The organism is Stakelama marina (assembly GCF_018122655.1).
GTDB lineage: Bacteria > Pseudomonadota > Alphaproteobacteria > Sphingomonadales > Sphingomonadaceae > Sphingomonas > Sphingomonas marina.
This window is the reverse complement of the sequence record NZ_JAGRQC010000003.1, coordinates 1-114,858: the sequence shown is the minus strand read 5'-3', so window position 1 is coordinate 114,858 and position 114,858 is coordinate 1. Positions and strand designations below refer to the sequence as shown.

At 64.9% G+C, this 114,858-nt stretch carries 99 protein-coding genes and 1 other RNA gene (1 of these 100 only partly in view); 39 read left to right on the top strand and 61 right to left on the bottom strand.

Annotation, left to right across the window (positions count from 1 at the left end):
• Positions 1–1,151, bottom strand: partial view of a M20/M25/M40 family metallo-hydrolase gene (locus tag J7S20_RS10295; RefSeq protein ID WP_284054148.1) — the 5' portion only. The gene continues 250 nt to the left of window position 1, outside the view; 1,151 of the gene's 1,401 nt are visible here — the first part of the coding sequence; it begins with the start codon at positions 1,149–1,151; its stop codon lies beyond the left edge, outside the window.
• 71 nt (positions 1,152–1,222) lie between these two features.
• Positions 1,223–1,555 carry a PilZ domain-containing protein gene (locus tag J7S20_RS10290; RefSeq protein ID WP_284054147.1) on the bottom strand — a complete coding sequence of 111 codons (333 nt, stop codon included), beginning with the start codon at positions 1,553–1,555 and terminating at the stop codon, positions 1,223–1,225.
• An 84-nt stretch (positions 1,556–1,639) separates the two neighbouring features.
• Between J7S20_RS10290 and ubiA the strand changes: the two genes are divergently transcribed.
• Genes ubiA through J7S20_RS10275 form a run of 3 tightly spaced genes read left to right on the top strand, consistent with a single transcriptional unit; the run spans position 1,640 to position 4,695 of the window.
• Positions 1,640–2,554: a 4-hydroxybenzoate octaprenyltransferase gene (ubiA, locus tag J7S20_RS10285; protein ID WP_284054146.1), complete on the top strand. Its 915-nt coding sequence runs from the start codon at positions 1,640–1,642 to the stop codon at positions 2,552–2,554.
• Between the two features lie 31 nt (positions 2,555–2,585).
• Complete coding sequence (locus J7S20_RS10280) at positions 2,586–3,920, top strand: TldD/PmbA family protein (protein ID WP_284054145.1); 1,335 nt, start codon at positions 2,586–2,588, stop codon at positions 3,918–3,920.
• The gene (locus tag J7S20_RS10275) at positions 3,913–4,695 is read left to right on the top strand and encodes a 3'(2'),5'-bisphosphate nucleotidase CysQ (protein ID WP_284054144.1); all 783 of its coding nucleotides are present in this window, start codon (positions 3,913–3,915) and stop codon (positions 4,693–4,695) included. The genes J7S20_RS10280 and J7S20_RS10275 overlap by 8 nt, the downstream gene beginning before the upstream one ends.
• A gap of 42 nt (positions 4,696–4,737) precedes the next feature.
• On the opposite strand, the gene J7S20_RS10270 is transcribed toward J7S20_RS10275, so the two are convergent.
• The 7 genes from J7S20_RS10270 to J7S20_RS10240 all read right to left on the bottom strand — a co-directional run bounded on the left by J7S20_RS10270 (position 4,738) and on the right by J7S20_RS10240 (position 13,319).
• Complete coding sequence (locus tag J7S20_RS10270; RefSeq protein WP_284054143.1) at positions 4,738–5,550, bottom strand: aldo/keto reductase; 813 nt, start codon at positions 5,548–5,550, stop codon at positions 4,738–4,740.
• 31 nt (positions 5,551–5,581) lie between these two features.
• Entirely contained in the window at positions 5,582–6,931 is a 1,350-nt protein-coding gene (locus tag J7S20_RS10265; RefSeq protein ID WP_284054142.1) for a cytochrome P450, read from the bottom strand.
• A gap of 39 nt (positions 6,932–6,970) precedes the next feature.
• Positions 6,971–8,281 carry a methyl-accepting chemotaxis protein gene (locus J7S20_RS10260; protein ID WP_284054141.1) on the bottom strand — a complete coding sequence of 437 codons (1,311 nt, stop codon included), beginning with the start codon at positions 8,279–8,281 and terminating at the stop codon, positions 6,971–6,973.
• A gap of 89 nt (positions 8,282–8,370) precedes the next feature.
• Complete coding sequence (locus J7S20_RS10255) at positions 8,371–9,468, bottom strand: ATP phosphoribosyltransferase regulatory subunit (protein WP_284054140.1); 1,098 nt, start codon at positions 9,466–9,468, stop codon at positions 8,371–8,373.
• Between the two features lie 19 nt (positions 9,469–9,487).
• A complete protein-coding gene (gene serA / locus J7S20_RS10250; protein ID WP_284054139.1) occupies positions 9,488–11,065 on the bottom strand; it encodes a phosphoglycerate dehydrogenase in 1,578 nt (525 codons plus the stop codon).
• 94 nt (positions 11,066–11,159) lie between these two features.
• Positions 11,160–12,332 carry a phosphoserine transaminase gene (locus tag J7S20_RS10245; protein ID WP_284054138.1) on the bottom strand — a complete coding sequence of 391 codons (1,173 nt, stop codon included), beginning with the start codon at positions 12,330–12,332 and terminating at the stop codon, positions 11,160–11,162.
• A gap of 105 nt (positions 12,333–12,437) precedes the next feature.
• Positions 12,438–13,319 carry an alpha/beta hydrolase gene (locus J7S20_RS10240; RefSeq protein WP_284054137.1) on the bottom strand — a complete coding sequence of 294 codons (882 nt, stop codon included), beginning with the start codon at positions 13,317–13,319 and terminating at the stop codon, positions 12,438–12,440.
• Between the two features lie 69 nt (positions 13,320–13,388).
• On the opposite strand from J7S20_RS10240, the gene J7S20_RS10235 reads away from it, so the two are divergent.
• Both J7S20_RS10235 and J7S20_RS10230 read left to right on the top strand, forming a co-directional pair.
• Positions 13,389–14,063 (top strand): extensin family protein, encoded by a 675-nt coding sequence (locus tag J7S20_RS10235; protein WP_284054136.1) that lies wholly within the window; start codon positions 13,389–13,391, stop codon positions 14,061–14,063.
• Between the two features lie 51 nt (positions 14,064–14,114).
• A complete protein-coding gene (locus J7S20_RS10230) occupies positions 14,115–15,026 on the top strand; it encodes an LOG family protein (RefSeq protein WP_284054135.1) in 912 nt (303 codons plus the stop codon).
• A gap of 15 nt (positions 15,027–15,041) precedes the next feature.
• Here J7S20_RS10230 and J7S20_RS10225 read toward each other — a convergent pair whose 3' ends face one another.
• Positions 15,042–15,716, bottom strand: coding sequence for a c-type cytochrome (locus J7S20_RS10225; protein WP_284054134.1), 675 nt, complete (start codon positions 15,714–15,716; stop codon positions 15,042–15,044).
• A gap of 111 nt (positions 15,717–15,827) precedes the next feature.
• Between J7S20_RS10225 and J7S20_RS10220 the strand changes: the two genes are divergently transcribed.
• Complete coding sequence (locus tag J7S20_RS10220) at positions 15,828–16,724, top strand: prephenate dehydratase (RefSeq protein ID WP_284054133.1); 897 nt, start codon at positions 15,828–15,830, stop codon at positions 16,722–16,724.
• Here J7S20_RS10220 and nudC read toward each other — a convergent pair.
• The 3 genes from nudC to J7S20_RS10205 are packed head-to-tail and all read right to left on the bottom strand — an operon-like array spanning position 16,721 to position 19,967.
• Positions 16,721–17,590, bottom strand: coding sequence for an NAD(+) diphosphatase (nudC, locus tag J7S20_RS10215; RefSeq protein WP_284054132.1), 870 nt, complete (start codon positions 17,588–17,590; stop codon positions 16,721–16,723). The genes J7S20_RS10220 and nudC overlap by 4 nt on opposite strands.
• Entirely contained in the window at positions 17,587–18,921 is a 1,335-nt protein-coding gene (locus J7S20_RS10210) for a serine hydrolase domain-containing protein (RefSeq protein WP_284054131.1), read from the bottom strand. Before J7S20_RS10210 ends, nudC begins: the two co-directional genes overlap by 4 nt.
• The gene (locus tag J7S20_RS10205) at positions 18,915–19,967 is read right to left on the bottom strand and encodes an A/G-specific adenine glycosylase (protein WP_284054130.1); all 1,053 of its coding nucleotides are present in this window, start codon (positions 19,965–19,967) and stop codon (positions 18,915–18,917) included. Before J7S20_RS10205 ends, J7S20_RS10210 begins: the two co-directional genes overlap by 7 nt.
• A 27-nt stretch (positions 19,968–19,994) precedes the next feature.
• Between J7S20_RS10205 and J7S20_RS10200 the strand changes: the two genes are divergently transcribed.
• Genes J7S20_RS10200 through smc form a run of 4 tightly spaced genes read left to right on the top strand, consistent with a single transcriptional unit; the run spans position 19,995 to position 25,400 of the window.
• Positions 19,995–20,528 (top strand): DUF721 domain-containing protein, encoded by a 534-nt coding sequence (locus J7S20_RS10200; RefSeq protein ID WP_284054129.1) that lies wholly within the window; start codon positions 19,995–19,997, stop codon positions 20,526–20,528.
• On the top strand, positions 20,528–21,205 hold the full coding sequence (locus tag J7S20_RS10195; RefSeq protein ID WP_284054128.1) for a DsbA family protein: 678 nt from the start codon (positions 20,528–20,530) through the stop codon (positions 21,203–21,205). The genes J7S20_RS10200 and J7S20_RS10195 overlap by 1 nt, the downstream gene beginning before the upstream one ends.
• A 24-nt stretch (positions 21,206–21,229) precedes the next feature.
• On the top strand, positions 21,230–21,961 hold the full coding sequence (locus J7S20_RS10190) for a thioredoxin domain-containing protein (protein ID WP_284054127.1): 732 nt from the start codon (positions 21,230–21,232) through the stop codon (positions 21,959–21,961).
• 28 nt (positions 21,962–21,989) lie between these two features.
• Positions 21,990–25,400 carry a chromosome segregation protein SMC gene (gene smc, locus J7S20_RS10185; protein ID WP_284054126.1) on the top strand — a complete coding sequence of 1,137 codons (3,411 nt, stop codon included), beginning with the start codon at positions 21,990–21,992 and terminating at the stop codon, positions 25,398–25,400.
• Here smc and J7S20_RS10180 read toward each other — a convergent pair whose 3' ends face one another.
• Both J7S20_RS10180 and J7S20_RS10175 read right to left on the bottom strand, forming a co-directional pair.
• Positions 25,401–26,516 carry a glycoside hydrolase family 130 protein gene (locus tag J7S20_RS10180; RefSeq protein WP_284054574.1) on the bottom strand — a complete coding sequence of 372 codons (1,116 nt, stop codon included), beginning with the start codon at positions 26,514–26,516 and terminating at the stop codon, positions 25,401–25,403. It abuts the gene before it with no gap.
• Positions 26,517–26,535: 19 nt separating this feature from the next.
• Positions 26,536–26,817: a chorismate mutase gene (locus tag J7S20_RS10175; protein ID WP_284054125.1), complete on the bottom strand. Its 282-nt coding sequence runs from the start codon at positions 26,815–26,817 to the stop codon at positions 26,536–26,538.
• A 101-nt stretch (positions 26,818–26,918) separates the two neighbouring features.
• Here J7S20_RS10175 and J7S20_RS10170 point away from each other — a divergent pair, with 101 nt between their 5' ends.
• Complete coding sequence (locus J7S20_RS10170; RefSeq protein WP_284054124.1) at positions 26,919–27,932, top strand: polyprenyl synthetase family protein; 1,014 nt, start codon at positions 26,919–26,921, stop codon at positions 27,930–27,932.
• 19 nt (positions 27,933–27,951) lie between these two features.
• Here the strand turns inward: J7S20_RS10170 and J7S20_RS10165 are convergent, their stop codons facing one another.
• Positions 27,952–28,164 (bottom strand): hypothetical protein, encoded by a 213-nt coding sequence (locus J7S20_RS10165; RefSeq protein WP_284054123.1) that lies wholly within the window; start codon positions 28,162–28,164, stop codon positions 27,952–27,954.
• Positions 28,165–28,239: 75 nt separating this feature from the next.
• On the opposite strand from J7S20_RS10165, the gene hrpB reads away from it, so the two are divergent.
• Entirely contained in the window at positions 28,240–30,708 is a 2,469-nt protein-coding gene (gene hrpB / locus J7S20_RS10160) for an ATP-dependent helicase HrpB (RefSeq protein WP_284054122.1), read from the top strand.
• Positions 30,709–30,742: 34 nt separating this feature from the next.
• Positions 30,743–31,024: an ETC complex I subunit gene (locus J7S20_RS10155; protein ID WP_284054121.1), complete on the top strand. Its 282-nt coding sequence runs from the start codon at positions 30,743–30,745 to the stop codon at positions 31,022–31,024.
• A 2-nt stretch (positions 31,025–31,026) separates the two neighbouring features.
• On the opposite strand, the gene J7S20_RS10150 is transcribed toward J7S20_RS10155, so the two are convergent.
• Genes J7S20_RS10150 through J7S20_RS10135 form a run of 4 tightly spaced genes read right to left on the bottom strand, consistent with a single transcriptional unit; the run spans position 31,027 to position 33,666 of the window.
• Positions 31,027–31,506 (bottom strand): NUDIX hydrolase, encoded by a 480-nt coding sequence (locus tag J7S20_RS10150; protein ID WP_284054573.1) that lies wholly within the window; start codon positions 31,504–31,506, stop codon positions 31,027–31,029.
• Between the two features lie 56 nt (positions 31,507–31,562).
• Positions 31,563–32,243: a TPM domain-containing protein gene (locus tag J7S20_RS10145; RefSeq protein WP_284054120.1), complete on the bottom strand. Its 681-nt coding sequence runs from the start codon at positions 32,241–32,243 to the stop codon at positions 31,563–31,565.
• The gene (locus tag J7S20_RS10140; protein WP_430980934.1) at positions 32,243–33,064 is read right to left on the bottom strand and encodes a TPM domain-containing protein; all 822 of its coding nucleotides are present in this window, start codon (positions 33,062–33,064) and stop codon (positions 32,243–32,245) included. Before J7S20_RS10140 ends, J7S20_RS10145 begins: the two co-directional genes overlap by 1 nt.
• An 11-nt stretch (positions 33,065–33,075) precedes the next feature.
• Positions 33,076–33,666 (bottom strand): LemA family protein, encoded by a 591-nt coding sequence (locus J7S20_RS10135; RefSeq protein WP_284054119.1) that lies wholly within the window; start codon positions 33,664–33,666, stop codon positions 33,076–33,078.
• A 92-nt stretch (positions 33,667–33,758) separates the two neighbouring features.
• On the opposite strand from J7S20_RS10135, the gene mscL reads away from it, so the two are divergent.
• Entirely contained in the window at positions 33,759–34,211 is a 453-nt protein-coding gene (gene mscL, locus J7S20_RS10130) for a large conductance mechanosensitive channel protein MscL (protein WP_284054118.1), read from the top strand.
• 9 nt (positions 34,212–34,220) lie between these two features.
• Here the strand turns inward: mscL and J7S20_RS10125 are convergent, their stop codons facing one another.
• Positions 34,221–34,652 carry an RrF2 family transcriptional regulator gene (locus J7S20_RS10125; protein WP_284054117.1) on the bottom strand — a complete coding sequence of 144 codons (432 nt, stop codon included), beginning with the start codon at positions 34,650–34,652 and terminating at the stop codon, positions 34,221–34,223.
• Between the two features lie 44 nt (positions 34,653–34,696).
• Between J7S20_RS10125 and ssrA the strand changes: the two genes are divergently transcribed.
• Positions 34,697–35,037: a transfer-messenger RNA gene (gene ssrA / locus J7S20_RS10120) on the top strand.
• A gap of 96 nt (positions 35,038–35,133) precedes the next feature.
• On the opposite strand, the gene J7S20_RS10115 is transcribed toward ssrA, so the two are convergent.
• The 7 genes from J7S20_RS10115 to J7S20_RS10085 all read right to left on the bottom strand — a co-directional run bounded on the left by J7S20_RS10115 (position 35,134) and on the right by J7S20_RS10085 (position 41,799).
• A complete protein-coding gene (locus tag J7S20_RS10115) occupies positions 35,134–36,156 on the bottom strand; it encodes a sensor histidine kinase (RefSeq protein ID WP_284054116.1) in 1,023 nt (340 codons plus the stop codon).
• 154 nt (positions 36,157–36,310) lie between these two features.
• Positions 36,311–38,620: a polyribonucleotide nucleotidyltransferase gene (pnp, locus tag J7S20_RS10110; protein WP_284054115.1), complete on the bottom strand. Its 2,310-nt coding sequence runs from the start codon at positions 38,618–38,620 to the stop codon at positions 36,311–36,313.
• Between the two features lie 216 nt (positions 38,621–38,836).
• Positions 38,837–39,106 carry a 30S ribosomal protein S15 gene (gene rpsO / locus J7S20_RS10105; protein ID WP_284054114.1) on the bottom strand — a complete coding sequence of 90 codons (270 nt, stop codon included), beginning with the start codon at positions 39,104–39,106 and terminating at the stop codon, positions 38,837–38,839.
• A 20-nt stretch (positions 39,107–39,126) separates the two neighbouring features.
• Positions 39,127–40,020: a tRNA pseudouridine(55) synthase TruB gene (truB, locus tag J7S20_RS10100; RefSeq protein ID WP_284054113.1), complete on the bottom strand. Its 894-nt coding sequence runs from the start codon at positions 40,018–40,020 to the stop codon at positions 39,127–39,129.
• Positions 40,021–40,024: 4 nt separating this feature from the next.
• Complete coding sequence (locus J7S20_RS10095) at positions 40,025–40,714, bottom strand: site-2 protease family protein (protein WP_284054112.1); 690 nt, start codon at positions 40,712–40,714, stop codon at positions 40,025–40,027.
• Positions 40,715–40,786: 72 nt separating this feature from the next.
• On the bottom strand, positions 40,787–41,179 hold the full coding sequence (locus J7S20_RS10090) for a hypothetical protein (protein ID WP_284054111.1): 393 nt from the start codon (positions 41,177–41,179) through the stop codon (positions 40,787–40,789).
• 41 nt (positions 41,180–41,220) lie between these two features.
• Positions 41,221–41,799, bottom strand: coding sequence for a thymidine kinase (locus J7S20_RS10085; RefSeq protein WP_284054110.1), 579 nt, complete (start codon positions 41,797–41,799; stop codon positions 41,221–41,223).
• 106 nt (positions 41,800–41,905) lie between these two features.
• Here J7S20_RS10085 and J7S20_RS10080 point away from each other — a divergent pair, with 106 nt between their 5' ends.
• Entirely contained in the window at positions 41,906–42,763 is an 858-nt protein-coding gene (locus J7S20_RS10080) for a hypothetical protein (protein ID WP_284054109.1), read from the top strand.
• 6 nt (positions 42,764–42,769) lie between these two features.
• On the opposite strand, the gene rbfA is transcribed toward J7S20_RS10080, so the two are convergent.
• The 6 genes from rbfA to J7S20_RS10050 form a co-directional block, all read right to left on the bottom strand.
• Positions 42,770–43,171 (bottom strand): 30S ribosome-binding factor RbfA, encoded by a 402-nt coding sequence (rbfA, locus tag J7S20_RS10075; RefSeq protein ID WP_284054108.1) that lies wholly within the window; start codon positions 43,169–43,171, stop codon positions 42,770–42,772.
• Between the two features lie 118 nt (positions 43,172–43,289).
• A complete protein-coding gene (infB, locus tag J7S20_RS10070; RefSeq protein WP_284054107.1) occupies positions 43,290–45,935 on the bottom strand; it encodes a translation initiation factor IF-2 in 2,646 nt (881 codons plus the stop codon).
• Positions 45,936–45,939: 4 nt separating this feature from the next.
• Positions 45,940–46,719 (bottom strand): DUF448 domain-containing protein, encoded by a 780-nt coding sequence (locus J7S20_RS10065; protein ID WP_284054106.1) that lies wholly within the window; start codon positions 46,717–46,719, stop codon positions 45,940–45,942.
• Complete coding sequence (nusA, locus tag J7S20_RS10060; RefSeq protein ID WP_284054105.1) at positions 46,676–48,313, bottom strand: transcription termination factor NusA; 1,638 nt, start codon at positions 48,311–48,313, stop codon at positions 46,676–46,678. Before nusA ends, J7S20_RS10065 begins: the two co-directional genes overlap by 44 nt.
• A gap of 2 nt (positions 48,314–48,315) precedes the next feature.
• Positions 48,316–48,864 (bottom strand): ribosome maturation protein RimP, encoded by a 549-nt coding sequence (gene rimP, locus J7S20_RS10055; RefSeq protein ID WP_284054104.1) that lies wholly within the window; start codon positions 48,862–48,864, stop codon positions 48,316–48,318.
• A 122-nt stretch (positions 48,865–48,986) separates the two neighbouring features.
• On the bottom strand, positions 48,987–50,933 hold the full coding sequence (locus J7S20_RS10050) for an alpha/beta hydrolase family protein (RefSeq protein WP_284054103.1): 1,947 nt from the start codon (positions 50,931–50,933) through the stop codon (positions 48,987–48,989).
• Between the two features lie 106 nt (positions 50,934–51,039).
• Between J7S20_RS10050 and J7S20_RS10045 the strand changes: the two genes are divergently transcribed.
• Positions 51,040–52,230: a PQQ-dependent sugar dehydrogenase gene (locus tag J7S20_RS10045; protein WP_284054102.1), complete on the top strand. Its 1,191-nt coding sequence runs from the start codon at positions 51,040–51,042 to the stop codon at positions 52,228–52,230.
• 4 nt (positions 52,231–52,234) lie between these two features.
• On the opposite strand, the gene J7S20_RS10040 is transcribed toward J7S20_RS10045, so the two are convergent.
• Together J7S20_RS10040 and J7S20_RS10035 are read right to left on the bottom strand one after the other, a co-directional pair.
• Positions 52,235–52,618, bottom strand: a complete 384-nt coding sequence (locus tag J7S20_RS10040) for a PaaI family thioesterase (RefSeq protein WP_284054101.1) — start codon at positions 52,616–52,618, stop codon at positions 52,235–52,237.
• Entirely contained in the window at positions 52,615–53,061 is a 447-nt protein-coding gene (locus J7S20_RS10035) for a PaaI family thioesterase (protein ID WP_284054100.1), read from the bottom strand. Before J7S20_RS10035 ends, J7S20_RS10040 begins: the two co-directional genes overlap by 4 nt.
• Positions 53,062–53,218: 157 nt before the next feature.
• Between J7S20_RS10035 and J7S20_RS10030 the strand changes: the two genes are divergently transcribed.
• From J7S20_RS10030 to J7S20_RS09995, 8 genes are all read left to right on the top strand, one after another.
• Positions 53,219–53,356, top strand: a complete 138-nt coding sequence (locus J7S20_RS10030) for a hypothetical protein (RefSeq protein WP_284054099.1) — start codon at positions 53,219–53,221, stop codon at positions 53,354–53,356.
• On the top strand, positions 53,353–54,309 hold the full coding sequence (locus J7S20_RS10025; protein ID WP_284054098.1) for a hypothetical protein: 957 nt from the start codon (positions 53,353–53,355) through the stop codon (positions 54,307–54,309). Before J7S20_RS10030 ends, J7S20_RS10025 begins: the two co-directional genes overlap by 4 nt.
• Positions 54,297–55,106: a transposase gene (locus tag J7S20_RS10020; RefSeq protein WP_284054097.1), complete on the top strand. Its 810-nt coding sequence runs from the start codon at positions 54,297–54,299 to the stop codon at positions 55,104–55,106. The genes J7S20_RS10025 and J7S20_RS10020 overlap by 13 nt, the downstream gene beginning before the upstream one ends.
• A 71-nt stretch (positions 55,107–55,177) precedes the next feature.
• On the top strand, positions 55,178–55,783 hold the full coding sequence (locus J7S20_RS10015) for a winged helix-turn-helix domain-containing protein (protein WP_284054096.1): 606 nt from the start codon (positions 55,178–55,180) through the stop codon (positions 55,781–55,783).
• A gap of 30 nt (positions 55,784–55,813) precedes the next feature.
• Positions 55,814–56,599 carry a crotonase/enoyl-CoA hydratase family protein gene (locus J7S20_RS10010; RefSeq protein WP_284054095.1) on the top strand — a complete coding sequence of 262 codons (786 nt, stop codon included), beginning with the start codon at positions 55,814–55,816 and terminating at the stop codon, positions 56,597–56,599.
• Between the two features lie 81 nt (positions 56,600–56,680).
• On the top strand, positions 56,681–57,877 hold the full coding sequence (locus tag J7S20_RS10005) for an acetyl-CoA C-acyltransferase (RefSeq protein ID WP_284054094.1): 1,197 nt from the start codon (positions 56,681–56,683) through the stop codon (positions 57,875–57,877).
• A 46-nt stretch (positions 57,878–57,923) separates the two neighbouring features.
• Entirely contained in the window at positions 57,924–58,712 is a 789-nt protein-coding gene (locus tag J7S20_RS10000; RefSeq protein WP_284054093.1) for an SDR family NAD(P)-dependent oxidoreductase, read from the top strand.
• A 219-nt stretch (positions 58,713–58,931) separates the two neighbouring features.
• Complete coding sequence (locus J7S20_RS09995) at positions 58,932–60,068, top strand: glycoside hydrolase family 43 protein (RefSeq protein WP_284054092.1); 1,137 nt, start codon at positions 58,932–58,934, stop codon at positions 60,066–60,068.
• A 27-nt stretch (positions 60,069–60,095) separates the two neighbouring features.
• Here J7S20_RS09995 and J7S20_RS09990 read toward each other — a convergent pair whose 3' ends face one another.
• The 5 genes from J7S20_RS09990 to J7S20_RS09970 all read right to left on the bottom strand — a co-directional run bounded on the left by J7S20_RS09990 (position 60,096) and on the right by J7S20_RS09970 (position 64,665).
• A complete protein-coding gene (locus tag J7S20_RS09990) occupies positions 60,096–61,145 on the bottom strand; it encodes a glycoside hydrolase family 43 protein (protein ID WP_347709230.1) in 1,050 nt (349 codons plus the stop codon).
• Positions 61,146–61,216: 71 nt separating this feature from the next.
• Positions 61,217–62,158 (bottom strand): Gfo/Idh/MocA family protein, encoded by a 942-nt coding sequence (locus tag J7S20_RS09985; RefSeq protein ID WP_284054091.1) that lies wholly within the window; start codon positions 62,156–62,158, stop codon positions 61,217–61,219.
• The gene (araD1, locus tag J7S20_RS09980) at positions 62,155–63,147 is read right to left on the bottom strand and encodes an AraD1 family protein (RefSeq protein WP_284054090.1); all 993 of its coding nucleotides are present in this window, start codon (positions 63,145–63,147) and stop codon (positions 62,155–62,157) included. Before araD1 ends, J7S20_RS09985 begins: the two co-directional genes overlap by 4 nt.
• The gene (locus tag J7S20_RS09975) at positions 63,144–63,785 is read right to left on the bottom strand and encodes a 2-dehydro-3-deoxy-6-phosphogalactonate aldolase (protein ID WP_284054089.1); all 642 of its coding nucleotides are present in this window, start codon (positions 63,783–63,785) and stop codon (positions 63,144–63,146) included. Before J7S20_RS09975 ends, araD1 begins: the two co-directional genes overlap by 4 nt.
• A complete protein-coding gene (locus tag J7S20_RS09970; protein WP_284054088.1) occupies positions 63,778–64,665 on the bottom strand; it encodes a 2-dehydro-3-deoxygalactonokinase in 888 nt (295 codons plus the stop codon). The genes J7S20_RS09975 and J7S20_RS09970 overlap by 8 nt, the downstream gene beginning before the upstream one ends.
• Positions 64,666–64,950: 285 nt before the next feature.
• Between J7S20_RS09970 and J7S20_RS09965 the strand changes: the two genes are divergently transcribed.
• A complete protein-coding gene (locus tag J7S20_RS09965; protein ID WP_284054087.1) occupies positions 64,951–65,817 on the top strand; it encodes an SMP-30/gluconolactonase/LRE family protein in 867 nt (288 codons plus the stop codon).
• 24 nt (positions 65,818–65,841) lie between these two features.
• Here J7S20_RS09965 and J7S20_RS09960 read toward each other — a convergent pair whose 3' ends face one another.
• Together J7S20_RS09960 and J7S20_RS09955 are read right to left on the bottom strand one after the other, a co-directional pair.
• Positions 65,842–68,193, bottom strand: a complete 2,352-nt coding sequence (locus J7S20_RS09960; RefSeq protein WP_284054086.1) for a glycoside hydrolase family 127 protein — start codon at positions 68,191–68,193, stop codon at positions 65,842–65,844.
• Positions 68,193–69,530 (bottom strand): sugar MFS transporter, encoded by a 1,338-nt coding sequence (locus J7S20_RS09955; protein WP_284054085.1) that lies wholly within the window; start codon positions 69,528–69,530, stop codon positions 68,193–68,195. Before J7S20_RS09955 ends, J7S20_RS09960 begins: the two co-directional genes overlap by 1 nt.
• Before the next feature lie 139 nt (positions 69,531–69,669).
• On the opposite strand from J7S20_RS09955, the gene J7S20_RS09950 reads away from it, so the two are divergent.
• Positions 69,670–70,815, top strand: a complete 1,146-nt coding sequence (locus J7S20_RS09950) for an aldose epimerase family protein (RefSeq protein ID WP_284054084.1) — start codon at positions 69,670–69,672, stop codon at positions 70,813–70,815.
• An 18-nt stretch (positions 70,816–70,833) separates the two neighbouring features.
• The gene (locus J7S20_RS09945) at positions 70,834–72,636 is read left to right on the top strand and encodes an IlvD/Edd family dehydratase (protein ID WP_284054083.1); all 1,803 of its coding nucleotides are present in this window, start codon (positions 70,834–70,836) and stop codon (positions 72,634–72,636) included.
• Here J7S20_RS09945 and J7S20_RS09940 read toward each other — a convergent pair.
• Positions 72,630–73,313, bottom strand: a complete 684-nt coding sequence (locus J7S20_RS09940; RefSeq protein WP_284054082.1) for a FadR/GntR family transcriptional regulator — start codon at positions 73,311–73,313, stop codon at positions 72,630–72,632. The two genes, J7S20_RS09945 and J7S20_RS09940, sit on opposite strands and share 7 nt — an antisense overlap.
• 234 nt (positions 73,314–73,547) lie before the next feature.
• On the opposite strand from J7S20_RS09940, the gene J7S20_RS09935 reads away from it, so the two are divergent.
• Both J7S20_RS09935 and J7S20_RS09930 read left to right on the top strand, forming a co-directional pair.
• Positions 73,548–75,098 carry an alpha-N-arabinofuranosidase gene (locus J7S20_RS09935; protein WP_430980933.1) on the top strand — a complete coding sequence of 517 codons (1,551 nt, stop codon included), beginning with the start codon at positions 73,548–73,550 and terminating at the stop codon, positions 75,096–75,098.
• Positions 75,095–76,135 (top strand): arabinan endo-1,5-alpha-L-arabinosidase, encoded by a 1,041-nt coding sequence (locus tag J7S20_RS09930; RefSeq protein WP_430980932.1) that lies wholly within the window; start codon positions 75,095–75,097, stop codon positions 76,133–76,135. Before J7S20_RS09935 ends, J7S20_RS09930 begins: the two co-directional genes overlap by 4 nt.
• A 211-nt stretch (positions 76,136–76,346) precedes the next feature.
• On the opposite strand, the gene J7S20_RS09925 is transcribed toward J7S20_RS09930, so the two are convergent.
• From J7S20_RS09925 to J7S20_RS09905, 5 genes are all read right to left on the bottom strand, one after another.
• The gene (locus J7S20_RS09925; RefSeq protein WP_284054081.1) at positions 76,347–79,316 is read right to left on the bottom strand and encodes a TonB-dependent receptor; all 2,970 of its coding nucleotides are present in this window, start codon (positions 79,314–79,316) and stop codon (positions 76,347–76,349) included.
• A 484-nt stretch (positions 79,317–79,800) separates the two neighbouring features.
• Positions 79,801–80,424, bottom strand: coding sequence for a class I SAM-dependent methyltransferase (locus J7S20_RS09920; protein WP_284054080.1), 624 nt, complete (start codon positions 80,422–80,424; stop codon positions 79,801–79,803).
• A 75-nt stretch (positions 80,425–80,499) separates the two neighbouring features.
• On the bottom strand, positions 80,500–82,032 hold the full coding sequence (locus tag J7S20_RS09915; RefSeq protein ID WP_284054079.1) for a tryptophan halogenase family protein: 1,533 nt from the start codon (positions 82,030–82,032) through the stop codon (positions 80,500–80,502).
• A 47-nt stretch (positions 82,033–82,079) separates the two neighbouring features.
• Positions 82,080–83,627 (bottom strand): tryptophan halogenase family protein, encoded by a 1,548-nt coding sequence (locus J7S20_RS09910; protein WP_284054078.1) that lies wholly within the window; start codon positions 83,625–83,627, stop codon positions 82,080–82,082.
• A gap of 53 nt (positions 83,628–83,680) precedes the next feature.
• Positions 83,681–86,860 carry a TonB-dependent receptor gene (locus J7S20_RS09905; RefSeq protein WP_284054077.1) on the bottom strand — a complete coding sequence of 1,060 codons (3,180 nt, stop codon included), beginning with the start codon at positions 86,858–86,860 and terminating at the stop codon, positions 83,681–83,683.
• 1,051 nt (positions 86,861–87,911) lie between these two features.
• Here J7S20_RS09905 and J7S20_RS09900 point away from each other — a divergent pair.
• Positions 87,912–89,477 (top strand): glycoside hydrolase family 43 protein, encoded by a 1,566-nt coding sequence (locus tag J7S20_RS09900; protein WP_284054076.1) that lies wholly within the window; start codon positions 87,912–87,914, stop codon positions 89,475–89,477.
• 188 nt (positions 89,478–89,665) lie between these two features.
• Here the strand turns inward: J7S20_RS09900 and J7S20_RS09895 are convergent, their stop codons facing one another.
• The 11 genes from J7S20_RS09895 to J7S20_RS09845 form a co-directional block, all read right to left on the bottom strand.
• Complete coding sequence (locus tag J7S20_RS09895; protein WP_284054075.1) at positions 89,666–90,427, bottom strand: IclR family transcriptional regulator; 762 nt, start codon at positions 90,425–90,427, stop codon at positions 89,666–89,668.
• A gap of 78 nt (positions 90,428–90,505) precedes the next feature.
• Positions 90,506–90,883 (bottom strand): L-rhamnose mutarotase, encoded by a 378-nt coding sequence (locus J7S20_RS09890; protein ID WP_284054074.1) that lies wholly within the window; start codon positions 90,881–90,883, stop codon positions 90,506–90,508.
• Positions 90,880–91,725: a fumarylacetoacetate hydrolase family protein gene (locus tag J7S20_RS09885; RefSeq protein ID WP_284054073.1), complete on the bottom strand. Its 846-nt coding sequence runs from the start codon at positions 91,723–91,725 to the stop codon at positions 90,880–90,882. The genes J7S20_RS09890 and J7S20_RS09885 overlap by 4 nt, the downstream gene beginning before the upstream one ends.
• Before the next feature lie 10 nt (positions 91,726–91,735).
• Positions 91,736–92,464: an SDR family oxidoreductase gene (locus J7S20_RS09880; RefSeq protein ID WP_284054072.1), complete on the bottom strand. Its 729-nt coding sequence runs from the start codon at positions 92,462–92,464 to the stop codon at positions 91,736–91,738.
• Positions 92,461–93,666: a UxaA family hydrolase gene (locus J7S20_RS09875; RefSeq protein WP_284054071.1), complete on the bottom strand. Its 1,206-nt coding sequence runs from the start codon at positions 93,664–93,666 to the stop codon at positions 92,461–92,463. Before J7S20_RS09875 ends, J7S20_RS09880 begins: the two co-directional genes overlap by 4 nt.
• Entirely contained in the window at positions 93,663–93,962 is a 300-nt protein-coding gene (locus J7S20_RS09870; protein WP_284054070.1) for a UxaA family hydrolase, read from the bottom strand. The genes J7S20_RS09875 and J7S20_RS09870 overlap by 4 nt, the downstream gene beginning before the upstream one ends.
• Positions 93,959–94,942 carry an aldo/keto reductase gene (locus J7S20_RS09865; protein WP_284054069.1) on the bottom strand — a complete coding sequence of 328 codons (984 nt, stop codon included), beginning with the start codon at positions 94,940–94,942 and terminating at the stop codon, positions 93,959–93,961. Before J7S20_RS09865 ends, J7S20_RS09870 begins: the two co-directional genes overlap by 4 nt.
• Positions 94,939–95,742 carry an amidohydrolase family protein gene (locus tag J7S20_RS09860; protein WP_284054068.1) on the bottom strand — a complete coding sequence of 268 codons (804 nt, stop codon included), beginning with the start codon at positions 95,740–95,742 and terminating at the stop codon, positions 94,939–94,941. The genes J7S20_RS09865 and J7S20_RS09860 overlap by 4 nt, the downstream gene beginning before the upstream one ends.
• A complete protein-coding gene (gene fucP / locus J7S20_RS09855) occupies positions 95,739–97,007 on the bottom strand; it encodes an L-fucose:H+ symporter permease (protein ID WP_284054067.1) in 1,269 nt (422 codons plus the stop codon). The genes J7S20_RS09860 and fucP overlap by 4 nt, the downstream gene beginning before the upstream one ends.
• The gene (locus tag J7S20_RS09850; protein ID WP_284054066.1) at positions 97,004–98,635 is read right to left on the bottom strand and encodes an alpha-L-fucosidase; all 1,632 of its coding nucleotides are present in this window, start codon (positions 98,633–98,635) and stop codon (positions 97,004–97,006) included. The genes fucP and J7S20_RS09850 overlap by 4 nt, the downstream gene beginning before the upstream one ends.
• Positions 98,635–99,471: an SGNH/GDSL hydrolase family protein gene (locus tag J7S20_RS09845; RefSeq protein ID WP_430980931.1), complete on the bottom strand. Its 837-nt coding sequence runs from the start codon at positions 99,469–99,471 to the stop codon at positions 98,635–98,637. The genes J7S20_RS09850 and J7S20_RS09845 overlap by 1 nt, the downstream gene beginning before the upstream one ends.
• 309 nt (positions 99,472–99,780) lie before the next feature.
• Here J7S20_RS09845 and J7S20_RS09840 point away from each other — a divergent pair, with 309 nt between their 5' ends.
• From J7S20_RS09840 to J7S20_RS09805, 8 genes are all read left to right on the top strand, one after another.
• Positions 99,781–101,709 (top strand): hypothetical protein, encoded by a 1,929-nt coding sequence (locus tag J7S20_RS09840; protein ID WP_284054065.1) that lies wholly within the window; start codon positions 99,781–99,783, stop codon positions 101,707–101,709.
• A 113-nt stretch (positions 101,710–101,822) separates the two neighbouring features.
• A complete protein-coding gene (locus tag J7S20_RS09835; protein ID WP_284054064.1) occupies positions 101,823–104,903 on the top strand; it encodes a TonB-dependent receptor in 3,081 nt (1,026 codons plus the stop codon).
• A 35-nt stretch (positions 104,904–104,938) separates the two neighbouring features.
• Entirely contained in the window at positions 104,939–106,504 is a 1,566-nt protein-coding gene (locus tag J7S20_RS09830; protein WP_284054063.1) for a tryptophan halogenase family protein, read from the top strand.
• Complete coding sequence (locus J7S20_RS09825; protein WP_284054062.1) at positions 106,501–108,024, top strand: tryptophan halogenase family protein; 1,524 nt, start codon at positions 106,501–106,503, stop codon at positions 108,022–108,024. Before J7S20_RS09830 ends, J7S20_RS09825 begins: the two co-directional genes overlap by 4 nt.
• Positions 108,025–108,035: 11 nt before the next feature.
• A complete protein-coding gene (locus J7S20_RS09820) occupies positions 108,036–108,671 on the top strand; it encodes a hypothetical protein (protein ID WP_284054061.1) in 636 nt (211 codons plus the stop codon).
• Positions 108,668–109,483, top strand: coding sequence for a GDSL-type esterase/lipase family protein (locus tag J7S20_RS09815; RefSeq protein ID WP_284054060.1), 816 nt, complete (start codon positions 108,668–108,670; stop codon positions 109,481–109,483). Before J7S20_RS09820 ends, J7S20_RS09815 begins: the two co-directional genes overlap by 4 nt.
• Positions 109,484–109,712: 229 nt before the next feature.
• Positions 109,713–111,308: a DUF5597 domain-containing protein gene (locus J7S20_RS09810; RefSeq protein ID WP_284054568.1), complete on the top strand. Its 1,596-nt coding sequence runs from the start codon at positions 109,713–109,715 to the stop codon at positions 111,306–111,308.
• A gap of 47 nt (positions 111,309–111,355) precedes the next feature.
• The gene (locus J7S20_RS09805; RefSeq protein ID WP_284054059.1) at positions 111,356–114,244 is read left to right on the top strand and encodes a TIM-barrel domain-containing protein; all 2,889 of its coding nucleotides are present in this window, start codon (positions 111,356–111,358) and stop codon (positions 114,242–114,244) included.
• Between the two features lie 492 nt (positions 114,245–114,736).
• On the opposite strand, the gene J7S20_RS09800 is transcribed toward J7S20_RS09805, so the two are convergent.
• Positions 114,737–114,858 (bottom strand): IS3 family transposase (locus tag J7S20_RS09800; RefSeq protein ID WP_284054567.1); only part of this gene is annotated, 122 nt, incomplete at its 5' end.

The following is a 114,858-nucleotide window of genomic DNA, read 5'->3' as shown; positions in this document are numbered from 1 at the left end:
TTGGGATCGAGGGGCGATTCGGGCGCGGGGATCGATCCCGACGGCTTGTAGGCGACCTTGATCGCGCCGTCGCCGAGCACGTCGCCCAGCCGCTTCCTAACCTCCTCGATGCTCGTGCCGGGGAAGATGCGGCAATTGACGTTCGCCTCGACGCTCTGCGGAAGCGCGTTGGGCGCGTGCCCGCCATGGATCATCGTCGGCACGCAGGTCGTGCGCACGATGCCGACATATTCGGGCTCGGCCGACAGCGTGTCGGCGGCCTGCTTGTTCGTCGGATCGGCGGCGAAGGCGGCCATCGCCTCACCAACCTTGCCCGGTGTGCGCGGCGCGCTGCCTTCCCAATAGGCCTTGGTCAGCGGGCTGATCTGTGCGGGAAAGCGATAGTCCCCCAGCTTCGCCAGCCCGCGCGACAGCATCGCGATGGCGTTGGTGTCGTCGGGGCGGCTCGAATGTCCGCCGGGATCGGTGACGGTCAGCGTGAAGTCGGCATAGGTCTTTTCGCCCGCCTGGATGCCGTAAGCGATCGGCTTGCCGTCCTCGCCGAGCAGCCCGCCGCCCGAATCGGCGTTGAGGACGAGGCCCGCATTCGACAGTTTCTCCGCCGCCGCGGCGGTCGTCTTCATGTCGGTCTCTTCGTCGCCGGTCAGCAACAGGACGATATCGCGCGCCGGCGTCCAGCCCTGCCGCTTGAGCTCAAGCAGCGCCGCGATCGCGACCGCGCTATCGCCCTTGTCGTCGAGCGATCCGCGTCCGTAGATATACCCGTTCTCGACGATCGGCTTGAACGGATCGCGCTCCCAGTCGGACGGCTTGGCTTCGACCACGTCCATATGGCCGAGGATCACGATCGGCTTGGCGCTGCGGTCGCGTCCCGGCCACCGTGCGGTCAGATAGCCGGTCTCGCCGATCGGTTCGAAATGGACATCATCGGCCGCGAAGCCCCCGTCGATCAGGCGCTGCTTCAGATAGGCGGCGAGTTTGGGGACGTTGCCGCGGCCCTTCACCGTCGGCACGGAAACGGCGTGCTTCAGAATGTCGAGTGCTTCCTGCCCGGCCTTGGTTCGGGGCATGTCGGGCCCGGTCTGCTGTGCATGTGCAGCGCCCGGCAGCGCCAATGCCGCTGCGATCGCGAGAAGCTTAGAATATTGCATGCCACGTCCCCCTGTTCGGTGTCGGGGGCGATTGATGCCAGAGCGGTTGCGCAAAGGCTATGGGGTAGCGATCAATCGGTTCTCAGCGTCAGTGCGCGGACCAGGCTGCGTTCAATCGGTTCGTCGAACCGGCAGCCGGCAAAACCCTGGTTCGACCAGATGACGGTCGCAGCGATCGGCATGCCGCCCTGAAAGCGCAGCCAGATCCGGTCGCCCGCGTCCGGTTCCTCCGAACACGCGATGCGGCAGCCATAGGCGGACAGGTCGTGCAGCGCGGCTTCGATCGGCGGCTCGCTGTGACGGCGAACCGATGCCCGCGTGATGAACACCGGGTGGCGCGGCTCGGCGCGCTGATCGACGAGCGCGGGCGCGGCGGGCTGATATCGCGTCATCTTCGAAGCCATCGAATTTCCCTTCGACTCGACCGCCAGCCTCGCGGAAAAAGGTTAAGCTTCGCTTAACGCTCGCTTTGTGGCAGCAGGGCGCCGATGAGCGACACCTCCGTTCCCGATACCGAACATCGCGGGCTGACCGGCATGCTGCCGGCACGCCTGCGGCCCTATGCGCTGCTCGCGCGGTTCGACCGGCCGATCGGCTGGTGGCTGCTGTTCTGGCCGGGGGCGTGGGCGATCGCGCTGTCGGGCGGAGCGATTTCTCGCTGGGGCCTGCTCCTGTGGTTCCTAGCCGGCGCGATCGCGATGCGCGGCGCTGGCTGCACCTATAACGACATTGTCGACCGCGATCTCGACCGTCAGGTAGAACGCACGCGCAGCCGACCGCTGGCGAGCGGCGCGGTGTCGCTGAAGGCGGCCTGGGCGTGGCTGGCGATGCTGTGTCTTGTCGGGCTGGTGGTGCTTTTGCAGCTCAATCTCGTCGCCGCCGCCATCGCGGTCGGCAGTCTTGCACTGGTTGCCGCCTATCCGTTCATGAAGCGGATCACCTGGTGGCCGCAGGCGTGGCTGGGACTCGTCTTTTCCTGGGCCGCGCTTGTCGGCTGGGCGGCGGTCACCGGCGCAATGAGCGTCGCCGGTATCCTGATCTATGCGGGGTCGATCTTCTGGGTCATCGGCTATGACACCATCTATGCGCTGCAGGATGTCGAGGACGACGCGCTGGTCGGTGTGCGGTCGTCGGCGCGCGCACTGGGCCGCGCGGTGCGGCCGGGGGTCGCGATATTCTACCTCCTCGCCATCCTGTTCTGGGGGGCGGCGCTTTGGGTCGTCCGCCCCGATCCGGTCGCGCTGCTCGCGCTGCTGCCCGGCGCGCTCCATCTCGTCTGGCAGGTGGTAACGCTGAAGCCGCAGGACGGGGCGAGCGCATTGCGGCGCTTTCGTTCGAACCGCGACGCCGGCCTGCTGATTTTCGCGGCCTTTTTGGTGGTCGGAACCGCAACCGCGCTTTGACGTAGGCGTCTCGCCTTCCTACTTGCTGTCGATGCTCAACAAGGATCAGGCAAGCGAACGCGCCCAGGCAGCGGTCGAACGTGCGGTCGCCAACGGCGCAGAGGCGGCCGATGCGAATTTCATCGCCAATGAGGCGCTTTCGGTCGCGGTACGGCTCGGCGCCCTCGAGGAAGTCGAACGCTCCGAAGGCGCGGAACTGACGCTACGCGTATTTCTCGGCCGCAAATCGGCGAGCGTTTCGACCTCCGAACTCACCGACACCGCGCTCGATACGCTGGCTGAGCGTGCGGTGCGCATGGCGCGCGAGGCGAGCGAGGATCGCTGGAGCGGCCTCGCGCCCGCCGACCGGCTGCTCCACGGATCGCCGCCCGCGCTCGATATCGACGACGGCGCGGATGTTTCGCCCGAAACGCTGAAAGAACGCGCGATGGAGGCAGAGGCCGCCGCGCGCGCCGTCGACGGCGTGACCAACAGCGAAGGCGCCGGCGCCTCGGCCAGCCGGTCGGTCGTCGCGCTCGCCACCAGCCACGGCTTCGCGCATGGCTATGCCGCCACGCATCATGCGGTTTCGGCGAGTGTCGTCGCCGGCAAGGGATCGGGCATGCAGCGCGATCACGCCTCGCACGCGACGCGCCACGAAAGCGCGCTGGAGGCGCCGGGCGATATCGGCGCGCGGGCGGGCGAACGCGCGGTGTCGCGGCTGAACCCGGCGCGGCTTTCCAGCGGTACGATGCCGGTGGTGTTCGATCCGCGTATCGGGGCGAGCCTTATCGGCGCGTTCGTCGGCGCGATCTCTGGCGGCCGGATCGCACGGCGCACCAGCTTCATGCAGGACATGCTCGGCAAGCGGGTGTTCGCGCCGGGGATCACCCTGCGCGACGATCCGCACCGGCCGCGCGGGCTGCGGTCGCGCCCGTTCGACGGCGAAGGGCTGCCGGTGTCGCCGACGGTCATCGTCGAGGACGGCATGCTGGAAACCTGGCTGCTCGACAGCGCATCGGCGCGGCAGCTTGACCTGGAACCGACCGGCCATGGCGGGCGCGGCGGCGGGATTGCGACCAGCAACCTCTATATGGACGTCGGCAACATTACCCCGACCGCGCTGATCGAGGATATCGAACACGGTGTCTGGGTGACCGAACTGATCGGGCAGGGCGTCAATCCGGTGACCGGCGATTACAGCCGCGGCGCGGCGGGGTTCCTGATCGAGGGCGGAGAGATTACGCGCCCGGTCGCCGAAATCACCATCGCGGGCAATCTGAAGACGATGTTCCTCGCCATGACGCCCGCGAACGATCTGCGCTTTCGCTACGGCGTCAACGTCCCCAGCCTGCGCGTCGACGGAATGACGGTCGCCGGTGACTGACACGCTGTCCGACCGGGTGCGCGAAATCGCGGCAGAGGCGGGTGCGCTCGCGCTGTCACGGTGGCGTACCGATTTTCGCAGGTGGGAAAAATCGCCCGGCAACCCGGTTTGCGAGGTCGATATAGAGATCGATCGCCTGCTGCGCGACCGGCTCGGCACGCTGCTGCCCGATGCCGGCTGGCTGTCCGAGGAAACGAAGGACAATGCCGACCGGCTGGGCGCGGCGCGGGTGTGGGTGGTCGATCCGATCGACGGCACGCGCGACTATATCCGAGGACGCGAAGGCTGGGCGGTGTCGATCGCGCTCGTCGACCATGGCCGGCCCGTCATCGGCGTGCTCGATGCGCCTGCGCGCGACGAACATTGGCATGCAGAGGCCGGAAAGGGTTCCTATCGCGGCGCGCACCGGCTGACCGCGAGCGCGCGGTCGGAGCTTGTCGGTGCGCGCGTGCCCGCCGACCAGTTGCCAAAGGCCGATCGTGACCTCGTGGCGGTGGCGAAGCCCAATTCGATCGCGCTGCGGATCGCGATGGTCGCGGCGGGCGAGGCCGATCTGGTCGCCACGGTGCGCTGGGGCCATGAATGGGATGTCGCGGCGGCGGTGCTGATCGCGCAGCAGGCAGGAGCGGAGGTCAGCGACGCGCTGGGCCAGCCGCTGCGTTTCAACGCCCCCGAAGCGCGCGCCTTCGGCGTGCTGGCGACCGCACCTGCAATTCACGATGCGGCGGTGGCAAGGCTGGCCGAGCGCGCGAAGGCGACGATCGGGAAAGGCTGATATCCGCGCTCCTGTCCGCGCAGGAGCATCGCACGGGCAATTCTAGAAATTGCGCGGGTCGGGGCCGATCCGGCCCTCCGGATCGTCGAGATCGCCGATGTCGCGCATATCGTCGTCGTCGAGTTTCCAGTCGAGCACGCGCAGATTGTCGGCAAGATGGTCGGGATTGCCCGCCTTGGGGATGGCCGACACGTCATTTTGCAGATGCCAGCGCAGGATTACCTGCGGCACCGTTCGGCCATGCTTGTCGGCGATATGCGACAGCACCGGATCGTCGAACGCCTTCGCCTGGCCAAGCGGGCTCCATGCTTGGGTGACGATATTGTGTTTGTTGTGAAAGGCGCGTGCCTCACGCTGCTGGAAGGACGGATGCAGCTCGATCTGGTTGATCGCGGGCAGCTCGCCGGTTGCATCGGCGATGCGCTCGATATGCTCGGGCAGGAAATTGGACACGCCGATCGAACGCGCCCGGCCGCTCTTGCGCAGCTCGATCAGCGCCTTCCACGTCTCGACATATTTTCCCCGGTCGGGGCAGGGCCAGTGGATCAGATACAGGTCGACGCAGTCGCGGCCGAGCAGTGTGAGGCTTTCCTCGAATGCGCGGATCGCCTCGTCATGGCCTTGCCGGTCGTTCCACAGCTTGGTGGTCAGGAACACGTCGTCGTCTTCGGCCACACCGCTGCCGACGCCGCGTTCATTGTCGTAGATCGCGGCGGTGTCGATCAGTCGGTAGCCAAGATCGATCCCCTGCCGGACGATCGCATCGGCCTGCGAATCGGGGATCTTGTAGGTGCCAAGGCCGAGTGCGGGGATTTCCCGGCCATCGTTCATTTCGAGCATCGGTGTATCGGTCATGGCCCTTCCAACTTTTCAGGCGCGGGTTGGTTCAGTCGCGCGGCGCGACTTCGACCCATAGCCCGCCTCTCGGCCGCAACGTCACCGCGGCGGAAAGTTCGACCTCGCGCCCCGGCGGCAGCGCGAAGCGCCGCGCCGCGATCCAGTGCGCAAGGATGACCAGCGCCTCGACCGTGGCGAAGCGCGCGCCGACACAGGTGCGCGGGCCGCCGCCGAACGGAATATACTGGAACCGGTGGCGTTCACGCTCACGGTCGGGTGCGAAGCGATCGGGGTCGAACCGATCGGCATCATCCCACAGCTTGCGGTGGCGATGGAGCACCCACGGCCAGATCGACACGATTTCACCGGCGCGGACCGGATGCCCGTCCAGCATGTCGTCGGAAAGCGCCTCGCGGTCGAAGCGCGGGGCGGGCGGATAGAGGCGCAGCGCCTCGTCGAGTATCTGACGAAGAAAGGGCAACCGGTCGGGCAGCGTTTGCGGGTCGCCGTCGATCGCCGCACGCACCTCGGAACAGGCGCGGTCCTGCGCCTGCTGGTCGCCGGCGAGGCAATAGATGCTCCATGTCAGCGCATTGGCGGTCGTCTCGTGCCCGGCGAGATAGAAGGTCGCTGCATTGTCGATGGCAAGCTTCAGCGCTTCGCTGCGCGGGAAGCGCTCGTGGAGATCGCGGATCATCCCGCCAAGGAAATCGTCGCCGCCTTCGGGTCCGCGCTCGCGCACGATGTCGGTCAGCGTTTCGCGCAGGAATCGCTGCCCGCGCGCGCCCGCCCAGGCGGTCGGCGTCAGGCGCAGGCCGGGCATGCCGAGGATCGCCGCCAGCCGCGCCGAGCCCGCTGCCTCGAGCGCCGCCGTGATGTGCCGACCTGCATCCTCGGTCATCAGCCGCGGGTCGCCCGAAAACAGCGCGCGGGCGATTATCGCCATCGTCGCGTCGGTCGCGGTTTCGGCGATGTCCACAGTGCCCGATTGCGGCCATTTCGCCGTGCCCTCGCGCGCGGCCTGTGCCATCAGCCCGGTCAGCTTCGCCACCGCGCCCGGCGCAAAGCTGGGCGCGACGATGCGCCGCTGCTGCCGCCACGATTCGCCGTCGGCGCTCAGCAGTCCGTTGCCGATCAGCGGCGCGATCAGCCGTTTGACGATCCGCGGCTTGGCGTAGTTGGCGGCGTTGGTGAGCAGCACGCGTTCGATCGCGTCGGGATGGCGCGGAATATGGACTGTCAGGCGCAGCAGTTTGCGCTTCGTGTACCAGTCCTCGAACGCGGCATTCGACCAGCCGGTGACGGCGTTGCGGGCATGTTCACCGACAAAGGCCGACCAGAACGGGCCGACCCGGTCGCGGCGCGGCGGGTGCGCGGGAATGAAACCGGCCTGAGCCATGCCGCCAATCTAGGGTGGCGCACGCGCGATTGCGACGGCTCAGATGACCTTGAGGAAGGTTTCGGCCTCTTCGGATAGCTGCTCCGCCCCGACCCGCAGGCGCGCGGCGAGTTCGCGCATGTCGATCGCGCTGTGCGATGCGCTGTCGGCGCTGCGCGCGATCGCGCCGGTATCGGTTTCGATAACGCCCGTCACTTCGACCAGTTCGCCGGTATTTTCGGCGATCAGCCGCGTCCCCGCCTCCTGCGCCGCGACCTCGCGTTCGATATCGCTCGAATAGGATGCGATCGACTTGATCGCGACTTCGACCTCGCCGTGGGTTCCCGATACTTCGCGCACCGCTTCGCGCATTTCCTCGACATGCGCGACGATGGTGCCGGCGGCAGCCGATGCGCGACGCGACAGGTCCTTCACCTCGTTCGCGACCACGGTAAAGCCGCGACCGGCCTCGCCCGCGCGGGCGGCCTCGATGCCCGCGTTGAGCGCGAGCAGATTCACCTTTGCCGCGATTTCGCTGATGAGGCCGATCACCGAATCGATCGACTGCGCCGAGCGTGAGAGGTCGGCGGTGCGCGCGCTACCCTTGGCGACCAACGTCACCGCATTCGCCGCTGCCGATTTCGCTTCGCGCGTATTGCCTGAAATTTCCGAAAGCGCGGCGGCGAGCAGGCGGCCATGTTCGGCGATCGACGAAAGGTTGCTGTTACCCTGCGCGGCGGCGGTCGCGACTGCCGATGCATTGCGACCGGTTCGTTGCGCACGATCGGCGGTGGCGACCGCGTTGCGTTCGATCTGTTCGGAAAGCTCGCTCATTTCGCGCGACAGGCTGGCGACGGTTCGCTCGAACGCCTTGCTCGCCGCTTCGATCTGCTGGCTGCGTTCCAGCCGGGCGCGGGTGCGCGACAATTCATGCTCGGCCGCCAGCCGAACCAGCAGCCGGTTGGAGATCGCGCAGAAGAAGCGGCCCCCGCGCGTCAGGATCATTCCTTCCGAACCATGTGCGGAGCGATATGCGTCGATCAGCTCGGCTATGCTCAGCGAGGATTCGGCAACGGGACATTCGGCGATATGCGCGTCGAGATGGCTGCCATAGGACGGATTGCGCAGCAGCGCATGCCCAAAGGGATTGAGAAGCAACTTGCGGATGTCGCGGTCGAACAGTGCGCCGACCGGACGCTGGCCGTGATCGAGCACCGGCAGGATGCGCAGGTCCGAATCGCGGTAAAAGCGATCGACCGCCCGGTGCAGCGGCGTATCGACATGAACGAAATCGGTGATCCGCTGATCGGCGGAAAGCCAGTCGGCGGGCGAATCGGCCGGAACGATCGTCAGTTTCGGAGCGGTCTGCATGGCCGGACTGCTACGGTTGCGAGGGTAAATGCCCGCTTAGCGCTGGATGACAGTTCGAAGACATCGGCAATTTTATTGCCGGTGGGCGATCAGACCTCGACCACCTGGCCATCGTCAAGGCGGTGGGTGCACAATTGCCGTTCCGGCGTGTCGTCTTCGCTGAGCGCGGCGACGGCGACCCAGCCTTCGGCACGGAGCGCCTGCGCACGCTGCGCGGTGGTGCCGAGCGGAAGGAACAGCCGTCGCCGGTCACCGCTGGCGTCGCGGCTGTCGAGAATGGCGTCGGCATAGAGCGAAAAGCCGACCGCGGCTTCCTCGCGGCCGTCGCCGAGGACGATGGTGTAGCTGCCGCCGCGGCCGATCGCATCGCGCGAACCGCTGGCGAATAGCGAAAAGCCGAACCAGCTCTGATATTCGAAGCCATGAAGTTCGGTCGGGTCGAGTGTCATCGTGACATCGCCCGGGATCGCTTCGGCGATCTGCTGCAGCCCATCGAGCCGGCTGGCGAGCACATCGCCGCCTTGTTCGCGAAGCCGCGCCATCGCTTCGTCGAAATCGCCCGCGGCCTCGATCAGCGGCAGAAAAGCCGGCGCGATGGCGGTGACGCCCGCCGCGTCCTTGGCGTCGAGCCGTTCGCGCAGTTCGGCGAGCTTGTCCGCCGGCACCGCGTCGTGATTCAGCGTATCGACCAGGTCGGGCAGCGTGAAGTCGATCGACAGGCCCTCGACGCCCGCCGATTGCAGCGCCTCGACGGCAACCGTCACGACTTCGCGTGCGGCAGCGACCGCATCGCTGCCGATCAGTTCTATGCCGATCTGGCGCATCGCGCGTTCGGGGTGGAGCTGCGGTGCGCGCAGCTTCATGACCGGCCCGGCATAGGACAGCCGCACCGGGCGCGGATGATGCGCCATGCGCGTCGCGGCAATGCGACCGACCTGCGCGGTGATGTCGGTGCGGATGGCGAGCGTGCGCTGCGACACCGGATCGACGAAGCGCACCGCGTCCTGCGCGCTGCCAGATTTCAGTCGGCTGGCGAGCGATTGCTCGAATTCGGCGAGCGGTGGATCGACGCGTTCATAGCCATAGCCATGCGCCGCTGCGAGCACGCGCGCCTCGAGCGCTGCCGCCGCATCGGCGTGCGGCGGCAGGCGGTCGTGAAAGCCCTGCGGAAGGAGTCCGGTCGTCATGCCCGCCCTCCTAGCCGCGTCAGAAGCTCAGCGCCATCGCGGTGTTGACGCCGGGCAGCGCGCGAAGCTGTTCGACCAGCTCGGCATCGACCGGTTCGTCGACCGAGAGCAGCAGCACGGCTTCGCCACCGGCGGCGCGGCGGCCGAGGTGGAAGGTGCCGATATTGACGCCTGCCTCGCCCAGCGTCGTCCCGATGCGGCCGATAAAGCCGGGCGCGTCCTCGTTGACGACATAGAGCATGTTGCCGGCGAGATCGGCCTCGACCTTGATGCCGAACAGCTCGACGAGGCGCGGTGCGGCGTCGCTGAACAGCGTGCCCGCGACCGAGCGGTCACCCGCATCGGTCTTCACCGTCACGCGGACGAGCGTGTGATAGTCGCCCTCGCGGTCGTGGCGCACCTCGCGCACGTCGAGTCCGCGTTCCTTCGCCAGGAAGGGCGCGTTGACCATGTTCACCGTGTCCGAATAGACGCGCATCAGCCCGGCGAGAACGGCACCGGTGATCGGCTTTTGATTGAGCTCGGCGGCGGCACCCTCGGTCTCGATCGCGACCGATTTGAGCGGGCCGTGGGCGAGCTGGCCGACCAGCGAGCCGAGCTTTTCGGCAAGCGCCATATACGGCTTCAGCCGCGGCGCTTCCTCGGCCGACAGGCTCGGCATGTTGAGCGCGTTGGTGACGCCGCCCGAGACGAGATAGTCGCTCATCTGCTCGGCCACCTGAATCGCGACATTGACCTGTGCCTCGGTGGTGGAAGCGCCGAGGTGCGGCGTCGAGATGAAGTTGGGCGTGCCGAACAGCGCGTTTTCCTTGGCCGGTTCGGTGACGAACACGTCAAGCGCGGCGCCGGCGATATGGCCCGATTCGAGGCCTTCCTTCAGCGCCGCCTCGTCGATCAGGCCGCCGCGCGCGCAGTTGACGATGCGCACGCCCTTCTTGGTCTTGGCGAGATTTTCCTTCGACAGGATATTGCGCGTCTGGTCGGTCAGCGGCGTGTGCAGCGTGATGAAGTCGGCGCGCGCGAGCAGCGTGTCGAGATCGACCTTCTCGACGCCGAGTTCGACCGCGCGTTCCTCGGTCAGGAAGGGATCATAGGCGATGACCTTCATGCGCAGACCGCGCGCGCGCTCCGCAACGATCGAACCGATATTGCCCGCGCCGATCAGGCCGAGCGTCTTCGACGTCAGCTCGACGCCCATGAATTTGGACTTTTCCCACTTGCCGGCCTGGGTCGAGGCATCGGCCTGGGGCAGCTGACGGGCGAGCGCGAAGATCAGCGCGATGGCGTGTTCGGCGGTGGTGATCGAGTTCCCGAACGGGGTGTTCATCACGACGACGCCCTTGGTGGAGGCGGCGGGAATATCGACATTGTCGACGCCGATCCCTGCGCGACCGATGACCTTCAGATTGGTCGCGGCGTCGAGAATGTCCTTCGTGACCTTGGTCGACGAGCGGATGGCGAGGCCGTCATAATCGCCGATGATCGCCTTCAGCTCGTCGGGCGTCTTGCCGGTGATCTCGTCCACCTCGACCCCGCGCTGGCGGAAGATCTCGGCGGCCTTGGGGTCCATCTTGTCGGAAATAAGTACCTTGGGCATGTCTTTGTACCTCGTCATCCCGGCGAAAGCCGGGATCTCTGTGAACTTGGGGAATGTTTTGCGAGATCCCGGATCACGTCCGGGATGACGCCGCTCAGCGCGGCGTCACCTGTTCCCAGGCCCAGTCGAGCCAGGGGCCGAGCGCTTCGACATCGGCGGTGTCGACGGTCGCGCCGCACCAGATGCGCAGTCCCGGCGGCGCGTCGCGATAGCCGGCGATGTCGTAGGCGGCGTCCTCGGCTTCGAGGAGCGAGGCCATCTTCTTGACCATCGCCGCCTGCGTGTCGGCATCGGCGTCGGTGACGAGCTTCAGGCACACGCTGGTGTTCGACCGCACCGCCGGATCGCCCGGCAGATGGTCGAGCCAGTCGCGCGCCTCGACGATGCGGTCGAGGGCGGTGGCGTTGGCGGTCGAGCGTGCGATCAGCTCGTTTCGGCCGCCGATCGACTGCGCCCATTCGAGCGCGAAGATATAATCCTCGACCGCGAGCATCGACGGCGTATTGATCGTCGCGCCTTCGAAAATGCCCTCGATCAGCTTGCCGCCCTTGGTCATGCGGAAGATTTTCGGCAGCGGCCGGTCGGGCGTGAAGCTTTCGAGCCGCTCGACCGCGCGCGGGCTGAGGATAAGGACGCCGTGACCGCCCTCGCCGCCCATCACCTTCTGCCAGGAGAAGGTGGTGACATCGAGCTTGTCCCACGGCATTTCCATCGCGAAGACCGCGCTGGTCGCATCGGCAAAGGTCAGGCCGGTACGGTCGTCGGCGATCCAGTCGCCATTGGGTACGCGCACGCCGCTGGTCGTGCCGTTCCAGGTGAAGATGACGTCATGGTCCGAGCGAACCTGGGTAAGGTCGGGCAGTTCGCCATAGGGCGCCTTGATGACCTCTGGGTCGATCTTGAGCTGTTTGACCGCGTCGGTGACCCAGCCTTCGCCGAAGCTTTCCCAGGCGAGGCAGGTGACGGGCTTCGGCCCCAGCATCGACCACATCGCCATCTCGACCGCGCCGGTGTCGGACGCGGGAACGATGCCGATGCGGTACGTGTCGGGAACGCCGAGCACTTCGCGCGTCAGGTCGATGGCATGTTTCAGGCGGCTCTTGCCGATCTTCGAACGGTGCGAGCGACCGAGCGAATCGGTGGCGAGCTTGTCGGGGGACCAGCCGGGAGGCTTGGCACAGGGACCGGAGGAAAAATGGGGACGCGCCGGTTTGGTGGCGGGTTTGGCAGGCGCAACTGTAGCGCCGGTAGCAGTCGTATCAGTCATATAGACTCTCCTTTCAGAGAGCACGCGCGGCGTTGGGACCGCGTGGCCCGCCGACGGCCCTAGCGATGTGCGGACCCTTGTCAAGCAAAGCCCGAGCGGCTGCCGCTATTTCGGGACGAATACCGGCGCGGGGTGGTAGAGCAGCCCGCGATCCGACAGCCAGTCGATGACACGCTCTGGCCAGTGCTGCAGGCTGACGAGCGGCGTATCCTCGCCCATGTTGAAGGCGTGGCCGCCCGCGGCATAGAGGTGCATCTCGACCGAAGCGCCCGCCTTGCGATAGGCGTTGAGCACATCGACCGTGGGGCCCGAACAGCAGGTATCGTCGTTCGCCGCCGCCAGCAGGACGGGCGGCGACTCGGCGGTGACATGTTCTTCGGCGTGGAGCGGGCCGGGAAATTCGAGGATCGCGAAATCGGGCTTTTCGGATACCGCGTCGATGGCGTCGGGCGTACCGCGCGGCGCGACCGGCGGGCTGAGCGTCACCATGCGCGCCAGCTCGCCCCCGGCCGAAAATCCCCACACGCCGATGCGGTGCGGGTCGATGCCGTATTGCGCCGCGTCGTGGCGGACCATGCGCATCGCGCGCTCCGCATCGGCGCGGGCATCGTCTTCCGAATAGGGTGAACCCTCTTCGCGGAACAGGCGATAGCGCACGACGAAGGCGGCGACCCCGCGATCGGCCAGCCAATGGGCAACGTCGCTGCCCTCGGTGGTCGTCACCAGCAGCCGGTGGCCCCCGCCCGGCAGGATGACGATCGCCGTGCCCGTCGCGTTCTTCGGATCGGGAAGATAGGCGGTGATGCTGGGATTGTTGACGTGCTTGGTCCAGTAATCCTTCGAGATTTCCGGGATGTCGGCGCGCGCTTCTAAACCCGGCGCACCGTGTTCCCACAGATAGGTTCGCTGCTGCGCGAGGGCCGGCGAATGCAGAAGGGCGGAGACCAGCAATGCGGCGACCAGGCCGAACGTTCGTTGCCACTTCATGTCCTGCACCCCTTCCCGCCTGTTTCAGCCATAGTGACAAGATGAAGCGCGCGGCGCTAGGTGTCGGGAATGCGTTTGCGTGGTCCCGTCATCGTCCTTGCTCTGTCAGCGTTGCTGACCGGCTGTCTGTTCGGCGGCGGAGAAGGGGGCGCGAACCGGGCGCCGCCGCGCCATCTGGCCGCTGCCAGATCGCCGATCCCGACCGAGGCCGAGACGCGCCAGTGCCTTGCCGATCTGAACGCGAAGGGGGTGTCCTACCAGCGCTTGCCCGATCGCACGTTCGGCGGCGGCTGTTCGTCGATCGGCGCGGTGAAGCTGCTCGATTTCGGCACGCCGGTAACCAATCTGAAATCGATGCGCTGCGGGCTGGCCGACAGGTTCGTCAACTGGGTGCGCTACGGCGTCCGGCCGGCGGCGCGGCAGATTCTCGGCAGCGATGTCGTCAAGGTGGAAAGCTTCGGCACCTTTGCGTGCCGCGGTGTCGTCGGCAACGGTCCGGCGCAGCGCCTGTCCGAACATGCGGTTGCCGACGCCGTCGATGTCGCGGCGTTCGACCTTGCCGACGGCCGGCGGATCAGCGTGCTCGACGGCTGGAATTCGGATGACCGGCAGGTGCGCGCATTCCTGCGCACGGTCCACGCATCGGCATGCAAGCGCTTCGTGACCACGCTCGGCCCCGATTATAATGCCGCGCACCATAATCACTTTCACCTCGACATGGGCGGCGGCCATTTCTGCCGCTGAAACCATGGTCGCCGCTTGCGTGAGCGTGGCGATCCGCTAATCCCCTCGCCAATGACAGACAAAAAAGAGACTGACGAAACGCGCGTTCCGTCGCGCGTCTTTCGCCCGGCCCAGCAAGAGGCCGAAACCGCCCGCACCCAGGTCCAGACGCCGCAGACCGAGCATCCGGCCTATCAGCTTGCGTTCCAGGACATGGATTTCCTGCTGCGCGAGGACCTGCGTCCGGTCCGCTTTCAGCTCGAGCTGCTCAAGCCGCAGCTCATCATGGACGAGGCGAAGATCTCGTCGACCTTCGTCATGTACGGATCGGCCCGTATTCCCGAGCCGAGCAAGGCGCAGGCGCTGCTCGACCTTGCCGATGACGACCGCGCCAGGCGGATTGCCGAGCGGCTGATCGCCAAGTCGAAATATTATGAGGTCGCGCGCGAGCTGGCGCGGCTGGCGTCGAATTTTCCGCGCGATGACGAGGGCAACCGCCAGTTCGTCGTATGCTCGGGCGGCGGCCCTTCGATCATGGAGGCGGCCAATCGCGGCGCTGCCGATGTCGATGCCGAATCGATCGGCCTCAATATCGTGTTGCCGCACGAACAGGCGCCCAATCCCTATGTCACGCCGTCGCTCAGCATGCAGTTTCACTATTTCGCGCTCAGGAAGATGCACTTCCTCCTCCACGCGCGCGCGGTCGCGGTATTCCCCGGCGGTTTCGGAACCTTCGACGAGAGTTTCGAGCTTCTGACGCTGATCCAGACCGGCAAGATCGACCCGATCCCGGTGCTGTTCTACGGTCGCGATTTCTGGAACCGCGTCGTCGATTTCGAGGCGCTGTGCGAAGAAGGCGTCATCAGCCCGCGCGATCTCGACCTGATTACCTTTGTCGAGACGGCTGAGGAGGGCTGGGAAGCGGTGCGCGAATTCTATCGCAAGCGCGATCCCGAAGTGGCCGAGGATTTCCCCCCGGCCTGATCGTTCGGTATCAGTTCAGTTCGCGTCTTTCGAGGCGCGAACTGCCGCTTCTTCGTCCACCGACGGATCGCCAGGCGCGGGAATCGCTTCGTTGGCGACTTCGGCCGGCGCGATATGGCCGGGCTGGTTCTCCAGCGCGTTTTCTTCCGCATTGGCCGGCTCTTCCGGCGCGGCGGGCAGCGGCAGGTTCGATCCCTGGCTGTTGAGATAGACGATCACGTTGGCGCGGTCCTGCGGATCGGACAGGCCGGCAAAGGTCATCTTGGTGCCGGAGGCGAACTTGCGCGGGCTGGTCAGCCAGTCGTTGAGCTTGTCGAAGGTCCACTTGCCGCCGACACCCTTCAGCGCATCGGAAAAGGCGAAGCCGTTGCGGCCGTGCGCCACTTCATCGCCGACAATGCCGTAAAGGTTCGGGCCGATGCCGTTCGGCCCGCCCTGGTTGATCGTGTGGCAGGCGGTGCATTTCTGAAAGACTTTCTCGCCCGCTGCCGGATCAGCCTTGGCAAGCAGCGTCGCCAGCGGAACTTCCTTTTCGCCGCCACCGCCGCTTTGTTCGACCCCCTTGATCGGATAGCCTTCCTTTTCAGGCGGATGGTCAGGAAAAATCATTCCGCTTACAATCGACAGGCCAAGCGCGCTTGCGCAGGCTGCCAGCACCCATCCAGCGATCGTATTGGTACGATTGTCCATTTTTTGCCGCTTATCCTCGCCCCGTTGGAGCGATGACCTTTAGATGGCCGTTTGACGCATCGCAAGCCGCGCTTGCCTGATCGCCGATTGCCGCGTAACCGGCGCGCCGTCATGCAGGAATTTGCAAAACCCGCGCGCCCCATCGTTGCGCGCATGACCGAGGCGGCGCTCGCCGAGCCTGCGCGCGCGGTTGCGTTCCAGGGCGCGCCGGGCGCGAATTCGCACGTCGCCGCGCTCGAGGCGTTTCCCGATTGCCTGCCGCTGCCCTGTTTCGGTTTTGCCGATGCCATCGACGCCGTGCGTGACGGACGCGCCGATTGCGCGATCATCCCGATCGAAAACTCGCTCCATGGCCGCGTTGCCGACATGCACTATCTGCTGCCCGAATCGGGACTGGTGATTACCGGCGAGCATTTTCTGCGCATCCGCCACGCACTGGTCGGTGAAGGGCCGATCGCGCGCGTCAAACAGGCGATGAGCCATCCGCAGGCGCTGGGGCAATGCCGCAACTGGCTTGGTCGTCACGGCATCCGTCCGGTCGGCTATCCCGACACGGCGGGCGCTGCCGCGCAGGTGGCGGAGATGGGCGATGCCGATGTCGCCGCACTCGCCCCGCCCAAGGCGGCGGAGCTTTATGGTCTGAAGGTGCTGGCCGACGACATTGCCGATGCGGATCACAACACCACCCGCTTTGTCGTGCTTGCGCGCGAGGCGGCGCCGATCGAGCATTCGGGTCCGCTGATGACCACGCTGATCTTCGCGGTCAGAAACGTGCCGGCGGCGCTCTACAAGGCGCTTGGCGGCTTTGCGACCAATGGCGTCAACATGACCAAGCTGGAGAGCTATCAGCGCGGCGGCAGTTTCGCGGCGAGCGAGTTCTACGCCGATATCGACGGCGCGCCGGGCGAACCCGCGGTCGATCGCGCGCTCGAGGAACTGGCGTTCCACACCAAATGGGTGCGCCTGCTCGGCACCTATCCGCGAGCGCGCAAGCGCGGCGAAGCCTAGCGGTCGAGCCAGGCCTGCATCAGCGTGTGGGCGATCGCATAGCGCGCCGGGACCTTGAATGGCGCATCGGCATCGCCCGCTAGCGCGGCGCGCACCTCGTCGCGCGTGAACCAGCGGGCATGTTCCAGCTCGTTCGCGTCGATGGTGATCGTGTCGTCATCGGCCTCTGCGATGCACCCGATCATCAGTGAAGACGGGAACGGCCAAGGCTGGCTGGCGACATAATGGACACGGCCGACCTGCACGCCCGCCTCTTCGGCAATTTCGCGCGCGACTGCTTCCTCGATCGATTCGCCGACCTCCAGAAACCCGGCAAGTGCCGAATAAAGGCCCTGCGGCCAGGGCGGCTGTCGCCCCAGCAGTGCGCGCCCGTCATGTTCGGCAATCATGATGACCACCGGATCGACGCGCGGGAAATGTTCGGCGCCGCAATTCGGGCAGTGCCGTCCCCAGCCGGCGCGAAACGGATTGGTCAGGGTTCCGCAGGCCGCGCAGAAGCGGTGCCGGGCGTGCCAGTCGACCAGGCTGCGCGCCGCCGCGTAATGCGCCGCTTCTTCGGGACGCAGCATGTCGAGGGTCTGCGCCAGCGCAGGCGTTCGCGCGGTCGAGGGACGATCCTCGGGCCGGCGCGCGGCGAAATGCGGTTTGCCGTCCACATAGCCGAGCAGGATCAGCTCGGCGTCGTCGGGGGCATCGGCGAGCGTCGTCCAGCCGAGCCGCCCCTCGCCATCCAGCTCGGGATGGAGCCCGTCGAGCTTGAGCAGCCGCGCACGCCAGTCGCCGACCGCTTCGGCCAGCGCTTCCGCATCGGTGCGGACATGATCGACGCGGTCGAGCATGCCGCCGGTAAAGCCGGGACGTATCACTTGGCGAGGTCGGTATAGATCGTCCGGGTCAGGTCCTTGCGCAGCGGCCATTTGTCGCTCGGGAAATAATTGACCATCACCGTGCCGCGAACGTCATGTTCGGGATCGACAAAGGCGAGCGTGCCCGCCGCGCCGCCCCAGCCATAGGTGCCCTTGCCGGGGCCGCCGGGCACGTCTTCCAGATAGACCGAGCCACCGGCCCCGAAGCCCATTTTGGGGCCTTTTTCCGAATTGCCGCCGGTCGCGGCGCTGACGCCTTCGAACGAAACGCCGGCGGGCAGCAGGTTCGACATGGCGAGCTTCACCGTTTCCGGCTTCATGACTTCAACGCCGTCGAGCGTACCGTGGTCCTGAAGCATGTGGAGGAAGCGGTCATAGTCGCGCGCCGACATGACAAGCCCCGCACCGCCATAGGGAAAGCTTGGCGGCGAAAGATAGACGGAGCCGGCGGCCGGGTCGATCGGAACGCGGTTGTCGCCCGCCCACATGTAATTGGTCGCAAGCGAGCTCGCGTCGCCCTTCGGCACCGTCCAGAAACTTTCGGTCATGTGGAGCGGGCCAAGGATGCGCTTCTGCACAAAGGCGTCGAACGGCATCCCGCTCGCCTGTTCGATGACTGCCCCCATCACGTCGAGGCCGATCGAATAGCTCCACTTGGTGCCCGGTTCATAGACCAGCGGCAGCGTTGCGACCCGGTCGGCAAAGGCGCGCAGCGTCGCCGGACGCAGCTTGCGCATCTGCACCTCCATCTGCGCATTCACAGCGGCAGGAAGGATGCCCTGTTTTTCATACGCGTCCTTCAGCGCGCCCTTGGTGATGATGTTGTAGCCGAGGCCGGCGGTGTGCGTCAGAAGGTTGCGGATGGTGATCTGATGCTTTGCCGGATGGCTCGCCAGGCTGTCGCCATCGGGGGTGTCGAGCACCTGCATGTCCTTGAACGCGGGGATGAAGTCGCTGACCGGCTGGTCGAGCTTCATCTTGCCGTCCTCGATCAGGATCATTGCCGCCATCGCGGTGACCGGCTTTGTCATCGAATAGACGCGCCACAGCGAATCGGGCGTGACCGGCCCTGCATTCGCGGCATCGGCCAGCTTGCCATCGGCGATGAAAGTGGTGGGGGCGTCGCCCTTGCCGACCGCGATGACGATGCCCGGTGCCTTGTCCTCGGCAATGAAGCGACCGGCAAAGGCGCGCGTCGCGGGAAGCGATACGGCGTGCGTGTCCTTTGCCGCGACCGCGCTGTCGGGGTGGCGGGCCAACAGCGGCGCCGCTGCGGGGATCGATAGCGCTGCCGCCGCGGTCAGCAACGCGAATTTCCGGATTGTCAGCATTCCCACTCCCTCATCCTTTTTGCCGCCTTGGCGAACAAGGTCGGCAGCCCGGCCGAATCGAGGTCCGCCAGCGGCCACCATTCGCCCGATCGCGGGTTGGTGTGCCCGTCGATCCTGGCCCCGGCAAGCGCGCATTCGAGCGTGAAATGGGTGAAGCCGTGCTGAACGCTGTCGCCCGACATTCGCCATTCGGCATCGAACGGCGCCTCTGCCAGTCCCGGTTTTTCATCCTGCCACGGCCCCGTAGGCAGCGCGCGCATGCCGCCGAGCATTCCCTTGTCGGGCCGCCGCACGAGCAGCACATGATCGCCGTTCACCGCCCAGAAGATCGTGCCGTGGCGGTGCGGACGCGCACGCTTCGGTTGCTTGCGCGGATAGCGTTCGGGATCGCCCGTCGCATGCCCAGCGCAATCGGCGCGGAGCGGGCAGAGCAGGCATTTCGGCGCGCCTGCGGTACAGATCGTGGCGCCCAGATCCATCATCGCCTGCGCGAAGTCGCCGGCGCGCGCATCGGGCGTAATCGTATCGGCGAGCGCGCGTATGTCGGGCTTCGCCGATGGGAGCGGTTTTTCCAGCGCCGCGAGCCGCGTGACGACGCGCTCGACATTGGCATCGACGACGACCGCGCGCTCGCCGAACGCGATCGCGGCGATGGCCGCCGCGGTATAATCGCCGATCCCGGACAGCTTGCGCAACTCGGCCTCGGTCGCCGGAAGCGCGCCGTCATGCTCGGCCGAGACCTGCCGCGCGCATGCGATCATGTTGCGCGCCCGGGCATAATAGCCAAGCCCCGCCCAAGCGGCCATCAGCTCGCCTTCGTCGGCAGCGGCAAGGCTCGCGAAATCGGGCCAGCGCGCGGTGAATTTCGCGAAATAGGGCTTTACCGTCGCGACCTGCGTCTGCTGGAGCATGATTTCAGAAAGCCAGACGCGGTACGGATCGGTCGGCGGCGCACCCGGCGGTGCGCGCCACGGCAGGTCGCGGGCATTGGCGTCGTACCAGGCGAGCAGATGCGGCGCGATCGTCGATGGGAGCTTGGCGGGCACGGCCCGCCTATGGCATGACTGGGCGCGATGACGAAGCCCCCGGTAAAATCGAGACACAGGCAGCGCGAAGAGCCGAAACGCCACGGCCATGCGCGCCAGGTGTCCGAACTGCTGCCCGATATCGGCCGCGCGGCGTTTCGCAAGTTCGGCTTCGTGCAAAGCTCGGTCGTCAGCCGCTGGGCGGAGATCGTGGGAGACCGCTATGCGCGCGTGTCGTCGCCCGAATCGATTCGCTTTCCGCGTGGCGAGCGCACCGACGGCGTGCTGACGCTGGCGGTCGCCGGCGCGCATGTGACGATGATGCAGCATATCGCGCCCGAGATTATCGAGCGCGTGAACCGTTTTTTCGGCTATTCGGCGGTGGCGCGCGTACAGTTTCGCCAGGGGCAGATGAAACGCCCGCCACGGTCCAAACCGCAACCGCGCCCCGAACCGGCCATGACCGAGTTGAGCAGCGGGCTGCGCAAGATCGACGATGCCGAACTGCGCGAGGTGCTCGGCGCGCTGGCGGCGAGCGTGGAACGACCGGGTGCGATCCCGAAAATCGGAAAGATAGATTGATGCGAATCCTGCTGGCGCTCGGCGCGGCACTTTGCGGGCTGGTGTTGGCCATGCCCGCGCAATCGGCGGGCGGACCGGACTGGTCCGCGACCGTCACCGAACTTCCCGCCGGCGGTCAGGCGATCGGCAACCCGCAGGCGCCGGTCACGCTGACCGAGTATCTGAGCTATACCTGTCCGCACTGCGCCGAATATGTCGAGCAGTCGCGCGCCGGCGACCTCGACCAGCTGGTCGACAAGGGCGAGGTGCAGCTCGAATATGTCCATGCGCTGCGCGACCCGCTCGATATTGCTGCCGCGATGCTCGTCGGGTGCGCGCCGCCCGCCGATGCCGGCAAGCTGCATAACGCGATCTTTGCCGCGCAGGCCGATCTGGTCGATGCCGCGCGCGGCGTGCCCGGAATGTACAGCCGTGTGCCGGTCGCGACGCTGGATGACATTCAGGCCGTTGCAAAGGGGTCGGGTCTCCGCGCGCTGGCGATCAAGGCTGGGATGACCGATGCCGCGATAGACACATGCCTGTCCGACCGGGCGATGCTCGACAAGCTGCGCGCCACGTCGCAGCTGGTATGGTCGCAGATCAGGGGAACCCCCGCTTTCGCGATCAATGGCCGCTTGACCGCCGCCCATGGTTGGGGCGAAGTGCAAACGGCACTCGGCGCTGCTGGCGCGAAATAATTTTCCTGACGGAGTAGATATCCGATGCGTTTGGCTTTTCTGGCGATTCCCCTTCTGATCCTCGCCGCCTGTTCGGGCGACGGTGGTGCAAGCGCAGGCAACAGCGCGGCGCCGGTCGCCGGTGCGCAGGCCCCGGCCGGCAAACAGTGGCACGAAGTGGTCAGCACCAAGGATGTCGGCGTGCATGTGATGGGCAATCCCAACGCACCGATCAAACTGGTCGAATATGGATCGCGCGGCTGCCCGGTATGCGGCGCCTTTGCGCGTGAAGGCTATGACCCGCTCATCAAGAATTACATCGACACGGGCAAGGTCAGCCTCGAATTCCACGAATATATGGTCCACGGCGCGCCCGATCTGGCTGCGTCGCTGCTTGGCCTGTGCGTGCCCACCAGCGCCTATTTCCCGGTCCTCGAACAGATGTATGCCGATCAGGAAACGCTGAACGGCAATCTGCAGAAGAATTACGATGCGCTCCAGCCCAAGCTCCAGGGTATGAAGCCGGCGCAGGCGCTGACCGCGCTCGCCAACGCCGCCGGCTATATCGACTTCATGAAGAAGCGCGGCCTTCCCGAGGCGAAGGCGCAGGCCTGCCTCAACGATCAGGCCAAGGCCGAAAAGCTGACCAATGCGATGCAGAAGGCGCAGGAGGACGATAATGTCACCAGCACGCCGACCTTCTTCATCAATGGCGACCGCATCAACAGCACGAGCTGGTCGGGGCTGAAGGCTGCGCTCGTGGCGCATGGCGCATAAGCGCTAGGCCGGGTCGGGGGGGCGGCCGGTGCAGATCAGGCGATTGCGGCTTTCGGGCTTCAAGAGCTTCGTCGATCCCGCTGACCTGCGCATCGAACCCGGCCTGACCGGCATTGTCGGGCCGAATGGCTGCGGCAAGTCCAACCTGCTCGAGGCGCTGCGCTGGGCGATGGGCGAGAACAGCCCCAAGTCGATGCGCGGCGCCGGCATGGAAGATGTCATCTTCGCCGGCACCGGCAGCCGCCCGCAACGCGACTTCGCCGAAGTCTCGATCCTTGCCGAACAGGTCGCGGGCGAGGCGGAGGAGGTCGAGGTCGTCCGCCGGATCGAACGCGGCGCCGGCTCCGCCTATCGCATCAACGGGCGCGACGTGCGTGCCAAGGATGTCGCGCTGTTGTTCGCCGATGCCGCGACCGGCGCGCACTCTCCCGCGCTTGTCAGCCAGGGCAAGATCGGCGCGGTCATCGCCGCCAAGCCCGCCGAACGCCGACAGATGCTCGAAGAGGCGGCGGGCATTGCCGGGCTTCACGTTCGCCGCAAGGATGCCGAACAGCGGTTGCGCGCGACCGAGACCAATCTCGCGCGGCTCGACGAGATCATCGCCGATCAGGATGCGCGCGCCGCGGCGCTGAAGCGTCAGGCGCGACAGGCGGAAAAATATCGCCGCCTGTCGGACGAAATCCGCGTTGCCGAGGGGCGGATGATCTACGCCCGCTGGCGCGATGCCGCGGCGGCGGCGGAGATCGCCAAGAAAGAAGCGCGCGCCGCCGAAGCGCTGGTCAGCGAAAAGGCCGAGGCGCAACGCGCGGCGGCGGCGCACCAAAGTGCTGCGGCGGACGCGCTCGCCAAGGCGCGCAGCATCGCGCTGGAGGCGCGCGACAGGGCCAACGAAACCGGCCACCGGCTCAGCGCGCTGCGCACCGAGCGCGAAGGCGTGGCACGCCGGATCGATGAACTCGCGGCCAGCAAGACACGGCTGGCCGAGGACCGCGCGCGCGAAGGCGAGCTGGCCGGCGATGCTTCCGCCGCGATCAAGCGCCTCGACGAGGAGCGTGCGGCGCTTGCCGAGCGAATCGAGGCGGCGGAGGCGCGGCTTCCCCGGCTCGAATCGGCGCTTGCCGATGCGGAACGGGCAGCGCGCGATGCCGAAGTGGCGCTCGCCCAGGCGCTCGGTCAGCAGGCGAGCGAATCGGCCGATGCGCGCGTCGCTGCGGCGGCGCTGAAGGCTGCCGAGGAACGCCGCGACCGGTCGGCGCGCGATCTGGCGCGCGTGGTGAGCGAGATTGCGAACCTGCCCGATGCCGCGCCGCTGACTGCAGAGCGCGACCGGGCGGCGGCGGAACGCAAGCAGGCGCTCGAGCGTGCCGAGGGCGCCCGCACGCAACTCGCCAATGCCGATGCCAGCGAACGCAGCGCGATCGAATCGCGCGAACGTGCGCAATCGGCGCGTGCCGCCGCACATGCCGAACTCGCCGCGCTCGACAGCGAAGCCGCGGCGCTGAGCAAGGCGCTGCGCGATGACGGGCGCGAACGGTTGCTCGACAGGCTTCAGCCCGAACCGGGCTATGAACGCGCGCTGGCGGCGGCGCTTGGCGACGATCTGGAAGCTGGGCTCGATCCCGCAGCCACGCGCTACTGGGCGGGGGCGGAGCCGGCGAAGGAAGACCCCGACGCGCCGCCGGGCACGACGCCGCTCGCCGCGCATGTCGAGGCGCCCCATGCGCTGGCGCGGCGGCTCCAGCAGATCCTCGTCGCCGATTCGGATGATGGCCAGCCGCTCGCGGTCGGGCAGCGGCTGGTGACGATGGACGGCGTGCTGCGGCGCTGGGACGGATATATCGCAAAATCGGGCGGCGCGGCGGCGGCCGAGCGGCTTGAGCGGCGCAACCGGCTGCGTGCGATCGACAAGGCACGGCCCGCCGCTGTCCGCGCCGTCGAATCCGCCGACGCCGAACTGACGCGGATCGAAGCGGCCATCGAAGAAGCACGGCGGTCGGCCGCCGATGCGCGCCGCACGCTCCAGTCCTGCGAGACGAGCGCGCGCGAGGCGGGGCGCACCGAGGATCGTATCACCGGCCAGCTCGAACGGATGGAGGCGCAGCGCGCCGATCTGGACGAGCGACGCAAACGCATCGCGGGCGAACAGGAAGAGGCGGAGGACGAGGTTCGCCGTGCGCAGGTCGCGGTCGATGCGCTTCCTGACAGCAGCGCGACCGAAACGCGCGTGGCGACGCTGTCGTCCGAAGCCGAGGCGAAGCGCGCCGCGGTGGCGAGCGCACGCACCGACCGCGCGACTCTCGACCGCGAAATCACGCAGGACCGCGAGCGCGTAGCCGCTGCCGAAACCGACAAGCGCAACTGGCAGGCGCGCGCCGGCGAGGCGACGCGGCGGATCGCCGATATGGAGGAGCGCGAGGAACGGCTTGCCGAGGAAAGCGCGATCCTTGCCGCCAAGCCCGAGGGACTCGACAAGGCGATTGCCGAAACCGAGGCGGGACTATCCGAAGGCCGCGAAAAGGCGGAAGCCGCATCGGCATATGAGCGAGCGGCCGAGGCGAAGCTGCGCGAGGTCGAGGCGACGGGGCGCGAAGCGTCCGAGGCGCTGGCCGAAGCGCGCGAGGGGCGTGCCGGCGCCGCGGCGCGCGCCGAAAATCAGGAAGCGCGCCGGATCGAGATGGGACGCGTCGCGGGCGAACGCTTCGAATGCCCACCGCCACTGCTGCCGCAAAAGGCCGGTTTCGAGGCCGATCAGGTCGGGACGCCCGAAGCCGAATCGCAGCGCCACGAAAAGATGATTCTCGACCGCGAACGGATTGGACCGGTCAATCTGGTCGCCGAAAGCGAGCTGAAGGAGCTGGAGCAATCATCGACCAGCAACCTTGCCGAGCGCGAGGAACTGGGTCAGGCGGTCAACCGGCTGCGCGGGTCGATCGGCACGCTCAACCGCGAGGGGCGGCAGCGGCTGCTGGCGGCGTTCGAGGCGGTCAACGCGCATTTCCAGCGGCTGTTCACGACGCTGTTCAATGGCGGCCAGGCGCATCTCGAACTGGTCGATTCGGACGATCCGCTCGAGGCGGGGCTGGAGATCATGGCCCAGCCGCCGGGCAAGAAGCTGCAATCGCTAACGCTGCTTTCGGGCGGCGAGCAGGCGCTGACCGCGGTGGCGCTGATCTTCGGCCTGTTCCTTACCAACCCCGCGCCGATCTGCGTGCTCGACGAGGTCGATGCGCCGCTCGACGACGCCAATATCGATCGGTTCTGCGATCTGCTCGACCGCATGAACGAGGAAACGCGCACGCGCTACCTGATCGTCACGCACAACGCCGCGACGATGAGCCGAATGCACCGCCTGTTCGGCGTGACGATGGTCGAACAGGGCGTCAGCCGGCTGGTGTCGGTCGATCTGGGCGGCGCCGAAACCTTGCTCGCGGCCGAATAGTCAGGCGAAACGCGTCTTCGGGATGTAGCTGATCCGGCACGCGAGATCGGCCTCGCCGCTGGCGACGATATAATGATCGTCGGCGTCGGCAATGCCGGTGGTGAAAATGATCGGCGAGGACAGGTACATCCGATCGGCGAGCGCGGCGGTCAGCGACGGATCGGCTTCGATCAGCGCGTCGTCATCCTCGACGCGCAACACCCTGGTCGGATCGTCGCGGTCGAGCAGCGCCCAGAAGGTTCGATAGGCGCCGATCGGACCTTCATGGTCGACGCCGTGATACAGCATCAGCCAGCCCTTCGGTGTCAGCACGGGCGGGGTGCCACCGCCGACCTTGCGCGCGGCCTTCGACCCCTTTCGCGCGCGGATGCCGCCGGTGTCGCAGGGCTTCCAGTGCAGCGCGTCGGGCGATTCGGCGAGGTTGATCGAAGGGCCGCCGGCAAAGTCGCTGTCCGGCGGCGGCGCGATATAGCTTTCGCCGAGCGGTCGGGTAAGCGCGAAGAAGCGGTCGCCGACCTTGCCGTGAAACAGCGCCATGTCCTTATTCTGATGATCGAGCACAACGCCCATCGGCCGGTATTCGAGACCGTCGACCGACCGGCGCAGGACGCTGCAATGCCGGTTCGCCGAAACGCCGCAACTCACCATCTGCCAGGCGCCGCCGACAATGCTGATGCGGGCGTCCTCGATGCCATATTGTTCATATTCGGCCGACGGCGCGATCGCATGGTCGTAATGGACCGCGACCACCTCGCGCGCATCGGGAGAAAGCTCGACCGGAAGCAGCCAGGAAAGCGAGGTAAGCCCGATCAGCCTGCTCGCACGGTCCTTCACGCTGAAGAAGCGCGGATCGTCCATGGTGACGCTGTCGATCGGATAGCGGTCGAGGACGAATCGTTCTGGCGTCCAGCGGATCGCGCGCACGGCATCGTCCTTTACCGGGTCGCGCAGCGCCTCCGCCACGCGCACCATCAGCAAAAGGTTGCCGCCCCCCAGCCGCGTCAGCCCCGGATTGAACGCCCCGAGCACGAAAGTCGGTTCGGCAATGCCGTTCCTGAGCGGCGAGCGCGAAAGATCGACCATGTCGGGGGTGAAGATCAGGTGATCGTCGAACATGGCCATGATTTCCCGGCTCCTAGTCTTCGCGCAGTCGTTCGTGGTGGCGAATCACCTCGTCGATGATGAAGCGCAGGAATTTTTCGGAGAATTCGGGATCAAGATCGGCCTCCTGCGCCAGCTTGCGCAGCCGTGCGATCTGGCGGTCCTCGCGCCCGGGATCGGCCGGAGGCAGGCCGCTTTCGGCCTTGTAGCGACCGACCGCCTTGGTGATCTTGAACCGCTCGGCAAGCATGAAGACGAGCGCGGCATCGATATTGTCGATGCTCTGGCGAAAGCCTGTCAGCACGTCGTCGCTCATTCGCCGTTCTCCGCGTATCGGTGTTCGGCGCCTTGTTGCGCGGGCGCGCGCGATGCGCAAGGCTTGCGTTCCGCGCAAAGGACGGCCACATCGCGGATTAGATGAACGCCACCGTCCACCGCCTAGACCCGCGCGGCAAACCCTCGCTCGAGCCGATGATGAGCCTGGTCGCGCATGACCTCAACCTGGTCAATTCGGTCATTCTCGACCGGATGCAGTCGGATATTCCGCTGATTCCCGAGCTTGCCGGTCATCTGATCGCGGGCGGCGGAAAGCGGTTGCGGCCGATGCTGACGCTCGCGAGTGCGCAGTTGCTGGGCTATGCCGGGACGCGCCACCACCGGCTTGCCGCCGCGGTAGAGTTCATCCACACCGCCACGCTGCTCCACGACGATGTCGTCGACGGATCGGACCTGCGCCGGGGCAAGCGGACCGCGAATCTGATCTGGGGCAATCCGGCGAGCGTGCTGGTCGGCGACTTCCTGTTCTCGCGAAGTTTCGAATTGATGGTCGAGGACGGCAGCCTGAAGGTGCTGAAGATCCTCTCCAACGCCTCTGCGGTGATTGCCGAGGGCGAGGTCAACCAGCTTACCGCGGTGCGCCGGATCGACATCGGCGAAGAACGCTATCTGGAGATCATCTTGGCGAAGACCGCGGCGTTGTTCGCCGCAGCCTGCCGCATCGCCGCGGTGGTCGCCGAACGCAGCGAAGCCGACGAGGTCGCGCTCGATGCCTATGGCCGCAACCTCGGCATCGCCTTCCAGCTTGTCGACGACGCGATCGACTATACGTCGGACTCGGGCACGATGGGCAAGGATGCCGGAGACGATTTCCGCGAGGGCAAGATGACGCTTCCGGTAATCCTCGCCTATGCCCGCGGCGACGAAAAGGCGCGCGCGTTCTGGAAGGACGCGGTTACCGGCAAGCGCAGCTCGGACGAGGATTTCGCCGAGGCGATCCGGCTGGTGCGCGAAACGCGGTCGGTCGACGATACGCTGGCGCGTGCGCGGCACTATGGCCAGCGGGCGATCGACGCGATCGGCGGCTTTCCGGCAGGTGCGGCCAAGTCGGCGATGATCGAGGCGGTCGAATTCGCGGTGGCGCGCGCCTATTGACGATGGCCGGTAGCGGCGCTCAATCGTCGTCGTCGAGGCCCAGTTCGTCCTCGTCGTCGATATCCATCGTGTCTTCGTCGCGCTCATATTGTTCGGCGACGGCTTCGTTTATCATTTCGAGCTGTTCGTCATCGGCCATCAGCTCGATCACGTCGCCGTCCTCATCCTCGATATGGATGATATATTCGTCGCCAATCGCGGTTATCGCGAACTGTGCGAGGGCCTTCGCCATGTTACGCCTCCTCGGGATTTGGCCTTCGGGTTTGTTGGCGAACGCTAGGGCGGCCATTCGGTTGCAGGCGTTCTGATGGCCGGTCTTCCCATCGATGCGGTTCTGCCCGACCTGCTGAAGGCGCTGCGCACGGCGTCGAACGCGGTCTTGGTCGCGCCGCCGGGCGCCGGCAAGACGACCGCGGTCGCGCCTGCGCTGCTCGGTGAGCCGTGGTGTACGGGCGAGATTCTGCTGCTGTCGCCGCGCCGCATCGCCGCGCGCGCCGCGGCCGAGCGAATGGCGTCGCTGGCGGGTGAACATGTCGGTGAAACATTCGGCTATGCGACGCGGATGGATGCGCGGCGATCCGATGCGACGCGCGTTACGGTCGTCACCGAGGGCATTTTCGTCAACCGCATCCAGGCCGACCCCGAACTCGCCGGCGTGTCGGCGGTGCTGTTCGACGAGGTGCATGAGCGCAGCCTCGACAGCGATTTCGGAATGGCGCTCGCGCTCGATGTCCAGTCGGCGCTCCGGCCCGACCTGCGGCTGGTGGCGATGTCGGCGACGCTCGACGGCGCGCGCTTTGCCGGGCTGATGGACGGCGCCCCGGTGATCGAAAGCGAGGGGCGCAGCCACCCGCTCGACCTGCGCCATATCGGCCGCGCGGGCGAGGGTCGGATCGAGGATGCGGTCGCCGGGGCAATCCGGCTCGGCCTGCGCGAACATGACGGCGGCATCCTTGCGTTTCTTCCCGGTGTTGCGGAGATCGAGCGGACCGCCGAGCGGCTTGCGGGACTGGACGCCGGCATCGTGCTTCACCGCCTCCACGGCAGCATGGAGCCGGCGGCGCAGCGCGCGGCCATCACGCCCGATGCCGGGGGGCGGCGCAAGCTGGTGCTCGCAACCTCGATTGCAGAGACGTCGCTGACGCTCGACGGCATCCGTATCGTGGTCGATTCGGGGCTGGCAAGGCGACCGCGCTACGACCGCGCTGCGGGAATGACGCGGCTCGTCACCCAACGCGCCAGCCAGGCGGCGGTGGCCCAGCGCGCGGGTCGCGCGGCGCGGCAGGGGCCGGGCGTCGCGATTCGCCTGTGGGAAGACGCGGCGACGGCGGGAATGCCGCCCTATGATCCGCCAGAGATTCTGGAGGCCGACCTGTCGGCGCTGACGTTGTCCTGCGCGATCTGGGGTGTTTCGGATCCGCGCGATCTGCGCTGGATCGATCCGCCGCCCGATGCCGCCATCCGCGAAGCGCGCGCTCGGCTGACCCGGCTCGAAGCGCTCGATTCCGACGGTCGCCCGACCGACCATGGACGCGCCATCGCGCGGCTGCCCCTGCCGCCGCGGCTGGCGCACATGCTGATCCGCGCAGGTGAGCGCGGGCTGGAGCAGATCGCGGCGCAAATCGCGGTGTTGCTGGGTGAGCGCGGGCTTGGCGGAAGCGATCCCGATCTGGAGATGCGGCTGCGCCGATGGCGTTCGGAGCGCGGCCGGCGCGCAGAGGCGGGACGCCGGATGGCCGCGCGCTGGGCGAAGCTCGTCTCGCGGCGGGGTGGCGGTGAGGATCAGGATGACGCGGTAGCGACGTGCATCGCGCTTGCATATCCAGACCGTATCGCGCGCCGCCGCGATGCCTCGGGCGAGCGCTGGGCGTCCGCCGGCGGTCGCGGGTTCCGGCTTGATCCGCAATCGAGCCTCGCGCGCGGCGAATGGCTGGCGGTGGCGGAAACGCAGGGCATGGCGGCGGGCGCGCGCATCCTGTCGGCAGCGCCGATCGCCGCGGAAAGTGTCGAACGCCTGTTCGGCGATCAGATCGCCACCGTGCGCCATGTCCGGTTCGATCGCGAGACCGGCGCGGTCGCGGCGACGCGCGAGCGGCGGCTCGGCGCGATCCGGCTGTCGACCGGTCCGGACAGCGATGCCGATGCGCGCGAGGTAGAGGCGGCGCTGCTTGAGGGCGTGCGCGAACACGGGCTCGATCTTTTGCCGTGGAACGCGGCGGGACATGCGTTGCGCAAGCGCGCGGCGTTCGCCGCCGACCATGGCGGGCCCGAAGTCGCCTTGGACGACTTTTCGCTGACCGAACGGCTCGACGAGTGGCTGCCGCCGCTGATCATGGGCAGGCGCAGGCTCGACGCGGTCGATCCTGCGGCGTTGACGCAGGTGATCGAAGGGCTGCTCGGCTGGGACGCGATGCAGGCGATCAACCGGCTCGCCCCCGCCCGGTTCGAGACGCCCGCCGGATCGAGCCATGCGATCGATTACGATGCCGATGGCGGGCCGACGGTCACGCTTCGCGTCCAGTCGCTGTTCGGTCTGGCCGCGCATCCGATGGTGGGGGGTGGCAGCGTGCCGCTGGTGCTCAGCCTAACCTCACCTGCGGGAAGACCGATCCAGACGACGCGCGACCTGCCCGGATTCTGGGTGGGAAGCTGGAGCGCTGTGGCGAAGGAAATGCGCGGTCGCTATCCCAAACATCCGTGGCCCGACGACCCGGCGTCGGCGCGGGCGACGCTCAAGACGAAAAAGGCGGATGCGCGCGCGCGCGAATCGCGCTAATCGGCGTCCTACTGGAAAGACTCGGAGGAAGTTCGTGCCTGCTGCCCGTATCTATCAACGCCCCAAGAACGCGATGCAGTCGGGTCGCGCGCGCACCGATCGCTGGGTCGTCGAATTCGAGCAGACCGAGCGGCAGGAACCCGACCCGCTGACGGGATGGGCCGGCCACGCCAATACCGACAGCCAGGTGCGGATGAATTTTCCCACGCTGGAAGCGGCCAAGGCCTATGCCGACCGCGAAGGGCTGACCTATCACGTCATCGCGACGCCCGAGCGCAAGCTGAAGCTTCAGGCCTACGCCGACAATTTTCGCTGATTTCAGCCGGCGGCGAGGATGCCGCCGCCCAATAGCAGCAACAGCTTGACGTCGATCGCCATCCCGTCTGCGCGCCGCGCGGCGACATAATCGGCGATTCCGTCCAACGGTACACGGTGGACGGCGATGTCCTCTTCTTCGTCCACGCCGCCGCCATCGCCGACCCGCGTCAGGCCGGTCGCGCGGACCAGCGTGAAGCCTTCGCTCGCCATGCCGGGTGAGGAGAAGAATTCGCCGAGCGATTCGAGATGCGCCGCGCGGTAGCCGGTTTCCTCCTCCAGCTCGCGTGCCGCGGCAGTGAGCGCATGTTCGTCCTCGCCGTCGTCACCGACCAGCCCGGCCGGCAGTTCGAGGCAGCGTCGTCCGAGCGGTGCGCGGTGCTGATCGACGAGCAGGACATGGCCGTCCTCCACCGCCAGGATCACCGCCGCGCGAATGCCGCGCGCGCGCGCAACGAATTCCCAGCGCCCCTGACGCTTCATCGTCAGCCAGTCGCCCTGCCAGACGGTTTCGACAGGCTTGTCCGAATCGGCGTGGCTCAAAGTTCGATCAGCCGGTCGGGAAGTTCGTTGGGATTGCCGTCGCTCTTCGGGAATTCGGCCTTCAGGATGGTCGCCATCTCCTCGACCGCGGCGACCATGCCGCCGCCGGTATCGCCGCGCCGGACATGTTCGACCAGCGCAGACATGGCATCGCCCCAGCGCTCGTTCGCGACGCGCTGATGGATTGCTTCGTCGGCGACGATTTCGGCCATACGCTCCTCAAGCGAAAGGTACAGGAGGATGCCGACGCGCGTTTCGGTGCGCTTTTCGGCGGCGACGCGAAACAGTGCCACGGCCCTGCGGCGCACGCGCCTCGACCGGGTCGTTCGCGGGGTCAGCGCGATCTTGAGGGGGGTCCATGCCACCGCATAGCGAACCGCCAGGAACACGACCGCCTGCGACAGCAGCAGGAAGACGAGGATGTCGCGCAGGCCCGGCTCGCCCCAGCCGCCGGTAAACCAGGCGATCTTCGCTTCGATGATCGACGGCCAGATCGCCGAAAGGCCGAGGACGACGAGCATCGCGAGCACGGCATATTGCACCGGTACGTCGCGATAGCCGTCCGAACGCTGCGCGATAACGGTCACGATCTCGCCGTCGGTGCCGCGTTCGGCCGCACTGACGGCAGCCGTGACGCGCGCATGTTCTTCCGCAGAGAGCCTTGTCGCGTGCGCCATCACCATCCTCCCGAGGCGCCGCCGCCTCCGAACGAGCCGCCGCCGCCCGAAAAACCACCGCCGCCGCCGAAGCCGCCGCCACCGCCGAATCCGCCAAAACCGCCGCCCGAATGGTGCGAACCGCCCGAGCCGAAGCCCGGACCCCACAGGATGACCGGCGCGATGCCGCCGCGCCGGCGATAGCGTCGCCCGCGCGCGCCGCGGCGCATCATCGGCAGCGCAATGAACAGGATGATGACCACCCAGAAGATCGCGACGCCCCAATTGCCCTGATCGCGGTGCGACTTGGCCTGCGCCTTGTGCTGCGCGATCTGCTGCTGCGCGCGTTTTTCTGCGGCTTCGAGCGGCAGCTTCATCTGCTCGGCGATTGCCTGCGCGCCCGCCATGATGCCGCCCGCCATGTCGCCCGCGCGAAATCGCGGCAGGATGATATTGTCGACGATCATTCCCGACAGCGCGTCGGTCATGATCGGTTCGAGGCCATATCCGACCTCGATCCTCACGCGCCGTTCCTTGGGCGCGACGATCAGGATGATGCCGTTGTTCGCGCCCTTCTGCCCGATCCCCCAGGCGCGGCCGAGCTGATAGCCATATTGGTCGATCTCATAGCCCTGCAGGTCGGGGATCGTCGCGACGACGAATTGCCGCCCCGACGCCTGTTCGATCGATTGCGAGAGCTGGGTGAGCTGCGCCTCCTGCTGCGGAGAGAGCAGGTTGGCGGCATCGACCACGCGCCCGCTGAGCTTCGGAAAGGTCTGCGCGTGCGCGGTGGCTGCCGCAAAAAGCAGCGCACAAAACAGCAGCAGGCGTTTGAGCGACACGGGCAGTCCGATCAGTTCATGTTCCCGAAATTGACCGTCGGCGCGTTTTCGGCGCCAGCCTTTGCCTGGAAGGGCACCATTGGTTTCGCGCCATAGAAGACCTTTGCGCCGATCGCGTCGGGGAAGGTGCGGATCGTGGTGTTATATTTGCGCACCGCCTCGTTATAGTCACGGATCGAGATGGCGATGCGGTTCTCGCTGCCTTCGATATCGTGCATCAGCGTCTGGAACGCCTGCTGGCTCTGCAGCTGCGGATAGGATTCGACCGTCGCGAGCAGGCGGCTGAGCGATCCGCCGAGCTGCGACTGTGCGGCCTGATACTGCTGCACCTTGGCCGGATCGGTCAGGTCGTCGGCGCTGATCTGCACCGATGTCGCGCGCGACCGCGCGTTCATCACGTCGGTCAGCGTGCCGCGTTCGGCCTGCGCCGCCGCCTTCACGGTGTTGACCAGATTGGGGATCAGGTCCGCACGGCGCTGATAGTTGGTCTGCACATCGGCCCAGCGCGCCTTGGCATTCTCTTCCGCCGTCGGGACGCTGTTCAGGCCGCACGCGGTCAGCGTGACCGCCATCATCAGCGCAAGAATCGCACGAATTCGCATCAAGACCCTCCGAAATATTCTCGTGCCGTCTTGTAGCGGAGCGCGAAGGTGGCATGAAGGAAATTCGGAAAAATTCGACCGGGGAGCGGGCAATGCTGAAGGAATTCCGCAAATTCGTGATGCGCGGCAACGTCATGGATCTCGCCGTCGGCGTGATCATCGGCGGCGCGTTTGCGGGGATCACCAAATCGCTGACCGACGACATCATCATGCCCGTTGTCGGCTGGATTTTCGGTGGTTTCAACTTTTCGAGCTATTTCATCCGGCTGGGGCCGATCCCGGCGGGCTATAGCGGGTCGCGAACCAACTATACCGCGCTGAAAGAGGCGGGCGTGCCGATGCTCGGCTATGGCGAGTTCATCACCGTCGCGATCAACTTCGTCATCCTCGCCGTCATAATCTTTCTGCTGGTGCGCAGCGTGAACCGGATGATGGAATCGTTCGAAGAGAAAAAGCCCGAGGTTGCGGCGCCCGAGCCTACCGACGTCGTGCTGCTGCGCGAAATTCGCGACGAACTTCGCGCCAAACGCGCACCTGAGGGCTGATCCGCGCGGTCAGGCGGCGGCGCGCTCTTCGGACAGCGCGTCGGTCAGGCTGGTGCCGTCGAGAATGTGCGCGGTTTCGTCGCGGACGCGCGCCATGGCGATGCGAATGGCGCATGTCGCCTCGTCCTTGCAGTCCTTGCACGGGCGATAGGCGGTGCGGCTGACGCAGGGGACGAGCGCGAGCGGACCTTCGATGATGCGAATGATTTCGCCGAGCGAGACCATGTGCGGCGGGTTGGACAGGCAATATCCGCCCGCCTTGCCCCGGTGCGAATGGAGCAGCCCGGCGTCGCGCAGATCGGCGAGGATCAGCTCGAGAAACTTGCGCGGCACATTGGCTTCGGCGGCAATGCGGTTCATCGGGACCGGCTTCCCGCCCGACCGCTGCTCCGCAAGGAACAGCATCGCTCGAATCGCGTAGCGGGACCGCTGGGTGAGCATGGGGCGCTAGTGACAGTCCTTTATGGCGGATACAAGGCGCGGGGCGGCTTTTCTTTGCTGCACAAGCCCCTATATTGGGCTTGCCGGTCTCGTGCCGGCTATGGCGATAAACTGCGGCGTGCAATAGGCGCAGCGGACCCGGGGGCAGTACCCGGCGGCTCCACCACCACCCGTCCGAACGGCGGATGATGACGGGGCCGAACCAGGATCGACGTGTGTTGAAAAGCGCAGCTTTCGCCCGGAATGGGACCACCGAAACGGCCCATATTCACAAGTGCCAACGATAACGAGGCGCTCGCGATTGCGGCCTAACCAAAGACCTCACGGTCTAGGTTAGAACGACAAAAGCGCGGTTGGACCGCACCGGGCAACAGAAGCGGATTCCGGCGGCTGCCAGGGGGGCCGAGCAACAGAACCCCCTGGACCTTCCAGCGTCTTTGCGAAGCACCCGCGTAACCGGCGCCCGCCAACTTCCATCAAATTATGCCGGTAGTACCAGCCGTGCCGTCGTGCCCTTGCCGCCGACAAGGTCGAACCGGCCGTTGAGCTGTTCGGCGAGCATCGTCGCGATGCGCAGGCCCAGGCTGTCGCTTGCCTCGATCGAAAATCCTTCGGGCAGGCCGTGTCCGTCGTCGCGGACCTCCACCTTGACCAGATCTTCGCCGTCGCGTGCGAGATGCACCTCGATATGGCCGGCATCGCGGTCGCGAAAGCCGTGCTCGATCGCGTTCGCCATCGATTCCGCGACGATCAGCGCCAGCGGCACCGCGGCGTCTGCATTGAGCGGCGTATCGTCGGCGACTTCGATCGTGCAGCGGATGCCGGTGCGGCCGCTCGCTTCGACGACATCGGCGCAAAGCGGCTGCAGAAACTCGCCCATGCTGCGCGTTGCGCCTGCCGCGTCATAAAGCTGGCGGCTGATCCGTCCGATCAGGCCAAGGCGGCGCGATGCCTCGTCCAGCGCCGCGCGGCCCGTCTCGTCGCGCACCTGGCGCTTTTGCAGCGACAACAGCCCTGCGGCGACCTGAAGATTGTTCGAGACGCGGTGCTGCAATTCGCGGAACAGCAATTCGCGCGTCAGGGCGAGCTGGCGGCTGACCTCGCGCTCGTGGCGGAGCTTGGCGTTGGCAAGCTGCATCCAGTGGATGATCGCGATGTCGGTTGCGACGACGAAAATGTAAAAGCCCAGCGCGATCATTCCGCCCGATTGCAGCGCGAAACTGTCGAGCGGCGGAATGAAGAAATACCAGGACAGCAGGCCGCAGATCACGGCGACCAGCGACCCCCAGCGCACCCCCAGCAGGAACGAGGACAGGATCACCGCAGGGAAGAACGTCACATAGGGGAAGCCGCTGGGAAGCCCCTGATCGACCGCAAAGCGCAGGAACAGCGCGGAAAGAACGAGCGCGGCGACAATCCCGATCGCGATGCCGGGCCGGTCGCGCGCCACCGGCATGCGCTCGATCAACGGATCGCGCGCGCGCGATTCTTCGGGATGCACCATGGATTGAAACCCTTTCGATACGCACACTAACGCATGGCGGCCATGCGCCAATTAACCTGCGGCAAGACGGTTTCATAAGCAACGGTTCGCTGCCGCAACGAAAAAGGGGCCCGCGAACGGACCCCTTTCCCTTGATCTGATGTCGTGAGGGCGATCAGTCCTCGGTGATGAACGACGGCAGGCCGATGTCCGAACCGTCCTCATCGGACTTGCCCTTGTCCTCGCCACGTTCACGGCGCGGGCCGCGATCGCGACGCGGGCCGCCCCGGCCGCGTCCACCGCCGTCGCGATCGCCGCCACCGCCACGGCCACGGCCGCCGCGATCGCCACGGTCACCGCGCGGTTCGCGCGGCGGACGGGTGTCCTCCAGCTCCTCGCCGGTTTCCTGATCGACGACGCGCATCGACAGGCGGACCTTGCCGCGACCGTCGATCTCGAGGACCTTGACCTTGACTTCCTGCCCCTCGGACAGCTCGTCGGAGACCTTTTCGACGCGCTCGTTCTTGATCTCCGAGACGTGGACGAGGCCGTCCTTGCCGCCCATGAAGTTCACGAACGCGCCGAAATCGACCAGATTGACCACCTTGCCGGTGTAGACCTTGCCGACCTCGGGCTCTTCGACGATGCCCTTGATCCAGTTCATCGCCGCTTCGATCTGAGACAGGTCGGACGAAGAGACCTTGATGACGCCTTCATCGTCGATATCGACCTTGGCGCCGGTTTCCGCGACGATCTCGCGGATGACCTTGCCGCCCGTGCCGATGACGTCGCGGATCTTCGACTTGTCGATCTGCATCGTTTCGATACGCGGTGCGTGCGCCGACAGTTCGCTGCGCGTTTCGCCCAACGCCTTGCTCATCTCGCCGAGGATGTGCGCACGGCCGTCCTTGGCCTGTTCCAGCGCGACCTTCATGATCTCTTCGGTGATGCCGGCGACCTTGATGTCCATCTGGAGCGAGGTGATGCCCTCGCTGGTGCCCGCGACCTTGAAGTCCATGTCGCCGAGATGATCCTCGTCGCCGAGGATGTCCGACAGGATGGCGAACTCGTCGCCCTCGAGGATCAGGCCCATGGCGATGCCCGACACCGGACGCTTCAGCGGAACGCCCGCGTCCATCATCGACAGCGAACCGCCGCACACCGTCGCCATCGACGAAGAGCCGTTGGACTCGGTGATGTCGGACAGCACGCGGATGGTGTAGGGGAACTCCTCCTTCGACGGCAGCACGCGGTGCAGCGCACGCCATGCCAGCTTGCCATGGCCGATCTCACGACGGCCCGGCGCGCCGAAGCGGCCGACTTCGCCGACCGAATAGGGCGGGAAGTTATAGTGCAGCATGAAGTGCGAATAGGTCAGGCCTTCCAGCCCGTCGATCATCTGCTCGCTGTCCTTGGTGCCCAGCGTGGTCGTGCAGATCGCCTGCGTCTCACCGCGCGTGAACAGCGCCGAACCATGGGTGCGCGGCAGGAAGTGGACCATCGCCTCGATCGGGCGCACCTGCTTCGTATTGCGGCCGTCGATGCGGCTGTCGTCCTTCAGGATCGCGCCGCGGACGATTTCGGCCTCGAGCTTCTTGAGCATCTTGCCGGCGGCCATCTGCTCCTGGCCCTCGGCCTCGGCAAAGGCTTGCTTCACCTTGGCGCGGGCTTCGTTCAGCGCGGCTGAACGCTCGGACTTGTCGGTCTTCTTGTAGGCGGCGGCGATGTCGCTACCGACCAGATCCTTGATCTTCGCCTTCAGCGCCGACTGGTCGCCCTTGTCGGCGATTTCCCACGGCTCCTTGGCGGCCTGTTCGGCGAGGTCGATGATCAGGTTCACGACCTTCTTGATCTCGGCGTGCGCGAACATCACGCCGCCTAGCATCACCTCTTCCGACAGCTCATTGGCCTCGGATTCGACCATCATCACGGCGTTGCCGGTACCGGCAACGACGAGGTCGAGATCGCCCTCGGCCGCTTCGGCCATGGTCGGGTTGAGGACATATTCGCCGTCCTTGTAGCCGACGCGCGCGCCGGCGATCGGCCCCATGAAGGGCACGCCCGAAATCGTCAGCGCCGCCGACGCCGCGATCATCGCGACGATGTCGGGCTCATTCTCGCCATCATAGGAGAGGACCTGACAGATAACGTTGATTTCGTTGTAGAAACCTTCGGGGAAGAGCGGGCGAACCGGACGGTCGATCAGACGGCTGGTCAGCGTTTCCTTTTCGGTGGCGCCGCGCTCACGCTTGAAAAAGCCGCCCGGAATGCGCCCGGCCGACGAGAATTTTTCCTGATAATGGACGGTCAGCGGAAAGAAATCCTGTCCCTCCTTGACCGACTTGGCCGCCGTGACTGCGCACAGCACGACCGTTTCACCGAGCGTCGCGAGAACCGCGCCGTCGGCCTGACGGGCAACGCGGCCCGTTTCCAGAGTGAGGGTCTGTCCGCCCCACTCCATTTCGACTTTCTTCATGTTGAACATCTGTTTTCCTTTACACCGGCCGCCCTATGCGGTCCGGGGCCTTTGATCGGGCGCCGCGACATGCGGAAAGCCCATATGGAGCCGTTCTTGGCTCAGGCCTGATCGCCGAATTGCGACCCGGCCAGTTTGATACTCCCGTGGCGGGAGCGTGGAGCGGCGGATATTCGCGACCGCTGCCCCGAATGACAAAAAGGCGGCCACCGGGCCGCCTTTCCGTTACTTGCGAAGACCCAGCTTCGCGATCAGATCGGTGTAGCGCTGACCATCTTTCTTGCGGAGATAGTCGAGCAGCGCACGCCGCTTGTTGACGAGGATCAGAAGACCGCGGCGCGAATGGTTGTCCTTCGCATGGGTCTTGAAATGCTCGGTCAGATTCTTGATCCGCTCGGTCAGGATGGCGACCTGTACCTCGGTCGAACCGGTGTCGCCGTCCGCGCGGCCATGTTCCTTGATAAGCGCGTCCTTGCGCTCCTGGGTGATCGACATCGTCGTCCTTTCTAAAACGTTCAGTCCATGTTGAAGCCGCGGACAACCCGGACTTCCCCGGATCGAACCTCTGCGAGCGCGACCGGAACATCGTCCAGCATCGCGAAACAAAGGCCATCGTCAGCGGCTGTTCCGACCAAGACCCGCCCCTGACGGAGCAGCCCTGCCTGGTCGGGTGTGAGGGAAAGAGCCGGGATGTCGTCCAGCCCCGCCCTCAGCGGCAGGATCATGTCTTCAAGCGCGCGGTCCTTAGCGGCTTCGTGCAATTTGTCCAGCGAAATCGCCGATTCGAGGCTGAACGGACCCGCCCTGGTCCGCCGCAGCATCGTGACGTGCCCCACGCTGCCGAGCGCAAGCGCGATGTCGCGCGCAAGGCTCCTGATATAGGTACCCTTAGACACATGGGCGGTGAAGGTCGCCGAATCAACCGCGCCCGCGTCCGCCGGGTGCAGGTCGAGCCGGTGGATCGTCACCGCGCGGGGGGTCAGCATCACCTCCTTGCCGGCGCGGGCGAGGTCATAGGCGCGCTCGCCATCCACCTTGAGCGCCGAATAGGCGGGCGGCATCTGCTCGATCGCACCGGTAAAGCGCGGCAGGACGGCCTCGATCGCCGCGCGGTCGGGGCGGCTGTCGGACGTTGCGACGACCGCTCCCTCGGTATCGAGCGTATCGGTCTGTTCGCCGAACTTCACCGTGAAGTCATAAATTTTTTCGCTGTCGAGCATGCGTCCGGCGAGCTTGGTCGCCTCACCCACCGCCACCGGTAGCACGCCCGAGGCCTGCGGGTCGAGCGTGCCGCCATGCCCGACCTTGCGCTTCGGATAGCCGCCGTCGCGCAGCGCGCGCTTGACCGCCGATACGCCTTGCGTCGAACCCGGGCCCACGGGCTTGTCGAGGATCAGCCAGCCATGCACCGCGTCACGATCCCATGCCGGCGAGCGTCAGCATCCCGCCGGCGACGAAGGTCACGACCGGCGACACGATCCGCGAGACGATATCGGCGTTCGGCGACAGCATCGGCAGCACGACAAGCAGGAGAAGGAGCAGCGGAAAGCCGAACCGGCCGAGCCGCGCATAGCGTTTCGCCAGCCGGCGCGGGAGCAGTCCCTCGACGACATGGCCGCCATCGAAAGGCGGGATCGGCAGCAGGTTGAAGATCGCCAGAAACACGTTGATGAGCAGAAAATTGAACAGATTGTCGGCGATGAAGCCGCCGCTTCCCTGCAGCACCGCCGCAAAGGTTTCACCGGGCATCAGCGCGAGCAGGATCGCCGCGATCATCGCCAGCGCGAGATTCATTCCCGGCCCGGCGAGCGCGACGAGCATCATGTGGACGCGCGGATTGCGCAACCGGTCGCTGCGCACCGGAACGGGCTTGGCCCAGCCGAAGATCGGCGCGTGCGTGATGGCGAGGATCAGCGGCAGCGCGACGGTCCCGACCGGATCGACATGCTTGACCGGGTTGAAGGTCAGCCGCCCGCGATCGGCGGCGGTCGGATCGCCGAAATAATGCGCGACAATCCCGTGCGCGACCTCGTGAAACACGATCGCCACGACCAGCGGCACCAGCCAGATCGCAAACGTATAGATGATGTTGCCGTCGTTCATCGCGCTCCCCTCAGCCGGCAGCGCTAGGGCATGGGGGATGCTCCGGGCAACCGCGATGGACGGCGCCGGACATTATTTTTCCTTTTCGGCTTCCTTGACGCTGTCGTGATCCTTGTCGTCGGGCGCCAGGCTGGTCTTCACGCTCACCACCGAACAGACCATGCCGGGAAAGCGATTGCTGTACACCTTCGAAAAAGTGTCGAAGCTTCCCGTCGGGCCGGTGCTGTACGCAATCCGGTAGCCGGAAATATGGTCGAGGCACGGCCCGGACAGCTCGACGCGGTACCAGCGGCGGCGATTGTCCTGCACGTAGAGGATATTGCTTTGCTTTCCCGCCTGCCAGTTGCGGAGCGCGTCATGGTCGGCAAAGGGGATGCTCGTTTCCTTGCCGATCTCGCGGTCAGGCGCGTGTTGCGCGGGCGCGGGCGACAGAAAAGCGGCGGTGGCGACCAGAATCGGTATCATCGCGACATTCTGGCAGAGGATAGCTTAACCGGCGCTGAGCGCTATTGGCGGAGCGCATCCGCAAAGTGCTTGCGACACAGCGCGACATAGCGGTCGTTGCCGCCGATTTCGGTCTGCTGCCCCTCGGCCACGGCGTTGCCCCCGGCATCGACGCGCAGGTTCATCGTCGCCTTGCGCCCGCAGCGGCACACCGATTTGAGTTCGACCAGCGCATCGGCGATCGCAAGCAGCCGCGCCGATCCGGGGAAAAGCTCGCCCAGAAAGTCGGTACGCAGGCCGTATGCGAGCACGGGCACGCCCAGTTCGTCGCAGGCGCGCGCGAGCTGGCCGACCTGTTCGGGCGTCAGAAACTGTGCCTCGTCGACCAGCACGCACCCGGTATCGCGCGCCGCCCGGTCGTGCGCGATCGCCGCGAACATATCGGTTGTCGGCCCGAACGCGTGCGCTTCGCTGGCGAGTCCGATCCGCGACGCGATCCGTCCGGCGCCAGCGCGATCGTCGATCGCGGAGGTCCACAACATCGTCGTCATGCCGCGTTCGCGATAGTTGAAATCGGCCTGCAACAGCGTGGTCGATTTTCCTGCGTTCATCGAGGCGTAGTAGAAATAGAGCTTGGCCATCGCCTCTTCTTGCCTTGCCGGGCGCGCAAATCCAGCCCCGTGGTTACGGTTATCGCGTCGTTAACGATGTCGGCATAGCGTGGCGTGCCAACCAACGGAGCGTTTCGTGCACCTGATTATCCATATGGGCTTTCACAAGACCGGGACGACCTGGCTTCAGCATCTGCTGAACCTCAATCACGAGGCGCTGGTCGCGCGCGGCATCTGGTACGAGCCGAAGGACGGATATCCGGCGCACCACCAAGAGGCGTGGAGGCTGTTGCGCGGCGATATGGGGCCGATTGCCGAGCTGGCCGATCATGCGCAGGCCGCCGGATGCACGACGATCCTGCTGTCATCCGAAGACCTCGAAGGCGTGGTCGTCAACCGGCAGATCGCGCTCGATATCGAGCAGGCCGCACGCAATGCCGGAGTGGAAACGGTAACGTGGCATGTGACGTTGCGCGAACCGGGCGCGTATTTCGCCAGCCTGTACGCGCAGTTGCAGCATCACATCTACGCCGATCCGCTGGAGATGTTCTTCGAGGTGATCCGCAAGGGCGTGCTGTTCCGGCCCGAGCCGTTGCCGGGACAGGACGGTACGCCTTATTGGTTCTACTGCTTCGACTATGCGCCGCTGCTACAGGCGTTCGCTGCCGACGGGCACCGGGTCATGCTCCACGATTATGAAGATTGCGATCCTTTTCCGGCGTGGCGGATGATCGACGGGTTGGGCGCGCTAGATGCGTTGACGATTCAGCCCGATCCATCGGGCCGCAATTCGCGGCTCGATGACGCCGCCGTCGCCGCGGGCTATCGTAAGCGTATGCTCCACGCGCTCGGCTCGGAGGCCGATTACGGCAGGATTTCGGATATCGTCGACCGCCATGTCGAGATCGGGTTCGATAGCGTCGACAGGCTTGCGGAAATCGTCGGCGAACGGTTCGTGGAGAGCTACCGCACGCTGGTGCAGCCATCGGGTTGACGCACGTCAGGCGTCCTCGTCTCCGGGTAGATCGCGCGCCACCTTCGGATCGCGCAGCAGCGAATCGATATGGCTCGCCTCGTCGAAGCTTTCGTCGGCGAGGAATTTGAGCTTTGCAGCGTATTTCGCATTGACGCGGTGCGCGACCTCGCGCTGCAGATAGGCGGTGTTCTGGCGCAGCGCCTTCAGCACCGCGTCCTCGTCCTCGCCGAGGAGCGGCTTCACGAAAACGGTCGCATGGCGCAGGTCGGGCGACATGCGCACCTCGGTCACCGACACGCTGTGGCTGGCGAGCGTCGGATCATGCACGTCGCCGCGCATCAGGATGTCCGACAGCACGTGCCGGACCTGCTCGCCCATCCGCAGCAGGCGCACCGAGCGCGATTCGGAGGTTTCACTGTGTCTCATTGCTCCCCTCCCGTATGCGGGAGGGGCCGGGGGTGGGCGCCCGGCCTCAACCTGGTACATCGCTGGGAGCGGGTGCCCACCCCCCAGCCCCCTCCCGCATGCGGGAGGGGGAGTTCGATCAAAGCGTCCGTTCGCGCATCTCGACTTCGAAGGTTTCGAGATAGTCGCCCGGCTTTATGTCGGTGAAGTTCTGCGTGAACGTCACACCGCATTCGAGCCCCGCGCGAACCTCGGGCACATCGTCCTTGAAGCGCCGGAGCGACGCGATTTCGCCATTGTAGATGATGACGTCGTCGCGCGTGATGCGTGCCTTGAGCGCCTTTCGGATAGCGCCCTCGGTGACGAGCAGACCCGCCGCCTTGCCGTGCTTGCCGGCGGAGAAGACTTCCTTGATCTCGGCGCGGCCGACGACCGTCTCGAACGCCTCGGGGCCAAGCTCGCCCGCCATCGCGGCGCGGATCTCGTCCGTCAGGTCATAGATGACGTCGTAATATTTCAGCGCCACGCCGTTCTTCTCGGCGATCTCGCGCGCCTTGGCATTGGCGCGGACGTTGAAGCCGATGATCGGCGCCTTGCTGGCAGAGGCCAGCGTCACGTCGCTCTCGGTGATGCCGCCGACACCCGAATGCAGGATGCGGACCTTGATGTCCTCGTTCGAGATCTTGTTGAGCGATCCGATGATCGCCTCGACCGTACCCTGCGTATCGCCCTTGACCAGAACCGGATATTCGATCGCCTGATTCTCCTTCAGTGCGGAGAACATGCTTTCGAGGCTCGCCGGAGCCTGTGCCGTGCGCTTCTGGTGAAGGACGCTGCTGCGATATTCGGCGACCTCGCGGGCGCGGGTTTCGCTGTCGACGACCTGCAGCGGATCGCCCGCCATCGGTACGCCCGACAGGCCGAGCACCTCTACCGGCATCGACGGTCCCGCCTTCTTCACCTGCTTGCCGTGATCGTCGATCAGCGCACGCACCTTGCCGCTTTCGGCGCCGACGACGAACACGTCGCCGACCTTCAGCGTACCGCGATTGACGAGGATCGTCGCGACCGGGCCGCGACCCTTGTCGAGCTTCGCCTCGATCACCGTGCCTTCGGCGGCGCGGTCGGGATTGGCCTTCAGCTCCATCAGTTCCGCCTGGAGCTGGATCTTCTCGATCAGCTCGTCGAGGCCGGTCTTCTTGAGCGCGGAGACTTCGACGTCCTGGACGTCGCCCGACATCTCCTCGACGATGACCTCGTGCTCGAGCAGGCGTTCGCGCACGCGCTGCGGATTGGCGTCTTCCTTGTCGACCTTGTTGATCGCGACGATCATCGGGACCTCGGCCGCCTTGCAGTGATTGATCGCCTCGATCGTCTGCGGCATCAGCCCGTCATCGGCCGCCACCACCAGGATGACGATGTCGGTGACGTCGGCGCCGCGCGCGCGCATCTCGGTAAAGGCTTCGTGGCCCGGCGTGTCGAGGAAGGTGATCTTCGACTTGTCCTTCATCGTCACCTGATAGGCGCCGATATGCTGGGTGATGCCACCTGCTTCACCGCCGGCAACGCCGCTGCCGCGCAGCGCGTCGAGCAGGCTGGTCTTGCCGTGATCGACATGGCCCATCACCGCGACGACCGGTGCGCGCGGCTGCAGATCGGCCTCGCTGTCCTCTGCGGTTTCAAGCTCGAGCTCGACATCGGCGTCGGAGACGCGCTTGATGTTGTGGCCGAACTCGGTGACGAGCAGCTCGGCGGTGTCCTGGTCGATCGTCTGATTGACGGTGACCGCCATGCCCATCTTGAACAGCGCCTTCACCAGGTCGGCGCCCTTTTCGGCCATGCGGTTGGCGAGTTCCTGCACGGTGATCGCCTCGGGAACCTGAACGTCGCGGACCTGCTTCTGCTGCGGTTCGCGCGATCCGCTGCCCGAATGGGACCGCTTTTCCTTTTCGCGCGCCCGCTTGAGCGCAGCGAGGCTGCGCGCACGCGCGCCCTCGTCGCCGCCAAGCGCGCGGTTTACGGTCAGCTTGCCCGACCGACGACGATCGTCGCCACCGCCGCTGCGGTCCTTGCGGTCCTTCTTGTCCTGTTTCTTCGACGGAGCAGGCGCCTTGGCGCTTGCCGGTTCCGGCCGTTCGACGGGCTTGGGAATTTCGGGACGCTTCTTCGGTGTGAAGCGGCGCGGGGCGGGCATGCCGGGATCGAGCTGCAGCACATTTTCGGGCTGCTCGGGCTTCGCATCCTGCTTCTTCGCCTTGGGCGCTTCGGCCTTGGCTTCCGTCTTTTCTTCCGGAGCAGCGTCTTCCTGCGCAGGTGCGGCCTTGTCGGCAGCCTCTTCCTGCTCGGCAGCCGCTTCCTCGGCCTTGCGATTTTCCTCGGCGCGGCGGCGCTCTTCCTCGGCAGCCTTCTGCTTTTCCGCGTCCTCGCGACGGCGCGCTTCCTCAAGCGCGGCCATGCGAGCCTCTTCGGCCTCGCGCAGGAGCTTTTCCTGAAGCTCCTTCTTGGTCAGCTGGTCGCCACCGCTCTTCTTTGCCGCGGGTGCAGGGGTTGGCGCAGGCGCCGGCGCTGCCGTTTCAGGCGCTGCCGGTGCGGGAGCGGCCTTCGCTTCCTCGCGCTGCTGCTCTTCGCCCGGACGGCCGAGCACACGACGACGCTTGACCTCGACCACGACCGTGTTCGACCGGCCATGGCTGAAGCTCTGCTTCACCTTGCCCGTTTCGACGGTGCGCTTGATGCCCAGCTTGCGTGCGCCCAGTTTCGGCTTTTCGTTTTCCGTGTCGCTCATCCGGTTACTCAGTTTCCTCTGTCGTCTCAGCGTCGCCCGCTTCGCTTTCCAGCGCCGATGCGCCCTGCGAGCGGGTTTCGCAAGGTGCGTTCACGCGTTCGGGTCCGATAAAGTGCAGCCAGCGGTCGAGCGCGAGCCCAACGCGCTTGGCCGCCTGGGCGTCGGTCAGCCCGGCATGTACCACATTTTCGCGGCCAAGGGCCAAGGACAATATGGTGCGTGACACGGGCAATGCCAATCCCCCCAGTCCGGACCCTTCGCGATCCGAACCGACGCGCCAGGCCTGGGCCAGTTTCGCGGCACCATCGGCACCGGCATCGGCGGCGTGCAGCAGCAGCCGCAATTGTCCCTGGCGCGCCGCCTGCGCGATCCGGTCTGAGCCCGTAATCAGCGCGCCGGCACGCGCTTCGAGCCCCAGCCGGTCGAGCGCGTTGCGCTCGAGCGCGCGTTCGATCCGCTCGGCAAGGTCGTCGGGGATACGCAGTTCGCCGGTCTTGAACCCGCGCGCCAGCGCACCGCGCAGCCGGCCTTTGGCCGCCGCGGCTTCAAGCTCGGCGCGCGTGACGCCGATCCATGCGCCGCGACCGGGCGCCTTTGCGCGGACATCGGGCAGCACGTCGCCATCGGGCGAGAGCGCCAACCGCACGAGTCGCTCGCGCGGGGCATGCTCGCCCGACAGGACGCATTTGCGTTCCGGGTCCGCCCCTTTCCGGGGCGAAATTGTCGTTACGCCGCGCGTATCATTGGTCGGAGTCCGCAACCGCGTCCTCCTCGGCGGGCGCATCCGCCTTGTTGTCGGCCGTGTCTTCGTCCTCGAACCAGTGGGCGCGGGCGGCCATGATGATCTCGTTGCCCTGCTCGTCGCTCAGGCCGTATTCGGCGAGGACGCCGCCCTTGTTCTCGGGCCGCTGGCTGGCATTGTCGTTACGGCGGCGCGGCTCGGGACGCTTCTTCTGCACCAGTTCGTCGGTGGCCAGATCGGCGAGATCGTCGAGCGTCTTGATGCCCGCCTTGCCGAGCGTGACGAGCATCGCCTCGGTCAGATAGGGCATTTCCGCCAGATCGTCCTCGACGCCGAGCGAGCGGCGCTCTTCGCGATTGGCTTCTTCGCGCCGCTCGAGCGCTTCGGCCGCACGGCTCTGCAGTTCGACCGCGAGTTCCTCGTCGAAGCCTTCGATCGAGGCGAGTTCGTCCTGTTCGACATAGGCCACTTCCTCGAGCGCGCCGAAGCCTTCGGCGACGAGGAGCTGGGCCAGCGTTTCGTCGACATCGAGTTCCTTCTCGAACATCGACGAGCGCTCGACGAATTCCTTCTGGCGCTTCTCGCTGGCGTCCTGCTCGGTCAGGATGTCGATGCCCTTGCCCGTCAGCTGGCTGGCAAGGCGGACATTCTGGCCGCGACGGCCGATGGCGAGCGACAGCTGATCGTCGGGAACGACCACCTCGATACGCTCCTCTTCCTCGTCGATGACGACGCGCGCGACATTGGCCGGCTGAAGCGCGTTGACGACGAAGGTCGCGGTGTCTTCGGACCAGGGGATGATGTCGATCTTTTCGCCCTGCATTTCCTGCACGACCGCCTGAACGCGGCTGCCCTTCATGCCGACGCACGCGCCGACCGGGTCGATCGACCCGTCATGCGAGATGACGCCGATCTTGGCGCGGCTGCCCGGGTCGCGCGCGGCGGCCTTGATCTCGATAATGCCGTCGTAGATTTCGGGCACTTCCTGCGCGAACAGCTTGCGCATGAAATCGGGATGCGCGCGGCTGAGGAAAATCTGCGGTCCGCGATTTTCGCGGCGGACGTTCAGGATCAGCGAACGGACGCGATCGCCGACGCGGACGACTTCGCGCGGAATCTGCTGATCGCGGCGGATGACGCCTTCGGCGCGGCCAAGGTCGACAACGACATGACCGAACTCGACGCGCTTGACGACGCCGGTGATGATCTCACCCGCGCGGTCCTTGAATTCTTCATATTGGCGCTCGCGCTCGGCGTCGCGGACCTTCTGGAAGATGACCTGCTTGGCGGCCTGCGCGGCGATGCGGCCGAACTCGATCGGCGGCAGCGGATCGACGATATAATCGCCGAGCGCGGCGTCCTTCTTGAGCTTCTGCGCGCCCTTCAGATCGACCTGCTTGAAATAGTCGTCGACCTGCTCGACCACCTCGACGACGCGCCACAGGCGCAGGTCGCCGGTATTGGGATCGAGCTTGGCGCGAATGTCGTTTTCGGCGCCGTAGCGAGCGCGGGCGGCGCGCTGGATGGCATCTTCCATCGCTTCGATGACGATGCCCTTGTCGATCAGCTTTTCACGCGCGACGGCGTCGGCGATTGCGAGCAGCTCGGCCTTGTTGGCGGAAATGGCGGTGGCCATGTTCAGTCGGTTCCTTCTACTTCGACTATCTCGTCCGCCCCGTCGGCGGAAAGCGGTTGGGTGGCGGCGATCAATGCGTCGGTCATCACGAGCTTGGCGTCCTCGACATCGTCGAAGCCGATCGTCATTGGCCCGTGGTTCTTCACGTCGATCGTGATCCGGTCATCTGCGACATCGGCGATCGGCCCCTGGATGCGCTTGCGCTTCTCGGTGACCTGTTTGAGCGTGACGCGCGCATCATGCCCTTTCCAATTCACATAATCGGAAAGGCGCGTGAGCGGGCGGTCGATCCCCGGCGAGCTGACCTCGAGCCGATAGGCGTGCTCGATCGGATCGCGGCCCGCCTCTTCCAGCGCGTCGAACTTGTCCGAAAGCCGCCGTGAAAGTTGCGCGCAGTCGTCGATGGTGAGCTGCCCCGTATCGGGCCGCTCCGCCATCACCTGCAGCGTCGGATCGGACTTGCCGCCGAACATCGCCACGCGCACGAGCTCGAAACCGAGCGCCTTGGCCTCCGGTTCGATCAGTGCGGTCAGTTCGGCGATATTCGCCATCCAAATCTCCAAACAAAGCTTTCGCGCTGCCGGAACCCGTCGGGTCCGACCTCGGCAGTGTCACCAATGTCGAGAAAGCAATGTCGATATAGGTCAATCGGCCCCGACGGGCAAGAGGCGCGTCACGACGGGTTGTAGCGGTCGAGAAATGCCGCGACGCGCGTCAGGAAATCGGTCGCGTGCTCGGCGTTCGCAAAGCCGTGGCCCTCGTCGGGGTAGACGACATATTCGTTCGGCTTGCCGAGATCGTCGAGCTTTTCGTGGAAGCGCCGCGACTGGTATAGCGGGACATTGTCGTCCTCTTCGCCGTGCGCGATCAGGATCGGGATGCGAACATCCTCGACATGGTCGATCGGCGATACCGCGTCGAGGTCGAACGAATCGTCGCCGCGCACCCGGTCGCGCCAATTCTGAAAATAGCGCGGCGCCGAAAAGCTCTTGCGGTCATAGCGGAGCATCGAGCCGACGTCCGAGATGCCGGCAAAACTGATCGCGCAGCGATAGAGATCGGGATTGCGCACCGCGCCCCACATCGCGGCATAGCCGCCGAAAGAAGCGCCCATGATGCACACGCGCTTGCCGTCCACGATGCCGCGCGCCTCAAGCCATTTCACGCCGTCGTCGATATCGTCCTGCATCGCCCGGCCCCACTGGCCAAAGCCGCTATCGACATAGCCTTTGCCATAGCCGGTCGAACCACGGAAATTGGGCTGAAGCACGACATAACCGCGGCTGGCGAGGAATTGCGCCCATCCATCATAGCCCCAGACATCGCGCGCAAAGGGTCCGCCGTGCGGCAGGACGACCATCGGCAGCTGTTTCGCCTCACGCCCCGCAGGCAGCGTCAGATATGCGGGAATCTCCATCCCGTCGCGCGCCTTGTACGCGACCGTTTCCATCGCCGCGAGCGACTTGCCGACAAGCCGGTTATACGGCTGCGCAAACGCGCTCGCATGCCGGTGCGCGCGGTCGTAGATATAATAGGTGCCCGGATCGACATCCGATGCACTGAAGACGACGAGCCACTGCCGGTCGGTGCTTTCCGATACGATCCGGTTCAGATGCGCGGGAATCGCGGTATCGAGCATTTCCTGTATCCCGCGCATTTCGGGATCGAACCATTTGGTTTGCGGGCGATCGGTGATGAAATCGACCGCTTCGAGTTCGCCGCGGCGACCGATCCGCACATCGTCCACATCATATCGGTCGTTCTGGTAGATCTGTTCGCCCAGCGTGTTGTTCGCGAAATCGTAGCGGAACAGCCCCAACCGGTCGTTCTTGCCTATCGCGACCGCATAGCCCTGGTCGCTGTGCGGCATGATGATGAACGAATCGATCCCGCTATCGTCCTCGTTGATCTTGCCGCGCATCGCCTTGTCGAAATGATCGTCGGCGCTGCTTCGGTAATATACCCACCAGCTATTGTGCAGGCGCCCGATCCCCGCGCGCAGCACGCCGTCGGAGTCGGCAAACCATTCCCAGACATATTGGCGGGGGCGCTGAATCGTCTTGGCGTGCCCGGTGGCAACGTCGATGCGTAGTACCGAGGGATATTCCGACACGTCCAGTTGCGTGCTGAGCAGGAAGAACCGGCCGTCGGGATCGACATAGATCACATCGTCACCGTCGACGCCCGCGCCCTGTTTTACGCGTTCGATCTCGTGGCTCTTCACGTCGAAGATCACCAGCCTCGTGGCCCGGACATCTTCTCCCATGAACTGGTCAGCGAAACTCAGACTGATGAGCAAATGGCCCTCGCCCGCCCAGCGAAACCATTCGAGCTTCTTGCCCTCGGGTATCCCGATAAACCGGGTGCGGCCGCTGCCCGACGCCTGCAGGTCGGTTATCAGCACCATGGTTTTTCCGTCGCGCTGGCCGCGCGCGGCGAGCAAGCGCCCCGAAGGAGAAAGCTTGGGACCCGATACAAAGGGGAGCGCCCCGAAATCCGCCGTCGTCGGCACAACCGGCGATGCGCCCGCCTCCGTCGGCAGGGGGCCTGCGAAGCCCGTGCTGGCCCATGCGAACGCCGCGGCCAACACGACCAGGCGCAGGAATCGATTTGCAATCATGAATTTAGCTCCCCCAATCAGCATCTTGCCAAAGTCCGGGCGGGAAGCAACTCTTATCCGCGACGTGAGTCGTCCAAGGGACGAACCAAGACACGAAGGAACCCGAATGTCCCCGTCTTCGTCCATTGTCGCCGCGGCGGGCTTGCTGATCCTGACAGCGTGTTCGCAGGGGCAGCGGTCCGACCAGCAGGCTGGCGGCCCCTATGCGTCGGCATCAGCCACGACCGACGGCCGGTCTGCCGGCACGCCCGTTCCCGTCCCCGACAGTTCGGCGTCGTTCACGCTCAGCGCGGTTGCGGAGTTCGACAATCCCTTTTCGGTCGCGTTCCTGCCCGACGGTCGGGCGCTGGTCACCGAAAAGCCGGGACACATTAAGATCTGGAAGCGGGGCGAGCAGCCGGTCGATGTCGGCGGCGTTCCCGCGGTCGAATATGGCGGGCAGGGCGGGCTGCTCGATATCGCGCCAGCGCCGACTTTCGCGGCGGATCGCGGCATCTATTTCAGCTATTCGGAGCCGGGCAGCGGCGGCAGCGCCCTGGCGCTTGCCCATGCCACGCTCGACGAGAGCGGTGCGTCGCCCAGGCTTACCGGTCTCAAGGTCATTTTCCACCAGCAACCGCCCGGCGGCGGCGGTCAGTTCGGCAGCATCATCGCCTTCGCCCCCGATGGCCAGTCGCTGTTCCTCTCGTCCGGGGAACGTCAGCGCAAGACCCCCGCGCAGGACCCGAACAGCGCGCTCGGCAAGATTTTGCACATGACGCTCGACGGCAAGCCCGCGCCCGACAATCCCTATCTATCCGCGGGTGGCGAGCGCGCCTATATCTGGTCGTCCGGCCACCGCAATCCTTATGGCCTGACCTTCGATGCCGCAGGAAATTTGTGGGAGATCGAGATGGGGCCGAAGGGCGGCGACGAGCTCAACCTGATCCTGAAGGGCAGGAATTACGGCTGGCCGGTGGTGTCGAACGGCGACAATTACGACGGCTCGCCGATTCCGGACCACGATACGCATCCTGAGTTCGAACCGCCCAAGCTCTGGTGGAATCCGTCCATATCGCCCGCAGGTCTCGTCATCTGGTCGGGCAGCGATTTTCCGCAGTGGCGGGGATCGGCGATCATGGGGGCGCTGTCGGGCCAGGCGCTGGTGCGCGCGAAGCTGAACGGCACCGACGCGCAGAAGGTCGATCGCTGGGACATGGGGATGCGGATTCGCGACGTGGCGCAGTCGCCCGACGGATCGTTGTGGCTGCTTCAGGACGGCGACAACGGCAAGTTGATGCGCGCGGTGCCGAAGTGAAGGTTCAGCTTCGCGCGATCAGGTAATTCATCCGTGCGCCGGCGATCGGCCGGTCCCTGTCGTCCTGCCACGCCACCGCTTCGACATTGGCGACGCGCGTGCCGAGCCGCGTGACGATGCCCTGTGCGCGCGTCGTCTTTTCGCGTCCGCCGCGCATGAAGTCGATCGTCACGTTGACCGGCTTCACCCGCGCATCGTCGTTCCCCAGCGCATCGTGGAGCGCGACGATCGCCGCCATTTCGAGCAGCCCGCCGATCGCACCGCCGTGCAGGAAGCCGGGCCGCCCGAGGACATCGCTTTCGAACGGCATCGCGAGGATCGGCGCGGCGCCATCCTCATGCGATTCGACGGTGAGTTTCAGCAGCTCTGCATAGGGCGGCAGCTTCATGCCGGCATGTCCAGCAGCATGAAGGTGCCCGCGACATGCGCGAGCGGATCGTCCGGATCGCCGTCATGCGCCTGGCCGCGTACAAAGGCGATCGAGCGGGTGACGCGGTAGCATTCGCCGCGTCCGATCACCGTGCGGTGCGGCGTGGCGGGGCGAAGATAATCGATGCGCAGGTCGAGTGTCGCCTGCGGTGCGAACATGCCGCGCTTCAGCCAGGCCGAAATGCTCGTCGCCATGTCCATCAGCGTCAGGATGGGGCCCGAGGCGATTACACCGCGTTCGGGATCACCGATCTGGTCGGGCTTGTAGGGAAGCGCAAGCTCTGCCCAGTCGGCGCCGTGATCGTGATATTCGATGCCCAGTCGGCGCCCATGGCCGTCCGACCGCGCAGCGAAGAAACGCGCGGGATCGAAATCGGATGTTGCTGTCGGGCCGCCGGCCATGCGTTTTTCGTCCTTCCTGTCCGTCACGCTTGCGTAGGGCGGCGCGGGGGCGCTGCCAACCCATAGGCGCCATGAACATTACACCGTTGTAACTACATGCAGCCGCCCGCTGCGCCATAGCCTGCGCACCGTTCGTAACGGAAGGGAGGGAAAATCGATGACGCTCGATATCGCGGAGATCGCGTCGCTGACTACCAATGTGGCGATGGCGGGTTCGGTAGCGCATATGGTTGATAGCGGCGACGAGGTGTTCGAGATGCTGGTCGCGATTGCCTCGCTCGTCTCTTCCCGGTGATCGCGGCGGCAGGGGCGCAAAATCTCCGACCGGCATTTTTCGACGCGCAGCGCCGGTCGATCGCGTTCGCGCGCGACTGGCATAATTCGGCGGTGACCGCGCGGTTGCGCGACGCTTTTGGCGGAGCCGAAAATGCCGAGGCGGTAATCCGGCGGGCAAGGCTTTTGCTCGCCGATACCGGGTGGCTGCATGACCTTGTCGAGCGCATGGTCGGCGCGCTTGCCGACGATCCGCTTTTCGAACCGCCGCTGCCGGTCCGGCGGAGCGGTGCGAGTGTGAGCATCGTCCTGTTCGAATCATCGGCGGCGTCGGTGAGTGCAACCGTCGTCGATGCCGTGGCGATCGCCGCGCGCGGCCTGCCTGATGCGGTCACGGTGCCCGGACGCGCCGTCGTGACCGCCTATCTGCGTGCCGGTGGCGCGCGACTGCTGCGGTGGGATGCCGGCCCGGCACCTGCCGAATTTCAGGCCGCCAATGCGCCACCGGCGCGCCCGATCGCGCCGCTGCGGCTGGATGACGGGATGGTGGTCGAACATGACGGGCGGCGGCGGGCGCAGCTTCTTGCCGATGTCCGGGGTGATGTCGTTTCGGTGACCATCGCCGCGCGCTGCGGTCAGGCACCGCTCGCGCGCGAATATCGCAGGAGTGACGGGGCATTGTTGCGCGTCTCGGCGCTCGATGTGGCCGATTCGCGCGCTGCGCTGCTCCTGACCCTTCTTCGTGAGACCGGGCGTCGTGACGCTGGCGCGTGCTTCGAGCGCGTGACGCGGCACCCGGCGTTCCATCTTCGCTGGGAGGCGATGCGCGAATGGCTCGCGCTCGACGCGCTGGCAGCACTGCCGAGACTGCGTGAAATGGCCGATGACGATCCGCACCCCGAAATCCGCGTGGCAGCGGCGGCGATGCGCCAATGCTTGGAAAACAAGCTGGGGGCAATGCCATGCCACGCCTGATCGATCCCGGTGAGGGCGATGCGATTACGCTCGACGCGCTTTGCGACGCGCTTGCCGATAGCCCGGTTGATATTCGTGATGAGGATGCTTTTGCCAGTCTCGGACCCGTGCTTGCGCGGCTCGGGCGCAACGGTGATTTCCTGGCCGACCTCGCGATCGACAGCCTCTTGTCGCGACGGGACGAGATCAGCGCCCGGCATGGCTATGGTCCGCAGGTCATGCTGCTTCGTCCGCCCGATGGCCGGTTCGTCCTGCGCGCCAATTTCTGGCCCGCGCGGCACGATGCGGTGACGAAGGCCAGCGGCGAACGGGCATTTTTCTATGATGTGCCGCACGACCACAATTTTCCGTTCCTGACGGTCGGGTATCTGGGTCCGGGCTATTGGAGCGATTATTACGAATATGACGGCGACAGCGCGGCCGGTGGCGCCGGAGCGCCTGCCGGACTCCGTTTCGTCGAGCGCGCGCGGCTCGATCCCGGCAAGCTGATGCTGTACCGGATGCGGTGCGACGTGCACGTCCAGCTTCCGCCGGACCGGTTCTCGGTATCGCTCAACATTCTCGGCTACGATCCAGAACAGCCGTGGCTCGACCAGTATCGCTTCGATATCCGGCGCAACATCGTTGCAGAGGTGATGACGACGGCGCCATCGGAAGTGTTGCTGACGCTTGCCGCGAAGCTGAGCGGCAATGGCTGCGATCTTGCCGAACATTTTGCGCGCCACCATCCCTGTCGGCGTATGCGGCTGACGGCGAAGCGGGTGCTGGGCCGTGAAATTGATCCGAAACCGATTTAATCGGCCGCTCGGGCAAGCCATGCCGCGCTAGCGTCAGGTCGGTGGGGGAACGGGTCGTCAGCAATGTCGTCATGGCCGGTTTGGCCGGCGCCGCGCAGCGTCGCGGTATTGCCCTGTCGGGCAGCGCCGAAGCGGCCGCCGATATCCTGCTTTCGGCGTGGAGCCCGGATGCCGAATCGGCGACGGCGCATTTGCACGCCGCCCGCCAGGCCGGCTGGTCGGGGCCGGTGATGCTCGTGGCCGATTGCGGCAATGCGGACATGGTGATCGAAGCGCTCGACGCGGGGGCAGGCGACGCGGTGCCGGCTGACGCGTCGCCCGAAGAGGTTGCTGCCCGGCTGGCTGCGTTGATCCGGCGCCCGCGCCCGGCGGTGATCCGTGTCGGCGACCTCGCCATCGATCGATTGTCGCGTCAGGTCACGCGCGCCGGACGGCCGCTCGACCTGTTGCCGCGCGAATATGCGATCCTGCTGCACCTTGCCGAGCGGGTCGGCCGTTGCATCAGCCGCGCTGCGCTGCTGCGCGATATCTGGGGACTAGGCTTCGATCCAGGAACGAATGTCGTGCAGGTTCATATCTCGCGCTTGCGCGCCAAGCTCGACCGAGGGTTCGGGCATCCGTTGCTCCATACCGAAAAAGGGAAAGGGTATCGCCTCGCCGCGTCTAACCGGGCATAAGGCCTGCGGTTCAGCGAGAAGGAACGGGCGATGGTCGAGCAGCGGGTGACAATTGCGATCGACGGTGGCGTGGCCGATGTTCGGCTGGCGCGGCCCGACAAGCTCAATGCGCTTGACCCGGCGATGTTCGACGCGATTGCCGGCGCGATCGATGCGCTGTCGAACCAGGCGGACCTCCGCGCAGTCGTGCTGTCGGGCGAAGGGCGCGCCTTCTGTGCGGGGCTCGACATGGCGAGCATGGCTTCGGGCGGTTCGGGCACCAATCTGCTCGAACGCTCGCATGGTGAGGCGAACCGTGCGCAGCAGGTCGCCTGGGGATGGCGGACGCTCCCGGTGCCGGTGATCGCGGCGGTTCACGGCATCGCGTTCGGCGGCGGGCTGCAGATCATGTCGGGCGCCGATATCCGCTTCGCTGCGCCGGAGACGCGGCTGTCGGTGATGGAAATGAAATGGGGGATCGTGCCCGACATGGCCGGGTTCGCGTTGTGGCGCGGGTTGGTGCGCGACGATATCCTGCGCGAGCTGACCTATACCGCGCGCGAGTTCGACAGTGTCGAGGCGCTTTCGATGGGGTTTGCCACGCATGTCGTCGATGATCCGCACGCATCGGCGCTGGCGCTGGCGAAGGATATTGCGGCGCGCAACCCGCATGCGATCCGCGCGGCCAAGCGGCTTGCCAATGGCGCGGCGGACCTCGATGCAGCCGCGATCCTGTGCGCCGAAAGCGAGGAGCAGGCGAAGCTGTTGCGGTCGCCCAACCAGGTCGAGGCGGTGCGCGCCAATATGGAAAAGCGCCGCCCCGATTTCGCCGACTGACCGCGGTCGCCCTTGCCAAAGCGCGCCGCACGGTCCATCAACCATACCCGATATTCAAAAACGCTCCGGAGAGGATCAGTCATGCGCGAAGCCGCCATCGTTTCGACCGCCCGTACCGGTATCGGCAAGGCCTATCGCGGCTATTTCAACGATACCGAGGCGCCGGTGCTCGCCGGCCACGTCATGAACGCCGCGGTCGAGCGCGCGGGGATCGATCCTGCGCGGATCGACGATGTGTTCTGGGGCGTCGGAAACCAGTGGGGGACGACGGGCGGCAATGCCGGTCGGATGGCGATCTTCGCCGGCGGGCTGCCGAAATCGGTTCCGGCGTTCACGCTCGACCGTAAATGCGGGTCGGGGCTGACGGCGGTGGCGCTCGCGGCGCGGTCGATCATGTGCGACGAGGTCGATGTGGCGCTTGCCGGCGGGATGGAGTCGATCAGCTTTACCGTGACGAAGGATGCGCCGCGCTATCCGAACAAATCGGTGCTGGAAAAGGAACCGGCGGCTTATATCCCGATGATCGAAACTGCCGAGATCGTCGCCGAACGCTACGGCATCTCGCGCGAGCGCCAGGATGAGTTCGGCGCGATGAGCCAGCAGCGCGCGGCGGCCGGGGTGGAAAACGGCGCCTTTGCCGAAGAGATCGCGCCGATCACGGTCGAAAAGGCGATCTATGACAAACAAGGCAACCGCACCGGCACCGAAACCGTCACCGTGACGCAGGACGAAGGTATCCGGCCCGGTACGACGGCGGAGGTGCTGTCGGGACTGAAGACGGTCTGGAAGGACGGCCAGTTCGTCAAGGAAGGTCATAATGTGACCGCGGGCAATGCCAGCCAGCTATCGGACGGCGCGGCGGCGCAGATCGTCATGGACCGCAAGACCGCAGAGGCCGAGGGCAAGGAAATCCTCGGCATCTATCGTGGGTTTCAGGCGGCCGGATGCGATCCCGACGAGATGGGAATCGGCCCGGTTTTCGCGGTGCCGAAGCTGCTTGACCGCGCAGGCCTTTCGGTCGGCGATATCGGCCTGTGGGAAATCAATGAGGCGTTTGCCAGCCAGTGCCTCTATTGCCGGGACACGCTGGGCATCGATCCCGAAAAGCTGAACGTCGATGGCGGCGCGATCGCCGTTGGCCATCCGTTCGGCATGACCGGCAGCAGGCTGGTCGGTCATGCGCTGATCGCGGCGCGCAAGCGCGGCGTGCGCTGGGCGGTCGTGTCGATGTGCACCGCCGGTGGCATGGGCGCGGCGGGGCTGTTCGAGATCGTCTGACCGGCCTAGGGTCGAGATCGGGATCGGCCAATAGAGAGGTGCGCCAATGTCTGCCAGGGGAACCGCGCTCGTCACAGGCGCATCGGCGGGGCTGGGGACGCATTTCGCCCGCGCGCTGGCTGGCGAAGGGTATGACCTGATCGTCACCGCGCGCCGTGCCGACCGGCTCGAGACGCTGGCCGCGGAGCTGCGCGAGCGCCATGGGCGCACGGTGACGGTGCTTCCCGCCGATCTCGCTTCCCCCGGCGCGCCGGAAGCGTTGATGGCCGCTGTCGGCGAACGCGGATTGGCGGTCAACATGCTGGTCAACAATGCCGGGTTCGGCGCCAATGGCGCATTCGCCGATCAGGACCGCGAGATGCTGGCGCGCATGGTCGATCTCAACTGCCGCGCGCTGATGGAGCTTTGCCATGCGGTGTTGCCGGGGATGGTCCAGATGCGAGCGGGCGCGATCCTGAACGTAGCGTCGACCGCCGCCTTTCAGCCCGGTCCGTGGATGAGCGTCTATTACGCGTCCAAGGCGTTCGTCCTCAGCTTTTCCGAAGGGCTGCACGAAGAGGTGAAGGCGCACGGTGTTCGGGTGTCGGCGCTGTGCCCCGGCCCGGTGCGCACCGAATTCGCCGAGGTCGCCGATATGGGCGATTCGGAACTGTTCAAGCGCTTCGCCGCCGAACCCGAACAGGTGGTGCGCGACGGACTGAACGCGCTCGCCGCGAACGATGCGGTGCGGATATCGGGAATGCGCAACCGGCTGATGGCGGCATCGGTACGCGTCTCGCCGCGCGGCATGGTGCGCCGCCTCGTCGGCAATTTGCAGAAGACTCGCGGCACGTGATTGCCCGTGAGGGCCGGATAAGGTCGGACTTGATGATATCAATCAACGAGAATCGGCTCTCGACTTTGCCGGTCCATCGACGTTTTGCGCGCACGACAGGCGCACAAGGGGTCTCGCATCCGCCAGCGGAATAGTCTGACCAAATCCGGCCGCCGGGTTGCTGCGGTCGCTATGCTGCGGCATGGTCGGGCAAGGTTGGAATGTGGGAGCGGGAACGACATGACGGTGAGGCGGGGCTCGATCATCGGCGCCATTTTGGCGGCGAGCATGTTGCCGACCGCTTGTGCGATGCCGCAACAGCCGCTCGCCGAGGCTGCGGCGCCGCAACAGCTTGCGATCGTGCCGTCGCTTGCCGCACAGCCGCAGCTCAGCGTTCCGCCAAAGGCACGGCGATCGGACTATCTGCTCGTCTATTTCAAGGACGAGACGCACTCGCTTTATTTCGCGACATCGCGCGACGGGTACAGCTTCAGCGACGTGAATGACGGTCAGCCGGTGCTGTCGGGACGCGGCATCGCCGAGCAGAAGGGCGTGCGCGACCCGCATATCGCGCGCGGGCCCGATGGGGCGTTCTATCTGGCGATGACCGACCTCAATATCTTCGGCAAGCGCGACGGGACGCGCGATACCGAGTGGCAGCGGCCCGGCGAGAAATATGGCTGGGGCAACAACCGCAAGCTCGTGCTGATGAAATCCTATGACCTGCTGCACTGGACGCATGCGGAGGTCGACATTCCGGCGACTTTTCCCGCCTATGCCGATGCCGGCAGCGCCTGGGCGCCCGAGACGATCTACGACCCCGATTCCGGCAGGATGATGGTCTATTTCACGACGCGGCACGGGAATGGGCCGAACTTCCTCGTCTATTCCTACGCCAACAAGGACTTCACGAAGCTGGTGACGTCGCCCAAACGGCTGTTCCGCTATCCCGATCCGAAGGTGACCACGATCGACGGCGACATCACCAGGGTCGGCGACGAATATCATCTGTTCTATGTCGCGCACGCCGACCCACTGCGTATCTCGCAGGGGGTCTCGCACGACATCAACAGCGGCTATTCGTTCGATCCCGCCAAGGTCGATCCCGAACCGAAGGCGGCGGAGGCGCCCAATCTGTGGCGCCGCCACGGAACCGATACCTATTTGCTGATGTACGACGTGTACGGCGCTTCGCCCAACAATATGGGCTTTGCCGAGACGACCGATTTCAAGACGTTCAGGCCGATCGGCCATTTCAACGAGCCGGGTTCGCCGATGAAGGCGACGAACTTTTCGTCACCCAAGCACGGCGCGGTGATCGCGATCAGCCCGGTCGAGGCGAAGCGGCTGGCGCGTTATTTCGCGCCGCGCGGCTGATGGCGGAGCCGCGCGGCGCGGTTGGGATCAGTCGAGCGGCATCGGCCCGTTGGCGACCGGTTCACCGAAATAGGGCGTTCCGTCCTCGCGGTAATGGATCAGCTGCACGCGCGCGTGCCGATTGGGGTCGAACAGCGGATCGCCCTTGATCTCCTTGTAGTCGCGACCGTGATAGACGATCAGATCGCGGCCCTTTTCATCGACCACGAAGCTGTTGTGTCCGGGGCCGTAGACATGGTGCGCTTCGGACGTCGCGAAGACCGGCATCGGCGACTTCACCCATTTTCCCGCGTCCATCAGATCGACATCGTCGGGCGCGCTCAGCATGCCGACGCAGTAGCGTGCATCGGTCGCGCTGGCCGAATAGGTGATGAAGACCTTGCCGTTGCGGGCGAGGAAATAGGGGCCTTCATTGACCTTGAACCCGCGCCGTTCCCAGGGAAGGTTGGGCATCGACAGGCGCGTCGGTTTCGCCGCAAGCGTCGTCGGCGTGGCGAGCGGGGCCAGGTAGAGGTTGCTGTTGGTCTCTATCCCCGGCTCCTGCTGCGCCCAGCAGACATAGCGCTGGCCCTTGTGTTCGAAGCTGGTGCAATCGAGCGTGAACGTATCCCACGGCGTTTCGAGCTGGCCGAGCAGCGACCAGTTGGCGCGCATCGGATCGGGACCGTCGGCCTGCAGCACATAGGTGCGGATGTGGAATGGCTCGTCGCCATTGCCGGCGGCGAAATATACGTGCCAGCGACCATCGAAGAAATGCACCTCCGGCGCCCAGATATAGCCCGCCATCCGGCCGCTTTCGGGACGGTGCCAAAGAACCTTTTCCTGCGCATCTGCGAGCCCCGCGACCGTTTTCGAGCTGCGCAGCACGATGCGGTCGTACTCGGGGACCGACCCGGTGAAGTAGAAGATGTCGTCATGGCGGTAGATTTGCGGGTCCGCGCGCTGACGGATCAGCGGATTGACGATCCGCTCGTCATGTTCATGCGCGCGAGCGGCGCGCGGCAGCGTGGACAATAGCGGCAGTGCGGCGCCGGCGGACAACATCGTCCGGCGCAGGGGATCGATACGTTCAGCCATGTCGGTCTCTCCTCGATCAATATCATTGTGTTGTGAACGCTGGTCCGCCCTCCAGCAGGGCGGAGCCGCGCCTACTCGATGAATTCCTCTACGCTGTTGTGCTTGCCGCGCAGGAACGCGTCGGCGACGAGGCGCAAGGGGCTGAGGTCGACATCCGATACGCCTGCGCGGATGATCGCAGCGAAACGACGATAAAGCCCCGGATATTCGCCGTGCAGCGCCTCTGCCGGTTGGCGCTGCTCGTTGCCGTCGATGGTCAGCACACTGCCGCCCTTGGCGAGCTTGAGCGTTCCGGCATCGGTTTCGACGATGATGTCCCAGCTCTGCGGACCTTCCTGCCGGAAATCGAGGTCCATCGAGATCGGCGTTCCCTTCGCACCGCGAAAGTCGATCCGCGCGGCGATCGGCGCGGCACAATTCGACGGCACGTCGAGATCGGCCGTTTCGACGAAGAAGGGGTCGGGCAGAATGCGCGTTGCGATCGACAGCGCGTTGATGCCGGGGTCGAACACGCCGAACCCGCCCGGCTCCCAGATCCAGTGCTGGCCGGGGTGCCACACGCGGACATCCTCGCGCCAGATGATGGTGACCTTGCGAATGTCGCGGTTGGCAAGCCAGTCGCGTGCCGGTTCGACCGCTTCGGCATAGCGCGAGTGCCAGCTTGCGAACAGGCTGACGCCCTTTTCATCGGCAAGGTCGCGCAGCGCCACGACCTCGGCCAGCGTCGCGCCGGGCGGCTTTTCGAGGAAGGTGTGCCAGCCGTTTTCGATCGCGGTCTCGGCGATGGTGCGGCGGACCTGCGGCGGCGTGCAGAGCGCAACCGCATCGACCTCGACATCGCTCGCGGCGAGTTCGTCGATATTGTTGAAGAAGGGCTTGCCGTCGACCGCCTCGCCGTGGCGGCTGACGGTCGCGACAAGCTCGAAACTCTTGCCCGCGGCGATGGCGGGAAGGTGCTGGTCATGGGCGATCTTGCCCATGCCGACGACTGCGAGGCGAATCGGAGCGGTCATAGTGCGCGCACCTCCACCGTATCGGCTGCCGCAAAGGCGAGCGGGTTGGTCAGCGGCAGCGTGAACGGCGCCGCTTCGATCTCGAACCGATCGCCAGCGCGCGTTTCGACGCTATCGGCGCACGACAGCGTGGCGGTGCCGAAGAAATGAACGTGCACATCGCCGGGGCGCCGGAAATTGGGGTATTTGAAGTGATGCGCTTCCAGATTGGCAAGCGTGTGCGACATATTGTCCTCTCCGGTCAGAAACGGTTTTTCCCACAATATCTCGCCGTCGCGACGGATGCGGCTGGTGCCGCGAATGTCCGACGGCGGCGTACCGAGCAGCAGTTCGGGGCCGAGCGCCGCCTGGCGCAGCTTGGAATGGGCGAGCCACAGATAATTGTGCCGTTCGGTCACATGGTCGCTGAATTCATTGGCCAGCGCGACGCCCAACCGCCACGGCGTGCCATCCTTGCCGATCAGGTAGATGCCCGCGAGTTCGGGTTCCTCGCCGCCGTCACCGGCAAAGGCGGGTGCGGTCAGCGGCGCCCCGGGGCCGACCAGCGCCTGGCCGTCGCCCTTGTAGAACCATTCGGGCTGTTGCCCGACCTCGCCAGGGGCGGGCTTCCCGCCTTCGACCCCTTCGAGGAACATGCGCATCGAATCGGTCTGATGCTCGGCCTCGGCCGCCGCCTTGTGCATCGCGTCGCGTCCTTCGGCCGAACCGAGATGCGTCAGCCCAGTACCGGCAAGCAATATCCGCGCGGTGTCGGGATGGTCGATCGCCGGCAGCAGGCGGCCCGCGGCAAGCTCGGCAGCCGGATCGACGGTTTCGGACGATTTGCGCGCTTGCGCGGCTTCGGCGAGCGACTGGCCCGCGTCGATCGCGATGCGGGCGAGGTCTAGCGTGGTTTCGACATCGTTCAGGAAGACGGCGTCGTCGCCGTCGGCGAATATGACGCGGCGGCGCCCGTCATCGGCGCGGTGCTGGATCAGCCGCTGGCTCATTGGTGGATCTCCCGATAGGCATTGACGAAGGCGGCGGCATCGCGGGCGACGTCGCTCGCCGATTTTCCGGCGCGGTAGAGGCTGGAGCCGATGCCGAAGCCATCGGCGCCCGCAGCTTTCCACGGCGCCATATTGTCCGGCGCGATCCCGCCCACGGCGAGCACGCGCGTATCGCCGGGCAGCACAGCACGGTGCGCCTTCAGCGTGGCGGGGCCGGCACCGTCGGCGGGAAACAGTTTCAGCCCGTGCGCCCCGGCGGCAAGTGCCGCGAACGCCTCGCTCGCGGTGAAATAGCCGGGCAGCGAAATCATCCCGCGCTTCGCGGTGTCGCGAATGACGGTGGCGTCGGTGTTCGGCGATACGATCAAACTGCCGCCGGCATCGGCCACGCGCGCGACCTGATCGGTATCCAGCACCGTGCCGGCGCCGACCATCGCGCGGTCCTGCAACCGCTCCGCGAGCAGCGCGATGCTGTCATAGGGCGAGGGAGAATTGAGCGGCACCTCGATCAGCGTAAAACCCGCCTCGACCAGCGCGTCGCCGATCCGGGGCGCTTCCCCGGGTGTCAGTCCGCGCAGAATGGCGACGAGCGGGCACTGCGCGAATGCCTGGTCGAAACGGGTGATATTGTCAGTCATCGGCAAGCTTCCAGATCTTGTGAATGCCGGCGGCGAAGGCGGCGTGGCTGTCGATCGCGACGGAGGTTCCGCCGCGCCATTCGATCGCGCTCGCATATAGCGTAGCGAGCGAGCCGGTGGCGAGCAGATGAACACAGCGTCCGGCAAGGTCGCCGCGTGAACCGATATCGGCGCCGATCAGCAGCCCGCTGGCAAAGGCCGCGGCATCGTCGGCGGCGAGTTTTTCAAGCAGCACCGCGGCACGCACTTCGAACAGCGCAACGGTCAGATCGGTTGCGCCGGCCCCGCGCGCGAGGCCTTCGCGAAAGGCGCGTCCGTCCTCGACCGTGCCGTCGAGCATGCCCGCAAGGATGCCGTGCTGTTTCAGCAGTGCGAACAACTCGCCCGTCAGCACGGTGGCGAATTCGACGATGCGGGCACCGTGCGTCGCGATCCACTTGTTGTGCGTGCCCGGCTGGCAGAACAACGCGTCGGCGGGGGCCTGACCGCTTTCGATCGCGCCGAACACCTGTACCTCTTCGCCGCGCATCACGTCGGCGCGGTGCGCATCCTGAAAGGCGATGCCGGGGACGATAGAGACCCGTTCCGCGGGGGCGCCCGCCAGCGCGCCTGCAAGCGCCGCGGCATCGGCGGGGGCGGATATATAGGGAATGTCGATCCAGCCGCGGGTCGAGCCGACCATGCCGGCGGCTATTATGGGCAGCGCGCCGTGCCGGCTGCGGATCGAATCGATTTCCCGGCCATACTCATCCCGCCGGACGGCCAGGATACCGCGGTCGTCGCGGACGGTGTCGAGCACGTCGCCATCGGCCGTCATCCGGAAGATGCGGCGGTTGGTCGTGCCCCAGTCGATCGCGATATAGGCCGCCGATTTCGGCAAGCGCCTCTCCCTATGATATGGTTATTTGTCGGACAATAAATCCGAAAGTTCGGCTGTCAAGCGCGTTTGCGGTCGATCGGCGGGTGGCCGGACGGTCACGACGTCTGCCGGACGCACCGAATCCGCGCTGCGATGTTCGTCGGACGTAGCGCGCAATTGCGCTTGCTGCTTCGCCTCCGACATGACATTCCCTCGCCCAATATTGTCTGACGTAACCGCCGCTATAGGCAGCGCGCCGCGTGGCGACAACCGCCGCACGCGCCGAAGATGATCGAGGGAGAGACGATGACCGTAAACACTGTCTGGCAGGTCGGTGCGACGCTTGGCGAAGGCCCGGTCTGGGATGCCGGCAATGCGTGCCTGTGGTTCGTCGATATCAAGGGGCGCAAGGTCCATCGCCTCGATCCCGCGACAGGCGACCGGCGAAGCTGGGATGCTCCGGCGCAGATCGGCTGGGTGCTTCCGGCAGAGGGTGGCTGCCTGCTCGCGGGAATGCAGACGGGACTATCGCGGTTCGACCCCGAAAGCGGCACCTTCTCACACCTTGTCGAGGTCGAGCCTAACCGTCCGGGCAACCGCCTCAACGATGCGACGGTCGGGCCCGACGGCACCGTCTGGTTCGGCTCGATGGACGATGCCGAAACCGACGCGACCGGTCATGTCTATCGGTGGGATGGTGCAACCGTCATCCAAACCGCGATTCCGGCGGTGATGATAACCAACGGCCCGGCGCTGACGCCCGACGGGCAGAAGCTCTACCATGTCGATACCGCCGGCGGCATCATTCATGCGGTGCCGGTCGCGCCCGACGGATCGACCGGTACGCCGGCCGAATTCGCGCGAATCGCGCCGGCCGACGGCAATCCCGATGGCCCGACCGTCGATTCGCAGGGCAATGTCTGGGTCGGGCTGTGGGGCGGCGGTCGCGCGCGCTGTTATGCGCCCGATGGTACGTTGCGCAGCGAAGTGGCGCTGCCTGCATCGAATGTCACCAAGATCGCGCTCGGCGGCCCCGATCTGAAGACGGCGTATGCAACGACGGCGCGTATCGGCCTCGACGCGCAGACGCTCGAGCGCGAGCCGCTGGCGGGATCGGTATTTTCCTTCGCGGTCGATGTCGCCGGACAGGAAGTGCCGCTCGCCAGACTATAGCGCCGCAGCGCGCGTTGCGCCGCGTCAGACGGTCGGAGCCGATCCGCTCGTCGGGGCGGTCAGGACGCGCATTTCATAGATCAACGCCTGATCCTTGAGCGCGGTGATCGCGATCTTCGCCTTGGCCTTGCCCTGCTCGCCGGTGTCCGGAAGCGCGAAATCGAGCGTCACGAACCGGTCGCCCGGCGATGCCTTGGGCCAGCTTTGTTCAAGCGTCGTCCCATCGACCGAGATGGCGAAGGGTTTGCCCGCGTCGCCATTCCATATCGTGACGCGCAGCACCGCCGGGCCGGGCTTGCGATCCATCGTCATGGTCATGGTCGAACCCGGCGGCAGGCGACGCGCGGCGCGCCCGTTCCAGTTGACCACCTCGCTCTTGCCGGGACCGAATGCGTGGTCGCGCTCGGGCTGCATTTCGCCGAGCAGCAGGATATCGACGGTGCGCCGCGCAAGTTCGCGCGCCTCGGCCTGGGCGCGGATATAGTCGTCGCGCTTCGCAGCCCAGCCGGCGGGCGTGAAGCTCGGGAAATAGACCGCGGTTCGCGTGTCATATTGCGAAAAGAACGGCTTGAAGCTGATCGCTTCGCCCATCGCGCCTTTTGCCGTGAAATGTGCCGGCGTGGCGGTCGGTGCGAGTGCGGCGGGAGAGACGGCGCCTTCGGCCACCAGCGCCGGGCCGAGCCCTTCATAAGGCTGCGACGTCGGACCGAGATCGGCCGCGAGCACGAGCGGTCCGTGCGTGAAGGCAACCACGTTCGGGTCGTCGGGCGTCGGTTCGACCGCCAGTGTCATCGGCAGCGTCAGCGCGATCGTGTCGCCGCTGCGCCAGACCCGGTCGATCATGGCATAGCCGTTGCGCATTTCGGGCTGTACCGGCGTTCCATTGACCTTCAGCGTCGGATTCTGCGCCCAACCCGGCATCCTGAGCGCGATCATGTGTCGCTTGGCCGGCGCGCGGCGAACGGTGATCGTTGCGTCGCCCTCGATCGGCATCGTCGTGTCGAGCGTCAACGCAAGATCGTGTTCGGGCCAGTCGAGTTCGGAAGGGATGTAGAGATTGACGTAGAGCGTCGACGGGTCGCTCCAGTATATCGAATTGGCGTGCTTCGAATGGCTTTCCATGCCCGATCCGACGCAGCACCAGAAGCTGTCCTCGGGCTCCGAATAGATCCGCCGCGCGCCCGATGCTAGCGGCATGAAATAGACGAAGCGGCCATTGTCGGGGCGCTGGTGCGCCAGCATGTGGTTGAGCTGGACGCGTTCGTAGAAATCGAACCAGTGCGCATGCGGCTGCCAGCGATAGAGGTGCCGCGTCAGCTTCAGCATGTTGTAGCTGTTGCACGCCTCGCACGTCGCCTCGGTAATGCGGTTCGACAGCTTGTCGGGCGGGCCGAAATGCTCATGCTCCGAATTGCCGCCGATGACGTAGCTGTGATGATGCGTGACGGTGTCGTGGAAGAAGCTCGCCGCGGTGCCGTAGCGCTGCTTGTCGGTCAGCTCGTAGAGCCGTGCGAGCCCGACGAGCTTGGGGATCTGGGTGTTGGCGTGGAGCCCGTCGAGCTGGTCCTTGCGCGCCGCGAGCGGATCGAGCACCGCCTTGTGGTAGATCTTTTCCGCCATGCGCAGCCAGCGCGGATTGCCGGTCAGGGCATAGGTGTTGGCATAGGATTCGTTCAGCCCGCCATGTTCGGCAGCGAGCACCTTCTGCATCTGCGCATCGTCGAGCGGTTCGAGCACGCCGGCGAGATAGCCCGCTACGCCGAGCAGGATCGGCTTGGCGCGGGGATTGCCCGCCAGATTGTGCGCATCGAGCAGCCCGGCATGGATCTTGTGCCAGACATAGAGTGGGACCCAGCCGCCATTGAGGTCGAACCCGCTCGACCAGATCTTGCCCCGGCGGATTTCCTCGAAAACGATCTTGCCGTCGACGGTCTTGCCGTCGCGCTCGACCGTGGTGCCGCCGAGATAGCCGTCGCCATGCGCGGCCTGGATGCGCGCCATTTCGGACAGCGCATGGTCGAGCTTGGCGGCAACTTCCTTGTCGCCGGTATTGGCGACGACCAGCGAACAGGCCGACAGCCAATGGCCGAGCGAATGCCCGGCAATGCCCTGCGATTCCCATCCGCCATAGACCGGCTTTGGCGCGGGGAGGCCGGCCGAGAGGTAGAAATTGTGCAGGAAGCGCTCGGGATCGAGCGAAAGCAGATAGCGCCGGTTGGCCGCGAACGCATCGGCGAAGGGCGAAGGCTTGAGCGCGACCTTGCCGATGGGAACCGGCGAGACTTCTTCCCCGGAAGCCGGCCGGGCCAGCGCGAAGGCCGGCCCGGCAAGCACAAGCGCACTCGCGCCGGCGAGAAGTTCGCGGCGCGAAACCATTATTCGGGCATCCCGGCCGGTGCCTGCGCCTCATCCTCCTCGGGCATCGAGAGCGGCTCGGTCACCTTCGAGCCCCACACCGCATAGAACAGGACATAGAGCTCGCACGCGGCGGTCAGCAGGAACGAGGTCTGAAGCCCGTAGGTGTCGGCGAGCCAGCCCTGAACGACGACAAGCGCACCGCCCGCGATCGCCATGATGAGCAGTCCCGATCCTTCTTCAGTCAGCGGCCCGAGGCCGCGAATGCCGAGCGTGAAGATCGTTGGGAACATGATCGAGTGGAAGAAGCCGACAAGGATCAGCGCCCACATCGCGACATGTCCGGTGGTGAAGGTCGTGATCAGCATCACGACGAAGGCGCCGACCGAAAATGCCGCGAGGACGGTTTCAGCCGGAATCTTCTGCATGATCGCCGATCCGAGGAAACGGCCAACCATCATGCCGCCCCACAACAGCGTCAGATACCAGCCCGCGCTCTCGCTCGTCATATTGCCGATATCGGGGCGGCTGACGAAGCTGACGAACAGGTTGGCGACGCCGATTTCGGCGATCAGGTAAATGAAGATCGCGGGAACGCCGAATACCAGATTGCGGTGCTTCCACAGCGAATGCTTCTTGCGTTCTTCCTTCGCCACGCGGCTTGTCGCCGAACCCATGGCGGGAAGCGGGAAACGCGCGATGATGAGCGCAAGCACGACGAGCACCGCCGCGACGATGATATAGGGCAGGATGACGGTGTGCGCGTCTGCGAGCCGTTCGGCCTGGGTCAGCACCGTACCGGCGGCGGCGGTGCCGCTCTTCGACCGGCCGAGAATCAGATAGGCGCCGAACATCGGGGCGAGCCAGGTGCCCATCGAGTTCATCGCCTGCACCAAGTTGAGGCGCGACGAGGCGGTTTCGGGCGGGCCGATCACCGCGACATACGGGTTGGCAGCCACCTGCAGCAGCGTAATACCGCTGGCGATGATGAAGAGCATGACAAGCGTCACGCCATAGGAGGGAATGCTCGCCGCAAGCACCATTCCCAGCGCGCCCGCCGCCATCGTGAGCAGGCCGATGACCAGCGATTTCTGATATCCGACACGTTCGATCAGCTTTGCCGAGGGGATCGAGGCGACGAAATAGGCGATGAACCAGACCGATTCGATCAGCGTCGTCTGCGTATAATTCAGGTCGAACACGCTTTTCAGATGCGGCAGCAGCGTGTTGTTGATGACGGTGATGAAGCCCCACATGAAGAACAGGCTGGCGAGCAGCACCAGTGCGGGGACATAGGTCGCGGACGGCCGCTTCCGAGATTCGGGGGATTGTGTCGCAGTACCGGTCGGTCCGGGCATATCGCTCTCCATATCGCGCCCCGTTTCGGCTGATTTCCGGCAGGAGCGTCTTGCGGAACTTTGATATGTCTGACTATATGGATGGCATGAAGTGGTCAACGCGGAATTGTCGCGCAATGCCGCAAGGGGAGGATTTGTCATGTTTCAATATGCTGTCTGTGCCGGAATCGCTGTCGCCGCGGCGCTGGGTTCGGTCGTGACCGCGCATGCCGCAACCGCCGAGCGTTCGCACTTCGGTACGCTGGACGACGGTACGCAGATCGATGCGGTGACGCTGACCGGCAAGAACGGTGTCAGCGCGACGATCATTTCCTATGGCGCGACGCTTCAGGCGTTCAACGTTCCGGATCGCGACGGCAATATCGCCGATATCGAACTCGGCTACGACACGATCGAAGGATATGAGGACAACCCCAATTACTGGGGCGCGACGATCGGTCGCTATGCCAATCGCATCGCCGGCGGCAAGTTCACGCTCGACGGCAAGACCTATCAGCTTCCGCTCAACGACAATGGCGTCAACTCGCTGCATGGCGGGTCGAAGGGCTGGGACCGGCTGCCGTGGAAGATCGTGTCGGTCAAGCAGGGCAAGTTCGCGTCGGTGACGATGGAACTGGTCAGCCCGACGGGTGACGAGGGCTATCCCGGCACCGTTCATGCCACCGCGACCTACACGCTCGACGATAACGGCCAGCTCACCATCGATTACGACGCGACGACCGATGCGCCGACGGTCATCAACATGACCAATCACGCGATCGTGAATCTGGAGGGCGAGGGTGCCGAGCGCGGCGTGCTGCGACACAAGCTGACCATTCCCGCGAGCCACTTCACCCCGGTCAACGCGAATCTGATCCCGACCGGCGAGCTGCGCCCGGTCGCGGGCACCGTTTTCGACTTCACCAAGGGACGCGTGATCGGCGAAGGCATCCGCGACGGCAACGACCAGCAGATCATCTATGGCCGGGGCTACGACCATAATTTCGCGCTCGACGCCGGTACGACCAAGGAGCCCAAGCTCGCCGCCCGGCTGGAGGATCCCGATTCTGGCCGTGTTCTCGAAGTTCTGACCACCGAGCCGGGGCTTCAGGTCTATACCGGAAACTTCCTCGACGGCACCTTCATCGGCAAGTCGAAGCATGTCTATCGCATGGGCGACGGCATCGCGCTCGAACCGCAGCGTTTCCCCGACACGCCCAACCAGCCCGCTTTCGGTTCCGCCCGTCTGGAACCCGGCAAGCCCTATCACCATCGCATGATCTTCCGCGTGTCGACCACGCGGTGATCCGGAGTTTTTGAAAGCATGACACAGTCCGACGACGCCCCGCGCAAACTCCGCAGTCGCGCGTGGTTCGACAATCCCGAAAATGTCGACATGACAGCGTTGTACCTCGAGCGCTATCTCAATTTCGGGCTCAGCCTGGAAGAGTTGCGTTCGGGGCGCCCGATCATCGGCATCGCGCAGACCGGCAGCGACCTCAGCCCGTGCAACCGGCACCATCTGGTGCTGGCCGAACGGGTTCGCGAGGGCGTGCGCGAGGCGGGCGGCGTGTGCATCGAATTTCCCGTCCATCCCATTCAGGAAACGGGCAAGCGGCCTACCGCCGGTCTCGACCGCAACCTCGCCTATCTGGGCCTGGTCGAAGTGCTCTATGGCTATCCGCTCGACGGCGTCGTCCTTACCACCGGCTGCGACAAGACCACTCCGGCCGCGCTGATGGCGGCGGCCACGGTCAACATTCCCGCGATCGCGCTGTCGGTCGGGCCGATGCTCAACGGCTGGCACAAGGGTGAGCGGACCGGGTCGGGTACGATCGTCTGGAAGGCGCGCGAACTCCTCGCCGCCGGCAAGATCAACGATGAGGAATTCATCCGTCTGGTCGCCTCGTCGGCGCCGTCCACCGGCTACTGCAACACGATGGGCACCGCGACGACGATGAACAGCCTGACCGAGGCGCTGGGCATGTCGCTGCCGGGGTCGGCGGCGATTCCGGCGCCGTATCGCGACCGGCAGGAGGTTGCTTACCACACCGGCAAGCGCATCGTGGACATGGTCCATGAAGACCTGAAGCCGTCCGACATCCTGACCAAGGAGGCGTTCCACAACGCGATCCGCGTCAATTCGGCGATCGGTGGATCGACCAATGCGCCGATTCATATCACCGCGATCGCGCGGCACATCGGCGTCGACCTCCCGCTCGAGGACTGGGAAAAGGAAGGTCACGACATTCCGCTGCTCGTCAACCTGCAGCCGGCCGGCGAATATCTCGGCGAGGATTATTATCATGCCGGCGGCGTGCCGGCGGTGGTCAACCAGCTGATGCGCCATGGCCTGATCCACGAAGACGCGATGACCGCGAACGGTCGCACGATGGGCGACAATTGCCGCGATGCGACGATCGAGGATGAAAATGTCATCCGCCCGTTCGACAAGCCGCTTGTCGAGCAGGCGGGCTTCATCGTGCTGAAGGGCAATCTGTTCGCCGCTGCGATCATGAAGACCAGCGTCATCTCCAAGGCGTTCCGCGAACGCTATCTGTCCGACCCCGACCAGCCCGACGTGTTCGAAGGGCCGGCGATGGTCTTTGACGGACCGGAAGATTATCACGCGCGCATCGACGATCCCTCGCTGGGGATCACGCCCAAGACGCTGCTGTTCATGCGGGGCGCGGGGCCGATCGGCTATCCGGGCTCGGCCGAAGTGGTCAATATGCGCGCGCCCTCCTACCTCATTACCGAGGGGCTGGGCAGCCTGCCGTGCATCGGCGACGGTCGTCAGTCGGGAACCTCGGGCAGCCCGTCGATCCTGAATGCCAGCCCCGAAGCCGCCGCCAATGGTGGCCTCGCGCTGCTGAAAAGCGGCGACACGGTGCGTATCGACCTGCGCAACGGCACCGTCGATGTCCTTATCGACGACGCGGAACTGGAAAGCCGCCGCAAGACGCTGATGGAAGCGGGCGGCTATCAATATCCCGAATCGCAGACGCCGTGGCAGGAAATCCAGCGCGGCGTCGTCGGTCAGCTCGATACCGGCGCGATCCTAGAGGGATCAGAAAAATATCAGCGGATTGCCCAGACCAAGGGTATCCCGCGCGACAGTCACTGAGGTCCGGCGTTGAGCGACGCTTCGGTGTCGATCAACGCCTGACGGATCAGCGCCTCGGTCGCCGCGCGCGCTTCGGCGCGATCCGAACCGGCAATCGCCTCGAACAGCGCGCGGTGCTCGTCCATCGGGTCGCGCGGATGGCGGTTGGTGCGATATTTGAAGAAGGTCGTCCAGCGCACCGCGGCCGAGATCGTGCTCGACAGGCTGACGAGCAGTTCGTTGCCTGTCGCCTCCAATATGATGGTGTGGAAACGCTGATCGGCGGCCTGGCCTTCCTCGCTGTTCAGGCCGGTCGCTTCCATCTGCTCGAGCGCATGGCCCATTTGCGAAAGCTGGCGTGCGCTGCGCTTGGTGGCGGCGAGTTCGGCGGCGGCCGGCTCGACGATCATGCGCAGCTCGAACAGGCTGCGGACGAAGTCGAGCGGCGGGGCGCCTTCGAACATCCAGCCGAGCAGCTGCGGGTCGAGCAGGTTCCAATTGCTGCGCTCGCGGACGCGGGTGCCCGTCTTCGGCCGGCTTTCGACCAGACCCTTGGCGGCGAGCATGCGCAGTGCCTCGCGCACGACGCTACGCGACACGCCGAGCCGTTCGGCAAATTCCACCTCGCCCTGAAGCACGGTGCCCGGAGGATGTTCGCCGGTGACGATGGCGACCCCCAGTTCCTTGGACACCTTCACGTGTGAAGGTTCATGCCGCCCCTTGCTTGCCAATCGATCGCCCTCCTCTCATCCGACCGCCCTTGATAGCGCGGTTCCTTTGCTTTGCCAGCCGCGTCGGACCCTGATTTCATCGCCCGCCCGGCGGCGCTTTTAACGACTATAGGGTTGCTTCGGCAAATTATACAAGTATTGTCCGACAATATAGAGAGATGAAGCAGAGCGTTTCTGCCGTCCAGATGAGGGAGATGGAATATGCGTAGGATGTTCACTGCATTGGCGATGGTGATGGCGACACCGGCCTTCGCGCAATCGGGCTCGGACGTGCAGACCGATACCGTGACCGTCCACGCGGATCAGCCCGGACCGACCTATAACAAACGCCTGTTCGGTCAGTTCGCCGAACATCTGGGGCATGGCATCTATGGCGGCTTGTGGGTCGGCGAAGACAGCAAGATCCCGAACATCCACGGCTATCGCACCGATGTCGTCAACGCGCTGAAGGCGATCAACGTCCCCGAAATCCGCTGGCCCGGCGGCTGTTTTGCCGACGAATATCACTGGCGCGAAGGCGTGGGTCCGCGATCGAAGCGGCCGGTAAAGGTCAACACGATGTGGGGCGGCGTCACCGAGGACAACTCGTTCGGCACCAACGAATTCATGAACTTTTCCGAACTCGTCGGCGCCGAAGCCTATGTTTCGGGCAATGTCGGATCGGCGCCGCCGGAAGATCTCCAGCAATGGGTCGAGTATATGACCTCGCCCACCAATTCGACGATCGCGCAGGAACGCCGCGCGAACGGCCGCGACAAGCCGTGGAAGCTTGCGATGTTCGGCATCGGCAACGAGCTGTGGGGCTGCGGCGGAAACATGCTTCCCGACTATGCCGCCGATGTGACGCGGCGGTACAGCACGTTCATCCGCGTGCCCCACGGCCAGCATGTGATGAAGGTCGCTAGCGGCGCCAATGGCGACGATTATCACTGGACCGACGTGATGATGAAAAAGGCCGCGAGCACCTTCGACGCGATCGGCGTCCATTATTACACCGTGCCCAACACCTGGGAGCATAAGGGCTCGGCCACCGGGTTCGACGAGGACCAGTGGGCCCGCACGCTCGTCAAGACCGAGAAGATGGACGAGCTGCTGACCAAGCATTCGGCAATCATGGACAAATATGATCCCGACAAGCGCGTGGCGCTGCTCGTCGACGAATGGGGTACCTGGTACGACGTCGAGCCGGGCACCAACCCGGGCTTTCTGTACCAGCAGAATACGCTGCGCGATGCGGTCGTGGCCAGCCTGAACTTCGACATCTTCGCCAAACACGCCGACCGCGTTCGCGGCGCCAATATCGCGCAGATGGTCAATGTGCTGCAGGCGATGCTGCTCGTCAAAGGCGACAAGATGGTCAAGACGCCCACCTATTGGGTGTTCGACATGTACAAGCAGTATCAGGACGGCACGGTGCTGCCGGTCGATGTCCAGGCCAATACGTACAAGAAGAACGAGTGGGAGCTGAAATCGGTCAGTTCCAGCGCAGTGCGCGGCAAGGACGGCGTGATCCACATGGGGCTGACCAATGTCGATCCGCACCATCCGCAGCGGGTGACCGTGAAGCTCGACGGTGTGAAGGAAAACAGCGTAACCGGCCGTATCCTGACCGCCGACAAGATGGACGCGCATAACACCTTCGCCAATCCCGACCTGGTGAAGCCCGCGGCGTTCAACGGCGCGCGGATGTCGAACGGAACGCTCACGGTAACGCTGCCGGCGAAGTCGGTGGTGATGCTCGACATAAAATGATGCGTCCGGGGATGCTCGCGGTAGCGATGGCGCTGGCTGCGCCGGCCTGCGCTCCGCCTGCGTCCCCGCGCACCATGGCTGGCGCCGCCGAACCGCTCAATAAGCGGCTCAGCGGCGATATCGTTGGTGTTCACGACCCCGTTCTGATCCGGGCGGGCGGGAACTATTACGTCTATTCGACCGGGCGGCGCGGCGCGGTGATCGAGGCGCGGCGTTCGCCCGACCTGGTCCATTGGCGCCGCATCGCCCCGCCGTTCGCGACGCTGCCCGATTGGGTCGGAAAACAGGTGCCCGGTGCGCACGGAATCTGGGCGCCCGACATCGCCAAGGTCGGCGGCACGTACCGGCTATATTATGCGGTCTCGACCTTCGGTTCGCGCCATTCGGCGATCGGGCTCGCGACCAGCAAGACGCTCGACCCCGATGACCCCGATTATGGCTGGCACGACCATGGCATGGTCGTCGCGTCGAGCGATGCAGACAATTTCAACGCCATCGATCCCAATCTGGTGATCGCCGCCGATGGTCGCCAATGGCTGGCCTTTGGCAGCTTCTGGGACGGCATCAAGCTCGTTGAACTCGATCCGGCTACCGGCCTCGCCTTGTACCCGGACGCGAAGCCGATCGCATTGGCGCGCAGGCCCGACAAGGCGAGCGACGGCGCGATCGAGGCGCCGTTCATCGTGCGCCATGGCGGCTGGTACTGGCTGTTCGCCTCCGATGGCTTTTGCTGCCGCGGGGTGAAGAGCACCTATCATATCGTGGTCGGTCGTTCGCGGGCGGTGACCGGCCCCTATCGCGACCGGCAGGGCATGCCGATGCTCGACGGCGGCGGTACGCTGCTACTTGCGGCGGGGCAGGGCGACCGGTTTCGCGGACCCGGCCATTCGGGGTTTCTCCATGACCGCGACGGGACGGATTACCTCGTCTATCACGCCTATGACGCCGCGAATGACGGTAAGCCGACGCTGCGCATCGCCAAGGTGGAATGGAGCGACGGCGGCTGGCCGAAGCTTGGGCACCGGGCGGCCGAATAGGCGGCGGCTACGTTTTAGAGGGAAGGGGAGTCCGAGCGGCGTTCGGGCATGTTTCATCATTTGTCGATGAAGGCGCTGGCGTTTGATCGCCTGATGCGGGGCCATCGCTCGTGTGACGCTGAGGAACAGTCTCCACCGAGCCGCAATGGCGAAAGGGGGGGGGGCTCCGGGCGACCCGCCAGATCGGCGAGCCGCCCGGGAGCAGGGCGCGTTACTTCAGGCTGTAACGCACGCCGATCGCGAAGGTACGCGGGATGATGGTGGTGCCGAGGTTGAACATCTGCGGGTTCCCCGCATCCTCGAACTTGTAATAGCTCTGCTGCGTCTGTTTGGTCAGGTTGACCGCATCGAAGGTGACGCCGACCCGATCGGTGATGTCATAGGTCGCCTGGAAGTCGAGGCTCGATTCCGCACGGCGCCACACGCCGATCGGATTAGCGAACAGCCGTGCCTCGTTGTTGTTGAGGAAGTTGTCGCGCCAGACATAGGACAGACGCAGACCCAGGCCGCCATGATCGTATGCCATGGTGACGTTATACGACAGGTCGGACACCCCGAAGAACTGCGACTGCGTCTCGCCGACCACGGCACCCGAGCTGTCGGTCTGGGGGATATTCTGGTTCGAATCGAGATAGGTCAGGCTTCCCTGCACACCCAGCCCGTCGAGCAGACCCGGCAGATAATCGGGGAAGTACACAACGCCCAGCTCGGCACCCTTGAGAACGCCGTTCGACGCGTTTTCCGGCCGCGTAACGGCGAAGCGCGTGGTGTTCGCAGGGTCGCCCGCAAGCGGCGGTGTGGCGAAGTCGATGACCGAGGTGATCGGCACGACCAGGCCCTGGATCTCGCGCCGGAACAGCGTGGTGTAGATCGCGCTGCCCTTGCCGAAATACCATTCGAGGCCGAGATCATAATTCTTCGACGTCGTCGGCTGCAGGTTCGGATTGCCCGCGCTGCCGCTGCCCCGTCCGATGCCGGTCAGGTCGCCGGTCAGATTGTAATAGGGGTTGAGGTCGGGGAAGTTCGGCCGACGGATCGTTTCGCCATAGTTGAACCGCAGACGCAGATTGTCAGTGATGTCGTAGCGCAGCGTGACGTCGGGCAGGAAGCTGCTCGTCTGTGCCGAGGCGCTTTTCGATTCGGTGCCATCCTGGCTGGTGAAGGCCAGATTTGTGTCGACATCGACATAGCGCCCACCCAACTGGATGTTGAGCGGTCGACCGAAGATCGGAATCTCCGCATCCGCCTGCAGATAGGCGGCCATCGTCACTTCTTCGATATTGAAGTTGTTGATGAGCGCGAGCTGATCGCTGAGCTTCAACGGCTGATTGGGGTTCAGCGTCGAGTTATAGAGCGAGCGGATTTCGTCGGCGTGGTCGTGGATGTAATAGCCGTTGGGTTCCAGCCAGCTCGTCGGGACGTTGGCGCGTCCCTGGAAGAAGTTGCTGTTGGTATAATACATCGCCGGATCGAGCGAGCTGAACGGCAGATTCAGCGCCGCCGCGCTCTGAGCGCGGGCATAGTCTGCGGCCTTTCGGTCGTCGACGCGTACACCCACCTTGATGTTCTTCATGATGCCGCCATCGTCGAATTCACGCACGCCGTTGAGTTGGAGCGTGTAGGCCGAGCCCTTGGAGCGGTTGGCGTTGTCGTAGAACTCGCCGACCGTCCATTGCGCAGGGTCGGTGAGCAGCGAATTGTCAGCGAAGTTGTAGGCCGGGTATCCGTCATGTTCGTTGAAATCGACATTGATCTGCGAAGCAACACGATTGAGGCGCATCGCCTGGAACGTCGTATTGTATTCGCTGTCCTGATAGGAAAGGTCGGCGGTGATATAGCCGAGGTCGCTGACATCCCATTTGCCGTTGAGCGCATAGACATATGAGTCGGTGCGCGCGGTCGTGAGATCGCCGCTGTCGAAGCCGAATACGCTGCCTACCTGACGCGTCTTCATGATGTTGGTGCCGTCGTACAGCGTAATCGTCGATGCCGGGTCGGGGCCGAGATCGCCCCACCAGTCGACGAAGCTGAACATCAGATTGTTAAAAGTCTGCTGTTCGTAGCGGTTCCAGAAGAATTCCGCCGTGTAGGTCGAGGAGCTGTTGGGCGACCATTGCAGGGCGGCATTGGCTGCATAGCGCTTGCGATCACCATGGACGTCCGGGCTGAACACCGCGTCGCGTGACAGGTAATAAGGATAGTCCTTGCCGTTGATCGTCAGCGTCGACCCCGGCGCGGTGGGAAGACCGCTCTCAGTGCCCGGCTGCCACAGCTGCTGGCCCGGGGCACGGCAGTCGGTGGGGAAGATGCGCTCAAGCGGCGTCCAGTTGCCGGGGTTCGGCGGGACGCAGGTGTTTGCAGCACCAGCGCCCTGAGGAGGGTTGTCGGCGGTTGCGAAGGGCACCAACGCGCCTGCCGTGATGCTCTGATCGCGGAACTTGGTGCGCGAATAGCTGCCCGTCACCATGACACCGATATCGCCGATGCCGGTGTCCCAGCGATCGCTGATGAGGCCGCTGAGATTGGGATTATAGGTGTCGGAGGATTCGTCGTAGATGCCGCGCGCCTGACCCGAAAGCGCGAAGCCCGAGAAATCGAACGGACGGTGGGTAAACACGTCGATCTGACCGGCGATACCGGTCGGAATCTGTTCGGCGGAGCGCGTCTTGTACACATCGACGCGCTTCACGAGGTTCGCTGGAATATCGGCGAGTGCGAACGACCGGCCCGACGCGGTGAATACCTTGCGGCCGTTCATCGTGGTGAGAACGTCCGGCAGGCCGCGGATGAGGATGGTCGATGCCTCATCGCCACCGCGGTCGGTGACCTGCACGCCGGTCACGCGCTGCAGCGCCTCGACAACATTGTTGTCAGGCAGCTTGCCGATATCTTCGGCGACGATCGATTCGATCACCTGATCAGAATCGCGCTTGTTCTCGAGGCCGCTGATGATCGAGGCCCGGACGCCGGTAACGACGATTTCGTTGGTCGGTTGCGCCTGAGTGGGCGCGGGGGCCTGTTGAGCCTGCGTCGACGACTGATTGTCTTGCTTGTTCTGCTTGGTCGACTGGACGGCCTGATTGTTCTGACCGTTCGTTGCGCTGTCCTGCGCGAAGGCCGGGTTGGCCGCCGCGATCGTGAACAGCGAGGCGGAACACAGGATTACTGTCTTGCTAAGCATGGTTTTCCTCCCCTGGGCGTACTGTGTCTTCGTTGAGACGAATGTTTGGGTACGCCGGCTAATAACCCAGACAAATAGACATGTCCATGTCCGATTTTGCCCGCGCAACACGGCTTGGCTGACCGTTTAAGATGCGCGATTTGACGAAGATATCAGACAAAACGGTCAGTCGCCGGTATGGCGGGCGCAGTCGCTGCTACCCGGTCCACGGACCGACCCTGCGCAGACAATAGGAAAATCAGCCTGACGGAAGCGGTGATGCGCAGCGCGCGCCATCTTGTGAACGCAGGCAGCATCAGCCTTCGCGCAGAATAACGAAGCGCGCGCCACAGCCCGGTGCTCGATGCGCCGGCTGAAGTCGATCACCGGCTCTTCCATGCTAACGCCGCAGGCGGATTGCAGGGCGATACCCGCCCGGCCTTGGCGGTCACGGACGCGGCGCACCCGGTTCAGGCGGACCGGGTCGTGCGGTAGCGGCGTTCGGTCAGGCTGGGCGTCGGGCGACGAGGTCGATCAGCGCGGACATGCCGCCATGGCCGCTGCCCTCGTGAATCTCGGCGTCGTAGCTTTCCAGCTTGACGATATCCCAGCCCTCGAACGCTTCTCGCAACAGCGCTTCGGTATACATGTTTTCGGCAACGGGTGGGCCGCCGGTGCCGTAATCGAGCTGCTTGGGGCGATACCCTTCGAGCAGAAGCACGCCGCCGGGTTTCAGGGTGCGGCGAATGCCCTCGAAGATACGTTCGCGCAGCTCCGGCGCCGCGAACTGGATGAAGATCGCCGCAACCGCGTCGAAGGTGTTTTCAGGCCAGTCATATTGCGCGAGGTCGACCTGTTCGAGCTGCAGCGAAACGTCGCGTTCATCGGCCAGCCGCTGCGCCTTGGCGAGGCCCTTTTCAGAAATGTCGGTCGAAACGACGTCGCAGCCCTGTTCGGCGAGGAAGACGCCGTTGCGGCCCTCGCCATCGGCCACCGCCAGCACACGCGATCCGTTTGGAATATGGTGCGCCTCGCGCTTCAGAAACGCGTTCGGTTCGGTTCCGAAGACATAGTCTTCGTTGGAAAATCGCTCGTCCCAGAAATGCGCGCGGTCAAGAGTGTCAGCCAAGTATCGCCTCCGTGTCTGTCACGCGTGAACACCTTGCGTCCGTCGCGGTTCCAGCGGCGGTCAATTGGGATGGCCTTATACCAGTTGTTCGGGCTCCGCCGGCGCGCGGCAATTGCGATCGATATAGTCCTGATGGCCGGGCAGGGCGGCTGCGGTTTTGGCGACGCCATCCTTGAGGAGGCGCATATTGTGGATAAGCGCGTTTGCCGGCACCCGGTCGAGCAGCGCGTCATAGCTTTGCGGTACGACGCCCTGGCCGAGCATGACCGCCAGCCAACTATGCGCGGTGAACAGGTCGTCGGGACTTGGGATAATGCGCCCGCTGAAGCGGAACATGTCGAGCTTGGCCGCGAGCGTGTCGGGGATCGCCATGCTGCCGACATGGCGCCAGAACTCGCTGTCGTCGCGCTCGGTGGCGCTATAGTGCAGCACGATGAAGTCGCGGATGCGTTCGTAATCGGCCGTCATCAAGCGGTTGTAATATGCCGTCTCCGCCTCGTTGAAGCCGCGGCCGGGCCACAGGTTCACAAGCCGCTGGACCCCCATCTGGGCAAGATGGATGCTCGTCGATTCGAGCGGTTCGATGAATCCGCCGGAAAGGCCGATGGCGACGCAGTTCTTTTGCCAGAATCTGCGGCGATGGCCGGTCCGAAACCGGAGCGGTCGGCAATCCGCGAGCGGTTCGCCGTCTGCGCCCTCGATCAGCTTACGCTCCGCCTCGTCCTGGTCGATAAATGCGCTCGAATAGACATAGCCATTGCCCGTCCGGTGCTGCAGCGGAATACGCCAGCGCCAGCCCCCGCGATCGGCCATGGCCCGCGTAAAGGGCGGCGGCGCCCCGTTCGGCGCCGTGGGAACGGCGAGCGCTCGGTCGCAGGGCAGGTAATGGCTCCAGTCGACGAACTCGCTGCCCAGGGTGTCACCAAGCAGAAGCGACCGGAAACCGCTGCAGTCGATGAAGAGGTCGGCGGCGAGGATCGTTCCGTTGCGCAGTGTGACCGACTGTATGTTGCCGGTCGTCGGGTTCCGCTGGGTGCCGACCACCATCCCCTCGGTGCGGCGAACACCCTTCGCCTCGGCATAGCGGCGCAGCATCCGGGCATAGAGCGTCGAATCGATATGATAGGCGTGGCGCGTGGTCGACAGGATCGCATCGTCCGAACCCTGGGGCGGAGAGAAACGCCCCAGACGGGCCGCAACCGTGCAAAGATTATAATCGCCGATATCGCCGGCTGCGTCTGCGGGGGCTTCTCCGGTCGCCGACAGGTGCCTCAGGCGAAGCCAAAGCTGGTGGAAAGCGAATTCGGGCGTGTCGCGTCCGTAAAAGCCGAAGGGATGGAAATAGCTGTCGCCCTTCCTCAGCCAGTCGACGAACTCGATACCGAGCTTTAACGTGCCGCGGCATTCGCGCAGCACGTCATTTTCCTTCAGCCCGAGAAAGTCGTTGAACTCCATCAGCGTCGGAATCGTCGCCTCGCCGACACCGATCACACCGATATCGTCCGATTCGACGAGCGTGATCGACACCGTCGGCGGGACGATACGGGCCAGCGCCGCGGCTGCCATCCAGCCGGAGGTGCCGCCGCCGACGATGACGACGTTTTTCATCGGCGATGCGTCGCCTTGGGCCGTGCCGCTGGGCTCGGTGCGCATCGCTATCGCTTTCCGGGCCGGAACCCGTTCGCGATTACCTCGCTCACCAACGCGCGGTGCGACGGTACGGCGGTCATGGCGTTGGCGCTTTGCTGACGGATGCTTTCGAATTCGCGGCGCGCATCGTCATAATATCGCAGCGCGCCCGCCCGGGCGCTGATATCGGTTTTGAAGCCCATCCCATAGAGGATGTACTGCCAGCTATTTTCGTCGAAAATGTCGTGGTTGGTATCGACATCGAGGAACGAGGGCGGGCGGTTGCGCCACTGCTCCAGCTTACCCTTCAGCTTGTCGGAGATCGACGACGACGCGCGGTTGTCGTGCCAGAAGTCGGTGTCGGTCCTCTCGCTAAGGCAATAATGCAGCTTGATGAAATCGACGACATGCTTGTAGCGCGTCGTCATGTGCCCGTTGAACTGCGCGGCGGAGCGTTCATAGTCGCCCGACCAGGGGAACAGGTTGCACAGGATCAGCACGGCGATTTCGACGAAGCTGATGCCGGTCGCTTCCAGCGGTTCGATGAACCCGGCCGACAGGCCCATGGCGACGCAGTTCTTGCGCCACTGGACTTCGCGGAACCCCGCTTCGAATTTCAGCTTGCGGTGCTCCAGCTCCTCTGCGCCGGGTCCGACATAGCGTTGCAGCGTCTCGAGCGCGGCATCATCGCTGCAATGGTCGGAGGAATAGACATAGCCGATCCCGCGGCGCTCGTGCAGGCCGATGTCCCAGGTCCAGCCCGCCTCCTGCGCGGTGGCATAGGTGCAGGACGGAATCGGTGCGTCGGGTCGGTCATAGGGGACGCGCAGCGCCACCGCGCGGTCGCAAAATAGCTGGTCCCGATAGGAAGTGAATTCCGAGCCCAGCGCGTCACCGATCAACCGCGCGCGAAAACCGGTGCAGTCGATATAGAGGTCGGCCGTCATCTCGCCATTCGCGCGTCCCTGCACCGAAGCGATCGCGCCGTCTCCGTCGAGCCGGACATCGTCGATCGTGTCGATCACCCGCTTGACGCCCAGCTCCATCGCGCGGCGCCGAACGACCTCGGCCAGCTTCGCCGCGTCGAAATGATAGGCGTAGCTGAGCGGCCCGGCATAATTGGGATGGTTGATGAGCTTGGGCGCAAGCTTTGCGTCGACCACGCGTTGCTGCACGGTGTTGGCTGCCGCCCATGGAACGTCCCCGGCCACGCCGAGCAGCCAGTATGGCAACAGGTCCATATCGGTATGCTGCGAACCGACCTGGAAAGGGTGGAAATACCAGTCTTCGGACTGCGGGTCGGGATTCGCTTTCCAGCCCTGAAAGCGGATGCCCTGTTTGAAGGTGGCATCGGCGCCGCGAATAAGGTCGGTTTCGTCGAGCCCGATGCGTTCGAGCGTCCTGCGGATGATGGGAAACGTGCCTTCACCCACACCAAGGATGCCGATCTCATCGGATTCGACCAGCGTGATTGAAACGCCGCCGGGAAGGTCCGCCGCCAGCATCTGCGCCATATAGGCGGCGCAGATCCAGCCGGCGGTTCCACCCCCGACGATCAGGACGCTCTTGGTCATCAAAATCCCCTAGCTGTGCCAGCAGGTCTATTGAAGAGCGTCCCGTCTTTCACTCAGAAACTGAACCCCAGATTGAGGCTTACCCGACGGTCGGTCACGAACACACCGCGTTGGACGTACCGGTTCGGAAGAATCTCCATCTCGGTCCGCTGATCGGTGTTGGTGATGTTCGCGACATTCAGGCGCATGTTGAGATGATCGCTGAACTCATAGCCGATACTCGCATCGAGGCGCCCCGACGCCGCGGCATAGACCGGCAGGCCGTAGGTGATGTCCTGCTGGGTTTGCGGATCGGTGTAGGTTCCGCTCGTGCTCGAGTCCGACGTGGTCGCCAGATACCGGTCACGCCAGGTCCAAGACACACGCGCGCTGATCTTGTTCTTGTCGTAGAGCAGCGTCGCCGAATATGCCCATTTCGACAGCCCGATCAGCGGTACGTGAAGCGGATCGCCGTTCATATCGAGCGCGAGCGCATCGGGCGAATTGCCGTCTATATAGGTGACGTTGGCGTCGATCCCGAAGCCGCTGAGCAGTCCCGGCAGCATGTCGAAATAGGTGCGGCCGCCAAGTGAGGCGCCCTTGATGTAGGTATTCTGATCCGCGTTGACGTTCTGCTTGCCCGCGACGTTGCCGGGGATGAACACCGCGGCTCCGCCATCGGCGGGCGTCGAGGTCGGCTGGTCGGCAGGCGCGAAGAATTGACCCGCCGCTGCGCCGAAATTGTTGAAGATCAGCTGGTGCTTAACCCGCTTGTGGAACAGTGACAGATAAACCGACGTGCCGCGATGCGGGTACCATTCGATCGAAATGTCGTTGTTCAGCGACAATTGCGGTTCGAGGAAGGGGTTGCCCGTCGTCAGGCCATAGCCATTGAAGATGCCCGGCAATCCCGAAGAACCATCGGCCGGCGCATATGGGTTCGGCGAGGTCTGGACCGAAGCCGTGCCCTGCGCGCGGATGTCCTGGTAGCTTGGGGGCGTCATCGTCTCGGTGAGCGCGTAGCGGATGATGAAGCCGTCCTGCGGCTCGAACTTGATGTTGAACGACGGCAGGAAATAGTCCTTCACAAGACCGCCCGTGCGGTCCGCCGCGTAATTGTTGCTCGTATAGGTATAGGGCAGGTCCTGGCCCGGATGTGCGTCCTGCCATGCGCTGAGATTGTCTATACCGCCGATCGCGGCGAGCGATTTCTGCGCGTCCTGCGCATTGCGATAGAAGGTGGTGTTGCCGGCAAAGATGTAGTTGCCCTGGCTATTCACGTCGTAATGAACCCAGCGCACGCCGATATTGCCCGAGAAGTTGAGCATCGGGGTCGCGCTCTCGTTCTTGAAGCCGAGCAACGCGTAAATCGCCGCCGTCTTGGGTCGGGTCACGACATGCGAAGGCTGGAGACCGAAGGAAGGATCGGCCGGATTGCCGTACAGATAGGTGCTCGAGGCCGGATTGCTGCACTGGTAATACAGGTCCGGCCCACAGGCGGCATAGGTGTTCATGACGCGGTCGAACTGGTCACCGCGCAGCACCTGGGACGTCGGCACATAGAATTGACCGACCGGCTGAAGATCGCCCTTGAAGAAGTCGGAAAACTGTTCGAGCTGGAAATCGCCTTCGGGCGCAGATCCGGCATTTGCCCGCGGCACGCCGTTCCAGCCGCGACCGGTCGGCGACCACCAGGTACCGACGAAGTCGTCGGTTTCCTTACGGTTGGCATAGCGCCCGCCGACCGCGACCTTGCGGAAGAACCCGTCGCCCAGGTCATAGCTGGCATCGAGCGTGAGGGTGTCCTGATGCCCTTCGTGCGGCATGGTGAGCCAGGCGACATTGGAGGCCTGCGCGGTCGCCGGATCGGGTTCGAACGGCGTTGCAAAGGCGATGTCGGGACGCGGCGTGTTCAGGTTCGACATATTAACCTGAGTGACCGCCGCATTGCCGAGCGTCAGGCTGTATTTCGATGAACCCGAATTGGCGACGGTATGCTGATAACTGCCATCGAGGTGGAAGGCGCCGGAGTTATATTTGAAGCCGGTGCTGAAGTCGCTCGTCTTGCTGTGCGAGGGCGTGTAGCTGGCGTTGCTGTTCGGTACGATGCCGTTGCCCGGCGAGGTCGCGTTGATGATCCCGCCGCTCTGGAACACGCCGTTATCGAAGGTGCTGCCATCAGCCGCACCCACCGCGGGCTGCGACAGGATGACGAGCTGGGTATCGCGGTTGCTGTCCCATTTCGAAATGAAGGTCGTGTGATAGATTTGCAGTTCGGGCGTCGGCTGCCACTGCGCCGCGACGTACAGGCCCTTGCGCGTGCGTTCGAACTGGTCGTCGGTTTCGGAAAAACCGCCCGGCGCATAGACCCGGTCGCCGTTGTAGACGCTGGCGAAATAGGGCTGGACGAGGATGTTGCTGTCGTAGGACTTGATCTTCGAATAGGCCGCATCGACCAGGATGCCGAATTCGCCGATCCCGGTGTCGAAGCGCGTCGAAGCGCGAAGCGACGCGCTGGGCGTGATGCTGTCCGAAAAGTCGCCATAGCTGCCGGAGATCGAACCGGAAACCTGAGTGCCCTTCACGTCGAACGGCATATAGGTCCGCAGATCGACAGTGCCGGCGATGCCGCCGGCGATCAGGTCCGCGCGGCTGGCCTTGTAGATGGTTACCGTGCGCAGGAGCTCGGGGCCGATATCCGAATAGCTGAGACCCGTTCCGCCGCTCGCCGAAAAGATTTCGCGACCGTTCAGCAGCGTCTTGGTTCCGGTAAGTCCGCGGACCTGGATGCCCGATCCCTCGAATGTGTAGCCGTCGGGCGATCCCTGATCACCGGCGCGGATCCGGTTCATCGTCACGCCCGGGGAGCGCTCGAGAACTTCGAGGAGCGACGTGCTCGGCACCTTGCCCGCTTCGTCGAGGACGATCGAATCGCTGATCGTGTCTGAATTGCGCTTCATCTGCGCCGCGTTTTCGAGCGCCGCGCGCTGGCCGGTAACGACGATTTCGTTACCGGTCGTGGCGGGTGTCGCAGCCTGGTCCTGCGTCTTGTCGGACTTCGCCTTCTTGGCGTCCTTCGCGTTCTGAGCGGTGGTGCTGGTCGTCGTAGTCTGGGCAATGGCGGCGAGCGGCGTTATCGCTCCGGCAGCCGCACCGGCAAGCAGAGCCGCCCTGATCGACGATGAAATCAGCAGATGGCTGTTTGCGCGCTTCTTGTGCACTCCGCGAGCGACGCGTCCACGATGAGCCTTCATATATCCCCTCCTCCTTCTTAGCTGAATCGCCCGCTTTTTCGGGTCGAGCGGCACCAGGCCAATGTTATCGCTACCAGCGCATAAGTCTGACTACTTTACAAGTCAACGGAGGGCCGACGGGCCATTTGGTAGGCGAAGCTCGGCATTAAGCATTTAGTATTTGATAAAAAACGATAAAAAAATTTTGAAGGTACGGCGCGGATGTCTGGTTTGTCCAGCAAGTGAGTTTTGACGCGATTGCGGACGTATTCGAAGGGAGCGCTATCATCGCGGTTCGAGCGCTGCACCACCTCTCCTTGCGCCGATGCCTCGCCGCATGGCGTATCGTTCGGACTTGTCGGGGCGTGTCGAGCTGCTTGTCAGGATGGTGGGCGAGAGGATGCGAGCCAAGCTCATCGAATCGCGCACAACATTGCAAAGTTCGCTGTTTTAAAAAAAGCAGCGGATGGCGCTTCAGGCCGGTTCGGCCGACTCGCCACCCACCGCAGTATCGACGACGGAGGCTGGGAGGCCGACCCGACCGTCTGGAAATTCACCGCACAGCCAAATTCATTTGACGGCGGGGTCATCGCAGAATCGCGATGGAAACTCGTGCATTTGATGTGGCTGTAAATTGCGACGCCAACTAGTCTGACTTATCGTTCCGCCATGTTCCGGTCAATCGCAGAAGCCTTGGTTGCGTCCGGTTCGAAAACCGATCCCTGATCGGTGCGAAAATTCCAGCGGAGAAATTACAGCAAAGGGCGAATAATATGCGGTTATTGTGGGTATGGGTTCCGACAGAATCGTCCGGTAAAGGTGATGGACAGATGCCGGCATGCCAGACGGCGCCGTACTGTCTGCATCGGCACCGCCGCAGATTGGGACGGGCTGGTTTGATCTGGAGTTGGAATAATCTGACATATTGCTGGTCGCGATAGGCGGTGCCATCATGGCCTATGGTCGATGGACGCGGCAGAAGTGGGCGCGCCGTGTTTGGTCCGAGATGCAGTTCGATGATTCGGATCGGCCGGTTGGGCTGCTGACGGGGCGTTGACGATCAGGGGATGGCATGAACTACGGGCAAGAATTTTGGCGGGTATCGGCGATTGCATTGGCGATCTTCGCAGGTGTCCCGGCCACTGCCGCACAGGTCTGGCAATCGGACCAGGGCGACGGAAGCTATCGCAACCCCGTGCTCTACGCCGACTATCCCGATCCGGACATTATCCGCGTCGGGTCGGACTTCTATTTCGTCACGACGACTTTTGCAGACGTTCCCGGCATCACGATCCTCCATTCGAAAGATCTGATCAACTGGACGATCGCGTCTCACGTCGTACCGCGGCTGGACGATACCAAACGCTATGACCTGAAAAACGGCGGCGCCTATCGCAAGGGACTGTTTGCTGCCAGCCTGCGCCATCACGGCGGCATGTTCTATCTGGCGGTGACGCCCGTCGGGCAGAATACGCGTATCTATTATTCTCGCGATATAAGGGGGCCGTGGCGATACCATGAGCTTGATCGCGCGGCGTTCGACCCCGGCCTGTTCATCGACGATGACGGCAGCGCCTATATCGCGACTTCGTACAATGCCGACGGCACGATCACATTGCTGACGCTCGACAAGACGCTCAGCCACGTCACCGGCGCGCGAAAAATCCATTATATCAAGGGTGCCGAGGGATCGAAGATCATCAAGCGCAAGGGCTGGTACTATCTGTTCAACGCTATTCCTCCGCGACTGGGGTTGACGGTATCGCGGGCGCGCAACCTGTTCGGCCCGTGGGAGACGCGCAACGAGATCGATGACAGGACGGGTGGCCATCAGGGCGCGCTCGTCGATCTCCCGAACGGTGGATGGTTCGGTTTCGTCATGCGCGATTCGGGCGCGATCGGCCGCATGACGAATATGAGTCCGGTATTCTGGCGGGATGGCTGGCCGATATGGGGAACACCCGATGCTCCCAACCGCGTCCCCGATCATGCCGAAAAACCGATCAAGGGCTTTCCATTGGCTCAGCCGGCGGCCTCGGACGACTTTTCCAGGCCTCGGCTGGGCCTGCAATGGCAGTGGAACCATAACCCCGATGACAGCCGCTGGTCGCTGACCGAGCGGCCGGGCTTTCTGCGCCTTCGTCCGACGGTCGCCAACCAGCTATGGACCGCGCGCAACACGCTGGTGCAGAAAGGACAGGGGCCGCGGAGCACCGGCACCGTCAAGCTCGACACCTCCCATGTGGAACGCGGCGATCGATGCGGTTTCGGCACCTTCGGCCAATATAGCGCGCAGCTGACGGTCAGCCGCGATCGCGACGGCCAGGCGACGCTCAGTACCGCGCTGACCGAAGACACCGAGGCGGGGCCGAAGACCAACGTCGACGCGACGGCGCGGCCGGTGCCTGGCAACAACCTCTGGCTGCGTGCAAGCCTCGACTTCAAAACCGACCGGGGCCGTTTCAGCTACAGTACTGACGGTCAGCGGTGGACGCGCATCGGCACCCCGTTCCCACTCGCCTTCGCGTGGCGCACCGGCACCTTCCAGGGCGAGCAGTTCGCCTTGTTCTGCTACAATCGCAGCCAGAGCTCGGGATATCTCGACATCGACAGCTTCACCCTGACGCCGGGCGGATAACGTTTCGTTCAGGCGATGTTGAAACCGCATTTAACCCGGCTCGGCATTGGCGGCATCCGTACGAGCTCGGCAATGTGACGCCTATGCGGTCGTCGCTCGGAGCGGGGGCGCATCACGCTCTACCGCATTGCAGGATATGCGTTCAGACTTGCCAAACGAGCGCTGGCGCTGCCGGCAACACCGGCCGCCTATTCTATCCGAGTCCCTTGCAGTGCGTGCGAAATTTCGAGCGCCGCGCGCCGAATGAATTCAGTGGTGCGATCGGCATCCATTTTCGCACTGGCGCCGCTGACATAGGGAATGGTCAGCGCGGCGCGCGCCTCGCCAGCAGCGAGGATCGGCGCCGAAATATCGAGAATGCCGTTGATCATGCGGCTTTCGCGAGCGACATGCCCCTCCGCCACGATGTCGTCGAGCTGCGTGATCAGGGCTGCGCGGTCGAACTTGCCGTCGAGCAGTTCGATCTCGTCGAGCATCTGCGACCGGCGTGCTTCGGGTTCGAACGCGAGCAACGTCAGCCCAGACGCGGAGACGTTGAGCGGCCGACGATAGCCGACGCGCACCGCGAAGCCGAGCAGACCCGGCGCTTCGACGCGCGCGACGACGACCATTTCGGCACCGGAGGCGACCGCAATGTGGCAGGACTGGCCGACATCGTCGGCGAGCTTCTGCATCACCGGAAAGGCGAGCGAGAGCAGGTCGCGTACCGGCGGCTGGTGCATGGACAGCGCAAACAGCCGGTTGGTCAGCGAATAGCCGCCGCTGGCATCGCGTGAAATGTAGCGCATTTCCTCGAGCACCTGCAGCATGCGAAAGATCTCGTTGCGCGAGCGTTCGAGCGCGGTCGAGATATCCGACATGCTCATCGGTTCGCTCGCATGCGCGAGCGTTTCGAGAATCGACAGACCCTTTTGCAGCGCCGGCGCGCGGTATTTCGGCTCGCTACTCACGTGGTTCGATCCCCTTTGATCGCGACATTGCCGATCTCCGGCCGTGTTGCAATGCCGTGGCGCTTCGGTCCTGCGGCATCACCGTGTTTCCGCCGCTTGCGGCTGCTCGTCCAGCGAGAAGATTCGCGCGGCCGGCACCCATTTCTGATCCGGCCCAGCCCAGGCGAGCTGTTGCTGGAATTCGTCCATCAGCCGTTCCCATGCCTGCACATCGGGATCTGCCGCATCGGCCCGGCGCTTCGCTGCCGGATCGAAGCCGGGCCCGGTTTCCATCACCATGACCAGTCGCGGCCCGCAGCGATAGATTTCCATCGCCCGGATATCGGCGGCATGGATACTGCGAACCACAGCCTTGGGAACCGCGCCGGCGGCATGCCACGCCTCATACCGTTCGAAGGAGCGGGGATCGTCCTTCAGATCGCAGAGCAGGACATGGCGCGTGCCGCGTGCGGTCATCGATCGGCGACGACCGCCTGGCGCTGCTCGCCCAGGCCCTCGATCCCCAGCGTCATCACGTCCCCATCCTTCAGAAACACCTGCGGCGACTGCCCCATGCCCACGCCGGGCGGCGTGCCGGTCGAGATGACGTCGCCCGGATGCAGCGTCATGAACTGGCTGAGATAGCTGACGAGGAATGCGGGTTTGTACACCATCGTCGCGGTCGAGCCGTCCTGATAGCGCTTGCCGTTGACGTCGAGCCACATCGACAGATTTGCCGGGTCGGTCACGTCGTCGCGCGTCACCAGCCACGGGCCGATGGGGCCGAATGTATCGCAGCCCTTGCCCTTGTCCCAGGTGCCGTGCCGTTCGAGCTGATATTCGCGCTCGGAAATGTCGTTGATGACGCAGTAGCCTGCAATGTGCCGCTCGGCGTCGGCTTCGTCGACATATTTGGCGGCGCTGCCGATGACGATGCCGAGCTCGACTTCCCAATCGCTCTTTTTCGAACCGCGCGGCAGCCGGACGGTGTCGTCGGGACCGATGATCGCGCTCGTCGCCTTGGTGAAGAGGACGGGCTCGGGCGGGACGGTCGCCCCGGTCTCGGCAGCATGATCCGAATAGTTGAGCCCGATGCACAGGAACTTGCCGACGCCGCCGACGCAGGGGCCGAGGCGCGGCGAGCGGTCGACCTTTGGCAGGCTGCCCGTGTCGATCGCCGCGAGCTTCGCAATGCTCTCGGGGCCGATATGCGCGCCGTCGATATCGGCGACATGCGCGGACAGGTCGCGCAACACACCGTCGTCGTCGATCAGCCCGGGCCGTTCGCTGCCGGCGTCGCCATATCGGACAAGCCTCACGAAAATCTCCTCAATTGATCCAGCCGCCGTCGACGATGTGCGTCTGCCCGGTGGTGAAGGCAGCTTCATCGCTGGCGAGATAGCTTGCAAGTGCTGCGATTTCCTCCGGACGACCGAGCCGGCCCATCGGCTGGCGCGCGACGAACTCGCGCTGCGCCGCTTCGTAATCGCCGGTGTCGCGCAGTCGCTGTTGCAGCGACGGTGAATCGACCGTGCCCGGGCAAATCGCATTGCAGCGAACGCCGCGCCCGACGAAATCGGCGGCGACCGACTTGGTAAGGCCGATCACCGCGGCCTTGGTCGCGCCATAGGCGAAGCGATTGGGGATGCCCTTGATCGAGCTTGCGATCGACGAGACGTTGACGATCGACCCGCCGCCGGCATCGAGCATGCCCGGAAGCCACGCACGGACGGTGCGGTACATCGCGGTCACGTTGAGGTCGTTTGAAAACGCCCAGGCATCCTCGTCGCAATCGAGGATCGTGCCGCTGTGCACGAAGCCCGCGCAATTGACGAGAATGTCGACGCGACCGGTTTCGGTGGCCAGCGCGGCGATCGCATCGCGGTCGCGGACATCGAGCGCATGGGTTTCGCACGCCAGCCCGTTGAGCTTGGCAGCGTCGATATCGGTTGCGGTCACGCTCGCACCCTCGTCCACGAACCGTTCGGCGATGGCGCGGCCGATGCCCTGGCCCGCAGCCGTCACCAGCGCGCGCTTTCCGGCGAGCCGTCTGCTCATGCCGCGCCCGCGCGGGTCGGCAGACAGCCCGGCCCGATCGGCTCGAAGCTCTTGTAGGTCAGAATGAACTCCTGATGGCCGAGCGCTTCGGACACGCTGTGCTCGCCCTTGGCCACGGCCAGCGTGCGGTTATAGATCTCGGTACCGACGTCTTCGATGGTCGCCGCGTCCTCGAGGATGCGGCCGGCATCGATATCCATGTCGGCGGCGAGCCGGCGCGCGGTTTCCGGGTTCGCGCAGATCTTGATGACCGGCGAAATCGCGGAGCCCACGACCGATCCGCGCCCGGTCGTGAACAGGATGATATGCGCGCCGCACGCGATCAGCTCGACGATCTCCGCATTGTCGGAGATATTGGGAAAGCCGAAACGCGGTTCGCCGTCGGGGACGACATCGAGCAGATAGAGCCCGCCCGCCGGCGGCACGTCGCCGGGCTTGACGATGCCGGAGATGGGCGAGCTTCCCGACTTGGAATAGGCGCCCATCGACTTTTCTTCCTGCGTGGTCAGGCCGCCCTCGGCATTGCCGGCGGCGAAACTGCCGAAGCCCATGACGGTGTAGTAGCGCTCTGCCTTGGCAACCGATTCCTTGAGCGCTTCGCCGAGTTCGGGCGTCACCGCGCGGTCGGCCATGATCGCCTCGCAGCCGACGAGTTCGCCGGTTTCCTCGAACAGGCAGGTGGCGCCTTCGCCGACCAGCCGGTCGAACGCGCGGCCGACCGCGGGATTTGCGGTGATGCCGCTGGTCCCGTCGGAGCCTCCGCACACGGTGCCGATGACCAGCTCGTCGACCGCCATTTCGGTGCGCTCGGCACGATCGGCTTCGGCGCGGACGCGCTCGACTGCCTCGATGCCCTCGGCAATCGTCGCGGCGGTGCCACCGACTTCCTGGATGACCAGCGTCTCGACCGGGCGCCCGCTTTCGCGCACCGCCTTGGCGAGCCCGGCGCGGTTGAAGCTCTCGCAGCCCAGCGACACGATTACCATTCCGCCGAGATTGGGGTGGGTGGCGATGGCGCGCATCACCTTGTCGGCATAGGCATTGGGGTAGCAGCCGGGAAAGCCGATCAGCTGCACGTCGGGCGCGCCGATCCGGTCGACGATGCGCCGCGCGACATGGTGCGCACATTCGACGAGATAGCAGACGGCGACGACGTTGCGGATGCCCTTGCGGCCGTCCTTGCGTTGCCAGGCGGGTATCATGAGCTTGTCCTTTGCTCGACCGCATCGCGCGTGGTGCTCGCGATATAGTCACTCTTCATATTGTGGAGATGGACCCAGGCGCCGGGCGCAGCGGCCTGCGTCATCGACCCGATCGGGGCGCCGTATTTCAGGACCTTGTCGCCAGGCTCGAGCGCGCGTCTCGCGATCTTGTGACCGACCCCGATCGCGGCATCGACGGTCAGGCTCGTGTCGTCGACGACCAACGTGTCGCCGGGCTTCACCGCGGCGGTGATGACGAGGATATTGTCCTCCGGATGGAGCAGGATCGCGCTCATGCGGCGGATTCTCTGCGTGGCAAGGATGGTGACGGCAGCGCGTCCCAGAAGCGTTCGGGGATGGTTTCCTCCTGAAAGGCGAGGGTGGCGTCGACCTGATCGCGGCCGACGAGCCCCGGAATGACGCTCGCAACGGGTGCGGCGCGCAGCGGGAACTGGAGCGCAGCCGCACCGATCCGGATGTCGTGTTCGTCGCAGAGCCCTTCGAGCCGGTGGACGCGGTCGATCACCCAGTCGGGCGGCGCGGCATAATCATAATGCGATTGCGCGGCGCGGGCGCTGCCCTCGATCAGCACGCCGCTGTTGAACGGGCCGCCGACGATCAGGCGGGTACCGGTCGCGGCGCAGCGATCGAGCAGCGGAAGCGCCGCATCGGGTTCGAGCAGCGTGTAGCGGCCGGCGAGCAGGATAACGTCGAGCGGCACCTCGTCGAGCAGCTCGAGGCAGACGGTGATTTCGTTGACGCCGATCCCGATCGCACCGACCGCGCCTTCGTCGCGCAGCCGCGCCATCGCCGGATAGCCGCTGTCGAGGAAGGTCCGCAGGTGCGCTGCGCTCGCTTCGCCATGCGTCAGCGTGCCGAGATCGTGCGCGAGGAGCAGGTCGACGCGGTCGCGCATCAGCCGCGCGAGGCTTTCGCCGTGACTGCGCCGGACCGCATCGCCCGAATAGTCGAAGCGCGGCTCGAAGCCGGCGGCCTCGACGAAGCCGTGCCGCTCTCGCGCCGTGCTGTCGGTCGGGTCGAGCAGCCGCCCGACCTTCGTCGAGACGATTGCCTCGCCGTCGGGATCGCACTGCTTCAGCGCTTCGCCCAGACGGCGCTCGGCAAGCCCGAAGCCGTAATGCGGGGCGACGTCGAAGAAGCGGACTCCGCGATCATATGCGTGGACGACGGTGTCGATGGCGACCTCGTCCGCGACGGCGCGGTAGAGGTTGCCGATTCCCGCGCAGCCCATGCCGAGAGAGGGAATATCGATCATCGCGCCAGTCCGTAGATTTGGCGGGCGTTGCCGCCGAAGACCGCGTTCTGGTGCGCGGTGGGGACGAGCGCGCGTGCTTGGTCGAGCCAGCCGGCATACGTCCCCGCAAGTGTCAGCACCGGCCAGTCGCTGCCCCAGATCAGCCGGTCCGCACCGAAAGCGTCCCAGAGCAGGGTAAAGACCGGCGCGACGGCTTCGCCCGGCTGTCCGGGGGCGAGCTCGGTCAGCAGCCCTGACAGCTTGCACGCCACATTCGGACATCGCGCGATGCTGCGCATGGCCTCGTTCCACGCCGCGAGGTCGCCCGCCGGATCGGGCTTGGCACCGTGATCGATGACGATACGGAGCTGCGGATGGCGGCGCGCGAGGCGTTCGAGCGACGCGAGATGCTGCGGGCGGACCAGTGCGTCGAGCACGATCCCGCGCGATGCCATGGCTGCAAAACCGGCGTCGAGTTCCGGCCGGTCGTACCAGTCGGCTTCGCGGTCCTGCACCATCGGTCGCAGCCCGCGTAGCGCGTTTTCCGCGGCGAGCGATTCCACGGCGTGGGCATCGCCGATATCGGTCCAGCCGACGACGCCGGCGACCATGTGGTGCCCGGCGGCCTGGTCGAGCAGCCACTCGGTATCGGCGGCGGCTTCCTGGCTCTGCACCAGCAGGATATCGTCGATGCCGTTCGCGCGCGCCTCGGCCAGGGCGTCGTCGACGGCGAAGTCGCGGTGGATGCCGGGCAGGCTGGCATCGGGCCAGGTGCAGCCGTTACGGCCGAGCTGCCAGACATGGACATGCGCGTCGATCATGTCCGGCGCCTCGCCTTGACCACGCCGAACAGCAACACGACCGCGAAGCAGGCGGCGGGCACCAGCATCGCGAAGACGATCGAGCCGCTGGTGTCGGAGACATAGCCCATCAGCGCCGGGAACACCGCGCCGCCGATGATCGCCATGACGAGCAGCGCCGATGCCGGCTTGGTCTGCGGCCCCAGACCGCGCACCGATTCAGCGAAGATCGTCGGGTACATGATCGACATGAAGAAGCTGCTCGCGACGAGCGCTCCGACGCCGGTCATGCCGTGGACGAAGGTCGCGAACACGCAGAGCGCGCATCCGATCGCGGCGAAAGCGCGCAGCAGGCCGAGCGCAGGCAGCCGCGCCATCAGTGCCGATCCGGCGAACCGCCCGATCATGAACAGGACAAGCGACAGCGTCAGATAGTGCGCGCCGGTCTGGTCGCTCGTGTTCGCGGCGTCGTGGGCGTAGCGGATCAGGAAACTCCATACGCCGACCTGCGCGCCGACATAGAAGAATTGCGCTGCGACACCGAGGAGGAAGGGCGGGCGTTTGAGGAGCTGGATGAAGTCGGATGCGGCGCCGACATCGTCTTCGACGTCGGTCGCGGTGGCGATAGCGGGGAAGGGTGTGACGCGGATCAGGATCGCCCATGCGATCACACCGACCCCAATGAACAGATAGGGGAGCTGGACCGCCGCCGCCTCGCTGGCGCGCCACGCGGCGAGTGCGCCCTCGGGCATGCGCGCCAGCTCGTCGGCGCCGTGATCGACGCCGGCAAGGATGAACTGGCTGCCGATGAGCACGCCGACGATCGAGCCGAGCGGGTTGAACGCCTGGGCGAGGTTGAGCCGCTGCGACGCGCTGTCTTCGGGCCCGAGCCGTGCGATCAGCGGATTGGCCGAGGTTTCCAGAAAAGCCAGGCCGCTGGCGATGACGAACAGCGCGCCGAGAAAGAAGGGATAGCTCTGCGCGCTCGCCGCCGGCCAGAACAGCAGCGCACCGAGCCCGTAGAGGCAGAGGCCGAGGATGACGGCGGCGCGGTATCCCTGTTTGCGCATGAACAGCGCGGCAGGAATGGCGAGGCAGAAATAGCCGAGATAGAAGGCCGACTGGACGAGCCCGGCCTGCAGGTCGGACAGCGTGAACAGCTTCTTGAAATGCGCGATCAGCACGTCGTTGAGGTTGTTCGCGACGCCCCACAGGAAAAACAGCGCGACGATGAGCACGAATGGCGCGATCCGCCGCTGGGCGACCATCTGTGCTTGCGCGTTCATGCCGTCAGGCCCCGGCCGTCGATCCGCAGGACGGGTACGAAGCCGCCATGCGTACTGGCGGGGAGCGTGACATGGAGCGCCTCGCCATCGCGGCGGTGACGGACCGGTCCTCCGCCGAGCAGCGTTACCCGGGCGATGTTCGCGTCGCTCGCGCGCGTGCCTAGAGCGCGGATCGGCACTTCGCCGTCGGGCCAGCCGAGCAGGATCGCGTAGAGCGTTTCGCCCTTGGTCGTGAAGCGGATGTCGTGCGGGGTGAAGGCGCCCTGCGCGCTTTCGTTCTGCATCCCCGCCTTCAATTCGGTCGGGCCTTCGCCATAGACGCGCCACGGCCGCGAGGCGAAGATCGCCTCGTCATTGATCGCCATCCACTCCGCCATCGCGTCGAGGATCTTCTCCTCGTCGCTGTCGATCGTGCCGTCGCCGCGTTGGGGGATCGAGAGCAGCAGGTTGCCGTTCTTCGACACGACGTCGGCAAGCCGCTGAATGACCTGTTCGGCACTCTTGTAGCTGTGATCGCGGTACCGTGCGGCATTGTAGAACCAGTCGCCGATACACGTTCCCGTCTGCCATGGCGCGTCGCGACCCGTATCGATGAAGCCGCGCTCGACATCGTCGACGATGCCGAGCCGCTGCCACGGTTCGAGCTTCTTGATATTGGCGACGACCTCGATGTCGCCGTGCCAGCCGATCGAGCGGTTGTAATAATCGGCGATCGCTTCCATTCCCGCGCTGCCGAACGGCACGCCGTGATCGTCGAAATAGCAGAGGTCGGGCCGATATTTTTCGATCAGGTCGATCTGCCTCTTGAGCCACTGCGTGACATAGCCGGGATCACCGGCCGGGCCATGCTCCATCCATTGCCCGTCATGCGCGTCGTGCCAGGCGTTCATCGCATCGATCGTGTCGATGCCGTCGGGCGCGACCATGTGGCGGCCGGTATAAAGCTTCTGCGGATCGAGCCCGTCCCACCATTTGCCCGCACCATCGGCGGCGGTCAGGCGATAGGCGTCGTAGCGTTCGCCCGCGCGTGGGCCGACGGGATCATAGGCATAGGCGGTCTGGAACCAGTGCCAGGCGTGCGAGCTGTGGTTCGACACGCCGAAGCGCAGGCCCGCCTCGCGCGCCGCCTTCGCCCAGGTGCCGACGACGTCGCGCTTGGGCCCGACACGCGTCGCGTTCCAGGCGTGGTGCGCGCTGTCCCAGCAATCGAGATTGTCGTGATGACAGGCGAGCGAGACGAAATATTTGGCGCCGGCCTTCTTGTACCGCGCGATCAGCGCGTCGGGGTCCCATTTGTCGGCGGTCCAGCGGTGCTGGATGTCGATCATCCCGGTATCGGCGGGGTGGCCGTACGTCTTCAGGTGATGCTCGTACATCGGGTGGCCCTGCATGTACATGAAGCGGCCATACCAATCGCCCTGTTCGGGCACCGACTGCGGGCCCCAATGCGCCCACAGGCCGAGCTTGGCGTCGCGGAACCAGTCGGGGAAACGATACTGGTCGATGAACGAGCCCCAGTTCGGCTGCACCGGGCCGGCAGCGATGCCGCCTGCCCCCCGGGCAAGCGCGCCGGATGCCGGACCCAAGGCCGCCATGCCGGCGAGGAGCGAGCGCCGATCGACGCGCATCAATCGCCCAGCGTCCGGCGGATCGCCGCGAGCGTCAGCGGGCGCATCACGGCATAGCCCTTGGCGGTGGGGTGGACGCCGTCGCTCGACAGCCCCTCCTTCATCGCACCGTCAGGCGTCGCCATCGCCGAAAAATAATCGACATAGGTGAAGCCGTTTTCGGCGGCGTAGCTTTTCAGCCACTCGTTCATCGCGCGGATAACGGGCACCGGCTGCTTGTCCTTCGCCCAGGGAAAGGTGCCCGCCGGCGGGATCGAGGCGAGGATCACCTTGATGCCGTGCGCCTGGGCGAGCTCGGCCATGCTGCGGATATGGCCCTTCAGCGTGTCGAGCGTCTCGGCACCGGTATTGCCGGCGATGTCGTTGGTGCCGGTCATGATGTGGACCGCCTGCGGGTGCAGGTCGATCACGTCCTGGCGAAAGCGTACGAGCATCTGCGGCGTCGTCTGTCCGCTGATGCCGCGATCGACGCGGCCGTCCTCGAACATGTGCGGTGCGAGATTGATCCAGTTGTCGGTGATCGAGTCGCCCATGAACACGACGCGCACCGGCGCTTGCGACTTCGCAAGCTCGGCATTTGCATCGCGATAGCGACAGAGCTGCCCGAAATCGCGCGTGAGCATGTGGAGATTCCACATCTGCCAGCCGCCGCCATTCTCTGGCGATTCATGGCCCGGGCAGGGGTCGGCGACGATCCCCGACGGATCGTCGGCATGCGGATCACCCGGAATCCGGGTCTGCGCCGACGCGCTGCCGCTCGCGAGGAGCATCGCGGCAAGGGCGAGCGTCGCGCCATGCCTGCGAACGAAAAAACCAATGTCGGTTCGCGCCTTCATACTGAACCCCTCCTGGACCCGGCGGTGCATCACGACACTCTATTTGAAAACCGAGTTCGAATATAAAACAAGCCTTTTGTAGCGCCGCCATTTCGGCTTGTCGATGGATAGCAGCGCGGGGCCTTCGAGCGAAGAAGACCCGCGGGTTCGGCGTATTCGTCGGCACCGATTATCGCTTGCAGTGCAAGCCCCGACCACAAACTCGATTGATTTACGAGTAAAAAGATCGTTCACTGGTGGCGATAGCCGGATTCCGACAGGCTGACTCGAATGATCTTGCGCCGTCGGGACGATCAAAAGGGGGACTGGATGCGGAAAGCATGTCTGGCGGCGTGTGCGCTGGCGATTACGGGGCTGGCGACGGTGCCAGCCGATGCGAGGACGATGGTGGCGCCGGACGCCGCGACCGTGCCGTCGCACTATCAGAATTTTCGCGCCGCGATCTACATCGCGGTCAACGATGCCCGGGCGCTGGCCGATCGTGCCACCTTCGACCGCCAATACGCACGTGCGGCGTCGCAGCTCCATTTCGACAAGGTCTATATCGAGGCCTATCGCGACCATAACTTCGCGACCGATGCCGAGCTCGAGCGCGTCAAATCCTATTTCCGCGAAAAGGGCGTTGCAGTGGCGGGCGGCGTTACGCTCGCGGCGGGGGGCAAGAACGGCCAGTTCGGCACGTTCGATTACGAGCTTCCCGAAGACCGCGCCGAATGCGAGCGCGCGGTGCGGCTTGCGGCGAAGCATTTCGACGAGGTGATCCTCGACGACTTCTTCTTCTACACGAGCAAGAGCGATGCGGATATCGCGGCAAAGGGCAAGCGGAGCTGGACGCAATATCGGCTAGACACCATGCGCGACGTTGCCCGCAACCTGGTGCTCAAGCCGGCGAAGGCGGTGAACCCCAATGTCCGGATGATCATCAAATACCCGAACTGGTACGAGCATTTTCAGGGTCTCGGCTACGACCTCGACCAGGAAGCGAAGGCGTTCGACGGCATCTACACCGGAACCGAGACGCGCGATCCGACGCTGACCGACCAGCTGCTCCAGGAATATGAGAGCTACGAGATCATCCGCTATTATGACAATATTCGCCCGGGCGCGAACGGTGGCGGCTGGGTCGATACGTTCAGCACGCGCTTCATCGACCGTTATGCCGAGCAGCTCTGGGATACCTTGTTCGCCAAGGCGCCGGAGATAACATTGTTCAACTGGCATCCGATGTCGCAGCCGGAGGCGGTGGATAGCGGCGACCGGCCGTGGAAGAACGCGACGACGAGCTTCGACTGGGACCGCGAGCAATCGCGCTGGGCGGCCGCGCATCCCGGTACTCCCGCGGGCTGGGGCCGGGCGGCGGGATATGCGCTGGAGACGATCGATCCGATCCTCGGTGCGCTCGGCAAGCCGGTCGGGATCGCCAGCTACAAGCCTTATCAGTCGTCGGGCGAGGATTTCCTCCACAACTTTCTCGGCAATCTTGGCATCCCCGTCGAGCTGCAGCCGACCTATCCCACCGATGCGAAGACGGTGCTGCTGACCGAAGCGGCAGCGGCTGATTCCGATATCGTCGCGAAGATCGAAGCGTCGCTGCGCGGCGGCGCAGATGTCATCGTGACGTCGGGCCTCGTCGCCGCGCTGCACGACAAGGGCTTTGCCGATCTCGCCGAATGGACACCGACCGGCCGCATCGTGTCGGTGTCGCATTTCGTTCAGGGCTTCGGCGCCGGAAACGGCAAGTCGCTCGACGACGACGGTGCCGAGCCGTCATCGATGCTGATCCCCGAGACACGCTTCTACACCAACGACAGCTGGGCCACGATCCGCGCCGTCGCGGGCAAGAAGGGCTATCCGGTCCTGTTGATGAATCATTATTCGAAGGGAACGCTCTACATGCTGACCGTGCCCGAGAACCAGAGCGACCTGTACCGGCTGCCGCAGGCCGCGCTGACGCAGATCCGCTCGGTCGTCGGACGGCACAGTCCGGTCGTGATCGACGCGCCGGCGGGCGTTGCCCTGTTCACCTACGACAATGGCGCGATTGTCGTACAAAATTACAGCGATACCGCGGTCGATGTCGGGATCGGCGCGGAGGGCGCAACCCGGCTCGATGCGATCGGTGGCGCCGCCGCCCTCAAGCCTCAGGGAGAGATGACGGGGATGATGGGCGACACGCGTCCGGCCTTCGCAACGACGATCCCGCCGCACTCGTTCAAGGCATACCGCATCGCGCGCTAGGCCCAGACAGAGGCGAAACGAAAACAATTTCATATTTGAAACCGTGTTTCACGAGCGTTAATCCGACAAAAAACGACGATGCCAAAAAGGCGTCGAAAATGAAGGGGGAGGTGATGAAAGACACTTCACGTACGTGCTCTGTCCGCGATCTGAAGGTCGCGAAGTTCGGCCTTGTCGGCGCCTCGACGCTGGCCTTGGCCATGGTCCTCGCCAGTCCGGTATCGGCTCAGACCACCCAGGACGATGACACGACGGCCGACAATGGCCAGTCCGACCAGAGCGATCAGGCAACCGGCACGACTCCGGCGCACTCGGAGAATGATATCGTCGTGACCGGCATTCGCGCTTCGGTTCAGAGTGCGACCGAGCGCAAGCGCAATGCCGAGCAGGTCGTCGATTCGATCACCGCGCAGGACATCGGCGCGCTTCCAGACCGGTCGGTTTCCGAAGCGCTGCAGCGCGTCGCCGGTGTCACGCTCCAGCGCACCAACGAAGCGCGCGATCCGGCGCGCCTTTCGGCCGAGGGTGGCGGCGTCTTCATTCGCGGGCTTTCCTGGGTCCAGTCCGAAATCAACGGCCGCGACGTGTTTTCGGCGGTCAATGGCCGCGGGCTGAGCTTCGAGGATGTGTCGGCCAACCTGCTCGCCGGCGTCGACATCTACAAGAACCCCTCGGCTGCCGAGATCGAAGGTGGCATCGGCGGCCTCATCAATCTGCGCACGCGCAAGCCGTTCGACGCGCCGGGCCGCGTCATCGCGTTCGCGGGTGATTACAACTATGCCGACATGCGCCGCGAGGGTTTCTTCTCCGGCAGCCTGCTCGCATCCGACCGCTGGCAGACCGGGCTCGGCGAGATCGGCGTACTGCTGTCCTATTCGATCAACAATATCGGCAATCGCACCGACAGCATCAGCGCCGGACGCTTCCTGCCCGCGACATTGTCGCAGCCGCAGGACGGGCTGTCGGCGGGCGATACCGTCTATCTGCCGAACAGCATGGGGCTGCGGCGGATCGACTGGCAACAGCGCCGCACCGCGTTCGACGGATCGATCCAGTGGCGGCCGAGCGACACGTTGCAGTTCACCGCCGAAGCGTTCATCAGCAAGACCAATCCGCACGACCTCGAATATGCGCTCGGCGACTATGCATCGCCCGAGACGGACAACAGCACCTATACCTTCGGCGACCAGAACCAGGTCACGTCGGGCGTGATCGACAACCGTCAGCTCAACATCGACACGCGCGACGGCCAGTCGAACCGCAAAACGTCCGACTATTCGTTCAACATGAAGTGGGACCCCAACGAGCACTGGTCGTTCAACGCCGACGCTCAATATGTGAAGTCCAAGGCATCGACCGTCAGCATGACGGCATTTCTCGGTACCGATACGCCGGTTACCTTCGATTTCAATCTTGGTGGCGACACTCCCAAGATGGTTGTGACGCCGACCACCGGCTCGCAGGACGCTCTTGCCCAGAAGAACCTCTACTGGTGGGCCGCGGCGATGGACCATCTCGAGGATAACGACGCTTCCGAATGGGCTTATGCCGGCGACGCCGAATACAAATTTGATCCCGACTCGTTCCTGAAGTCGTTCCGCGCCGGCGTGCGCGCGACCGACAAGCACGCTGTCACACGCCAGACCGGCTACAACTGGTCGCTGCTCTCGGAGCAATATTGGGGTGCGACGGGCAACCCCGTGTATATCAATCAGACCGGATACGACGCGGCGCACCAGAATCCGGGGCTGCCCAACCAGTCGTCGTTCGTTCTCTACAGTAATTTCATGCGCAACTCGGTGGCACCGGTCGGTAGCTTCTGGTTCCCGTCGGCGGGTCTGGTCGGCAACGGCACCGACAACGCCTACAGCTATCTGCAGAATACCGAATCGGGCGGCTGGGGCTGGGTCCCGCTGAGCGACGACTATTCGCTTGCGGCACCTGCCGGCGACAATGTCAGCGGCGGCATCAACGATCAGCGCGAAAGGACGCTCGCGGGCTATGGCCTGCTTCGGTTCGAGGCAAATAACAGCCCGGTCGGCCATTTCGATGGCAATATCGGCGTTCGTATCGTGCGGACCCGCACGTCGGCCGAGGGATCGTCGATCCGGCTTGGTGCGCTGACCGCGCCGACCTGCACCCCCGGCACGCCGATCACCACCGGACCGCGTGCCGGCGGCGTCGTGACGCAGGCTGATTGCGCTCTAGTTCAGCAGGCGGTCAATTTCGCCAGCGGCGATATCGGCACGCGTGAGCTGAACACGAACGCGTCATATACAGACGTGTTACCCAGCCTGAACCTGCGCTTCTTCCTGCGGGACAATCTGTATTTGCGCTTCGCAGCGGCCCAGGCGATCAGTCGTCCGACCTTCGCGCAGCTCAACCCGTTCACCACGCTCGGCTTCTCGTTCGACAGCGCGACCGGCATCGCCAACGGCACCGGCGCCAATGGTCAGACCACGGCGTTCACGGGCACCGCGGGCAATCCTTATCTGAAGCCGATCCGGTCGAACCAGTTCGACGTGAGCCTCGAATATTATTTCGGGCGCGCGAACAGTCTGACGCTCGCCGGCTTTTACAAGGACATCAGCAACTACATCTTCGCCGGTATCGACCAACAGACCTATACCAGCGGGGGCGAGACGCTGACCTTCGACGTCACGCGCCAGACCAATGGTGCGCACGGCAAGATCAAGGGCCTCGAGCTCGCCTACACGCAGTTCTTCGACATGCTGCCCGGCGCGTTGAGCGGCCTCGGCTTCCAGGGCAACTTCACCTATGTCGACTCGTCGGGCGGGCGTAACACCGCTATCAACGTGTTCGACACCAATGCGGTGACGAATGCCGAGACGCCCGTGCTGCCGCTCGAGGGGCTGTCGAAATATTCGTACAACCTTGCCGGCATCTACGAGAAATACGGTGTGTCGGCGCGGCTCGCCTACAACTGGCGGTCGCACTATCTGCTGACCACCTCGGCGGCGAACATCAACTATCCGGTCTGGTCGGAAGCCTATGGCCAGCTCGATGGATCGATCCTCGTGTCGATGGACGAGCATGTGAAGGTCGGGCTGCAGGCGACCAACATCCTCAAGGCGCGGACCTATCTGGACGTCGGCGATCCCGACTTCCGGCCGCGCTACAGCTGGACCGACACCGACCGGCGTATCGCAGTGCTCTTGCGCGCCGTCTTCTGATCTCCTCTACTGCCATGGCCGTCGGCGCGACGACCATGGCACCTTTTTTGGGGATCGAGGCGCGCGGCAAAGGGGCGGGAGTTCGGATGCAGCAGTCGCCGATAGAACATATTGTCATCGCGGGCGGCGGCACCGCCGGCTGGATGGCGGCGGCGTTGCTGGCGCGGTTCCTGCCGCCGCCCGCCACCGCCATCACGCTCGTCGAATCCGAGGAGATCGGAACGATCGGCGTCGGTGAGGCGACCGTTCCGCTGATGTGCCAGTTCAACGGGGTACTCGGCCTCGATGAACCCGATTTCGTGGCGCAGACGCAGGGCACGTTCAAGCTGGGCATCGAGTTTCGCGACTGGGGGACGCCGGGCAACGTCCATTTCAACGGTTTCGGCGATTATGGCGACGCGATCGAGGGCGTCTCGCCGCATCACTATTGGCTGAAGCTGCGCAGTATGGGCGAGGCGGGGCCGATCGAGGACTGGTCGATGCCCTATGCGGCAGCGCGGCGGAACCGCTTCGCTCCGCCCGAGGCGATGGCCGCGCGCGGGGGCGAGGCGGCCTTCTACAAATATGCCTATCACTTCGATGCAGGTCTCTACGCGCGCTATCTGCGCCGCTATGCCGAAGCGCGCGGCGTGCGCCGGGTCGAAGGCCGGATCGAGCATGTCGATACCGACGAAGCCGGTAACGTCGCAGCGCTGCGCCTGAACGGCGACCGCATCGTCGACGGCGAGTTCTTCGTCGACTGCACCGGATTTCGCGCGCTGCTGCTCGGCGAAACGCTCGGCGTCGATTTCGTCGACTGGTCGAAATGGCTTCCGTGCGACCGTGCCGTGACGGTCGGTTCGGCGCGTCGCGATCCGCTCACGCCTTGTACCCGGTCGACGGCGAAATCGGCCGGATGGCAATGGCGCATTCCGCTCCAGCACCGGACCGGCAACGGGCATGTCTATGCCAGTGCCTTCATGAGCGACGACGAAGCGACCGAAACCTTGCTCGCCGGAGTCGACGGCGAACTGCTCGCCGAGCCGCGCACGGTTCGCTTCACTACCGGTCATCGCCGGCGCTTCTGGGAAGGCAATGTCGTTGCGCTGGGACTGGCTGCGGGATTCATGGAACCGCTCGAATCGACCGCGATCCAGCTCATCCAGACCGGGCTGGCGCGACTGGTCGAGCTGCTTCCCGACCGCGATCTCGATCCCGTCATCCGCGACGAATATAACCGCGTGACGGCGAATGAATATGCCCGCGTCCGCGACTTCCTGATCGCGCATTATTGTCGCAGCAGGCGCGACGAGCCGATGTGGCGGTACTGTGCCGCAATGGAGGTTCCGGACGAACTCGCGCACAAACTCGCGGTCTGGGAAGCTTGTGGCCGGGTCGCGCTTCTGACCGAGGAATCCTATCAGGAGCCGAGCTGGGCCTCGATTCTGCTCGGCAACGAGATATTGCCGCGACGCTGGGATCCGGTGGTCGACCAGATGGCGATCGACCGGCTTCGCGGGGGCCTCCACCAGCGCCGGGAGGCAATCGCGCGCGTCGCCGAGCGCATGCCCGATCATGCGGCGTTCGTGAATGCAGCGTGCAAGGCGCCGATGGCGGCATGAAGCATCCCGACGCCATCCGTTCGATCGTGATCGCCGGCGGCGGCAGCGCGGGCTGGATGGCCGCAGCCGCGCTGGCGCGTGCGCTTTCGGGAAGCGGCTGCACGATCACGCTCGTCGAATCCGAAGCGATCGGAACCGTCGGCGTGGGCGAGGCGACGATCCCGCCGATCCAGGCATTCAACCAGGTGCTCGGCATTGAGGAGCGCGCTTTCGTCAAGGCGACGCAGGCGACGTTCAAGCTCGGCATCGAGTTCGTCGACTGGCGGCGGCGCGAGCATCGCTATTTCCATCCCTTCGGCCGCTATGGCGACGATTTCGGGATGACTCCGTTCCACCAGCAATGGTTGCGCGCCCGCGCCGATGGCGACGCGACGCCGCTTTCCGCCTATTCGCTGACCGAGGCGGCAGCCTATCGCAATCGCTTCGACCGGCCCGCGAGTGACAAGCGTTCGGTGTTTTCGACGTTCAGCTATGCCTATCATTTCGACGCTACGCTCTACGCCCGGTTTTTGCGCGACCTTGCCGAAAAGCGCGGTGTGACGCGCATCGAGGGCAAGATCGAAACGGTCGATCGCGACGCCGAAAGCGGCAACGTCGCCGCGCTGACCCTCACTGACGGGCGGCGCATCTCGGGTGACCTGTTTCTCGACTGCACGGGTTTCCGGGGGGTGCTGATCGGCGACGCACTCGGCGTCGACCATCTTGACTGGAGCCGCTGGCTGCCGTGCAACCGGGCCATCGCGGTGCAGAGCGCGCGGCTCGATCCGCTTGCGCCCTATACACGCGCGACGGCGGATCGAGCCGGATGGCGCTGGCGCATTCCGCTGCAGCACCGCACCGGCAACGGCCATGTCTATTGCAGCGACTTTACGAACGACGGCGATGCCGAGGATGCGCTGATCGCGGGCCTCGACACGCCGGCCACCGGATTGCCCCGCCGTCTCCGCTTCACCACCGGGCGCCGCCGGGCGGCGTGGCATGGCAATGTGATCGCGCTCGGGCTGTCGGCGGGCTTTCTCGAGCCGCTCGAATCGACCAGCCTGCACCTGATCCAGACCGGCATCACGAAATTGCTGTCCTGGTTTCCCGACCGCAATTTCGATGACAAAGTGCGTGCCGAGTATAACCGGCAGGTCGCGCGCGAGTTCGACAGTGTGCGCGATTTCCTCGTGCTGCACTACCGCGCGACCGAGCGGGACGACACGCCGTTCTGGCGGCATTGCCGAACGATCGAAATGCCCGATACGCTCGCCGCCAAGGTGGAGATGTTCCGCGCCAATGGTCGGCTGGTTTCCAACCCCGGCGACTTGTTCCGCGACGATAGCTGGCTCGCGGTACTGCTCGGGCAGGGCATCGAGCCGCAAAGTCACGATCCGCTCGTCGCCGGCGTCGGCGTCGACGATGCGCGTAAGGTGCTCGTGGGCATGCGACGGATCATTGCCGAGACCGCCGAGGCGATGCCGCTCCACGCCGACTTCATCGCCAGCCGCTGTCCGAGCGACCGCTCGCTCGCCGCCTGAGGAGAAAGCCCATGTTCGCTTTGCTTGCCTTTGCCCTGTCCGCGCCAGCGGCCGCGCCGGTGCCGCAGTCGAGCGGCGTCGAGACGCCGATTTCCGGCGACGCTCAGGCGGGGCTCGTCTCGCGCACCGACAAGGGCGAGGTCCACCTGATCGTCGATCCCGTGCTCAACGATCATCGGCTGGTCCTGCGCGTGGTCGTCCTCAACCGCAGCGATGCGCCGCAGCCGCTCGGCCCGGCTTCGGTGCATGTCGATTCGGACAGGGGCGCGGTCGCGATCGCCACTGCGCAGGACCTGTCGGGCGGCGAGCGCAAACGCGGGCCGGGTGGCGGTTCGCGCCAGGCCTATGCCAACCCCGGATTGCCGACCAACGCAGCGGGGCAAAAAGACGTCACCGGTTTTACCGGGTCGATGGGGAGTGCGGTCGGCGGTGTTCCGAACGGCGAGATCGATCGCGCGCAATCGGACGATGCGGCACCGAATCCGGTCGTCGCGGCCTTGCTCAAGCCGACGACGCTCGCCCCCGGTGCGGCGGACGGCGGGCTGTTGCTGACCGAACCCCTCAAGCGCGGACGCTATAAGCGCGTGACCGTCACTGTCGATTTCGCAGGCGAGGCGCACCGGTTCACGGTGGACGTACCGCGGTGAAGTTCGCCGCGAAGGCGTTGGCCGCAGCCTGTCTTGCGATGCTCGTCCAGGCTCCCGTCTCGGCGCAGGAATCGACGTATCAAAGCTCGCCCGAACGGCGGACGATCGCCGATGCGAAGGATTGGGGACCGTGGCTCGGTCCGTTTCGCGAGAAACTCGTGCCGAGCCTGATGCGAGATTTCGGCGAACGCTACATCTATGCCGACCGCAACGCGGCGCTGCCTCCACCGGCTGAAGGAGGCCAGCGCGTCGTATTCCTTGGCGACTCGATCACCGACCGCTGGGACCTCGCGCGCTATTTTCCCGGCAAGTCCTATGTGAACCGCGGTATCGGCAGCCAGGTGACGGCGCAGATGATGCTGCGCTTCCATCCCGACGTCATCGACCTGCATCCTGATGCGGTGGTGATCATGGGCGGCATCAACGATCTTCAGGGCTTTCTCCAGCGGGAAAGCGTTGCGCAGATCGAAGCGCATTACGAAGCGATGGCAGAAATGGCGCGGGCGCACGGTATCGCCGTGGTGTTCGCCTCGGTCACGCCGGTCAGCGCCGACACGCCGGAATCGGCCAACGTGCTGAAGGAGCGCAGCCCGGCGAAGATCGACGAGCTCAACGCATGGCTTCGCGCCTATTGCGCCGCACATGGCTATGTCTTCGCCGATTACTGGACGGCGCTGGCCGATGATCGCGGACTGATGGCTCGCGGCCTCACACGTGACGGCATTCATCCGCTGGCGGCGGGTTATTCGAAGATGGCGCAGATCGCCTCGAACGCCATTGCCAGGGCTTTGCGCACCGCACCGGCGATCTGATGGCACACCGGACCTGCCAAGGCGCGCCGTGGAACCAGCTTCAGCCTGACCATATTTCAAATATGAGTATTGCATTCTCGAGTGAAATTCTCTTTGCTGCGCCCGAACCTGCCGCAAGGAGCAGGCGAGCGCCGCCGGAACCGGCAGCGACGAAACAGATGCCGCGAGGGTCGGCACAGGGGAGGACGTGGTGAGCAGGCAATTCAACGTACTGGCGGCTGCGGGGCTGATGCTGCTTGCGGTATCGCCGGCGTCCGCGCAGTCCGGCACGCCAGTCCCGCATATCGAAACGCGAGGCGGCCATCACGCGCTGATCGTCGACGGTGCGCCGTTCACGATGCTCGGCGGGCAGGTCAATAATTCGAGCAATTATGCGGTCGCGCTCCCCGATGTCTGGCCGGTGCTCGACCGCATCCACGCGAATACGGTCGAGGTGCCGGTCGCCTGGCAACAGGTCGAGCCCGAAGAGGGCAAGTTCGACTTTTCGTTCGTCCAGACGCTGCTTGATCAGGCGCGCGCGCATGACAAGCGCATCGTGCTGCTGTGGTTCGCAACGTGGAAGAATACCGCGCCGGGTTACACGCCCGATTGGGTGAAGCTCGACAACAGCCGCTTTCCGCGGATGAAGAAGCGTGACGGCAGCGATCATTATGCGCTGTCGCCGATGTTCCGCTCGACGCTGGAGGCCGACAAGCGCGCCTTTGTCCGGCTGATGACCTATCTGAAGGAGCATGACCCGCAGAACACGGTGATCATGGTCCAGCCCGAAAACGAGGTCGGCAGCTATGGCAGTCCGCGCGATTTCGGGGCGAAGGCGCAGAAGCTGTTCGACGGGCCGGTCCCGGCGGAATTGACCAAAGCGCTTGGCAAGAAGCCCGGTACGTGGAGCCAGGTCTTCGGCGATCAGGCCGACCGCGCGTTCAACACCTGGTACACCGCGCGCTACATCGGCGAGATCGCGGCGGCGGGCAAGGCGGTGAAGCCGCTGCCGATGTACGTCAATGCCGCGCTAGCCGATCCCTTCAAGGTGCCCGACCCGAGCGGCGTGTCGAGCGGCGGGCCGCAGCAGGACGTGCTCGACATCTGGAAGGCGGCGGCGCCCGCGATCGACCTCGGCGCGCCCGATATCTATGACCGCAAGAGCAAGGATGTGGAGGCCTATCTGAAGGCCTATGCCCGCCCCGACAATGCGCTGATGGTGCCCGAAATCGGCAATGCGGCAGAATATGCACGCTATTTCTGGCCGACGATGGGGCTGGGCGCGATCGGCTTTTCACCCTTCGGCATGGATGCCACGGGCTATTTCAACTACCCGCTCGGCGCGCGGAAGCTCGACGATGAAACGCTTGATGCGTTCGCGAGCAAATATGCAGCGTTCGAGCAGATCGGCCGGGTCTGGTCCAAGCTCGCCTTTACCCGTCCGACCTGGGGCGCGGCGAAGCCCGATGACGGCGCGGAGCGCTCTACCACCATGGGCGACTGGACGATCACTGCCCAATGGGGCCAGTGGCAGATGGGCGAGGCCGACTGGGATTTCCTGCCGCAAGAGCCGCCGCCCTGGGCCGACGAACCGGTGGGCGGCATGGTCGTCGCACAGCTTTCGCCCAACCAGTTTCTCGTCACCGGCGACCATGTCCGCGTGCGCTTCGGCACCGCCAAGGGCGGCCCGAAGCACGGCATGCTGGTGCGCGCCGAAGAGGGGCATTTCGACAAGGATGGGGTGTGGGTGATGGATCGCGTCTGGAACGGTGACCAGACCGACTACGGCCTCAACTTCATCGACCGGCCGGTATGGGTGAAGGTCACGATGGGCTCGTATCGCTGAACATAAGTCGCCGCCGCACGAACGCCGGCGGCCGAGGGGATGATCGAATGACGAAGGCAATGACGATTTCGCTGCTGGTCGCGGCAAGCGCGCTGACCCCGGTGGCGGCGCTCGCTCAGGACGCGGGCAGCTATACCCGTGTCGATGGCGGCGTAGCGGTGACGCCCGCGACCGGTGCGGCCAAGCGGGTCACGGTGACAGTGCATGGCGATGGTATTTTCCATGTGATCGCGGCGCCGGACGGTTTCACCGACGTGACGCGCGAGACCAGCCTGATGGTGCCGGAGCCGCCCAAGCCGGGCGACTATACGGTCGCCGAACGCGACGGACATGTTCAGATCAGGACCGCGCGCGATACCGCCGATATCGACCTTGGCACCGGCGAAGTGAATTTCCTGGGTGCCGACGGCAAGACGCTGCTCGACCAGGCGGGGCAGCCGGTCTTCACCCCCAAGACGATCGATGGCCACGGCTATGTCGCGGTGTCGCAGCAGTTCAACCGCGGCACCGACGAGGGGCTGTACGGCCTCGGCCAGCACCAGAACAGCCAGATGAACTATAATGGCGAGGACGTCGAACTCGCCCAGCACAATATGGACATCGCCGTTCCGTTCCTGGTGTCGACGCGCAATTACGGCATCCTGTGGGACAATGATTCGATCACGCGGTTCGGCAATCCGAAGCCGTACAGCTTCGTCGGCGACGGATCGCTGAAGGTGACGAGCGGCGGCAAGCCGGGTTTCACCGCGCAATATTATCTTGGCGACAAGCTGGCCGTGACGCGGCGCGAGCAGACGGTCGATTACCAGTATATCAGCGACCAGGACAAATGGCCTGCCGCGGCCAAGGCGAAGACCGTCGCCGCCGACAGCGGCCAGAACACGGCGGGCAACGCGGTGCAGACGCAGCGTGTCGTGTGGACCGGCGAACTGACCCCCGAAACCACCGGCACGCACAAATTCCGTCTCTACGGGTCGAGCTATTTCAAGGTGTTCATGGACGGAAACGAGGTGCTCAACCGCTGGCGCCAGAACTGGAACCCCTGGTACGCGAATTTCGAATATCCGATGACCGCGGGCAAGCCGGTCAAGGTGCGGATCGAATGGGAGCCGAACGCCGGGTACATCGCGTTCTTCCACAACAAGCCGATGGACAAGCCCGATCGCCACTCGGTCTGGTTTTCGAGCGATGTCGGTCGCGCGGTCAATTACTGGTTCGTGCCGGGCAAGGACATGGACGATGTGATCGCCGGTTATCGCAAGCTGACCGGCAAGGCAGTGATGCTGCCCAAATGGGCCTATGGTTTCTGGCAGTCGCGCCAGCGCTACGAAAATCAGGACCAGCTGGTCGACGTCGTCGAACAGTATCGCAAGCGGAACATCCCGCTCGATAACATCGTGCAGGACTGGTTCTACTGGCCGGAAAATGCCTGGGGCAGCCACGATTTCGACAAGAGTCGTTATCCCGATCCCAAGGGCATGATCGACAAGGTGCACGACCTGCACGCACACTTCATGATCTCGGTCTGGCCAAAATTCTATCCCACGACCGACAATTACAAGGAACTCGACGCCAAGGGATATACCTATCACGGCAATCTGAAGATGGGGAACAAGGACTGGGTCGGGCCGGGCTATGCCAATACCGATTACGATCCCTATGCCCCCGAGGCGCGGAAAATCTATTGGCGGCAGATCAAGGACAAGCTCGCGGTGCTGGGCGTTGATGCCTGGTGGATGGACGCGACCGAGCCCGACATCCACTCGAACCTGTCGATCGCCAACCGCATCAAGACGATGGGGCCGACCGCGATCGGGCCGGCGGCGGAATATTTCAACAGCTTCCCGCTCGTTCATGCCGAGGGTGTCCATGACGGCTGGCGCCGCTTCAAGCCCGATGTGCGCGGCTTCATCCTGACCCGCTCGGGCTTTGGCGGTATGCAGCGCGCGGGCGCCGCCGTCTGGTCGGGCGACGTGGCGAGCCGCTGGTATGATCTGCGCGCGCAGATTTCGGCGGGCGTGAACCTTTCGATGTCGGGCCTGCCCAACTGGACGCACGATATCGGCGGATTCGCGCTCGAGGACCGCTATTCGGCGAAGGAGCCCAAGCCCGCCGATCTCGACGAATGGCGTGAGCTCAACCTGCGCTGGTTCCAGTTCGGCGCGTTCAGCCCGCTGTTCCGCAGCCACGGCGAATATCCGCTGCGCGAAATCTACAATATCAGCCCCGAAGGCTCGGCAATGCGCAAGTCGATGGTCTGGTATGACGAGCTTCGCTACCGGCTGATGCCTTATATCTATACCCAGGCGGCCGACACCTGGCTCAATGACGGCAGCATCATGCGCGGGCTGGTGATGGACTTCCCGAACGACGCGAAGGCGCGCGATATCAATGACGAGTATCTGTTCGGTCGCGCGCTGCTCGTCGCGCCTGTGACCGAATACAAGGCGCGCTCGCGCGAGGTTTATCTGCCGCGTGCAAAGGGCGGCTGGTACGACTTCTATTCGGGCAGGCGCATCGCCGGCGGCGACAGGATCAACGCCGCAGCGCCCTATGGCCGCATCCCGCTGTTCGTTCGCGCGGGGTCGATCGTGCCGATGGGGCCGACCGAGCAATATACCGGGCAGAAGCCCGACGCGCCGGTAACGCTCAACATCTATACCGGCGCCGATGGCCAGTTCGCGCTGTACGAGGACGACGGCACCAGCGAAGGCTATCGCACCGGTCAGTACAGCCGCATTCCGATCCGCTACGACGACGCCACGGGCACGGTGACGATCGGTGCACGGATGGGCGAGGGGTATGACGGCATGCCCGCCGGGCGGACGTTCCGCATCCGCTGGATCACCCCGGGACGCGCGATCGATTTCGACGGCAAGACGGATGCGACGGTTGAATGGTCGGGCGAGGAGAAACTCGTCGAACGCCCACGCTGAGCACCCGGGCGCAAAGGCCCTGCTTCCGCTTATTCGTTGAGGACAAGCCCGAAACGCACCAAAATTCATCGTGAGCAAAGCGATGAGGCGTTCGACGGATCATGCTTCGCTTAGGTCAACGACCGAGCGGAGGCGGGGCGTCCGCCCGCCGTTCCGTTCCGATTATGAGCGGAGCGAGGCTTCAAAGCCACCGCGCTCGGCCGTTTCGACGCCGTAGAAAGCCTTGCCGCGGCATGCTTTGCTAATCGCACATTACCAAAATCAACTACTTACAACACAGATTGTTGTTGTTTGTTGGCGGACCTGCTGGGTGCGGGCTCGAACCATATTCTTGACCATCTGGAGGCGTGGAACAAGCTGTTGCAGCAGTCCAGCCTCGCCCGGATCACCCCCGAAAATGTCAATGAAAGGGAAGATGGGGACGCCCCGTGCGACCGCGCTTCCGTGGCCGTGCGGAGGCGTCGTAAGGCATAGTGAGTAGCCCCTAGTTTTCTAGACGCCTTCTGCTTTCAAAATCTGCTGCCGTTCGAACTGTGCGGGTGACAGCATCCCGTTCCTGACCTGCTTGCGGACCGGATTGTAGAACATCTCGATGTAATCGAATACGTCTTGTC

What these genes read in the sequence shown, in the direction of transcription:
- J7S20_RS10290 (WP_284054147.1), bottom strand. Translation starts at nt 1,555, where the DNA reads ATGGCTTCGAAGATGACGCGATATCAGCCCGCCGCGCCCGCGCTCGTC.
- ubiA (WP_284054146.1), top strand. Translation starts at nt 1,640, where the DNA reads ATGAGCGACACCTCCGTTCCCGATACCGAACATCGCGGGCTGACCGGC.
- J7S20_RS10280 (WP_284054145.1), top strand. Translation starts at nt 2,586, where the DNA reads ATGCTCAACAAGGATCAGGCAAGCGAACGCGCCCAGGCAGCGGTCGAA.
- J7S20_RS10270 (WP_284054143.1), bottom strand. Translation starts at nt 5,550, where the DNA reads ATGACCGATACACCGATGCTCGAAATGAACGATGGCCGGGAAATCCCC.
- J7S20_RS10265 (WP_284054142.1), bottom strand. Translation starts at nt 6,931, where the DNA reads ATGGCTCAGGCCGGTTTCATTCCCGCGCACCCGCCGCGCCGCGACCGG.
- J7S20_RS10260 (WP_284054141.1), bottom strand. Translation starts at nt 8,281, where the DNA reads ATGCAGACCGCTCCGAAACTGACGATCGTTCCGGCCGATTCGCCCGCC.
- J7S20_RS10255 (WP_284054140.1), bottom strand. Translation starts at nt 9,468, where the DNA reads ATGACGACCGGACTCCTTCCGCAGGGCTTTCACGACCGCCTGCCGCCG.
- serA (WP_284054139.1), bottom strand. Translation starts at nt 11,065, where the DNA reads ATGCCCAAGGTACTTATTTCCGACAAGATGGACCCCAAGGCCGCCGAG.
- J7S20_RS10245 (WP_284054138.1), bottom strand. Translation starts at nt 12,332, where the DNA reads ATGACTGATACGACTGCTACCGGCGCTACAGTTGCGCCTGCCAAACCC.
- J7S20_RS10240 (WP_284054137.1), bottom strand. Translation starts at nt 13,319, where the DNA reads ATGAAGTGGCAACGAACGTTCGGCCTGGTCGCCGCATTGCTGGTCTCC.
- J7S20_RS10235 (WP_284054136.1), top strand. Translation starts at nt 13,389, where the DNA reads ATGCGTTTGCGTGGTCCCGTCATCGTCCTTGCTCTGTCAGCGTTGCTG.
- J7S20_RS10230 (WP_284054135.1), top strand. Translation starts at nt 14,115, where the DNA reads ATGACAGACAAAAAAGAGACTGACGAAACGCGCGTTCCGTCGCGCGTC.
- J7S20_RS10225 (WP_284054134.1), bottom strand. Translation starts at nt 15,716, where the DNA reads ATGGACAATCGTACCAATACGATCGCTGGATGGGTGCTGGCAGCCTGC.
- J7S20_RS10220 (WP_284054133.1), top strand. Translation starts at nt 15,828, where the DNA reads ATGCAGGAATTTGCAAAACCCGCGCGCCCCATCGTTGCGCGCATGACC.
- J7S20_RS10210 (WP_284054131.1), bottom strand. Translation starts at nt 18,921, where the DNA reads ATGCTGACAATCCGGAAATTCGCGTTGCTGACCGCGGCGGCAGCGCTA.
- J7S20_RS10200 (WP_284054129.1), top strand. Translation starts at nt 19,995, where the DNA reads ATGACGAAGCCCCCGGTAAAATCGAGACACAGGCAGCGCGAAGAGCCG.
- J7S20_RS10195 (WP_284054128.1), top strand. Translation starts at nt 20,528, where the DNA reads ATGCGAATCCTGCTGGCGCTCGGCGCGGCACTTTGCGGGCTGGTGTTG.
- J7S20_RS10190 (WP_284054127.1), top strand. Translation starts at nt 21,230, where the DNA reads ATGCGTTTGGCTTTTCTGGCGATTCCCCTTCTGATCCTCGCCGCCTGT.
- J7S20_RS10180 (WP_284054574.1), bottom strand. Translation starts at nt 26,516, where the DNA reads ATGTTCGACGATCACCTGATCTTCACCCCCGACATGGTCGATCTTTCG.
- J7S20_RS10175 (WP_284054125.1), bottom strand. Translation starts at nt 26,817, where the DNA reads ATGAGCGACGACGTGCTGACAGGCTTTCGCCAGAGCATCGACAATATC.
- J7S20_RS10170 (WP_284054124.1), top strand. Translation starts at nt 26,919, where the DNA reads ATGAACGCCACCGTCCACCGCCTAGACCCGCGCGGCAAACCCTCGCTC.
- J7S20_RS10165 (WP_284054123.1), bottom strand. Translation starts at nt 28,164, where the DNA reads ATGGCGAAGGCCCTCGCACAGTTCGCGATAACCGCGATTGGCGACGAA.
- hrpB (WP_284054122.1), top strand. Translation starts at nt 28,240, where the DNA reads ATGGCCGGTCTTCCCATCGATGCGGTTCTGCCCGACCTGCTGAAGGCG.
- J7S20_RS10150 (WP_284054573.1), bottom strand. Translation starts at nt 31,506, where the DNA reads ATGAAGCGTCAGGGGCGCTGGGAATTCGTTGCGCGCGCGCGCGGCATT.
- J7S20_RS10145 (WP_284054120.1), bottom strand. Translation starts at nt 32,243, where the DNA reads ATGGCGCACGCGACAAGGCTCTCTGCGGAAGAACATGCGCGCGTCACG.
- J7S20_RS10135 (WP_284054119.1), bottom strand. Translation starts at nt 33,666, where the DNA reads ATGCGAATTCGTGCGATTCTTGCGCTGATGATGGCGGTCACGCTGACC.
- mscL (WP_284054118.1), top strand. Translation starts at nt 33,759, where the DNA reads ATGCTGAAGGAATTCCGCAAATTCGTGATGCGCGGCAACGTCATGGAT.
- J7S20_RS10125 (WP_284054117.1), bottom strand. Translation starts at nt 34,652, where the DNA reads ATGCTCACCCAGCGGTCCCGCTACGCGATTCGAGCGATGCTGTTCCTT.
- J7S20_RS10115 (WP_284054116.1), bottom strand. Translation starts at nt 36,156, where the DNA reads ATGGTGCATCCCGAAGAATCGCGCGCGCGCGATCCGTTGATCGAGCGC.
- pnp (WP_284054115.1), bottom strand. Translation starts at nt 38,620, where the DNA reads ATGTTCAACATGAAGAAAGTCGAAATGGAGTGGGGCGGACAGACCCTC.
- rpsO (WP_284054114.1), bottom strand. Translation starts at nt 39,106, where the DNA reads ATGTCGATCACCCAGGAGCGCAAGGACGCGCTTATCAAGGAACATGGC.
- J7S20_RS10095 (WP_284054112.1), bottom strand. Translation starts at nt 40,714, where the DNA reads ATGAACGACGGCAACATCATCTATACGTTTGCGATCTGGCTGGTGCCG.
- J7S20_RS10090 (WP_284054111.1), bottom strand. Translation starts at nt 41,179, where the DNA reads ATGATACCGATTCTGGTCGCCACCGCCGCTTTTCTGTCGCCCGCGCCC.
- J7S20_RS10085 (WP_284054110.1), bottom strand. Translation starts at nt 41,799, where the DNA reads ATGGCCAAGCTCTATTTCTACTACGCCTCGATGAACGCAGGAAAATCG.
- rbfA (WP_284054108.1), bottom strand. Translation starts at nt 43,171, where the DNA reads ATGAGACACAGTGAAACCTCCGAATCGCGCTCGGTGCGCCTGCTGCGG.
- infB (WP_284054107.1), bottom strand. Translation starts at nt 45,935, where the DNA reads ATGAGCGACACGGAAAACGAAAAGCCGAAACTGGGCGCACGCAAGCTG.
- J7S20_RS10065 (WP_284054106.1), bottom strand. Translation starts at nt 46,719, where the DNA reads ATGCGCCCGCCGAGGAGGACGCGGTTGCGGACTCCGACCAATGATACG.
- nusA (WP_284054105.1), bottom strand. Translation starts at nt 48,313, where the DNA reads ATGGCCACCGCCATTTCCGCCAACAAGGCCGAGCTGCTCGCAATCGCC.
- rimP (WP_284054104.1), bottom strand. Translation starts at nt 48,864, where the DNA reads ATGGCGAATATCGCCGAACTGACCGCACTGATCGAACCGGAGGCCAAG.
- J7S20_RS10050 (WP_284054103.1), bottom strand. Translation starts at nt 50,933, where the DNA reads ATGATTGCAAATCGATTCCTGCGCCTGGTCGTGTTGGCCGCGGCGTTC.
- J7S20_RS10045 (WP_284054102.1), top strand. Translation starts at nt 51,040, where the DNA reads ATGTCCCCGTCTTCGTCCATTGTCGCCGCGGCGGGCTTGCTGATCCTG.
- J7S20_RS10040 (WP_284054101.1), bottom strand. Translation starts at nt 52,618, where the DNA reads ATGAAGCTGCCGCCCTATGCAGAGCTGCTGAAACTCACCGTCGAATCG.
- J7S20_RS10035 (WP_284054100.1), bottom strand. Translation starts at nt 53,061, where the DNA reads ATGGCCGGCGGCCCGACAGCAACATCCGATTTCGATCCCGCGCGTTTC.
- J7S20_RS10030 (WP_284054099.1), top strand. Translation starts at nt 53,219, where the DNA reads ATGACGCTCGATATCGCGGAGATCGCGTCGCTGACTACCAATGTGGCG.
- J7S20_RS10020 (WP_284054097.1), top strand. Translation starts at nt 54,297, where the DNA reads ATGCCACGCCTGATCGATCCCGGTGAGGGCGATGCGATTACGCTCGAC.
- J7S20_RS10015 (WP_284054096.1), top strand. Translation starts at nt 55,178, where the DNA reads ATGGCCGGTTTGGCCGGCGCCGCGCAGCGTCGCGGTATTGCCCTGTCG.
- J7S20_RS10010 (WP_284054095.1), top strand. Translation starts at nt 55,814, where the DNA reads ATGGTCGAGCAGCGGGTGACAATTGCGATCGACGGTGGCGTGGCCGAT.
- J7S20_RS10005 (WP_284054094.1), top strand. Translation starts at nt 56,681, where the DNA reads ATGCGCGAAGCCGCCATCGTTTCGACCGCCCGTACCGGTATCGGCAAG.
- J7S20_RS10000 (WP_284054093.1), top strand. Translation starts at nt 57,924, where the DNA reads ATGTCTGCCAGGGGAACCGCGCTCGTCACAGGCGCATCGGCGGGGCTG.
- J7S20_RS09995 (WP_284054092.1), top strand. Translation starts at nt 58,932, where the DNA reads ATGACGGTGAGGCGGGGCTCGATCATCGGCGCCATTTTGGCGGCGAGC.
- J7S20_RS09990 (WP_347709230.1), bottom strand. Translation starts at nt 61,145, where the DNA reads ATGGCTGAACGTATCGATCCCCTGCGCCGGACGATGTTGTCCGCCGGC.
- J7S20_RS09985 (WP_284054091.1), bottom strand. Translation starts at nt 62,158, where the DNA reads ATGACCGCTCCGATTCGCCTCGCAGTCGTCGGCATGGGCAAGATCGCC.
- araD1 (WP_284054090.1), bottom strand. Translation starts at nt 63,147, where the DNA reads ATGAGCCAGCGGCTGATCCAGCACCGCGCCGATGACGGGCGCCGCCGC.
- J7S20_RS09975 (WP_284054089.1), bottom strand. Translation starts at nt 63,785, where the DNA reads ATGACTGACAATATCACCCGTTTCGACCAGGCATTCGCGCAGTGCCCG.
- J7S20_RS09965 (WP_284054087.1), top strand. Translation starts at nt 64,951, where the DNA reads ATGACCGTAAACACTGTCTGGCAGGTCGGTGCGACGCTTGGCGAAGGC.
- J7S20_RS09960 (WP_284054086.1), bottom strand. Translation starts at nt 68,193, where the DNA reads ATGGTTTCGCGCCGCGAACTTCTCGCCGGCGCGAGTGCGCTTGTGCTT.
- J7S20_RS09955 (WP_284054085.1), bottom strand. Translation starts at nt 69,530, where the DNA reads ATGCCCGGACCGACCGGTACTGCGACACAATCCCCCGAATCTCGGAAG.
- J7S20_RS09950 (WP_284054084.1), top strand. Translation starts at nt 69,670, where the DNA reads ATGTTTCAATATGCTGTCTGTGCCGGAATCGCTGTCGCCGCGGCGCTG.
- J7S20_RS09945 (WP_284054083.1), top strand. Translation starts at nt 70,834, where the DNA reads ATGACACAGTCCGACGACGCCCCGCGCAAACTCCGCAGTCGCGCGTGG.
- J7S20_RS09935 (WP_430980933.1), top strand. Translation starts at nt 73,548, where the DNA reads ATGCGTAGGATGTTCACTGCATTGGCGATGGTGATGGCGACACCGGCC.
- J7S20_RS09930 (WP_430980932.1), top strand. Translation starts at nt 75,095, where the DNA reads ATGATGCGTCCGGGGATGCTCGCGGTAGCGATGGCGCTGGCTGCGCCG.
- J7S20_RS09925 (WP_284054081.1), bottom strand. Translation starts at nt 79,316, where the DNA reads ATGCTTAGCAAGACAGTAATCCTGTGTTCCGCCTCGCTGTTCACGATC.
- J7S20_RS09915 (WP_284054079.1), bottom strand. Translation starts at nt 82,032, where the DNA reads ATGAAAAACGTCGTCATCGTCGGCGGCGGCACCTCCGGCTGGATGGCA.
- J7S20_RS09910 (WP_284054078.1), bottom strand. Translation starts at nt 83,627, where the DNA reads ATGACCAAGAGCGTCCTGATCGTCGGGGGTGGAACCGCCGGCTGGATC.
- J7S20_RS09905 (WP_284054077.1), bottom strand. Translation starts at nt 86,860, where the DNA reads ATGAAGGCTCATCGTGGACGCGTCGCTCGCGGAGTGCACAAGAAGCGC.
- J7S20_RS09900 (WP_284054076.1), top strand. Translation starts at nt 87,912, where the DNA reads ATGAACTACGGGCAAGAATTTTGGCGGGTATCGGCGATTGCATTGGCG.
- J7S20_RS09890 (WP_284054074.1), bottom strand. Translation starts at nt 90,883, where the DNA reads ATGACCGCACGCGGCACGCGCCATGTCCTGCTCTGCGATCTGAAGGAC.
- J7S20_RS09880 (WP_284054072.1), bottom strand. Translation starts at nt 92,464, where the DNA reads ATGAGCAGACGGCTCGCCGGAAAGCGCGCGCTGGTGACGGCTGCGGGC.
- J7S20_RS09875 (WP_284054071.1), bottom strand. Translation starts at nt 93,666, where the DNA reads ATGATACCCGCCTGGCAACGCAAGGACGGCCGCAAGGGCATCCGCAAC.
- J7S20_RS09870 (WP_284054070.1), bottom strand. Translation starts at nt 93,962, where the DNA reads ATGAGCGCGATCCTGCTCCATCCGGAGGACAATATCCTCGTCATCACC.
- J7S20_RS09865 (WP_284054069.1), bottom strand. Translation starts at nt 94,942, where the DNA reads ATGATCGATATTCCCTCTCTCGGCATGGGCTGCGCGGGAATCGGCAAC.
- J7S20_RS09860 (WP_284054068.1), bottom strand. Translation starts at nt 95,742, where the DNA reads ATGATCGACGCGCATGTCCATGTCTGGCAGCTCGGCCGTAACGGCTGC.
- fucP (WP_284054067.1), bottom strand. Translation starts at nt 97,007, where the DNA reads ATGAACGCGCAAGCACAGATGGTCGCCCAGCGGCGGATCGCGCCATTC.
- J7S20_RS09850 (WP_284054066.1), bottom strand. Translation starts at nt 98,635, where the DNA reads ATGCGCGTCGATCGGCGCTCGCTCCTCGCCGGCATGGCGGCCTTGGGT.
- J7S20_RS09845 (WP_430980931.1), bottom strand. Translation starts at nt 99,471, where the DNA reads ATGAAGGCGCGAACCGACATTGGTTTTTTCGTTCGCAGGCATGGCGCG.
- J7S20_RS09840 (WP_284054065.1), top strand. Translation starts at nt 99,781, where the DNA reads ATGCGGAAAGCATGTCTGGCGGCGTGTGCGCTGGCGATTACGGGGCTG.
- J7S20_RS09835 (WP_284054064.1), top strand. Translation starts at nt 101,823, where the DNA reads ATGAAAGACACTTCACGTACGTGCTCTGTCCGCGATCTGAAGGTCGCG.
- J7S20_RS09830 (WP_284054063.1), top strand. Translation starts at nt 104,939, where the DNA reads ATGGCACCTTTTTTGGGGATCGAGGCGCGCGGCAAAGGGGCGGGAGTT.
- J7S20_RS09825 (WP_284054062.1), top strand. Translation starts at nt 106,501, where the DNA reads ATGAAGCATCCCGACGCCATCCGTTCGATCGTGATCGCCGGCGGCGGC.
- J7S20_RS09820 (WP_284054061.1), top strand. Translation starts at nt 108,036, where the DNA reads ATGTTCGCTTTGCTTGCCTTTGCCCTGTCCGCGCCAGCGGCCGCGCCG.
- J7S20_RS09810 (WP_284054568.1), top strand. Translation starts at nt 109,713, where the DNA reads ATGCTGCTTGCGGTATCGCCGGCGTCCGCGCAGTCCGGCACGCCAGTC.
- J7S20_RS09805 (WP_284054059.1), top strand. Translation starts at nt 111,356, where the DNA reads ATGACGAAGGCAATGACGATTTCGCTGCTGGTCGCGGCAAGCGCGCTG.